116 protein-coding genes and 8 pseudogenes (1 of these 124 cut by a window edge) are annotated in these 112,462 nt (G+C 63.7%); 73 read left to right on the plus strand and 51 right to left on the minus strand.

Translation table 11 applies throughout. From position 1 onward, the window contains the following. On the minus strand, positions 1-322 hold a 322-nt coding region (locus CH306_RS26815), incomplete at its 3' end, for a TniB family NTP-binding protein (RefSeq protein ID WP_256981282.1). A 57-nt stretch (positions 323-379) separates the two neighbouring features. Here CH306_RS26815 and CH306_RS29295 point away from each other — a divergent pair. Both CH306_RS29295 and CH306_RS26820 read left to right on the plus strand, forming a co-directional pair. After that, a complete protein-coding gene (locus CH306_RS29295) occupies positions 380-556 on the plus strand; it encodes a hypothetical protein (RefSeq protein ID WP_155288467.1) in 177 nt (58 codons plus the stop codon). Positions 557-673: 117 nt separating this feature from the next. Further along, complete coding sequence (locus tag CH306_RS26820; protein ID WP_094650287.1) at positions 674-1,093, plus strand: hypothetical protein; 420 nt, start codon at positions 674-676, stop codon at positions 1,091-1,093. Between the two features lie 75 nt (positions 1,094-1,168). On the opposite strand, the gene CH306_RS26825 is transcribed toward CH306_RS26820, so the two are convergent. The 8 genes from CH306_RS26825 to CH306_RS26860 form a co-directional block, all read right to left on the minus strand. Further along, on the minus strand, positions 1,169-1,459 hold the full coding sequence (locus CH306_RS26825) for a DUF4229 domain-containing protein (protein WP_052053811.1): 291 nt from the start codon (positions 1,457-1,459) through the stop codon (positions 1,169-1,171). A gap of 32 nt (positions 1,460-1,491) precedes the next feature. Continuing rightward, positions 1,492-2,454 (minus strand): cytochrome c oxidase assembly protein, encoded by a 963-nt coding sequence (locus tag CH306_RS26830; RefSeq protein WP_032370888.1) that lies wholly within the window; start codon positions 2,452-2,454, stop codon positions 1,492-1,494. A gap of 10 nt (positions 2,455-2,464) precedes the next feature. Next, the gene (locus CH306_RS26835; RefSeq protein WP_141215893.1) at positions 2,465-3,064 is read right to left on the minus strand and encodes a copper resistance CopC family protein; all 600 of its coding nucleotides are present in this window, start codon (positions 3,062-3,064) and stop codon (positions 2,465-2,467) included. Positions 3,065-3,155: 91 nt separating this feature from the next. Then, entirely contained in the window at positions 3,156-4,928 is a 1,773-nt protein-coding gene (gene ctaD / locus CH306_RS26840) for an aa3-type cytochrome oxidase subunit I (RefSeq protein ID WP_094648387.1), read from the minus strand. Between the two features lie 86 nt (positions 4,929-5,014). Beyond that, the gene (locus tag CH306_RS26845) at positions 5,015-5,971 is read right to left on the minus strand and encodes a M56 family metallopeptidase (protein WP_094648388.1); all 957 of its coding nucleotides are present in this window, start codon (positions 5,969-5,971) and stop codon (positions 5,015-5,017) included. After that, a complete protein-coding gene (locus tag CH306_RS26850) occupies positions 5,968-6,321 on the minus strand; it encodes a BlaI/MecI/CopY family transcriptional regulator (RefSeq protein WP_032370891.1) in 354 nt (117 codons plus the stop codon). The genes CH306_RS26845 and CH306_RS26850 overlap by 4 nt, the downstream gene beginning before the upstream one ends. 25 nt (positions 6,322-6,346) lie before the next feature. Then, positions 6,347-7,009 carry a M23 family metallopeptidase gene (locus CH306_RS29655; RefSeq protein ID WP_255139222.1) on the minus strand — a complete coding sequence of 221 codons (663 nt, stop codon included), beginning with the start codon at positions 7,007-7,009 and terminating at the stop codon, positions 6,347-6,349. A 651-nt stretch (positions 7,010-7,660) separates the two neighbouring features. Continuing rightward, complete coding sequence (locus tag CH306_RS26860) at positions 7,661-9,685, minus strand: cytochrome c oxidase assembly protein (protein ID WP_094648448.1); 2,025 nt, start codon at positions 9,683-9,685, stop codon at positions 7,661-7,663. A gap of 197 nt (positions 9,686-9,882) precedes the next feature. Here CH306_RS26860 and CH306_RS26865 point away from each other — a divergent pair, with 197 nt between their 5' ends. After that, positions 9,883-10,806, plus strand: coding sequence for a cation diffusion facilitator family transporter (locus tag CH306_RS26865; RefSeq protein ID WP_094610814.1), 924 nt, complete (start codon positions 9,883-9,885; stop codon positions 10,804-10,806). A gap of 177 nt (positions 10,807-10,983) precedes the next feature. On the opposite strand, the gene lspA is transcribed toward CH306_RS26865, so the two are convergent. Continuing rightward, complete coding sequence (lspA, locus tag CH306_RS26870) at positions 10,984-11,550, minus strand: signal peptidase II (RefSeq protein ID WP_255139164.1); 567 nt, start codon at positions 11,548-11,550, stop codon at positions 10,984-10,986. 238 nt (positions 11,551-11,788) lie between these two features. On the opposite strand from lspA, the gene lnt (CH306_RS26875) reads away from it, so the two are divergent. From lnt (CH306_RS26875) to ccsB, 3 genes are read left to right on the plus strand one after another with little or no spacing between them, the layout of a single operon-like run. After that, a complete protein-coding gene (gene lnt, locus CH306_RS26875; protein ID WP_255139220.1) occupies positions 11,789-13,264 on the plus strand; it encodes an apolipoprotein N-acyltransferase in 1,476 nt (491 codons plus the stop codon). 27 nt (positions 13,265-13,291) lie between these two features. Next, entirely contained in the window at positions 13,292-14,917 is a 1,626-nt protein-coding gene (gene resB / locus CH306_RS26880; protein ID WP_179273034.1) for a cytochrome c biogenesis protein ResB, read from the plus strand. A gap of 4 nt (positions 14,918-14,921) precedes the next feature. Next, a complete protein-coding gene (gene ccsB / locus CH306_RS26885; RefSeq protein ID WP_094648389.1) occupies positions 14,922-15,884 on the plus strand; it encodes a c-type cytochrome biogenesis protein CcsB in 963 nt (320 codons plus the stop codon). A 9-nt stretch (positions 15,885-15,893) separates the two neighbouring features. Here ccsB and CH306_RS26890 read toward each other — a convergent pair. The 3 genes and pseudogenes from CH306_RS26890 to CH306_RS26900 all read right to left on the minus strand — a co-directional run bounded on the left by CH306_RS26890 (position 15,894) and on the right by CH306_RS26900 (position 18,836). Next, positions 15,894-16,189 (minus strand): annotated as a pseudogene (locus CH306_RS26890) (DUF3703 domain-containing protein). A gap of 48 nt (positions 16,190-16,237) precedes the next feature. Further along, entirely contained in the window at positions 16,238-18,445 is a 2,208-nt protein-coding gene (locus CH306_RS26895; RefSeq protein ID WP_094648390.1) for a heavy metal translocating P-type ATPase, read from the minus strand. Next, positions 18,438-18,836: an ArsR/SmtB family transcription factor gene (locus tag CH306_RS26900; RefSeq protein ID WP_094648391.1), complete on the minus strand. Its 399-nt coding sequence runs from the start codon at positions 18,834-18,836 to the stop codon at positions 18,438-18,440. Before CH306_RS26900 ends, CH306_RS26895 begins: the two co-directional genes overlap by 8 nt. A gap of 134 nt (positions 18,837-18,970) precedes the next feature. Here CH306_RS26900 and CH306_RS26905 point away from each other — a divergent pair, with 134 nt between their 5' ends. The 6 genes from CH306_RS26905 to CH306_RS26930 all read left to right on the plus strand — a co-directional run bounded on the left by CH306_RS26905 (position 18,971) and on the right by CH306_RS26930 (position 23,752). Continuing rightward, the gene (locus CH306_RS26905) at positions 18,971-19,630 is read left to right on the plus strand and encodes a DsbA family protein (protein ID WP_094648392.1); all 660 of its coding nucleotides are present in this window, start codon (positions 18,971-18,973) and stop codon (positions 19,628-19,630) included. Beyond that, entirely contained in the window at positions 19,605-20,252 is a 648-nt protein-coding gene (locus CH306_RS26910) for a vitamin K epoxide reductase family protein (RefSeq protein ID WP_179273035.1), read from the plus strand. The genes CH306_RS26905 and CH306_RS26910 overlap by 26 nt, the downstream gene beginning before the upstream one ends. A 55-nt stretch (positions 20,253-20,307) precedes the next feature. Further along, positions 20,308-20,937: a TlpA family protein disulfide reductase gene (locus CH306_RS26915; protein WP_094610767.1), complete on the plus strand. Its 630-nt coding sequence runs from the start codon at positions 20,308-20,310 to the stop codon at positions 20,935-20,937. Positions 20,938-20,996: 59 nt separating this feature from the next. Continuing rightward, positions 20,997-21,566 (plus strand): TlpA disulfide reductase family protein, encoded by a 570-nt coding sequence (locus CH306_RS26920; protein ID WP_094648393.1) that lies wholly within the window; start codon positions 20,997-20,999, stop codon positions 21,564-21,566. Then, complete coding sequence (locus tag CH306_RS26925) at positions 21,563-22,411, plus strand: cytochrome c biogenesis CcdA family protein (protein WP_094648394.1); 849 nt, start codon at positions 21,563-21,565, stop codon at positions 22,409-22,411. Before CH306_RS26920 ends, CH306_RS26925 begins: the two co-directional genes overlap by 4 nt. 99 nt (positions 22,412-22,510) lie before the next feature. Then, positions 22,511-23,752 (plus strand): Nramp family divalent metal transporter, encoded by a 1,242-nt coding sequence (locus CH306_RS26930; protein ID WP_057479543.1) that lies wholly within the window; start codon positions 22,511-22,513, stop codon positions 23,750-23,752. 236 nt (positions 23,753-23,988) lie between these two features. Here CH306_RS26930 and CH306_RS26935 read toward each other — a convergent pair whose 3' ends face one another. The 6 genes from CH306_RS26935 to CH306_RS26960 all read right to left on the minus strand — a co-directional run bounded on the left by CH306_RS26935 (position 23,989) and on the right by CH306_RS26960 (position 28,476). Beyond that, on the minus strand, positions 23,989-24,996 hold the full coding sequence (locus tag CH306_RS26935) for an arsenic resistance protein (protein ID WP_057479433.1): 1,008 nt from the start codon (positions 24,994-24,996) through the stop codon (positions 23,989-23,991). Next, positions 24,993-25,427 carry a MerR family transcriptional regulator gene (locus CH306_RS26940; protein WP_051364851.1) on the minus strand — a complete coding sequence of 145 codons (435 nt, stop codon included), beginning with the start codon at positions 25,425-25,427 and terminating at the stop codon, positions 24,993-24,995. The genes CH306_RS26935 and CH306_RS26940 overlap by 4 nt, the downstream gene beginning before the upstream one ends. A gap of 116 nt (positions 25,428-25,543) precedes the next feature. Beyond that, positions 25,544-25,987 carry a bleomycin resistance protein gene (locus CH306_RS26945; protein ID WP_237606111.1) on the minus strand — a complete coding sequence of 148 codons (444 nt, stop codon included), beginning with the start codon at positions 25,985-25,987 and terminating at the stop codon, positions 25,544-25,546. 270 nt (positions 25,988-26,257) lie between these two features. After that, entirely contained in the window at positions 26,258-26,800 is a 543-nt protein-coding gene (locus tag CH306_RS26950; protein ID WP_306436729.1) for a DUF305 domain-containing protein, read from the minus strand. A gap of 205 nt (positions 26,801-27,005) precedes the next feature. After that, positions 27,006-27,524 carry a DUF6153 family protein gene (locus CH306_RS29940; RefSeq protein WP_353852273.1) on the minus strand — a complete coding sequence of 173 codons (519 nt, stop codon included), beginning with the start codon at positions 27,522-27,524 and terminating at the stop codon, positions 27,006-27,008. A gap of 4 nt (positions 27,525-27,528) precedes the next feature. After that, positions 27,529-28,476, minus strand: a complete 948-nt coding sequence (locus tag CH306_RS26960; RefSeq protein ID WP_032375702.1) for an NlpC/P60 family protein — start codon at positions 28,474-28,476, stop codon at positions 27,529-27,531. A gap of 401 nt (positions 28,477-28,877) precedes the next feature. On the opposite strand from CH306_RS26960, the gene CH306_RS26965 reads away from it, so the two are divergent. After that, a complete protein-coding gene (locus CH306_RS26965; protein ID WP_176457804.1) occupies positions 28,878-29,381 on the plus strand; it encodes a hypothetical protein in 504 nt (167 codons plus the stop codon). Positions 29,382-29,397: 16 nt separating this feature from the next. Here CH306_RS26965 and CH306_RS26970 read toward each other — a convergent pair whose 3' ends face one another. The 6 genes from CH306_RS26970 to CH306_RS26990 all read right to left on the minus strand — a co-directional run bounded on the left by CH306_RS26970 (position 29,398) and on the right by CH306_RS26990 (position 33,644). Continuing rightward, the gene (locus tag CH306_RS26970) at positions 29,398-30,126 is read right to left on the minus strand and encodes a TVP38/TMEM64 family protein (protein WP_045841173.1); all 729 of its coding nucleotides are present in this window, start codon (positions 30,124-30,126) and stop codon (positions 29,398-29,400) included. A gap of 86 nt (positions 30,127-30,212) precedes the next feature. Further along, positions 30,213-30,551 (minus strand): metal-sensitive transcriptional regulator, encoded by a 339-nt coding sequence (locus tag CH306_RS26975; protein ID WP_032375786.1) that lies wholly within the window; start codon positions 30,549-30,551, stop codon positions 30,213-30,215. A 23-nt stretch (positions 30,552-30,574) separates the two neighbouring features. Next, positions 30,575-30,742, minus strand: a complete 168-nt coding sequence (locus CH306_RS29300; protein ID WP_155288777.1) for a hypothetical protein — start codon at positions 30,740-30,742, stop codon at positions 30,575-30,577. A 108-nt stretch (positions 30,743-30,850) separates the two neighbouring features. Further along, a complete protein-coding gene (locus tag CH306_RS26980) occupies positions 30,851-33,115 on the minus strand; it encodes a heavy metal translocating P-type ATPase (RefSeq protein WP_094648396.1) in 2,265 nt (754 codons plus the stop codon). Between the two features lie 29 nt (positions 33,116-33,144). Then, the gene (locus CH306_RS26985; protein ID WP_032375704.1) at positions 33,145-33,408 is read right to left on the minus strand and encodes a hypothetical protein; all 264 of its coding nucleotides are present in this window, start codon (positions 33,406-33,408) and stop codon (positions 33,145-33,147) included. A gap of 32 nt (positions 33,409-33,440) precedes the next feature. Further along, a complete protein-coding gene (locus tag CH306_RS26990) occupies positions 33,441-33,644 on the minus strand; it encodes a heavy-metal-associated domain-containing protein (RefSeq protein ID WP_032375705.1) in 204 nt (67 codons plus the stop codon). A gap of 418 nt (positions 33,645-34,062) precedes the next feature. On the opposite strand from CH306_RS26990, the gene CH306_RS26995 reads away from it, so the two are divergent. Beyond that, positions 34,063-34,287 carry a DUF4396 domain-containing protein gene (locus tag CH306_RS26995; RefSeq protein ID WP_094648397.1) on the plus strand — a complete coding sequence of 75 codons (225 nt, stop codon included), beginning with the start codon at positions 34,063-34,065 and terminating at the stop codon, positions 34,285-34,287. Between the two features lie 145 nt (positions 34,288-34,432). On the opposite strand, the gene CH306_RS27000 is transcribed toward CH306_RS26995, so the two are convergent. The 4 genes from CH306_RS27000 to CH306_RS27015 all read right to left on the minus strand — a co-directional run bounded on the left by CH306_RS27000 (position 34,433) and on the right by CH306_RS27015 (position 37,619). Further along, positions 34,433-35,722 carry an MFS transporter gene (locus CH306_RS27000; RefSeq protein WP_032375707.1) on the minus strand — a complete coding sequence of 430 codons (1,290 nt, stop codon included), beginning with the start codon at positions 35,720-35,722 and terminating at the stop codon, positions 34,433-34,435. After that, positions 35,719-36,849, minus strand: a complete 1,131-nt coding sequence (locus CH306_RS27005) for a PLP-dependent cysteine synthase family protein (RefSeq protein ID WP_094642698.1) — start codon at positions 36,847-36,849, stop codon at positions 35,719-35,721. The genes CH306_RS27000 and CH306_RS27005 overlap by 4 nt, the downstream gene beginning before the upstream one ends. Positions 36,850-36,953: 104 nt before the next feature. Further along, the gene (locus tag CH306_RS27010) at positions 36,954-37,373 is read right to left on the minus strand and encodes a hypothetical protein (RefSeq protein WP_255182256.1); all 420 of its coding nucleotides are present in this window, start codon (positions 37,371-37,373) and stop codon (positions 36,954-36,956) included. A gap of 45 nt (positions 37,374-37,418) precedes the next feature. After that, positions 37,419-37,619 carry a hypothetical protein gene (locus CH306_RS27015; protein WP_143545450.1) on the minus strand — a complete coding sequence of 67 codons (201 nt, stop codon included), beginning with the start codon at positions 37,617-37,619 and terminating at the stop codon, positions 37,419-37,421. A 242-nt stretch (positions 37,620-37,861) separates the two neighbouring features. Here CH306_RS27015 and lnt (CH306_RS27020) point away from each other — a divergent pair, with 242 nt between their 5' ends. Then, positions 37,862-39,457, plus strand: coding sequence for an apolipoprotein N-acyltransferase (gene lnt / locus CH306_RS27020; protein WP_373454000.1), 1,596 nt, complete (start codon positions 37,862-37,864; stop codon positions 39,455-39,457). A 163-nt stretch (positions 39,458-39,620) separates the two neighbouring features. Next, positions 39,621-40,406 carry a M23 family metallopeptidase gene (locus CH306_RS27025; RefSeq protein WP_243597146.1) on the plus strand — a complete coding sequence of 262 codons (786 nt, stop codon included), beginning with the start codon at positions 39,621-39,623 and terminating at the stop codon, positions 40,404-40,406. A gap of 201 nt (positions 40,407-40,607) precedes the next feature. On the opposite strand, the gene CH306_RS29660 is transcribed toward CH306_RS27025, so the two are convergent. Then, positions 40,608-41,786, minus strand: coding sequence for a M23 family metallopeptidase (locus CH306_RS29660; protein ID WP_241258385.1), 1,179 nt, complete (start codon positions 41,784-41,786; stop codon positions 40,608-40,610). A 496-nt stretch (positions 41,787-42,282) separates the two neighbouring features. Here CH306_RS29660 and CH306_RS27035 point away from each other — a divergent pair, with 496 nt between their 5' ends. From CH306_RS27035 to CH306_RS27050, 4 genes are all read left to right on the plus strand, one after another. After that, positions 42,283-42,870 (plus strand): TlpA family protein disulfide reductase, encoded by a 588-nt coding sequence (locus CH306_RS27035; RefSeq protein WP_306436763.1) that lies wholly within the window; start codon positions 42,283-42,285, stop codon positions 42,868-42,870. Between the two features lie 97 nt (positions 42,871-42,967). Beyond that, positions 42,968-44,467: a multicopper oxidase family protein gene (locus CH306_RS27040; protein WP_094610819.1), complete on the plus strand. Its 1,500-nt coding sequence runs from the start codon at positions 42,968-42,970 to the stop codon at positions 44,465-44,467. A 121-nt stretch (positions 44,468-44,588) separates the two neighbouring features. Further along, positions 44,589-44,945: a BlaI/MecI/CopY family transcriptional regulator gene (locus CH306_RS27045; protein WP_094610783.1), complete on the plus strand. Its 357-nt coding sequence runs from the start codon at positions 44,589-44,591 to the stop codon at positions 44,943-44,945. Then, on the plus strand, positions 44,942-45,904 hold the full coding sequence (locus CH306_RS27050; RefSeq protein ID WP_094610784.1) for a M56 family metallopeptidase: 963 nt from the start codon (positions 44,942-44,944) through the stop codon (positions 45,902-45,904). Before CH306_RS27045 ends, CH306_RS27050 begins: the two co-directional genes overlap by 4 nt. A gap of 668 nt (positions 45,905-46,572) precedes the next feature. Here the strand turns inward: CH306_RS27050 and CH306_RS27060 are convergent. Together CH306_RS27060 and CH306_RS27065 are read right to left on the minus strand one after the other, a co-directional pair. Then, complete coding sequence (locus CH306_RS27060) at positions 46,573-47,070, minus strand: rhodanese-like domain-containing protein (RefSeq protein ID WP_230593572.1); 498 nt, start codon at positions 47,068-47,070, stop codon at positions 46,573-46,575. Beyond that, a complete protein-coding gene (locus tag CH306_RS27065; RefSeq protein WP_230593573.1) occupies positions 47,067-48,362 on the minus strand; it encodes a prolipoprotein diacylglyceryl transferase family protein in 1,296 nt (431 codons plus the stop codon). The genes CH306_RS27060 and CH306_RS27065 overlap by 4 nt, the downstream gene beginning before the upstream one ends. A 296-nt stretch (positions 48,363-48,658) precedes the next feature. Here CH306_RS27065 and CH306_RS27070 point away from each other — a divergent pair, with 296 nt between their 5' ends. Together CH306_RS27070 and CH306_RS27080 are read left to right on the plus strand one after the other, a co-directional pair. After that, positions 48,659-48,910: a hypothetical protein gene (locus tag CH306_RS27070; protein WP_032401334.1), complete on the plus strand. Its 252-nt coding sequence runs from the start codon at positions 48,659-48,661 to the stop codon at positions 48,908-48,910. A 956-nt stretch (positions 48,911-49,866) separates the two neighbouring features. Next, positions 49,867-52,101, plus strand: coding sequence for a heavy metal translocating P-type ATPase (locus CH306_RS27080; protein ID WP_179273036.1), 2,235 nt, complete (start codon positions 49,867-49,869; stop codon positions 52,099-52,101). Between the two features lie 106 nt (positions 52,102-52,207). Here the strand turns inward: CH306_RS27080 and CH306_RS27085 are convergent, their stop codons facing one another. From CH306_RS27085 to CH306_RS27120, 8 genes are all read right to left on the minus strand, one after another. Continuing rightward, on the minus strand, positions 52,208-52,870 hold the full coding sequence (locus tag CH306_RS27085; protein ID WP_094648400.1) for a DUF305 domain-containing protein: 663 nt from the start codon (positions 52,868-52,870) through the stop codon (positions 52,208-52,210). Positions 52,871-52,955: 85 nt separating this feature from the next. Next, positions 52,956-53,378 (minus strand): DUF6153 family protein, encoded by a 423-nt coding sequence (locus CH306_RS27090; RefSeq protein WP_027494146.1) that lies wholly within the window; start codon positions 53,376-53,378, stop codon positions 52,956-52,958. 73 nt (positions 53,379-53,451) lie between these two features. Next, the gene (locus CH306_RS27095) at positions 53,452-54,813 is read right to left on the minus strand and encodes an MBL fold metallo-hydrolase (RefSeq protein ID WP_094639403.1); all 1,362 of its coding nucleotides are present in this window, start codon (positions 54,811-54,813) and stop codon (positions 53,452-53,454) included. Positions 54,814-54,869: 56 nt separating this feature from the next. After that, positions 54,870-55,139: a metal-sensitive transcriptional regulator gene (locus tag CH306_RS27100; RefSeq protein WP_032390487.1), complete on the minus strand. Its 270-nt coding sequence runs from the start codon at positions 55,137-55,139 to the stop codon at positions 54,870-54,872. Positions 55,140-55,216: 77 nt separating this feature from the next. Beyond that, positions 55,217-55,990 (minus strand): sulfite exporter TauE/SafE family protein, encoded by a 774-nt coding sequence (locus CH306_RS27105; RefSeq protein ID WP_094639404.1) that lies wholly within the window; start codon positions 55,988-55,990, stop codon positions 55,217-55,219. Next, positions 55,990-56,409 (minus strand): DUF302 domain-containing protein, encoded by a 420-nt coding sequence (locus CH306_RS27110; protein WP_094639405.1) that lies wholly within the window; start codon positions 56,407-56,409, stop codon positions 55,990-55,992. The genes CH306_RS27105 and CH306_RS27110 overlap by 1 nt, the downstream gene beginning before the upstream one ends. Positions 56,410-56,451: 42 nt before the next feature. Continuing rightward, complete coding sequence (locus tag CH306_RS27115; protein ID WP_094639406.1) at positions 56,452-56,703, minus strand: YgaP-like transmembrane domain; 252 nt, start codon at positions 56,701-56,703, stop codon at positions 56,452-56,454. A 28-nt stretch (positions 56,704-56,731) separates the two neighbouring features. Continuing rightward, the gene (locus tag CH306_RS27120; protein WP_256981290.1) at positions 56,732-58,798 is read right to left on the minus strand and encodes an MMPL family transporter; all 2,067 of its coding nucleotides are present in this window, start codon (positions 58,796-58,798) and stop codon (positions 56,732-56,734) included. Positions 58,799-59,532: 734 nt separating this feature from the next. On the opposite strand from CH306_RS27120, the gene CH306_RS27130 reads away from it, so the two are divergent. The 5 genes and pseudogenes from CH306_RS27130 to CH306_RS27150 all read left to right on the plus strand — a co-directional run bounded on the left by CH306_RS27130 (position 59,533) and on the right by CH306_RS27150 (position 66,199). Further along, positions 59,533-61,212 carry a Mu transposase C-terminal domain-containing protein gene (locus CH306_RS27130; RefSeq protein ID WP_094648402.1) on the plus strand — a complete coding sequence of 560 codons (1,680 nt, stop codon included), beginning with the start codon at positions 59,533-59,535 and terminating at the stop codon, positions 61,210-61,212. 4 nt (positions 61,213-61,216) lie between these two features. Beyond that, a complete protein-coding gene (locus CH306_RS27135; RefSeq protein WP_094648403.1) occupies positions 61,217-62,155 on the plus strand; it encodes a TniB family NTP-binding protein in 939 nt (312 codons plus the stop codon). After that, entirely contained in the window at positions 62,152-63,384 is a 1,233-nt protein-coding gene (locus CH306_RS27140) for a TniQ family protein (RefSeq protein WP_256981284.1), read from the plus strand. Before CH306_RS27135 ends, CH306_RS27140 begins: the two co-directional genes overlap by 4 nt. A 535-nt stretch (positions 63,385-63,919) precedes the next feature. Next, positions 63,920-65,087: pseudogene (locus CH306_RS27145) on the plus strand (site-specific integrase). A gap of 368 nt (positions 65,088-65,455) precedes the next feature. Further along, positions 65,456-66,199 carry a recombinase gene (locus CH306_RS27150; RefSeq protein WP_230591063.1) on the plus strand — a complete coding sequence of 248 codons (744 nt, stop codon included), beginning with the start codon at positions 65,456-65,458 and terminating at the stop codon, positions 66,197-66,199. Positions 66,200-66,336: 137 nt separating this feature from the next. On the opposite strand, the gene CH306_RS27155 is transcribed toward CH306_RS27150, so the two are convergent. Further along, the gene (locus tag CH306_RS27155) at positions 66,337-67,365 is read right to left on the minus strand and encodes a helix-turn-helix domain-containing protein (protein ID WP_052047647.1); all 1,029 of its coding nucleotides are present in this window, start codon (positions 67,363-67,365) and stop codon (positions 66,337-66,339) included. A 109-nt stretch (positions 67,366-67,474) separates the two neighbouring features. Here CH306_RS27155 and CH306_RS27160 point away from each other — a divergent pair, with 109 nt between their 5' ends. From CH306_RS27160 to CH306_RS27185, 6 genes are all read left to right on the plus strand, one after another. Further along, complete coding sequence (locus tag CH306_RS27160; protein ID WP_024793405.1) at positions 67,475-67,795, plus strand: 2Fe-2S iron-sulfur cluster-binding protein; 321 nt, start codon at positions 67,475-67,477, stop codon at positions 67,793-67,795. Between the two features lie 24 nt (positions 67,796-67,819). Then, positions 67,820-69,208 carry a cytochrome P450 gene (locus CH306_RS27165; RefSeq protein WP_032364182.1) on the plus strand — a complete coding sequence of 463 codons (1,389 nt, stop codon included), beginning with the start codon at positions 67,820-67,822 and terminating at the stop codon, positions 69,206-69,208. Beyond that, positions 69,205-70,413, plus strand: a complete 1,209-nt coding sequence (locus CH306_RS27170) for an NAD(P)/FAD-dependent oxidoreductase (protein ID WP_094648404.1) — start codon at positions 69,205-69,207, stop codon at positions 70,411-70,413. Before CH306_RS27165 ends, CH306_RS27170 begins: the two co-directional genes overlap by 4 nt. Positions 70,414-70,482: 69 nt before the next feature. Continuing rightward, positions 70,483-71,223 carry a transglutaminase-like domain-containing protein gene (locus CH306_RS27175; RefSeq protein ID WP_094643799.1) on the plus strand — a complete coding sequence of 247 codons (741 nt, stop codon included), beginning with the start codon at positions 70,483-70,485 and terminating at the stop codon, positions 71,221-71,223. A gap of 395 nt (positions 71,224-71,618) precedes the next feature. Further along, positions 71,619-72,455, plus strand: coding sequence for an SDR family oxidoreductase (locus CH306_RS27180; RefSeq protein WP_094648405.1), 837 nt, complete (start codon positions 71,619-71,621; stop codon positions 72,453-72,455). Positions 72,456-72,501: 46 nt separating this feature from the next. Continuing rightward, positions 72,502-73,566 (plus strand): BtrH N-terminal domain-containing protein, encoded by a 1,065-nt coding sequence (locus tag CH306_RS27185; RefSeq protein WP_032370842.1) that lies wholly within the window; start codon positions 72,502-72,504, stop codon positions 73,564-73,566. Between the two features lie 55 nt (positions 73,567-73,621). On the opposite strand, the pseudogene CH306_RS29665 reads toward CH306_RS27185, so the two are convergent. Both CH306_RS29665 and CH306_RS27195 read right to left on the minus strand, forming a co-directional pair. Further along, positions 73,622-73,741 (minus strand): annotated as a pseudogene (locus CH306_RS29665) (transposase); the annotation flags it as partial. A gap of 173 nt (positions 73,742-73,914) precedes the next feature. Continuing rightward, positions 73,915-75,084 (minus strand): annotated as a pseudogene (locus tag CH306_RS27195) (IS3 family transposase). 239 nt (positions 75,085-75,323) lie between these two features. Here CH306_RS27195 and CH306_RS27200 point away from each other — a divergent pair. The 10 genes from CH306_RS27200 to CH306_RS29305 are packed head-to-tail and all read left to right on the plus strand — an operon-like array spanning position 75,324 to position 84,052. After that, positions 75,324-76,082 carry an MlaE family ABC transporter permease gene (locus tag CH306_RS27200; protein ID WP_027498258.1) on the plus strand — a complete coding sequence of 253 codons (759 nt, stop codon included), beginning with the start codon at positions 75,324-75,326 and terminating at the stop codon, positions 76,080-76,082. Between the two features lie 10 nt (positions 76,083-76,092). Next, positions 76,093-76,956 carry an ABC transporter permease gene (locus CH306_RS27205; RefSeq protein ID WP_094629837.1) on the plus strand — a complete coding sequence of 288 codons (864 nt, stop codon included), beginning with the start codon at positions 76,093-76,095 and terminating at the stop codon, positions 76,954-76,956. A gap of 8 nt (positions 76,957-76,964) precedes the next feature. Continuing rightward, a complete protein-coding gene (locus CH306_RS27210) occupies positions 76,965-78,002 on the plus strand; it encodes an MlaD family protein (protein WP_032370846.1) in 1,038 nt (345 codons plus the stop codon). Further along, positions 77,999-79,006 (plus strand): MlaD family protein, encoded by a 1,008-nt coding sequence (locus tag CH306_RS27215; protein WP_032370847.1) that lies wholly within the window; start codon positions 77,999-78,001, stop codon positions 79,004-79,006. The genes CH306_RS27210 and CH306_RS27215 overlap by 4 nt, the downstream gene beginning before the upstream one ends. Then, complete coding sequence (locus tag CH306_RS27220) at positions 79,003-79,998, plus strand: MlaD family protein (RefSeq protein ID WP_032370848.1); 996 nt, start codon at positions 79,003-79,005, stop codon at positions 79,996-79,998. Before CH306_RS27215 ends, CH306_RS27220 begins: the two co-directional genes overlap by 4 nt. After that, a complete protein-coding gene (locus CH306_RS27225; protein WP_094648406.1) occupies positions 79,992-81,041 on the plus strand; it encodes an MlaD family protein in 1,050 nt (349 codons plus the stop codon). The genes CH306_RS27220 and CH306_RS27225 overlap by 7 nt, the downstream gene beginning before the upstream one ends. Beyond that, positions 81,041-82,078, plus strand: a complete 1,038-nt coding sequence (locus tag CH306_RS27230) for an MlaD family protein (RefSeq protein ID WP_032370850.1) — start codon at positions 81,041-81,043, stop codon at positions 82,076-82,078. Before CH306_RS27225 ends, CH306_RS27230 begins: the two co-directional genes overlap by 1 nt. Continuing rightward, positions 82,075-83,034, plus strand: a complete 960-nt coding sequence (locus CH306_RS27235; protein ID WP_230593002.1) for an MlaD family protein — start codon at positions 82,075-82,077, stop codon at positions 83,032-83,034. The genes CH306_RS27230 and CH306_RS27235 overlap by 4 nt, the downstream gene beginning before the upstream one ends. Before the next feature lie 48 nt (positions 83,035-83,082). Then, complete coding sequence (locus CH306_RS27240; RefSeq protein WP_032370851.1) at positions 83,083-83,778, plus strand: hypothetical protein; 696 nt, start codon at positions 83,083-83,085, stop codon at positions 83,776-83,778. Further along, a complete protein-coding gene (locus CH306_RS29305) occupies positions 83,762-84,052 on the plus strand; it encodes a hypothetical protein (RefSeq protein ID WP_032370852.1) in 291 nt (96 codons plus the stop codon). Before CH306_RS27240 ends, CH306_RS29305 begins: the two co-directional genes overlap by 17 nt. A 73-nt stretch (positions 84,053-84,125) precedes the next feature. Here CH306_RS29305 and CH306_RS27250 read toward each other — a convergent pair. Then, positions 84,126-84,815 (minus strand): annotated as a pseudogene (locus CH306_RS27250) (IS30 family transposase); the annotation flags it as partial. A 31-nt stretch (positions 84,816-84,846) separates the two neighbouring features. Between CH306_RS27250 and CH306_RS29670 the strand changes: the two are divergent. Further along, positions 84,847-85,054 (plus strand): annotated as a pseudogene (locus CH306_RS29670) (integrase core domain-containing protein); the annotation flags it as partial. 96 nt (positions 85,055-85,150) lie between these two features. On the opposite strand, the gene CH306_RS27260 reads toward CH306_RS29670, so the two are convergent. Next, positions 85,151-85,492 (minus strand): DUF4873 domain-containing protein, encoded by a 342-nt coding sequence (locus tag CH306_RS27260; protein WP_027498244.1) that lies wholly within the window; start codon positions 85,490-85,492, stop codon positions 85,151-85,153. Positions 85,493-85,622: 130 nt separating this feature from the next. Between CH306_RS27260 and CH306_RS27265 the strand changes: the two genes are divergently transcribed. The 6 genes from CH306_RS27265 (at position 85,623) to CH306_RS27290 (ending at position 92,404) form a co-directional block, all read left to right on the plus strand. Then, the gene (locus CH306_RS27265; RefSeq protein ID WP_027498243.1) at positions 85,623-86,591 is read left to right on the plus strand and encodes an AurF N-oxygenase family protein; all 969 of its coding nucleotides are present in this window, start codon (positions 85,623-85,625) and stop codon (positions 86,589-86,591) included. A gap of 158 nt (positions 86,592-86,749) precedes the next feature. Continuing rightward, entirely contained in the window at positions 86,750-88,264 is a 1,515-nt protein-coding gene (locus CH306_RS27270) for a flavin-containing monooxygenase (RefSeq protein WP_032370853.1), read from the plus strand. A gap of 39 nt (positions 88,265-88,303) precedes the next feature. Further along, a complete protein-coding gene (locus tag CH306_RS27275) occupies positions 88,304-89,173 on the plus strand; it encodes an SDR family NAD(P)-dependent oxidoreductase (protein ID WP_027498241.1) in 870 nt (289 codons plus the stop codon). Then, positions 89,170-90,240 (plus strand): ferredoxin--NADP reductase, encoded by a 1,071-nt coding sequence (locus tag CH306_RS27280; RefSeq protein ID WP_032370854.1) that lies wholly within the window; start codon positions 89,170-89,172, stop codon positions 90,238-90,240. Before CH306_RS27275 ends, CH306_RS27280 begins: the two co-directional genes overlap by 4 nt. After that, on the plus strand, positions 90,230-91,153 hold the full coding sequence (locus CH306_RS27285; RefSeq protein ID WP_032370855.1) for an alpha/beta fold hydrolase: 924 nt from the start codon (positions 90,230-90,232) through the stop codon (positions 91,151-91,153). Before CH306_RS27280 ends, CH306_RS27285 begins: the two co-directional genes overlap by 11 nt. A 498-nt stretch (positions 91,154-91,651) precedes the next feature. Further along, positions 91,652-92,404: a TetR/AcrR family transcriptional regulator gene (locus CH306_RS27290; protein WP_094648456.1), complete on the plus strand. Its 753-nt coding sequence runs from the start codon at positions 91,652-91,654 to the stop codon at positions 92,402-92,404. Positions 92,405-92,435: 31 nt separating this feature from the next. Here the strand turns inward: CH306_RS27290 and CH306_RS27295 are convergent. Next, positions 92,436-92,943: pseudogene (locus tag CH306_RS27295) on the minus strand (transposase); the annotation flags it as partial. A gap of 181 nt (positions 92,944-93,124) precedes the next feature. Here CH306_RS27295 and CH306_RS27300 point away from each other — a divergent pair. Continuing rightward, positions 93,125-93,679 (plus strand): PaaI family thioesterase, encoded by a 555-nt coding sequence (locus CH306_RS27300; RefSeq protein WP_024793411.1) that lies wholly within the window; start codon positions 93,125-93,127, stop codon positions 93,677-93,679. A 16-nt stretch (positions 93,680-93,695) separates the two neighbouring features. Here the strand turns inward: CH306_RS27300 and CH306_RS27305 are convergent, their stop codons facing one another. Next, positions 93,696-95,171: an MFS transporter gene (locus CH306_RS27305; RefSeq protein WP_373453553.1), complete on the minus strand. Its 1,476-nt coding sequence runs from the start codon at positions 95,169-95,171 to the stop codon at positions 93,696-93,698. Between the two features lie 203 nt (positions 95,172-95,374). Here CH306_RS27305 and CH306_RS27310 point away from each other — a divergent pair, with 203 nt between their 5' ends. From CH306_RS27310 to CH306_RS27325, 4 genes are all read left to right on the plus strand, one after another. Then, on the plus strand, positions 95,375-96,079 hold the full coding sequence (locus tag CH306_RS27310; protein WP_032364248.1) for a TetR/AcrR family transcriptional regulator: 705 nt from the start codon (positions 95,375-95,377) through the stop codon (positions 96,077-96,079). Between the two features lie 240 nt (positions 96,080-96,319). Then, positions 96,320-96,940, plus strand: a complete 621-nt coding sequence (locus CH306_RS27315) for a recombinase family protein (RefSeq protein ID WP_032390479.1) — start codon at positions 96,320-96,322, stop codon at positions 96,938-96,940. Positions 96,941-97,398: 458 nt separating this feature from the next. After that, positions 97,399-98,340 carry a DUF2637 domain-containing protein gene (locus tag CH306_RS27320; RefSeq protein ID WP_094639408.1) on the plus strand — a complete coding sequence of 314 codons (942 nt, stop codon included), beginning with the start codon at positions 97,399-97,401 and terminating at the stop codon, positions 98,338-98,340. A 169-nt stretch (positions 98,341-98,509) separates the two neighbouring features. Next, positions 98,510-99,271, plus strand: a complete 762-nt coding sequence (locus CH306_RS27325) for a DUF4839 domain-containing protein (RefSeq protein ID WP_094648407.1) — start codon at positions 98,510-98,512, stop codon at positions 99,269-99,271. 174 nt (positions 99,272-99,445) lie between these two features. Here the strand turns inward: CH306_RS27325 and CH306_RS27330 are convergent. Further along, positions 99,446-99,818, minus strand: a pseudogene (locus tag CH306_RS27330) (histone-like nucleoid-structuring protein Lsr2). A gap of 196 nt (positions 99,819-100,014) precedes the next feature. Here CH306_RS27330 and CH306_RS27335 point away from each other — a divergent pair. The 8 genes from CH306_RS27335 to CH306_RS27370 all read left to right on the plus strand — a co-directional run bounded on the left by CH306_RS27335 (position 100,015) and on the right by CH306_RS27370 (position 104,821). Beyond that, complete coding sequence (locus CH306_RS27335) at positions 100,015-100,215, plus strand: type II toxin-antitoxin system HicA family toxin (protein ID WP_008720157.1); 201 nt, start codon at positions 100,015-100,017, stop codon at positions 100,213-100,215. After that, entirely contained in the window at positions 100,212-100,598 is a 387-nt protein-coding gene (locus CH306_RS27340; protein WP_032370859.1) for a hypothetical protein, read from the plus strand. The genes CH306_RS27335 and CH306_RS27340 overlap by 4 nt, the downstream gene beginning before the upstream one ends. Before the next feature lie 41 nt (positions 100,599-100,639). After that, positions 100,640-100,792, plus strand: a complete 153-nt coding sequence (locus tag CH306_RS29310; RefSeq protein ID WP_155288464.1) for a hypothetical protein — start codon at positions 100,640-100,642, stop codon at positions 100,790-100,792. 2 nt (positions 100,793-100,794) lie between these two features. Further along, positions 100,795-100,995, plus strand: coding sequence for a hypothetical protein (locus CH306_RS27345; RefSeq protein WP_094648408.1), 201 nt, complete (start codon positions 100,795-100,797; stop codon positions 100,993-100,995). Positions 100,996-101,060: 65 nt separating this feature from the next. After that, positions 101,061-101,912 carry a hypothetical protein gene (locus CH306_RS27350; protein WP_052068877.1) on the plus strand — a complete coding sequence of 284 codons (852 nt, stop codon included), beginning with the start codon at positions 101,061-101,063 and terminating at the stop codon, positions 101,910-101,912. Between the two features lie 392 nt (positions 101,913-102,304). Next, entirely contained in the window at positions 102,305-102,691 is a 387-nt protein-coding gene (locus CH306_RS27360; RefSeq protein ID WP_032370861.1) for a hypothetical protein, read from the plus strand. Between the two features lie 141 nt (positions 102,692-102,832). Continuing rightward, complete coding sequence (locus CH306_RS27365) at positions 102,833-103,117, plus strand: hypothetical protein (protein ID WP_032370862.1); 285 nt, start codon at positions 102,833-102,835, stop codon at positions 103,115-103,117. 60 nt (positions 103,118-103,177) lie between these two features. Continuing rightward, positions 103,178-104,821 carry a ParB/RepB/Spo0J family partition protein gene (locus CH306_RS27370; protein WP_094648410.1) on the plus strand — a complete coding sequence of 548 codons (1,644 nt, stop codon included), beginning with the start codon at positions 103,178-103,180 and terminating at the stop codon, positions 104,819-104,821. Positions 104,822-104,952: 131 nt separating this feature from the next. Here CH306_RS27370 and CH306_RS27375 read toward each other — a convergent pair whose 3' ends face one another. Next, positions 104,953-105,177 carry a helix-turn-helix transcriptional regulator gene (locus CH306_RS27375; RefSeq protein ID WP_032370864.1) on the minus strand — a complete coding sequence of 75 codons (225 nt, stop codon included), beginning with the start codon at positions 105,175-105,177 and terminating at the stop codon, positions 104,953-104,955. 119 nt (positions 105,178-105,296) lie between these two features. Between CH306_RS27375 and CH306_RS27380 the strand changes: the two genes are divergently transcribed. The 10 genes from CH306_RS27380 to CH306_RS27425 all read left to right on the plus strand — a co-directional run bounded on the left by CH306_RS27380 (position 105,297) and on the right by CH306_RS27425 (position 111,634). After that, positions 105,297-105,674, plus strand: a complete 378-nt coding sequence (locus CH306_RS27380; protein WP_094648411.1) for a hypothetical protein — start codon at positions 105,297-105,299, stop codon at positions 105,672-105,674. Between the two features lie 63 nt (positions 105,675-105,737). Then, positions 105,738-106,013, plus strand: a complete 276-nt coding sequence (locus CH306_RS27385) for a hypothetical protein (RefSeq protein ID WP_032370865.1) — start codon at positions 105,738-105,740, stop codon at positions 106,011-106,013. Beyond that, on the plus strand, positions 106,013-106,669 hold the full coding sequence (locus CH306_RS27390) for a DUF6349 family protein (RefSeq protein WP_032370866.1): 657 nt from the start codon (positions 106,013-106,015) through the stop codon (positions 106,667-106,669). The genes CH306_RS27385 and CH306_RS27390 overlap by 1 nt, the downstream gene beginning before the upstream one ends. A gap of 38 nt (positions 106,670-106,707) precedes the next feature. After that, a complete protein-coding gene (locus tag CH306_RS27395; protein WP_143544397.1) occupies positions 106,708-107,646 on the plus strand; it encodes a hypothetical protein in 939 nt (312 codons plus the stop codon). A gap of 126 nt (positions 107,647-107,772) precedes the next feature. Then, complete coding sequence (locus CH306_RS27400) at positions 107,773-108,105, plus strand: hypothetical protein (protein WP_094648413.1); 333 nt, start codon at positions 107,773-107,775, stop codon at positions 108,103-108,105. Beyond that, the gene (locus tag CH306_RS27405) at positions 108,102-108,482 is read left to right on the plus strand and encodes a hypothetical protein (RefSeq protein ID WP_094648414.1); all 381 of its coding nucleotides are present in this window, start codon (positions 108,102-108,104) and stop codon (positions 108,480-108,482) included. The genes CH306_RS27400 and CH306_RS27405 overlap by 4 nt, the downstream gene beginning before the upstream one ends. Positions 108,483-109,180: 698 nt before the next feature. Then, complete coding sequence (locus tag CH306_RS27410; protein ID WP_032370871.1) at positions 109,181-109,438, plus strand: glutaredoxin family protein; 258 nt, start codon at positions 109,181-109,183, stop codon at positions 109,436-109,438. Positions 109,439-109,485: 47 nt separating this feature from the next. Continuing rightward, on the plus strand, positions 109,486-110,085 hold the full coding sequence (locus CH306_RS27415) for a DnaB-like helicase N-terminal domain-containing protein (RefSeq protein ID WP_094648415.1): 600 nt from the start codon (positions 109,486-109,488) through the stop codon (positions 110,083-110,085). Positions 110,086-110,222: 137 nt separating this feature from the next. Further along, on the plus strand, positions 110,223-111,254 hold the full coding sequence (locus CH306_RS27420; protein WP_256981286.1) for a DNA adenine methylase: 1,032 nt from the start codon (positions 110,223-110,225) through the stop codon (positions 111,252-111,254). After that, positions 111,251-111,634 (plus strand): hypothetical protein, encoded by a 384-nt coding sequence (locus CH306_RS27425; protein WP_032370873.1) that lies wholly within the window; start codon positions 111,251-111,253, stop codon positions 111,632-111,634. Before CH306_RS27420 ends, CH306_RS27425 begins: the two co-directional genes overlap by 4 nt. Positions 111,635-111,718: 84 nt before the next feature. Here the strand turns inward: CH306_RS27425 and CH306_RS27430 are convergent, their stop codons facing one another. Together CH306_RS27430 and CH306_RS27435 are read right to left on the minus strand one after the other, a co-directional pair. Beyond that, on the minus strand, positions 111,719-112,030 hold the full coding sequence (locus CH306_RS27430; protein ID WP_032370874.1) for a hypothetical protein: 312 nt from the start codon (positions 112,028-112,030) through the stop codon (positions 111,719-111,721). Beyond that, positions 112,027-112,462, minus strand: the 3' portion of a protein-coding gene (locus CH306_RS27435; RefSeq protein ID WP_094648416.1) for a hypothetical protein. Its footprint extends 512 nt past the window's final position; only the last 436 of its 948 coding nucleotides appear in the window; its start codon lies beyond the right edge, outside the window; it ends in the stop codon at positions 112,027-112,029. Before CH306_RS27435 ends, CH306_RS27430 begins: the two co-directional genes overlap by 4 nt.

Below are 112,462 nucleotides of genomic sequence, written 5' to 3' on the forward strand. Positions count from 1 at the left end.
CGCGGAGCAGCATCAATGCTTGCTGTTCGAGTTCGTGGACCCGATTGCGGGGCCTGGTCGGTGTTCCCAACGCTGTGAGCAGTGCGAGGTAGAACCGGCCGGGTGACGGGTCCGGGGGCATCTGCATGCACAACACCGGTATCTGCTCGCGGTCGGACAAGCTGATCGGCGGATGAGTGCGCCGGAACTTTTCGATGATCATCGACTTGCCGTTGTTCGTCGGACCGAGCAACAGTAGGTTCGGCATACGCTGTCGGTCCGGCCACGACAGCAACGTCTCCAGATGGTCGATGACCGTAGCGATCACCTCATCGGTGCTCACGCGCACTCTGTACCTCGGTCCCACCGAGCGGCGCCGCCAGTTCGAGCGCCACCTCGCGTGAACGCGCGGCTCGCGGCGATGCCCGATGATGCGTACGTTCGCCCGTGGCCGCTGCATCCGCAGCCACTGCCAGGTGAGGCCCTCTCGTCCCACCGCGGGCTCGGCCACGACACCCCGTGTGGCCACGAGATGGTGCGCGCCACCCTCGCCGGTATCCAGGTGTCGGTCGCGTAATAGTCAGTGAGATAACCGATTTCGGGTGTACTGTAATGCGCTTCATGCCGTACTGTTGGGGGCAGCGGGAAGGCCAGGTTCTTCTCAGAGCACTTGCAGGCGAACGCTTTTCCCGACATGACCAGATGGTCGGTGCACCCAGGTCCCGTCGCCGTGCCGATCGACCGGTGGGGCCACATGCCGTTCCCCGCACAGTCGATGTCCCCGGCAGGGGTCGGATGGATCGTCGATGCCCATCGCACTGGGCAGCCGCCTCGACACGACCCACGACCGCCTCGGTCGCTGCTCCTCGGTGATCGCGCGCTGGAAGCGGACATGACCGGCTCGCCGCCGCAACCCGTTGCAGCTGCACTGGACTCGGACTACTACCGAATCGGTATCGATGCCCGCCGCCGTGCCCACACCGATCTGGCCGATGTGTCCGACATAACCGATGATCTCGAGCATCGGATCGAGAATCTGTTGCAACGCACCCTCGAACTGCTCGATGGCGCGCCGAAACCAGAAGCGCAACCACACATCGAGTGGGTCGGGTGAACAGTGATCGACAAGAACGATACGGCCGCCATGCCGTGAATGCGTACGCCGGCGTCAGAGAGTTCTGCTACGGGGTCATCCCGCCGCGGGACCTCGCTTCTTGATCGAGCGCGCGCGATCGACAGCTTCGATGTCCGCGTTGATGGTTCGGCGACGTTTCCTCAGAGTCAGTGCCGACAGCGGCAGGCTTGCGGCAAGTGCGGCGAGTAGTACCAATACGAAGGGAATGTCGAGGGTCGTCAGCGCGTCGACGGCCAAGATCACGCCTGCAGCGACGCACACGAGTATCAGCCGTACGCCGTTGTAGGCCAGCACATGAAAGACGAGCTGCCCCTGGGGGGTTGCGGGTGTGCGGATCAGTGGCATCGGCCGTCCTGTCGTGCGTAGTTGTGCGGGCGTCACCGTAGGGTGCGGGGCCGGGTTTCGGTGCCGATCTGCTTGAGGAAATCGTTGTAGGCGTTCAGTTCGCTGTATCCGTCTTCTTCGGCGTGGCGATCCGCGACGGCCGATTCCTCTTTTTCGTCTCGGTTCCATCGAATGCAGAAGATGAGCACCACCAGCAGGGCCACCGGCTCACCGTAGGACCATGCCAGCGCCCCGGCGAGTTTCTGATCAGCTATCGGATCGACACCCCACTGCGGGGGAGGGGAGGCGAACGTGGCGAGCATGGGGGTGCTCGACATCATCAGGATGACACCGAAGAACACATGCAGCGGCATCTCGACGAACAGGTCGAACATACGGCCCAGATTGCTCTGCCGAACAGGGAGGGGGCCGACGGCGAGCACAGGGATGATGAACAGCAGCCCGCTGGCGAAGAAGAAGATCTCCATCGATACGTGCCCGATCTCGCTGACGGCGAGAACATCGAAGATCGACGACAGATACAGACCGTAATAGCTGAAGAGGAACAACGGAATCGTCAGCCCGGGGTGAAGCGCGATGCGCCCGGCGCGGCTACGCAACCCCGTCAGCGCCGCGATCAGTACCCACCGCCCGGTTCCGTGATGAGCGGTGGCACGCAACAAAAGTCGTCCGGGCGAACCCACCACCAACAACGGTGGGATGGTCATCGACAACGTCAGATGCTGGAACATGAAGACGCTGAACAGGCTGTAACCGTAGCGTTCGACCTGCAGTCCGGTCACCAGGACCAGCGCCGCGCAGCCGAGCAGAAAACTCGCACTCCGCCACCGTGACCACGCGATACCTCGACCGCGGACCCGGTAGAGCCCCCAGCAGTACAGCCCGGCCATGACGATGCCGGCGATCGGCAGGATCGGGAGCGGCGGTACATCGAAGCTCAGCAACGCTGCCAGCGTCGGCGGGCCTTCCGGGGGAGTTACTGCGGCGATGTTCATCGGGACCCTGTCATTGCTTGTCCTTGCCTCGGATCACCAACGTCAGGGCGATGGCAGCGAGACCGAGGACAGTCAGGCCCACGATGGAGAGCAGCATCATGGTGTTCTGTTTCGGTGGCCGGTCTTCGCTGGCGGACGGGTTGTTCGGATCGTAGGCCTGCGTCGGCGTGGTCGAGGGAGCCGGCGAGGTCGAACGTGCAGCGCTCTGCGATTGCTGTGCAGCAGCGTCCGGGCGGGTGGCGGTCTCTGCGACGTCGACCGAAAAGCCGTACGACCCGGTGATCGGGTGCCCGTCCGCGGAGGTGACGCGGTAGCCGACGGTGTACTGCCCGTTGGGTAGGCCGTCCTCGAGCAGGACCGATACGTCGGGGCCCTCGACCGTGGCCGTACCCTGCGTCCACTGAGTATCGCCAGGACCTACCACGCTGATGGTCGCGAACGATTCGTTGATGTCCTGGTTGAACACCAGACCCACACCGATAGGCGCGAAGTCGAGGGTGGCATCGGCGGGCGGGTCGGAGCTGACCAGTTCACTGTGCGCCGACGCCGGGGCCGCCCCGAACAGTGCTGTGCCGCACATGAGCACGGCGATCAGCATCCATCGTTTCACGTTCGGTTCTCCTCTGGTCGTACTGATTCTCTTTACTACTATGCGCAATAGTAGTAAGGGGGTGTGAGCCTACGGGGATCGGTCGACCGTGTTACTTGTCGACGTCCGGCCGTTTCGATATATCCGGCCCGGCGATGGCTTCGGTGATCACTTCCGAAGGCGCGATCGAATCGGCGTGCGGGCCACCGACGTGCTGCTCGGCGCGGATGCGTTCGACCATGTGCGGATAGTGCAGCTCGAATGCCGGCCGCTCGGAGCGGATCCGGGGCATCTCGGTGAAGTTGTGCCGCGGTGGTGGGCAACTGGTCGCCCACTCGAGGGAGTTACCGAATCCCCAGGGGTCGTCGACGGTGACCACTTCGCCGTAGCGGTAGCTCTTGAAGACGTTCCAGATGAACGGAAGTGTCGAGGCCCCGAGGACGAACGATCCCACGGTCGAGATCTGGTTGAGGGTGGTGAATCCGTCGGAGGGGAGGTAGTCGGCGTAGCGGCGCGGCATTCCTTGCGCTCCGAGCCAGTGCTGGACGAGGAAGGTGGCGTGGAATCCGAGGAACGTCATCCAGAAGTGCCACTTGCCCAGTCGTTCGTCGAGCATGCGGCCGGTCATCTTGGGGAACCAGAAGTAGATGCCGGCGTAGGTCGCGAACACGACCGTTCCGAACACAACGTAGTGGAAGTGCGCGACGACGAAGTAGGTGTCGGTGACGTTGAAGTCGATGGGCGGGCTCGCCAGGAGCACTCCGGACAGTCCGCCGAAGACGAACGTGACGAGGAATCCGATGGAGAAGAGCATGGGGGATTCGAGGGTGACCTGGCCGCGCCACATGGTGCCGATCCAGTTGAAGATCTTCACGCCGGTCGGCACGGCGATGAGGAAGGTCATGAACGAGAAGAACGGCAGCAGCACGGCACCGGTGGCGTACATGTGGTGCGCCCACACCGCGATGGACAAGGCGGCGATGCCGACGGTGGCGTAGATCAGGCCCTTGTACCCGAAGATGGGTTTGCGGGAGAAGACCGGGAAGATCTCCGAGACGATTCCGAAGAACGGTAGCGCGATGATGTAGACCTCGGGGTGTCCGAAGAACCAGAACAGGTGCTGCCAGAGCAACGCTCCGCCGTTGGCGGGATCGAAGATGTGGGTGCCGAGTTTGCGGTCGGCGAGCAGGCCCATCAGTGCTGCGGTCAGCAGTGGGAACGCCAGCAGGATCAGGATCGAGGTCACCAGTATGTTCCAGGTGAAGATCGGTAGCCGGAACATCGTCATTCCCGGTGCGCGCAGGCACACCACGGTGGTGACCATGTTGACCCCGCCCAGGATGGTGCCCAGGCCTGCGATGAGCAGGCCCACGATCCACAGGTCGGATCCGATACCGGGGGAGTAGACGGCGCTGCTCAACGGGGTGTACGCGGTCCAGCCGAAGTCTGCGGCACCGCCGGGGCTGATGAACCCGGCGGTGGTGACCAGTGCGCCGAACAGGTACAGCCAGTAGCTGAAGGCATTGAGCCTGGGGAAGGCGACATCGGGTGCGCCGATCTGCAGCGGCAGGATGTAGTTGCCGAAGCCGAAGACGATCGGGGTGGCGTAGAGCAGCAGCATGATCGTGCCGTGCATGGTGAAGAGCTGGTTGTACTGCTCGTTGGAGAGGAACTGCATTCCCGGGACCGCGAGTTCGGAGCGCATGATCAAGGCCATGAGGCCGCCGACGAGGAAGAATCCGAACGAGGTCACCAGGTACATCAGTCCGATGACCTTCGGATCGGTGGTGGTGACCATGGTGCGCAGGAATGATCCCTTGCGGGCCCCGCGGGGTGGATAGGGGCGGACCGCCGGCGCAGCCGGAGGAGATGTCAGCGCCGTCATGGAACCACCTTCGTGTCGCACGCGAATTACAGGACGCGTCCGTCAGCTTAGCCTAAATACTATGCAGCATAGTATTTAGGGGTGGTTCAAGTCAGCAGAACCGCGCACGCTGCGGCGGAGACCGCACTGAGGGTGAGGATTGCCATGGCGGCCGGCACCACGAGCGGCAGCACGGCGGCGGCAGCGTACGCGCCTGCTCCGGTTCGGCTCGGCGTGTGCGCGCTCGTGTCGAGGTGGTGCAACCGCGCGGCGGTCGAGTCCCCGATCAGGCCCAACGCCCACAGTGGCCGCGCTGAATGCGCCTGCGAGACCGTCGACAAGGCCGAACGCACGGTGTCGGCGCTGGTGACCGCGGCCGCGGACCGGTCCGCGGCGACCTCGACCAGAACCCGCACCGCTGCAGGTGCTGCGGCGAACAGGGGAACGCGAGGAAGTGCTTTGGCCAGGATCTCGCAGATGTTGACGATGCGGTGGTGTCGCCCGCGCAGGTGGGCACGTTCGTGTGCGATCACTGCCCGCTGTTGATCGGGATCGAGATGGGCGAGCAGGCCTTCGGTGGCCACGACGTAGCCCGGGCGACCGTCGATGCTGTAGGCCAGCGGGAGCGGGTGGTCGAGCCACATGATCGGTTCGGGTCCGGGGTCCGTGCGCGCGACGACGGCGATGACATCGCGGTGATAGTCGCGGACTTTGGACCGGGCTCGAAGCTGACGGCGAGTCGAGCGCAGGACGCGCGCCGACGCCGATACCGCGAGGACGACCGATGCTCCGGCGACCGCTTCGCCGATCCACGGCTGGGCCGCGTGTTGCAGCGATCCCAGGCAGCGGACGGCAAGTTCGACCATGCCCTCGGCGGGCGCATGGCCGGGCCAGAGCAACACGGTCACCGCGGATCCCACGAGGAACAGCACCCCGGCGATGCTGCCGATCCATGCGGTCAAGGCGAGAGTGGGGCTCACGGTGCGGGTGAGTGAGGTCAGCGGCTGCGGCAGGGCGACGGCCGCGATGATCGCCGCGAGGAGCAACACCAGCGCGACGATCACCGGTTCACGTCCGGCAGGTTCCCCCGCAGGGCGTCGAGTTCGTCGTCGGTGACGGTTTTCGCGAAATGCATCAGCACGGCGGCCGAGTCGGTGCTGGTGTCGAGGATTTCGCGCAGCGCTTGCGAGGTGGCCTCCGCGCGCGACTGCACCGGGGAGTAGAGGTACGCGCGTGACTGCTTGGTCCGCTCGACCCACCCTTTCTCGTGGAGATGGGTCACGACGGTCAGGATCGTGGTGTAGGCGGGGTTTCTGCCGGCCATGCGCTCGCGCAGGTCGTGGACCGACTGCGGTCGATCACATTCCCAGAGCACGTTCATCACCTCCGCTTCGAGATCACCGAGCCTTTTCATCGCCAGTTCTTCTTTCCTCGTCGTGTCAGGTGATATCGACTCCGCGTGCCGACAGCCACGCCGCCGGGTCGGACTTGGCACCGTCGGGTTGCCACACTTCGTAATGCAGGTGGGGTCCGGTGGATTGGCCTCGGTTGCCTACCGTAGCAATGAGCTCGCCGGCTTTCACGCGTTGACCGGCGGTGACGAGCGCCTGGTCTATGTGGCCGTACACCCCGATCGTGCCGTCGTCCTGACGAATACGAACCCACAGGCCGAACCCTTGCGCCGGCCCTGCTTCGATGACCTCACCGTCGGTCACCGATACGATCGGCGTCCCGATCGTATTGGCGATGTCGAGTCCGTAATGCGTTGTCCCCCAACGTGGCCCAGAACTGGAGGTCAATGTTCCCGACACCGGCACCACCGAGAGCGGGCGCCGCGCCTCGGCATCGCGTGCAGCGCGCTCCGCCGCCCGAACTCCCCCCTCGGCGAGTTGCTCGGTCATGCGCTGCGCGACCCGACCGACGTCGAGATCGGGCAACTGCAACACCTGCGGGGGTGAGGCAACGACCGGGCTCGGCGGCAGGACGCCGGCGGGAGGTCGATCGATACTCGCAGCGCTGAGTGCCACACTGTCCTGCGACCCGGTATTCGGAGACGTCGCTGCCGCGGAAAGAAAGGCACCGACCGCGACCGACGCAGCGATGGCGCGGCCACCCGGCTTCGGCACCCGGCGGCGATGAAGTCCGCGGCGAGCACTTCGAAGTCCGCGGCGAGCACTTCGCGACACGGGCTGGACTACATCGCGGTCACCCTCGCCGTGCGTCGTCTCGTCCGGACCGGCCACGTGCGCCGCCCACATCGACGCGGTAGTGTCCGCGCCCGCGGTGTCCCAGGCGGCGCTGACCGCGTGAGCAGGTCCATCCGGTGCGGGCGTCTGCGCCGAGGGCGTGCGCTCGTCCTCCGACCGGTTATCGGAGTACCCGGCATCGGCGGGCGACTCGGTCACGAAACGCGAGGGTGCGAACTCGGCCCGTCGATGACGGGGGCGATCGGTGAGCGCCAGCGTCCTGGTGCCGACGGGCATCGAGATCACGCCGCCGCGCGCCGGCGCTGCGCAGTCGTCGTCGATCGGATCGGGTGTGCGGTGTCGGGCCAAGATCACAATCCTTGGTGGCTACGAGGCCGAGGCCTCGCTCGAGATAACGAAATGGTGACGGTCAGGCCACAGGTTACTACTATCAAGCATAGTTTTTCCATCCCACTCGACCCGGATTCACCCATAACGCTGGTCACGGTCCTCGGAGGACATCCCGCGGGCAACGGCGACCCTGACCGAGAACGGATTCCTCGGGTATCAGGGGTGGTCCCGCCGAGAGGACAGGCCACCGAGCATGGTGTTGTACGCCTCGAGTTCGGTATCACCTTGATCGTCGACTCGGCGATCTCGTTGCCGTGCCGCGCTCTCGTCGGCCGTCGACCACCGGACCGCGGCGAGAACCGCGGCAGCGAGCAACGGCAACTCGCCGATACCCCACGCCAGAGTGCCGCCGCGCCGCTGGTCGGCCAGCAGGTCTGCGTTCCAGTCCAGACGCAGTCCGCTGTAGAAGCTCGCTCCGAGCGCGGTCTCGAGATCGATCGTCACGACGAGGAAGAATGCGAACCCGGCCAACGCGGTGATACTCGCGAGCAACTTCGTCAGTCCCGCGATCGGTCTCGGTACCGGGTCTTCGCCGACCGTGCCCCAGAACATCACCATCCCGACGGTCAGGAACCAGCCCTTCATCACCATGTGTGCCACATGCGAGTCGGCGACGGTGTCGAACACTCCGCCGGGGTAGAGCAGGTAGAAGCTGCTCAGGAACACCGTGGTGCTGACCCACGGGTGGATCGCGATCCGGGCTGCTCGGCTGTGCCATGCAGCCCGGAGCCATTCGCGCGAACCCGGTACCTCGGCTGCCGGCGCGGTCGGCAGGACCGAGGCGACCAAGGTGGCCGGTCGGCCGAGGACCAACAGCAGCGGCACGGCGATGGCGACCGCGGTCAGTCCCGCCATGTGCACGCTGAACATCGCCGGGCTGTAGAGCCCGACCCCGGACGAGGTCGCCACGAGCAGCACCGCAGTGCCCGTCAACCAGCTCGCTGTCCACCGCCTCCGCCATGGCAGGCCTGCTCGCCGGCGGCGCCGCACGGCCACCAGGTAGAGGACGGCCGCGATCACCGCCGCGGAGCCGAACACCAGGTCGAAACGCCACTCGAACGCCAACCGCGCAGCGGTGGGCGGGCCGTCCAACACGTAGCCCAAGGCCTCTTCGTGCGCCTGAGGTAGCGAGGCGTCCTGCGGCGGGGGCGGGGGAGTGCGGCCGAGTGCGACCGCCAGGCCCACTGTGGTGACGAGAACGAGGGTCTCGATCATCGACAACGTGATCAGGGATCTGCGGTTCTCGGGATCGTGAGCCAGAGCGCCGACCGTTCGTCGTCGCTGTATCCACCCGAGGGTCCCCACGATCGCCAGGGCTGCGATCTTCGCCAGTATCAGAGCGCCGTACGTCGAATCCCACAGCGACGTCAAGGGTACTCGCACGGCAGCGTTGACCACTCCGGAGACCGCCATGATCACGAACGCAACCAGAGCGAGCGTCGAGTAGCGGCGGGTCGCGACGGCAAGGTGTCCACCCCCGCGCAGCGTATGAGCGAGAAGTGCGAGGAGTCCGCCCACCCACAGTGCGGCAGCGAGGATGTGCAGAATCAACGAGTTCGTCGCGATGTCGTGATTGCCGCCGGTCGAGGAGTGGCCGGTGACCGCGCGCGGGATCAACGCGAGCATCGACAGGGCGAACAAGGCGGGGGTCCACCGATGCCGCAACACCGCCGCGCATGCTGCGGCGGTGATCGCCGCGACCGCAGAGGTGATGGCCCATGCAGTGGAGGCTTCGACATCGCCGATCGCACCGAGGAACTGCACCGGTTGCGCCGCAACGGATCCGACAGGTTGACCCGACGCGTCCGAGAGCGTCAGCGGCACCAACGCCGCCGCGCACGCCGCCCACACTGCGGAGGCCTTCGCCGCGGTGCGGACGGCTACGTACCCGTCGATGTCGAGCACACCCGACCTCTGAGGCGGAACGAGAAATGCCGCGAGGAGCAGCGACCCCGCCGCCACGACGGCAGCCACCTCGCCGATCGCGGTCAGTGCCGGGATCCCGAACGTGGTGACCGGGCCGGGATCGGGCAGACCCAACAGGACGAGCGCTTGGGACGTCGACATCGCGGCGAGCAGTGCAGCGACCACCGCGGCAATCACCGCGCACAGCAACATCACCTGCGATCCGGAGCGTCGATCCACTGCGCCGCGGGTCGAGCGGGCCGCTTCGGTGGCCATGGTGTCCGCCTCTTCCCGGTGGATCGTGTTTCCGGCATGGGCGCGAGGCAGTCCGACCTGCGCCGACAATGAACTACTACGAATGATAGTTGTACGGGTCCGGGCAGCCGCCGCCGGACGATCCTTCAACACTTGCACATATGCGCATATCGCAATATGTTGTCGTTCTACGGACCGGACACGACGAAGGAGCAACGATGGGGCACGGACACGGCCATGGGATCGAGCCGGGTTCACCGGCCAGCGCGTCCGGAAAACACCTGGGCCGACTGTGGATCGCTGTCGGCCTGGGGGCGGTCACCCTCGTGACGCAGGTCGTGGTCGGCCTGTCCACCTCGTCGCTGGCCCTGCTCTCCGATTCCGCACACGTGTTCACCGACGTGTTCGGGATACTGATGGCGATCGTGGCGATCACACTCGCGCAGCGACAATCGACCAAGGCTGCCCGCACGTTCGGGCTCTACCGAGCCGAGGTGTTCGCCGCATTGTTCAATGCACTTCTGCTGTTCGGTGTGGCCGGTTGGATTCTTTACGAAGCAGCGCAACGCATCTCGAATCCGCCCGAGGTCCCCGGCGTCCCGGTGATGGCGGTGGCCACCCTCGGGCTCGTGATGAACCTCATCGCGTTCGTCCTGCTGCGCAGCGGTGCCAAGGACAGCCTCAACGTTCGGGGTGCGTATCTCGAGGTGATGGCGGACATGCTCGGCTCGATCGGCGTACTCGTCAGCGGGCTGGTCACCGTTCTGTTCGGATGGCGGTACGCCGATCCGGTCATCGCGGTCGCCATCGGAGTGTTCGTCCTGCCGCGCGCGTTCAACCTGGGCCGTCACGCCGTGCGGATACTGCTGCAGCACGCCCCGTCGGGCATCGACGTGGCAGCGGTCGAGAAGTCGTTGGCCGCCGTCGAGGGTGTCGAGGACGTGCACGACCTGCACATCTGGACCCTGACGTCCGGGATGGAGGTCGCGTCGGCGCATTTGACCGTGACCCCGGGTACCGCCTCACCGCCGGTGCTCGCTGCCGCTCAACAGGTCCTTCTCGATCAGTACAGTCTCGAACACGCCACGCTGCAGGTCGAACCTCGACGTGGTGAGGGTCGATGTCGGGAAGTGGCGTGGTGACAGGGAGCAGTCGAGGTCTTCGAAGTGGGTGAGGCGGGGTCGTGCGAACCCGCCGGCTCGGGTCACGCGGGGTCGTGAGATGGATCTGCGCGGCGCGGTCGGTGGTCCACAGGGACGTCCGTAGGGAGCACTGCACCGGCGACACGGCGAAGGAGCCGCAGACGGTGAGGTCCACGGTCAGGTGTGCGCGGCCGCCGAATCGGAACCGGGCTGCCTCTCGGCTGTATCCCGCACGAACACCGACGCACCGATCAGCACTACGACACCGCTGGTGATGTAGACATCGGCGAGGTTGAACGTCGGCCACCATCCAGTGTGGAAGTAGTCCGTGACCGCACCATCGACAAGCCGGTCGAGAACGTTGGACAGGGCACCGGCGAGGATCAGTGCCAGCGCTGCCGTTGTCCACTGCTCCCCGTGCCGAGCGCTGTGCCATCCGTAGGCCGCGACCCCGGCGGTGATCGTCGCCGTGACCGACACGATCACCCATAGAGGCAGCGAATCGCCCAGGCTGAAGGCCATTCCGCGGTTGAAGGCGAGTCGCAGTTCGATGACCGGTAGTGCGATCGGAGAGCCGGGCAACGCTTGTTGCGCCCAGTAGTCGACGGTCAGCGCGGTAGCGACCAATGTCAGCACGAGAGTCACTGTGTAAGCACGCACTCGCGTGGGAGACGTGGTGGGGGAGCGGTTCACGGATCCTCGTTCTCGGGTGTACCTCGGACGGGTGTTGCGCGTCGACGGCATGGGATCGGTCTCCACCGCAGAGTTGCCATAGCTTTAAATACTATGCAACATAGTAATTGATGAACGGCAGAGACTGCTCCGGTACCGGCTGCACGCGCGTGCCGTCATGAGGGCGGCTCCCGACATCGAACCCGGACCTCGACCTCTCGTCTACGACCCGAGCCGGGCGCGGTGGGTGACCGGCAGCAACGGAGTCCGCGCCTGGATCCGGCTCTTCGCCGCCGCGTGGTCCGGGCTGATGTTGTACGCCACGTTCCCTCCCATCGATCTGTGGTTTCTCGCTCCGGTAGCAATTGCAATGCTGCTGTTGGCTGTGCGTGGGCGAGGGACGCGTGCGGGGGCCGGCTTCGTCGCCGGCTCGGCGTTCTTCGTGCCTCTGCTGCCGTGGGTGGGGGAGTACGTCGGATCGGTGCCGTGGCTGGCGCTGGCCGTCGTTCAAGCCCTCTTCGTGGCGATGTTCGGCGCGGTAGCGGATCGGATGTCCCGACTGCCGTGGGCGCCGGTCTGGGTGGCGAGCGCCTGGGTGGCGATCGAAGCTGCGCGCTCACGTGTCCCGTTCGGCGGATTCCCCTGGGGCCGCATCGCATTCGGTCAATCCGACGGTCCGCTGCTGCCTCTGGCTGCGTTGATCGGCGCGCCGGGGTTGTCGTTCGTCGTGGTGCTGATCGGGTCCGCTCTGGCCGGTGCCATCGCTTCCGATCGCATCACCCGCAGAACTGCAGCAGCGTCGTGCATCGGTGCGGCCACTGCTGTAGGGGCGCTCACGGTGGTAGCTCCACTGTTCGCTCCGCCGCCGCAGGACACGGTCACCGTCGCCTTGGTGCAAGGCAACGTCCCGCGGCTCGGTCTCGACTTCAACGCCCAACGACGAGCAGTGCTCGACAATCACGTTCAGCGCACCATCGAGCTCGCCGACGACATCGACTCCGGCCGCGTGCGCGCACCCGATCTGGTCGTCTGGCCGGAGAACTCCTCCGACATCGATCCCCTGCGCAACCCCGATGCCGCCGCACGAATCGACGCCGCAGCCCGCGCCGTCGGAGTCCCCGTACTCGTCGGCACAGTACTGCGCCGAGACGATGGCACCACGAGCAACACCTCGATCGTGTGGGATCCTGTCACCGGCCCAGGGCAGATGCACGACAAACGTCGACTGGTGCCGTTCGGCGAATACCTGCCGATGCGCACGATCGTCACCGCACTCTCTCCCTACGCCGCCCAAGCAGGACGCTTCGTTCCGGGTCAGGGCAACGGCGTCCTCGACCTCGCCGGAGTGCCCGTCGCGGTGGCCACCTGCTACGAGGTCGCCTTCGATGCATTGCTCACCGACTCCGTTCGCGCCGGTGCCCAGCTGATCGCAGTGCCGACCAACAACGCCACCTTCGGACGCACGAACATGACCTACCAACAACTCGCCATGTCGCGGGTACGAGCGGTCGAACACGGGCGCAGCGTCGTCGTTTCGGCCACCAGCGGCGTCAGCGCCGTCATCGATGCACGCGGGGAGGTCGTCGAGCGCACGGAGCTGTTCACCCCCGCAGCTGTCGTCACCGAGGTGTCACTGAGCACCACGCTCACCCCGGCGACGATCACCGGCAGCGTTCCGGAATGGATTGCCGCCACCGGCGCTGTTGCGGCACTGGCGTTCTCGCTGCTGCGCCGACCACGCTCCACCACACCGAACCCATCAACTACTATGTCGCGTAGTATTTAGATGGTGGTCGGTGACGGGCGTGCGGAGATGACGATCGAGGAACACCCCGGTGTGCACTCGCCGGGACTGGTGCGCAGAACGGTGGCGATGCTGCGCAACCGGTGGCGACAACTGACGTCGATGCGTACAGCGCTGGTGCTGCTGTTTTTCCTCGCCGCCGCAGCAATCCCCGGCGCATTGCTGCCGCAGCGCAATCTCAATACCCAGGCCGTCGATGCCTACATCGCCGCGCGCCCGGCTCTCGGGCCGGTGATGGACACACTGGAATTGTTCGACGTGTTCGCAAGTTCCTGGTTCACCGCGATCTACGTCCTGCTGTTCGTGTCTCTGATCGGCTGTCTGACTCCCCGGTTGATCGAGCACGGCAAAGCTCTTCGCGCACAACCTGTTCGAGTACCCCGAAATCTCACTCGACTACCGTTGCATCATTCGGGCACCCTCGCCGGTGACCCCGAGAAGGTGCTTGCCGACATCGCGCCGCACTTGAAAGGGTGGCGTACCGTCGTTCGACCCGAGCCCGATGGGGCACTGACTCTCTCGGCCGAGAAGGGCTATACCCGCGAGGCCGGGAACTTGCTCTTCCACTTCTCGCTGATCGGTCTGCTCGCCGCTATCGCCATCGGCAAACTGTTCGGCTACGAAGGCTCGGTCATCGTCATCGCCGACAACGGACCCGGTTTCTGCAACACCTCTCCCGCCGTCTACGACTCCTTCCGCGCCGGCAACAGCACCGACGGCACCGGACTCGAGCCGTTCTGTATCCGGGTCAAGGACTTCACCGCCGATTATCTCGAGAACGGTCAGGCCGAGATGTTCACCTCGAACATCTCCTACCAGAGCGCCGACGACATCGCCGCCGACACCTGGCGCGATTATCAGCTCAAAGTCAACGAACCCCTCCGGCTCGGCGACGAACGCATCTACCTCACCGGACACGGCTATGCCCCCGAGTTCACCGTCACCTTCCCCGACGGCCAGACCCGCACCGAAGCCCTGCAGTTCCGCCCCGACGACGCCACCACGTTCCTCAGCAGCGGCGCGCTGCGATTCGACCCACCCGGGGGGACCTACCCCACCGCCGACGAACGCCGCCGCGGGCAGATCGCCATCGAAGGACTCTTCGCGCCCACCGCGCAATTCAACGGAAATCTGCTCTCCTCCCGCTTCCCGGAATTGGTCGATCCCGCTGTGGCAGTGGACATCTACAAGGGCGACACCGGTCTCGACACCGGCATCCCGCAGTCGATCTTCTCCCTGGACCAGGAGATGATCAACCAGGGCCGGCTGGTCAAGCAGGACCGGGTCAACCTGCGGCCCGGAGAATCGACAACCCTCTCCGACGGCACTCTCGTCCGGTTCGACGGTGCCAAGGAATTCGCGAACCTGCAGGTCGGATACGACCCCGCGCAGCGGTGGGTCCTCGTGTTCGCCATCACGATGATGACCGGACTACTGATCTCCCTGGTGATCACACGCCGCCGCGTCTGGTTCCGGGCCCACCTTGGCGAACACGGCCTCTCGCGAGTGGACATGGGCGGCCTGGCTCGCACCGATCACGCCGGCTGGGGACCCGAATTCCAGACCCTCCGGTCACAGATCTGGCCGCAGACAGCCCCGAGCGACTCCGAGACCCACGACAGAGAAACGGTGTAGCACCATGCCGATCGACGACACCCTCGCCCGTTGGAGCGACATCAGCTTCGAGACCGCCTTCGTGGTCTATCTCCTCGCCGCAATCGCATTCCTCGGTCAGCTCGCGACGACCCGTAGCGCGGCGCTGCACAATATGGAGCGACTGCGCACGCGGGTGATCGCAGCGACATCGACGACACCAGGTCGCATTCCCGACGCACCCCGTCGGGTTCCGTCCGAACGTCTGGGCCGTACCGGACTCGGGCTGGTGATGGTGGCACTGAGTCTGCACGTGGGCTCGATCGTTCTTCGCGGGATCGCCGCCAGCAGGCCGCCGTGGGGCAACATGTACGAATTCGTCTCGGTCACCTGCGCGGCCGGTGTACTGGCTGCACTGGTGGTGCTGCGCTCCAAGCAACTGCGCACCCTGTGGTTGTTCGTTCTGGTACCGACATTGATCCTCCTGTTCGTCGCCGGCACCGTGCTGTACGCCGACGCAGCACCGGTGGTACCGGCACTGCAGTCGTACTGGCTGCCGGTGCACGTCTCGATCGTCTCGCTCGGCAGCGGGGTGTTCTTGATCTCCGGGGTTGCAAGCGCGCTGTTCCTGATCCGCATGAAGCATCCCGAGGCCTCGGGGAGCAGAATGAGCCGAATCGTCGCCCGTCTGCCCTCCGCGCAGACACTGGACATCCTGGCGTACAAGACCACCATCTTCGCATTTCCACTCTTCGGCGTCGGTGTCATCCTCGGTGCCATTTGGGCCGAAGCCGCATGGGGCCGGTTCTGGGGCTGGGACCCGAAAGAGACGGTCTCCTTCATCGCGTGGATCATCTACGCCGCGTACCTGCACGCCCGCGCCACCAGCGGATGGCGCAACACCCGCGCAGCATGGATCAACATCGCCGGATTCGTGGCGATGCTGTTCAACCTGTTCATCATCAACATGGTCGTCTCCGGCCTGCACTCCTACGCAGGCCTGAACTGATGACTCCCGCTACGTGCCCTCCAGCGCGTCCGCAAGGTCCGGCGGAATGGGCATCGGCGACATCAGTCCCGCCTCGACCCGGCCGGTGTTACCGGCCGGGTATCGCGACCACGATCCTGGAGCAGCGACCACGATCCGAATCAACTGGCCCCAGGATTCGCGCCGATCGTGTTCTGTCACCGCAGCTTCAACATCGCGGCGTGGTTGCGAGTATGCAACCACGGATAGGGCTGCGAGAGGATGTGTGCTCGTTCGAGGTGGTACCAGCGCACCTCTGTTGTCGATGCCCCTGCTGCTGCGGTCATGTCGATCCCGTAGAGCCTGCGTGCAGTTCGATCACCGCGCACAGGTCTCTACCTCTTTCCGCGGAAGAGTTCGCCGTACGCGGGGGTCGATGTGCAGCAGGTACATCCATCCGAGCACCCGGAGCTGCCATCGTCTGCTCCGATCGCCGACGGTGACGGTGCGGTGGTGGAGGCCAGTAGGTTCCCAGATGCGAGAGGTGCGGTGTTCCTCGGCGTCGGAGCCGGAGCGCAGCAGGCATCCTCGAAAGCCGCTGCGGGTGCGATCGTGACGTTGAGGGCACCGGACGCCGCGGGCGGGGGCACGAAACCGTCCAAGGGCGTGGTGCGGGCGGCGCGAATCGCATTGGCAATGACCAGGACTTCGGCGAGTTCGTGGACGAGCACCACGGTGGCCAAGCCCAGGACACCGGTAGCAGCCAGTGGGACGAGCACGCCGATGATGGCAATCGACAAGGCGATGTTCTCGATCATGATGCGCCGGGCGCGTCGAGCGTGGGCCAGCACCTGCGGTAGATGCCGGAGGTCTTCCCCCATGAGGGCAACATCGGCGGTCTCGATGGCAACGTCGGTTCCCATCGCGCCCATGGCGATACCGACATCTGCGGTCGCCAAGGCGGGAGCGTCGTTGATGCCGTCGCCGACCATGGCAATCTTGCGTCCGGCCGCGATGTCGGTCAGCAGGGCCGCTTTGTCCTCGGGCAGAAGTTCGGCATGGACCGTGGTGATGCCCGCCTGGGTCGCCAGAGCCTGCGCAGTGAGCGCGTTGTCGCCGGTGAGCATCGCAGTGTCTATCCCGAGGGCAGTGAGTTGGCGAACGGCATCGGCGGCCTCGGGCCGCAGTTCGTCGCGGACGGCGATCGCAGCGATCAGAACTCCGGCGCGTTCGACGAGAACGACTGTGGTACCGCCGCTCTGCAGACGAGCGACGTCGGCGCGGAACTCCTCGGAGCTGGGGTGTGTGTCGAACCAGCTCGGTTTCCCGAGCCTGATCGCGGCTCCGTCGAGGGTGCCGGTCAGGCCGTGCCCGGCGATGGCAGTGACATCATCGGCTGCCGCGACGGTCGATACGGAGGCCAGTACGGCGCGGGCGAGTGGATGCTCGCTGCGCGCTTCGAGCGCAGCAGCAACGGCCAGCGCGTCCTCGCGGCCGATTCCCTCAGCGGTGACGACGTCGACGACCTCCGGTCGTCCTGCGGTGAGGGTGCCGGTCTTGTCCAAGGCGACGACGCGAATGCGGCCCAGCTCTTCCACTGCTGCACCGCCTTTGATCAATGCCCCGTTGCGGCTCGCAGCCCCGATCGCCGCCACCACCGACAGCGGCACCGAGATGGCCAACGCGCACGGTGATGCCGCGACCAGGACCACCAGTGCGCGTTCGAGCCACAACATGGGGTCACCGAGCACCGCACCGACGCCGGCGACGAGTACGGCGAGAATCATGATCGAGGGCACGAGCGGACGTGCGATCCGGTCTGCCAGCCGTTGGCCGGCCCCTTTGCGGTCCTGGGCCTGTTCGACGATGCGGACGATGCGAGCAAGCGAACTCTCCGATGCCGGCGCGGTGACGGTGACCTCGATGGCCCCGCCGCCGTTGATGGCACCGGCATGCACCTCGTCACCGACACCGGCTTCGATGGGCACGGACTCGCCGGTGATCGCAGACACGTCCAGATTCGTCGAACCGCGAGCGATGGTGCCGTCCGTGGCAGCTCGCTCACCCGGCCGCAGCACCATGATGTCCCCGATCACGACATCGTCGGGGGACAGGGCCTGCTCGGTTCCACCGCGCAGGACAGATACCGTCGGCGGCACCAACGACAGAAGTGCGCGCAGTCCGCGGCGGGTCTTGGTGACCGCGTATTCCTCGAGCCCCTCGGCGACGGAGAACAAGATGCCGAGCATCGCGGCCTCGGGGATCTGGCCCAATGCGATGGCACCGAGGAGCGCGATCGTCATCAGCGTGCCGACACCGATGCGTCCGTGTCGCAGATTTCTCACCGTCGCGGGAACGAAGGTGACGGCGGCGATCGCGGCAGCGATCAGAGCGCCGACGGTCGCAACCGCATCGGCACCCGTTCGACCGAGCAACCACGATGCGCCCAGGATGATCCCGGCGGCCGAGGCGAGTTGCAGCTCGCGGACCTGCCACAACCTCGGGAGTGCATCGGTTGGAGCTGGACCTCCCGTGCCCGCACCGTCAGCAGTGGATTCGGTGGTCGGCGCTGCCGGGGTAGGTCCGCAGCACGCGTCAGCCACGATCGACCCCGGTGACTTCAGCGACGATCGAGGTGGTGGGCAGTGCCTCGGTCAGTGTCGCGAGCAGTCGGGTGCCGCGGTCGGTGAGCGCATACATGACCAACTTTCCCTCTCTGTTCGATGTGACGGCGTCCGCGGCTTTGAGTTTGCGGAGGTGGTGGGAGACCAGCTTCTGGCTCTGTCCCACGATCCACGCGATGTCGCAGCCACACATCTGCCCGCCGGCGTTCAACGCGAGCGCGATGGTCAGTCGGGTGGGGTCGCCGAATGCTCGGGCAGCGTCGGCGACCGGTTCGATATCGCCGAGCGCGGGCAGAGTGGCGCGCACCCTCTCGGCGTGAGGGAGGTCCATACACAACAGGTCGCACGAGTCCAGAGGTTCCAAGGCCATGGGCACAATCTAACAATCATGCGATCGTTAGGGAATGCTTCGGTGAACGTTCGTACGATTGTTAGTGTCATAACGAGTCGAAACGCCCATATCGGACCCATTGATCAGTCCGAACGAATCGAGAAGGTAGTTGTATGAGCCGAGCGTTGAAGATTTCCTTGTCCCTGGTGATCGTGTTCGCCGCCGCGTTGGTCGTATTTCTGGTGGTGGATCGATCGGGGTCTCCGGATGCTGCCGCCGCCGAGCAGGCCGCGACCGACCCTGCCTCGATCGCGGTGCGCGAGAACAGTCATCGGTTGAACTCGGTGCCCGACGGCCGGGCCACGTTCGTGGAGTTCCTCGACTTCGAGTGCGAGGCCTGCCGATCGGCCTACCCGGCGATCGAACAATTGCGTGAAGAGTACGGCGACCGGGTGAGCTTCGTGGCCCGCTACTTTCCCATCGCCTCCCACTTCAATGCCGAACGAGCCGCACGCGCAGTCGAAGCCGCGGCCCAGCAAGGCGGATTCGAGGCAATGTATCAACGCATGTACGAAACGCAGGCGCAGTGGGGCGAACAGCAGGTTCCGCAGGACGAGTTGTTCCGCAGCTTCGCCGTCGAGCAAGGGCTCGACATGAGCGCCTTCGATGCCGCCTACACCGACCCTGCGACGCTCGCGCGCATCGAGGCCGACGTCGCGGACGGGATCGCGCTCGGCGTGCAGGGCACCCCGACGTTCTTCCTCAACGGCACCAAGATCGAACCCACCACGTACGGAGACCTCGCCGATGCCCTCGACGCTGCGCTCGGCTGACCTCCCAGCGGCCGAGACCCGACAAGGTGGGTCGTTCGGCCGGAGCCTGCCCTGGCTGCTGCTGGTGGGCGGCCTGATCGGACTGGTCGCCGCGTTCGTGCTCACGGTAGAAAAGTTCGCTCTGGCGCTCGACCCCGCCTACGCCCCGACCTGCAGCATCAACCCGGTGCTCAACTGCGGACCGGTGATGGACACCCCGCAGGCGTCTGCGTTCGGATTTCCCAATTCCCTCCTCGGGATCGCAGGCTTCGCCGTCGTGGCAGCAGTGGGTGCTGCCCTTCTCGCCGGTGCGATGTTCGCGCAGTGGTTCTGGGGAGCGATGCAGGTCGGTGTCACTGCTGCCGCAGTCTTCGTGCACTGGCTGATAGCGCAGAGCCTCTACGACATCGGTGCCTTGTGCCCGTACTGCATGGCGGTGTGGGCGGTCACCGTACCGATCTTCTGGTACGTCACGCTGCGCAACCTCGACCGTGCCAGGTCGAAATCCGCTCTTGGGCAATGGTTTCGGCTACGGCTTGACTCGCTGATTCGCAATCACTCGATTCCGCTGACCGTGTGGTTTCTCGTCCTCATCGCCCTGATCGCGCAGCGTTTCTGGTCGTACTGGTCCACGCTCCTATGATCCGCGACGTACCGTTCGCCCCTCTGCCGCTCTCTCGAGAAAGAAGGTCACGGCGATGACGCGCGGCTGGTCGATCGTCATGCTCGTCGTTGTCGTTGCATCGATCGTCGCACTGTGGCCCCGCTCCGGTGGCGTCGAGGGCGGCCCGTCCGAGGCCATTGCCAACAATGTCGCGCCGGTCGGACCCGAACTCACATTGTCCCGCCCGCCGGATGACGCGGCACGAGCAACAGCGCTACCGCTGTGTCCGCCGCCGGTACCGCGCGAAGGCGGTCCGCTGGCGGGAGTGATAGCGCGCTGCATCGGCAGCGCCGACGATGTCGATCTCGCCGACGTTCTCGGAAGCGAGGTGACGCTGATCAACCTGTGGGCATCCTGGTGCGGCCCGTGCCGCACCGAGATGCCGGTACTCGATGCCTACGCCGGAGAACTCGACGCGATCCCAGTCATCGGAATCGACGTCGAGGACCGGCCCGCGGACGCGGCCGCGCTGCTCACGCAACTGGGCGTCCGCTATCCGAACTACATCGACGGCGGCAGCGTCCTGGACGCGCTCTCGGCACCGCCGGTCCTTCCCTTGAGCTTTCTCCTCCGCCCGGACGGAACGGTCGAGCGCGTCACCGACCCGACGGTGTTCGAGACGACAGACCAGATCCGCACTGCAGTAAAGGATTTCACCTCATGACACGTTTTCTCCCTGCGTGGGTCGGTGCGCGCCGTCAGGGCAGCACGCCCACCGCGGCAATGGGATCGATTCTTGCCCTCGTACTACTGATCTCCGGATGCTCCGACGGCGCACAGGCTGCGCCCCCGGGAGGCAGCTTCGACTTCGTCGCCCCCGGCGGTCGAACCGACATCGTCTACGATCCCCCCGAAACACGCGGAACCATAGGCGAACTCGCCGGCCCCGATCTGATGGAGGAAGGCAAGACGACCGCTCTGTCGGACTACGACGGCAAGGTGGTGGTGATCAATCTCTGGGGTCAGTGGTGTGGCCCCTGCCGCGGCGAAGCCGACGACCTCGAAGAGGTCTACGAGACCACCCGCGAGCGCGGCGTGCAGTTCCTCGGTCTCAACGTCAGAGATCCACAGAAGGACAAAGCGCAGGACTTCGTCGTCGACAACGACGTCTCCTACCCCTCGATCTACGACCCTTCGATGCGGACACTGATCGCCCTCGGCGGGAACTACCCGACCAGCGTGATCCCCTCGACGCTGGTACTCGACCGTCAGCACCGCGTGGCCGCGGTCTTCATGCGCGCCCTGCTCACCGACGATCTCCTTCCCGTCGTCGAACGGATAGCCGCGGAATGACGACTCTTCTCGCCCAGGACATCGGGTCGGCCTTCCAGAACGCGGCATCGAGCGGACCCCTGCTGCTCGCGATCGCGGCATGCATGCTCGCCGGGTTGGTCTCGTTCGCCTCCCCGTGCGTGGTGCCGCTGGTGCCGGGATACCTGTCCTACCTGGCAGGAATCGCCGGTGCCGACGCCCAATCAGCCGAGACCCGATCGCCCCGCACCTCGACCACCGGCACCTCGACCACCGACACGTCGTCGCCGGAGCTGGCGAATCGCTGGCGTGTGGCCGGCGCAGCGTCGTTGTTCGTCGCCGGATTCACCATCGTCTTCGTCCTCGCCACAGCCTCGATCTTCGGAGTCATCGGCACCTTGCGCATCAACGAGCAAGTACTTCAACGAGTCGGCGGCGTCATCACGATCATCATGGGTGCAGCGTTCATCGGATTGATACCCGTTCTGCAACGCGACACCCGATTCGCACCTCAGCAGATCTCGTCCCTCGCTGGAGCGCCGCTGCTCGGCGGTGTGTTCGCGCTCGGCTGGACACCGTGTCTGGGCCCCACCCTCGCCGGCGTTCTGTCTGTTGCAGCAGGAACCGAAGGTGCAACCGCAGCCCGCGGGGTCACTCTCATCGTCGCGTACTGCATGGGACTCGGCCTACCGTTCGTCGTCCTCGCGTTCGGCTCGAGTTCGGCGATGCGCGGGGTGGGGTGGCTTCGAAGGAACTCACAGAAGATCAAGGTCGCCGGCGGTGTCATCATGATCGCCGTCGGCATCGCGCTGCTGACCGGAGTGTGGGGGTTGTTCATCGCCTGGATCCGCAACGAATTCGTCAGTGCAGTGGTCCTGCCCATCTGATCGAGATGTCGCCGAACCACCACGCCGCATTGCATTGTTCGGGTAGCCGAACTATATTTTCAGGGTCCTGACATACTGTTGGTGCCGGAGGGTGTGGTCATGTCTGTGCTGCAGCGCCGATCGTCTCGGCCGCCCTCGAGGTTTCGGTCGGGTCTCGTTCTGCTCGGCCCGGCGTTCGTCGCAGCGATCGCCTACGTCGACCCCGGCAACGTCGCCTCCAACGTCAGTGCCGGTGCGCAGTTCGGATACCTGCTGGTCTGGGTGATCGTTGCCGCGAACGTGATGGCCGGTCTCGTCCAGTTCCTCTCCGCCAAACTCGGCATCGTCACCGGAATGACACTGCCCGAAGTAGTCCGCGAGAAGTCGAGCAGGACTGTGCGACTGGCATATTGGGGGCAAGCGGAGGTGGTCGCCATGGCGACCGACCTCGCCGAAATCGTCGGCGGTGCAATTGCCCTCTACCTGCTCTTCGACCTGCCGCTCCTGATCGGCGGCCTCATCACCGGGGCCGTATCGATGATCTTGTTGATGGTCCAGGATCGGCGGGGCCAACGGCCCTTCGAGTTCGTGATTCTCGGGCTACTCGGTGTCATCGCCGTCGGATTTCTTGCCAGCGTCGTCGTGGAACCGCCATCGTTCACCGAGGCCGCGGCCGGTCTGATTCCGCGGTTCGACGGCGCGGAAAGCGTGTTGATCGCCGCCGCGATGCTCGGTGCGACGATCATGCCGCACGCGGTGTACCTGCACTCCGGCCTTGCTCGTGACCGGCACGGACACCCCGAGGCAGGGCCTGTCCGTCAGCGGTTGTTGCGGATCACCCGGATCGATGTCGGGTTGGCGATGCTGCTGGCCGGGGCAGTGAACATGTCGATGCTGCTGTTGGCGGCATCGACGTTGGGGGGCCGCGAGGGCGTCGATTCCATCGAAGGAGCCCACGCAGCGGTAGGGGACACCCTGGGGCCGGTCGTAGCGCTGCTGTTCGCGGTGGGCCTGCTGGCCTCGGGCCTTGCATCGACATCGGTCGGGGCCTACGCCGGCGCGATGATCATGGACGGCCTACTACGTAAGCGCATTCCGATTCTGGTGCGACGACTGGTGACCCTTGTTCCCGCAATGGCAATTCTGGCAGCAGGAGTCGACCCCAGTCGGGCACTGGTCGTCTCGCAGGTCGTGCTGTCGTTCGGTATCCCGTTCGCGTTGATTCCCTTGGTGCGGTTCACATCGGACCGCATCCTGATGGGCGGCGATGTCAATCACCGGATCACGGCATACGCGGCATGGCTCATCGCGGGAATCGTCGTCGCACTCAACATTGCATTGATCTATCTGACCGTGGCCTGACTGCGCGCGGGTAAACGTGTCCTGCACGCCTGTATTTCAGGACGATCACCGCTCGTGTGGTGATGGTGTTGTGCACGGTGAATCAGCATGAGTGGGTTCTGCCGCCGAAGTCGGGGTCTAGCAGGACGAACCGCCGCACACCGATTGCCCCGCCGTAGAAGCAGTCGACCGGACGTTGCTCGACACACGCCTTGTCCATGACATCGATGCTCGCTCGGCGCGTGTGATGACGTCCCTCACTGCGTCGACTGTCCTGTCGCGGCGGTGGTCTCGCCCGGCACCAGACGCGGCACGTAGCGGACGTAGAGCACCATTCCGATCAACTCCACGAGGGTTTGCGTCACGACCACCACGGCGGCCAGGCTCAACGCCGGTGGTAGCGCCAGGGCGAGTGGCAGCACGACCAGCGAGTTACGGGTGGCGCCGGAGAACACCAGCGCCCGCGTCGCCGGCACGTCCTGACCGAACACCTTCCCGGCACCGACACCGACGAACGCCATCACGATCAGAAACACCACGAAGATGGCTGCAGCAGCGGCGAGTTGGTCGATACGGCTGCGGATCGAGTCGATCTGGGAGGCGACGACGACCGCGAGTGTCACCATCATCACCGGCACCATCGCTGCTGCCATCGCCTCGATGATTTGCTCGCCCAGACGTCGACGTCGCGCCCACAGCTGCGTCGCCGCAGCCAGCGCCAGCGGGATCACGATGAGTAGAACGAACGCCTCGGCAAAGGGGGCGATGTCGATGATCGAGACAGTCTCGGCCCCGACGAACAACCACAGCCACAACGGCAGCAGGGCGATCTGCAGCAACATCAGCAGCGGTGCCCCGGCGAGAAGGCGTTCCGACGCCGCGCCGGCCAGTCCGCTGAAGACGATGACGTAGTCGATGCAGGGGGCGAGCAGCACCAGCACCACACCGACGAGGACAGCTTCGTTCCCGGCGATGATGCGGGTCAGTGCGAACACCACGATGGGGACGGCTGCGAAGTTCAGAACGACCACCGCGGTGGTGAACCGGGCATCACGTAGGGACCGGCCGATCGCGGCGAACGGCACTGCGAGGAACGTCGCGTAGAGCAGAACGATCAGCACCGGATTGATGGCGTGCTCGAACGTCGGTGCTGCGGAGGGGAAGGACAACCCCACCCCTGCGCCGGCGACGAGTGCGAGTAGATACAGGCCGATCTGGTGGGTGTCCCACCATTGCACCGCCGACGTTCGCGCTGTTTCGGTCATGACGCGCTCACGGGTGCGGTCAAAGTCGACGCCAACCAGCTGCATTGCGGGTCGCACGGTGTCGACGCGTCGGGGGTCTCGTCGAGACGAACCAGCGCGGCGGTCAGCGCGTCCCGCAGCACGGTCAGCTGCGCGATCGACTCCTCTGCTCGGGCGATGTGTTCACGCAGTGCCGGTCGCAGCCCGGACTTCACCGCGGCGCACGAATCGTTCTCCCACACACGCAGCATCGACTTGATCTGCGGCAGAGTGAGATTCAGGCTCTTCGCGGCGGTGATGAACGCCAATCGCTGCTGTGCTCGTTCGTCGTAGACACGGTAGCCGTTCGGGGCTCGGTCCGCCGGAAGTAGGCCCTCGCTCTCGTAGAAGCGCAGCGTTGTCGCTGGCACCCCGGTTGCCGAGGACAGTTGCGAGATCAACAGAGCAGACATGACCGCAGACTAAAGGTTCGAGTCGGCTCGAAGGCAAACCGGCCGAGTCCGGCCCGCCATCGAGTCCGCGGCAGCACGAGGGACGTCGGGCTCGTTGCTCCTCGAGGGGGGTGGGGTCAGGGTGCGCCGTCGCCTGGAGTGTTGGGCTCGTGTTGCCTCTTCTCGGTATGGAACGTGATCAGATTGCCGTCGATGTCGACAGTTGCGAACTCCGTCGTTCCCCAGCCTGTCGAGACGGGACGGCCTACGTCTGCGGGGTGAAGCACCCCCGCGCGGGACATCTCGGCGTAAAGGTCGTTGATCTCGTCCACGGCGATGCGGCAGCTGGCGGTGCCGGCAAGGAACGTCTCGGCTCCGCTGCACACCGGCCATGCCGCGTGGTCTGAACGGGTATCCCAGCTGTCGTCGTCGGCGGCCCACAAGTGGATCTCGACGTCGTCGCGGGTGAGCCTCGCGAAAGTCGGGTCGGTGTACCGGGTCGTGAAGCCGAACGATCGGACGTATATCTCGGCAGCGGTGTCGATGTCTCGTACCGGCAGCGCAGGTACCACTTTCGACATGCCCATAGGCAACACTAACGCCGACGAGCCGGAGGGCGAGCCGACCCCGCCTCATATTGCTGGCGCTCAGTGCATTCGACTTCTGACACAGTGAACGCGACTCCTGAAACTGACAACCCCGCAGGCGGGTGCATCAGCAGGGGAGGGCATGTTTCCGGGGCCGTGTTGATCGGTGTGGCAGCTAAAAGGGCCAGGTCCTTCGAAACCGAAGGGCGGGGCTCGGTATTAGCCGAGCCCCGCCCTACGGTTGATAGTTCCCAGAATTGAGAGTTACTGGGCGAGCAAACTTTCCATTGTGGAGATTTCGCTCTGCTGCGCATCGATGATTGTGGAGGCAAGCTCCTTGGCATCAGCATTGGAGCCGTCGGCCAACTCGATCTGAGCCATCTCGATTGCCCCCTTGTGGTGCTCGATCATCATGGTGAGCCACATGGAGTCGAACTCCGCTCCGTTAGCGGCCGACAACATGTCCATGTCTTCCTGGCTCATCATGCCGGTCATGCCACCGCTCCCCATGTCCATACCGCCCATGTCCATTCCGCCCATGTCGGCGGACGCTGCGGGCTGTCCCCATGCGGTGAGCAGGGCATTCATCTGCTCCATCTCCGGTGCTTGAGCTGCTTCGATGGCCTGGGCCAGCTCGATGACCTGAGCATTCTCGGTTCGGCCGTCGACAAGTGAAGCCATCTCCACCGCTTGTGCATGGTGGGGGTACATCCCTTCGACGAACGTGACATCGGCATCGTTGAATTCGGCCGATGCTTCGGCGGAATTCTCGGAGGACGACGAGGCCGGTGTATCGCTGCTCGACATGCCGGGCATGTTCATTTCGCCGTCGTTACTGCTGCAGCCAGCGAGAACTGCGGCGGCGACAGCGGAAGCCGCCGTTATCGCGATCGTGAAACGGGTAGATCGATTCGAACGCATAACAAACTCCTGAAATTATGGTGGGGTGGTTCGGATCGACAGGCACACTGACCCGTCGACATCTGTGTCTCACACAACGGTGAGTCACCTGTCAGATCCGAAGCACAGACAATTCGGAGAGAGTGAAAATGGTCCAGGGCGGCGGGTGCCCGGTTCGACGACGAACTGCCGACAGTCGCGCAGCGTGGACGAGAGAACCGGCGAAGCCCACAACGATTGCCCGTAAGACGGCCAACGCCGCGACAGCACCGATGATAGCCAGACACAGATGCATGACCGAGCTGTGATCGCCACAGCCGTTCCCGCAGTGTGCTGCGGAACCACTCTCCGATGCTGTCGCAGATGATGCTCCCGAATGCTCGTCGACGGCAGGTGGAGCGCTCACCGTCGAGGTCATCGAGTGTTCGCCGATACTCGTCGCCGTTGCGAACGACATCGGCGCAGAATGCATGAGAAGGACTCCGAACAGCACTATCGAAGCGCAAACAGCACCTAGGAGCCACTTCTGGTTCATAGGTTCCGTGGCTGAAGTCCTCACCGGTTCGATCTTACCGGTCTGCCACACGGGCATCCGGTCTCCTCGCAGTCGCGGCGTCCGGACCGTGGACATCGAATCAGGTGGCGATGGGCCGGTTGATTGCGGTCACTTCATCCCAGGGAACGGGCGCGACTTTGACGACGTCGCCGCCGGTGGGGGCGTTGACGTATTTCCCGTCGCCGATGTAGATCCCGATGTGTCCGATCGGTGAGTAGAGAGAGATGAAGTCACCCGGTTGCACTGATTCGCGGGAGACAGGTGTGCCCGCTCGTGCTTGGTCTGCGGCCACGCGTGGAACGGTCAGTCCCAGTTGTTTGTAGGCGAAGTAGATCAGTCCGGAGCAATCGAAGGACCCCGGCCCGGTAGCTCCCCAGGAATAGGGTTTGCCGAGTTGGTCGAGGGCGATGCGCATCGCCTCCGCTGATGTTCCACTCGCAGCCGAGACGGCGGCGGGTAGCTCGGAAGGATTCGTGGTGCCGGGGCTGACGATGGCAGCTCGATCCGCATCGGTGAGGGCGGCGAATTGGTCGGTGATTTTGGCGATCTGATCGGCCAGGTCGGTCTGGCGTTGCTCGAGGTCGCGTTGTGTACGTGCGGCGTCCGCCTCGGCTACCGCAGCGGACGCCTGTGCTTGCCGGGCTTGTTCGAGCTGGTCTCGCGCTTCGTCGTCGATCTGTGTCGAGTCGGCGAGTGCAGCGGCTCGATCGGCGAGGATCCGGTCCAACAACACCATCTGATCGAGTAGTTGCTGTGGGCTGTCCGCGACCAGAACGGCCCCGAGAGGGGATTGCGGTACACCTTTGTACGCGGCGTCGACAGCTGTGGCCAGTGCTCGACGGTTGGCAGATGCGGCCACTTCGGCTTCCCGAGCCGCCGCCGAGGTCTCGTGGGCGAATTGAACTGCGGTACTCAGTTCGCCGCGGCGACGATCGAGGGTGTCCTGCGCGGCGTACATGCTCTCGGTGAGAGTGAAGGCGGTCGCATTGAGTTCAGCGAGTTGTCGTACGGCTTCGGATGCGTTCACCGGGGGTGCAGCAGGGTCCGCCGAAGCTGGAGCATTTACCGAAAATGCCGCGGCAACAACGATGATCGAGGCGATCAGGGTAGCGCAGACACGCCGCGTCGGGCCTGAAAAAGAATGCACAGAAGAAATCCTCTGGGGTCGGTGTGGGTTCCCTGCGTCACCAGCGAAGGAAACGGAGCGCGGCGAGAGCCGCATGGGACTGTGTCCGGCCTCGCCGGTCACCATTGTCGGGTATCGGCAGTCGTAGACGGTTCCTCACGGTCGACTGAGGCTCGCGTCGACGCTCGACGCCTGTGCCGTATGGGCGGCGAGTCGGCGTCGATTGACGCCGACTCACCGCACCTGCAAACTACTATCATTCATAGTAGATGGTGGGGTGGTATCCGCTGACCGGGAGAGGGATGACGACTGTGACGATGCGTGACTGGCCGGCGCGGCGTTGGGTGGCCGCGTTACTGGGCGCGACGGTGGCCGCGCTGGTCGTGGCGATCCCCACCGGGATCATCCACACTGCGTTCTACGTTCGAATGACCCCGGTGTTGTGGTGGAACTATCCGGTGTGGATTGCCACCGCAGTTCTCAGTGGCCTCATTCTTGCGACATACGTGAGCACTGGGCTGGCGTCGTCGGTTTCTTCCCGTGTAGGGGTCAGTGCGAATGCGTTGTCGTTGTTGGCAGTCGGATGTCCGATATGCAACAAACTGGTAGTGGTGGCGGTCGGGGTGAGCGGTGCTCTGGATCTATGGGCACCCGTGCAGCCCGTGATCGGAGTGATGTCGGTGGGGGTGATGGTGTGGGCTCTTCGACTGCGAATCCGCGGGGAACGCGCGTGCCCTACTTCTCGCGTAGGTCAGGAGTTCGGCAACTCCGCTGGCTTTGGCGGTGCAGGCGCAGCAAAATTGTAGGATTTCTCGCCACGTCCTATCCGCGGTCCGGCAGCAACAGACGACGAAGGCGACCGCTTCTCGATGCGCCATCTGCGGTGTTGGGCTGTGCCTGCGACACCGGCAGGCGGGCGTCGGCCAGCAATCCTGCCACCCCGGCGGCCACGCAGGCCGACGTCACCACTATCAATGCCGGATTCGTTCGCCCGGTCAAAGCGTCCCCGAACAGCACCGCGGCGATCGTACCGGGCAGAATCCCCACGACAGTGGCCGTCGTGTAGGGCAGCAGGCGCACCGCGGAGAGTCCGGAGCAGTAGTTGACCAGGGCGAACGGTGCCGGGGCAATGAGCCGCAAGGACCCGACGGCCAGCCACCCCCGCCGAGCCAACCGGGCATCGATGGACTTGACCGCAGGATTCGTCAGCCGCTCCTGCACCGCGGTGCGCCCGAGCGCGCGCACCAGCAGCAACGCCAGCACAGCGCTGACAGTTGTGGCGGCGATCGTGACGGCGACCCCGGTGGCGGGACCGAACAACAGTCCGGCGCTGAGGGTGAACACCGTGCGCGGTACCGGGGCAATCGTCAACACCGCCTGGGTCAGAAAGAACACCACCACGAACGACGGGCCCATCGACTCCGCCCACTCGCGCACCACAATGATCGACGGGCGGGGTACGAGGGCGGCAGCCACTGCCAGTATTGCCAGCGCTGCCACGGTGGCGAGGACTCGGCGATCGCGCAGAATCGCCGATACGGTTTCGGTCATGACGGTCTCTGCCTGCGCCGCCTCGCCGAGGTTTCCGACAAGCACGCGGGAGTGGACGGCGAGGAATGGCTTCGCACTGCCGGTGCTCAGGAGCGGACGAGCCGTGAGATCGCGTCGGTGGCCTCTTTGATCTTCGCGTCGGCTTGGGGACCGCCGGCGATGGCGGCGTCGACCACGCAGTGGCTGATGTGAGCCTCGAGCAGGCCCATGGCCACCGCCTGCAAGGCTTTGGTCATCGCCGAGACCTGGGTGAGGATGTCGATGCAGTACTTGTCTTCCTCGACCATGCGCTGCAGTCCTCGGGCCTGGCCTTCGATGCGCTTGAGGCGTTTGAGGTAGGCGTCCTTTTCGGTGATGTAGCCGTGCGCGGCGTGATCATGGCCGTCGGTCTCGGCGGGTGCCTGCGCGGCCGCGGGAGTGGCCATGGTGTCCTCCTGGAATCCGAGTGTCATGCCGAGCATCCTCGATTATGCCCGCCCGGGGTATGGCGCGAGAGGGTCGGTCCGTCGAGTCGTCGCTGGGCCGCCGCCGCAGCGCACATCACCGCGCAGCGGGCCACCGCTCGGGTCGCCGGGTGCCGGGTGATCTGCACCAAGGTCGTTGTCACGAAGGACATGGCCCTCTCCTTTCGTAGGCTGCATCGGGGTTGTAGCGGTGGGGTGGGGTGGCGCGCCTGCATGCCACGCCCACCCCAGCCTTTTGGGTGCTTGTTCTACCCGCGCGGTTATCCGGTGAGGGACTTGAACCGGCGCAACCGCAAGCTGTTGCTGACCACGAACACCGACGAGAACGCCATCGCTGCACCGGCCAGCATCGGATTGAGCAGCCCGGCCGCAGCCAAGGGGAGGGCGGCCACGTTGTAGGCGAACGCCCAGAACAAGTTGCCCTTGATGGTGCCCAACGTTCGGCGGGACAGGCGGATAGCATCCGCTGCTGCGCGCAGATCACCGCGCACCAACGTCAGATCGCTGGCTTCGATCGCAACGTCGGTACCGGTGCCCATCGCCAGACCGAGGTCGGCCTGCGCCAACGCGGCGGCGTCGTTCACGCCGTCGCCGACCATCGCCACTACCTTGCCCTGCTCCTGCAGCCTTTTGACGACGTCCACCTTGTCTGCGGGCAGCACCTCCGCGATCACTTCGTGGATGCCGACCTGGTCGGCGATGGCACGCGCGGCGGCTGCGTTGTCGCCGGTGAGCATGATCGGCGTCAAACCCAGGCCCCGCAGCTGCTCGATCGCCTCGGCGGAGGTGGGTTTGACCGCGTCGGCGACGACCAGTACTCCGCGAGCCCGACCGTCCCAACCGACTGCGACGGCGGTCTTGCCCTCGGATTCGGCTGCACGCATCGCACTTTCGAGTTCGTCCGGCAGCTGCTGCGCCCGGTCGGCGAGGAGGCGGGCCCGTCCGACGATCATTGCGTGGTCGTCGACTATGCCCTGCACCCCGAGGCCTTCGATATTTATAAACTGCTCCACCGGTGGCAGGGCTCCGACCTTCTCGCGGGCACCTTTGGCGATGGCCTGGGCGATGGGGTGCTCGGACGAATCTTCGAGTGCACCGGCCAGGCGCAGCACCTGCGCGGTGTCCTCGCCGTCGGCGGTGATCACGTCGAGCAGAGTCATCTTGCCGGTGGTGACGGTGCCGGTCTTGTCGAGTACCACGGTGTCGACACGGCGGGTCGATTCGAGCACTTCGGGACCCTTGATCAGGATGCCGAGCTGAGCGCCGCGGCCGGTGCCGACCATCAGCGCGGTCGGGGTGGCCAGGCCGAGGGCACACGGGCAGGCGATGATCAGGACGGCGACGGCTGCGGTGAACGCGGCCGCGATCCCACCGCCGGTGCCGATCCAGAAGCCGAGTGTCGCCGCGGCAAGGGCGATCACGATCGGGACGAAGACTCCGGAGATCTTGTCGGCCAGACGCTGAGCTTGGGCTTTACCGGTCTGAGCGTCTTCGACGAGTTTCGCCATCTGTGCGAGCTGGGTGTCCGAGCCGATGCGGGTCGCCCGGACCACGATTCGGCCACCGACGTTGACCGTCGCGCCGACGACCAGATCATCGGGTCCTACCTCGACGGGCACGGATTCGCCGGTCAACATCGAATTGTCGACCGCGGAAGAGCCGTCGGCGACCACGCCGTCGGTGGCGATCTTCTCCCCGGGGCGGACGACGAACTCGTCACCGACGATGAGTTGATCGGTGGGGATGCGCTGTTCGACACCCTCGCGCAGGACGGAGACTTCCTTGGCACCGAGCTCGAGCAGGGCACGCAGGGCGGCACCGGCGCGTCGCTTGGAGCGTGCTTCGAAGTAGCGGCCGGCGAGGATGAAGGTGGTGACTCCGGCTGCGGCCTCGAGGTAGATGTTGCCGGCCCCGTCGGAGCGGGAGATGGTCAGCTCGAACGGGTGTGTCATGCCGGCCGTTCCGGCGGTGCCCCAGAACAGGGCATACAACGACCACCCCAGTGCTGCGATGGTGCCCATCGAGATCAGGGTGTCCATCGTTGAGGTGGCGTGCCGCAGATTGGTGAAGGCGGCCTTGTGGAACGGCCATGCCCCCCACACCACCACGGGTGCGGCGAGGGTCAGGGAAAGCCACTGCCAGTTGGTGAACTGCAGTGCCGGAACCATGGCCATCGCGATCACCGGCACGCTGAGCACCAGCGATATGAGCAGGCGTTGGCGCAGCGAGGCGGTGGGGTCGATCTCGGCTGGCCCGGCCGCGTCGGGGTCGGTGGAGGAGGCGGCGGGCGCGGGGACCGTGGCGGTGTAGCCGGCCTGCTCGACGGTGCCCACGAGATCCTCGGTCGAGACATCACCGACGTAGTCGACGCGTGCTTTTTCGGTGGCGTAGTTCACCGTCGCGGTGACACCGTCGAGCTTGTTGAGCTTTTTCTCGATCCGGTTCGCGCAGGAGGCGCAGGTCATACCACCGATGTCGAGTTCGACCCGGCCGTCGGCGGTGGGGTGGTGCGTGACGGGATTCATCGTCGCTCCTCTCGGGGTGTGGTGGTGTGTCAGTGTCCGTGCCCGGCGGGCATCGGCTCCGAGGCGGCGGGCACCGCGGCGTATCTGCTGTCGGTGACCATCAATCCTCCAGGTCTCTGATTGGCGACGGGCCCGCCCGCAGTGGACACCGCGGCGGCGTCGTGAGTCGAGGTGTCGTGTGTGTCGGGTGGTGCGGCACCTTCGGGGCCGAAGGCGTCCCCGGCTCCGAAGGCGAGCCCGAAGACCGCGGCTAGGGCGATGGTGAATCCGACGAACTTCGATGATGCGTTCATCGTGCGAATCTCCTGTCCGGGTCTGGTGTCGATCAGGAGGCGAGCTGGTAGCCGGCCTCGTCGACTGCGTGGGCGATGGCCGTCTGCTCGATCGGGGTGTCCGAGTCGATATCGACTCGGCCGCTCGCGAGGTCGACATTCACGGCGGTCACACCGGGGATGCCGCTGATCTCCTCTCGGACCGAGGAGACGCAGTGCCCGCAGGTCATTCCGGTGACGGTGACGGTGGTGTTCATCGATGCCCTTCTTTCTTCGATTCGGAATGTGATCGAGGTCGTCGCGACCCACTTAAAGATTTACCATACCCCCCTACGGTATGCAACGAGATGTGCCGCACCGGTGCTACGGCATGACCCTGGGCACTGACCGGAACACCGCCCTCGGATGCGGGAGCGGCACCCAGAATCGAACGTCGCACCAGAGCCTGCATCGGCGGGCGTCCTCGACTCCGGCTACTACGAACGCGGATTACGCGCGCGCAGAGATGCCCACAATCTTCTCGATGATGTCGCTTCCGTCCTTGCCGACGTCGAATCTCGTGCGGACAGAGTGTTCTTTGGGTGATGATCATCGTCATCGCCATACTGGCCACGATCATGCTCTTCGTATACGAGCGTTCGGCCATCACACCGGTAGTCGGTACGCAGGCAATCCATTCGGCGTTCTGTCGTGGCTGCGCTCGGCGTCGCTGCACTGACCGTACTGGCGTTCGACCTCGGGATGGGTGGCTGGATGCTGCTGCTGTACTACACCGAGACCATGCCACCGGCCACCGACGCTGCGTTCTGGATGCTCATGCAAATCGGTATCGTCCTCGGGGTGGTCACGGGTTACCCCGTCGTCCGTCGCCTCCAACGTCACCGCAACACCCCCGCCTGAGGCGTGGGTGGCCCGCATTCGTGTGAATGCGGGCCACCGGTCGGTGGATAGTCGTGAACGGTGCCGCGTCACACCCTCTGTTCGGCAACCATCGTCGAGGTCTCGGGTGTGGGCAATGCAGGCCACTTCTCGGCGTGCACTGCCGCTAGCCGGTGGCCGGTACCTCGCCGCTTTCGGTCACCGTGGTCTCGGTGGGGGGTGGGGTGAGCCGGTCGGATCGATCGAGCGCATAGAGAGCGGCCACAGATGCCGCCCCGACCAGGGTCAGTATCGCCCAGATCAGTGCACCCAGATGCGCGTCGCTGAGAAGCCCGAAGACGGCTCCTGTACCCAGGTTGCCGAGCAGGATGCCGACCCCGACGATGGTGTTGTAGAACCCGTAATGGGTGGCCACCAGCTTCCCGCCCGACAGGGTCACCACCGTGTCCATCTCGAACGGAAACACCGCGGCGGTGCCGACCGCCAACAGTGCAGCGGTGAACACCAGGGCACCGGCGGCGGCCCACCCGCCCAGCGCGGCCGGGCTCGGCAGCACGATCAGCGGGAGGAACGCCAGCGCCATGATTGCCATACCGACCACCACGCTTCGCCCCGAACCCCACCTGCGGGACAACCAGGACGTGATCCGGAACTGCCCGGCGATCGCGACCACGCCGGAGACCACGAACAACGAGGTCACCAGAGCGGTGTCGGACCTGCCGTTACCGACTACCACCGCAGCCTGCAGCGGCAGCGCAAGATAGATCTGGAACGAAAGCACGTAGGATCCGATCATCGCCAGCGCGAACAGCACGAAGGGTCGGTTGGCCATCACCACCCGCCAGTCCTCGAGTACCGATGTCGTGGCCCCGGTCGTCTCGGCCCGGTGCGCGGGGAGCGTCCAAATCTGCACGATCGTCAGAACAGCAAAAATCGCGGCCGCTGCCAGTGAGGTGACTCGGAAGTCGAGGGTGGTCAGAGCGAGACCGATCAACGGGCCCAGCAGAATCCCGGCCTGATAGAACACGTTGAACACCGCGAACGCCTCGACCCGCCGTGGCCCTGCGTCGGCGGCCAGATACGCCCGCACGGCCGGGTTGAACAGCGCACCGGCGAACCCGGTCGCGGCCGAGGCGAGCAGGATCGCCGGCAGCGATTCCACGGCCGCGAGCAGTACGAAACCGGCAACTCGCAGCAGGCAGCCGGCGACGATCAGGGGTTTGTATCCGAGGCGGTCGGCGAGGGTGCCGCCGAGCAGGAACATCCCTTGCTGGGAGAAGTTCCGCATACCCAGCACCAGCCCGACCGCCCACGCCGCCAGGCCCAGGGAACCGGCCAGATACCCGGCCAGGTACGGCATCAGCATGTAGAAACCGACGTTGATGGAGAACTGGTTGACCATCAACACCTGGCTGGGCCGGTCGAAGCTACGGAACTTGGTCAGAAAAGTTTTCATCGAACGCTCTCGGTGGGATCGACGACGGTGGGATCGACGACGGTGGCGCACCGCGTCCACGACGTCACAGTCTCATCGGTGGGGTGGGCGATGGTCGTCGGCTCGGTCGGCGGGTCAACGTCGAGCAGGCCGTGCTCGGTGCAGTAGTCGTCGTTGTAGATGGTGTCGAAGTAGCGCTGCGGTCCGTCGGGGAAGACCGCCGCGACCCGGGTCTCCGGCGGGCTGGTGCGAGCGATCCAGCCGGCCGCGAGGGCGACGGCCCCGACGCTCCAGCCGCCGCTGGCGTGGTGCGTCGCCGCCAGGGTGCGGCACGACCACACCGCTTCGTGCGGGGCCACCCAGTGCACCTCGTCGAAGGCGGGATAGTCGATGTTGTCGGGATAGATGCTCGAACCCAACCCGCGCATGAGCCGAGTGCTGGCGGGTTGCCCGAAGATCGTCGATCCGATGGTGTCGACACCGACCAGTTTCAGGTCGGGGCAGAACTGCCGGAGCACCCGGGCCACCCCGGCGGAGTGCCCTCCGGTGCCCACCGAGCAAACCAAGGTGTCGACGCGTCCGAGCTGGGCGATGAGTTCGTGAGCGAGCGACTCGTACGCCTCGACATTGTCCGGGTTGGTGTACTGATCCGGGCACCACGACCCTGGATGTGTATCGAGGAGCTCACGGACCTTCTCACGCCGGGCCTGCTGCCAGCCGCCGTCGGGGTGCGGTGTGGTGACCAGTTCGACGCGGGCACCGTACGCGGCGAGCATCCGGTGCACGATCGGTTCCAGTCCCGGGTCGGTGACGAGGGTGACGGGGTGGTGATGGGTGATCCCGGCCAGGGCCAAACCCAGGCCGAGGGTGCCGCTGGTGGATTCGATGATCATCGAACCGGGAGCGAGGTCGCCGCGGGCCTTTGCTTTCTCGACCATGTGCAGCGCGGGGCGGTCTTTCATCCCGCCGGGATTGCTGCCTTCGAGTTTCGCCCAGAAACCGCGGCCGGAGTCCGCGAACGGTTCACCGATCCACAGAACAGGAGTGTTGCCGACCATCGTGCTCGGTTCCGGGCAGTTCTTGGCGGTCGCCAACATGTGGCCGGCGGAGGACGGTGGCACGAGTGTGGAGCGAACAGCACTGTTCATGAGTAATCCCTGTATGTGACCTGCGAGGGCGCAGTAAGTGAGTGATGGGCAGCACGAACTGGGCCATGAGAAGAGGAGTCCTCGGATGGCCCGCGGGCTGCTGATCAGCACCTGTTGATACAGAGTTCGTTCAAGACGGTTCGGCCGTGCCGGATCGGAATGGGTAGATCCGGTGGGGCTCGCGAAATGCGCGGGGCAGACATCGCCACCAACACCACATCGAAGGCCATCGCGGCGACCGCGGCGATGGTCGATGGGCGGGGCGGGTTGTCGGATCGGGGCATTGCGATGACGGTGTTCGTATCGTGCGCCATGTGGGGCGATCCGACGTCGATGTGCGCGTGGTTCGGGGAGAGTTCCGCGGCGGCCTGAGACGAGGACGAAACGATGTGTACGCCGTCGCTGTGATGGTCCTGTTCCCAGGCGATGCCGCATTGAGCGATGGTGTGAGCCAACAAATACAGGACAGCGGCGACTGCGATAACCGTCCGCAGGCGCGGCGGGCCCAGCACAGAGATTCTCACAACGCCTCGACGGTAGCAGCCGGAAACTGGGTTGGCCCAACCCATTCAGGGTGCCCCTGATGTGGCGCCGCCGAATCGGGCGGTCACACCGCCCGCCCGCAGGCACCACATGTTTCTGGTCACGTCGAACACGGCCAGGACGATCGGGGCGGTGATCATGATGGCCGCCAGAGCAGATGCACCCGCATATGTCGGCGTGCTGCGGCGCGGTAGAAGCCAGTCTCCATCCCGGGGTCCAGCACGCATCTTGTGCGAGCCGAGGGTGGTCCGTGCACCGGTCGATGCCCGGCCACGAAGGGCACCGCGAAGAAGAAAGGGCACAGCGAAGGTGCGCGGTCGATATCCCGGGGTATGCATCGACGTCGCAGAGGCGCGGTGTCGGCGGGGGAGCCGGTCCGGGCTCACCGCTGTTACTACTATCGTGCATAGTAGCAACCGAGGGTGGTCAGGTGGCGCTATGCCGTACATGAGAAAAGAGCCATGCAGGCATGCTCGATATCGAGTCCAGCGCAACAACAATGAACCGTCACCGACGAACCCGACGTCGTGCGTTCACCGCGATAGCAGGCAGGTCATCGTCCGCGGTATCTGCTGGTGTGCTGTTGTACGCGGGCTTTCCACCTCGGTCGCTGTGGTTCCTCGCGCCGCTGGGTATCGGGGTTCTTGTTCTCGTCATCCGCGGCCGTTCCATCCGGGCGGCATTCTTCTATGGGTATCTGTCGGGGCTTGCGTTCTTTCTGCCCCTTCTGCCCTGGGTGGGCGTCTACGTCGGCGCCCCGCCGTGGCTGGCGCTCGCGGCGATCCAAGCGATAGCAGTGGCACTGTTCTGCGCTGCAGCGGCCGCAGTGTCCGGGTTGCGCTTCGAAGCGCTGTGGATCGCCGCGATCTGGACCGCCACCGAAGGTCTGCGCGCACGGATTCCGTTCGGGGGATTTCCGTGGGGGAGATTAGCTTTCGCCCAAGCAGACGGCCCTCTGCTCTCGCTTGCCGCGTTCGCCGGTGCGCCCGGTGTATCTTTCGCAGTCGCAGTGATCGGCGCGGCACTGGCAAGTGTGGTCCGCCAGGTACGCTCGCCGACGTCGCGATTCGCAGTCGGATCGGTGGCCACTGTAGTGATCGTGCCAGCTCTGGCTTTCGCGCTCACTCCCGCTGGCGACGCAGGCGCAGCGCGTGCGACGGTCGCCGTTGTGCAAGGCAACGTTCCGCGGTTGGGTCTGGACTTCAACTCGCAACGTCGAGCAGTTCTCGACAATCACATCGAGCGAACAAGGCAACTCGGGGACGACATCACCGTCGGCAGTGTGCCCGCTCCCGACCTGGTGATCTGGCCGGAGAATGCATCCGATATCGATCCGCTGCGCAATGCCGACGCCACTGCCGGGATCGACGCTGCAGCGCGGTCGGTCGGGGTGCCGATTCTGGTCGGTGCGGTCCTTGGCAACGACGACGGCACCTCGACGAATACCTCGATCGTGTGGGATCCGGTACTCGGACCGGGGGAGCGACACGACAAACGCAAACTTGTTCCTTTCGGAGAGTATCTCCCGATGCGATCTGTGATGACGGCGTTGTCCTCGTACGCCTCGCAGGCCGGTAACTTCGTTCCCGGGTCGGGCGACGGTGTCGTCGATATCGCCGGAATTCCGACGGCCGTCGCCACGTGTTACGAGGTCGCGTTCGATGACCTGGTCACTGAGTCCGTGCGTGCGGGGGCGCAGCTGATCACGGTCCCCACCAACAATGCGACGTTCGGGCGCACCGACATGACCTACCAGCAGTTGGCGATGTCGCGGCTGCGGGCGGTCGAGCACAACAGGACTGTTCTCGTTGCGGCGACCAGTGGGGTCAGTGCCGTCATCGACCCACAGGGGAAGGTCGCAGATCGTTCGGGCTTGTTCACTGCGCAGACGTTGGTCGCTGATGTTGCCCTGGAAACGAGATCGACGTGGGCGACAAAGCTGGGACCGCTTCCGGAGTACGCCGCGGTCGTTCTTGCTGTCGTGGGGTGTGCTCTCGCATGGAGAAGGCAGCGTTCGCCGGCCGATGGTCTCCGACCGTCGACGTCCGGTGCTACCGCGCTGTGAGGCACGAAACCACTGCGGGGGACATCGAACTACTAACCATGATAGTAATTACCCCACTCGTCGTGTATCTTTTCGTTATCGCGTCGTGATCCGTTCGATACATCAGTGAGGTGCGCACGTCGATGATTACGCCTCGCTCCATTCGATTACCGAGGACTCTGCTGTGGCACAACACCGTATGACCCGCATGACCGACCGACGTCGACAGTTGATGGACTGTGACGTGCAGGGAGTGGCGGTGACGCCGAGAGGGCGGCATCGCGCTCGGGCGCGCGCCACCGAGCGCCGCGGCAGTGTCGCTGTCGGTATTGCGGTGGCAGCGGGCGCTCTGGTCACGGCGGGTGCCCAATATGCGAGTCCCGCACAGGCGCAGGCAGTCCCCGTGCACGAAGCGACACCGATGCAGGACCCGGTGGCCGAATACTTGCCTCAGATCCTCGCCATACCGGAGATCTCCAATATCAACGATGCGATCGAGCAGTTGGCGAAGGGGCAACGAAGGGCAGAGGAGAGCGCTGCGCGTGATGCAGCGGCGCTGCGACCACTCGTCGTTCGTCCGGTCGCCGGGACCCTGACCTCGGATTTCGGTCCACGATGGGGGACTACGCACACCGGGCTCGACATCGCCAACGCTATCGGAACTCCCGTCTACGCGGCAGCCGACGCTACCGTGCTCGACTCCGGTCCTGCAGACGGATTCGGCCTCTGGGTACGTCTTCAACATGACGATGGAACGACAACGGTCTACGGGCACATCGATCAAACCTTGGTGACAGTGGGGCAACGAGTACAAGCCGGTGAGCAGATCGCCACCGTCGGCAATCGTGGCCAATCGACCGGGCCTCACCTGCATTTCGAGGTCGTCGACGCGGCGGGGAGCAAGGTCGATCCTCAGGAGTGGCTCGCCTCTCGGGGTGTCGCGCTGTCCGACGCGGCTGTTCGGTCGTAGGCCCCCGTTTCACCTCTCGGGCTCGCAGTAGGTACGGCGAACTTACCGGAATGCGGGCGATCGTACTGCGCTCCCGCTGAACATGTCGAGGCACCGAGGGTTCAGGTCTGATGGTGAAAACGAGACCGCAGAGACGCATCCGAAGTCAGTGCAACAGTGCGGAATTCGTTCCCATCGGCGGGCCGTGCGGTCGAGGCTCGGCTACGAGTCACGATCCGAACCGGTGATGGTGGCTCCGCGTTCCGCGAGCCAGGGTCTGGGGTCGACCTTGTTGCCGGCGGGTGTGTCGACCTCGAAGTGCAGATGTGGACCGGTGGAGATACCCCGGTTTCCTACCGTCGCAATTTCTTCACCAGCAGTGACGCGTTGACCTACGGTCACGAGGTTGTCGTTGTTGTGCCCGTAGGTCGTTACGGTGCCGTCATCGTGGCGTATACGCACCCAGAGTCCGAAGCCCTGGGCCGGTCCCGCGCTGATCACCTCGCCGTCCGCAACGGCGACGATCGGTGTACCGGTGGAGTTGGCGATGTCGATTCCTTGATGGGCGCGGCCGTCGCCGAAGGTCGAGGTCAACGTTCCTGTTGTCGGCGCACGATACTTTCCGTTGCTCGACCCTGTTGTGCCGGTAGGGGATTGCGGGGCGGCCGACGAATGATCGCCCGCCTCGGGTGTCGTGGTTTCGGGTGTCGTTGTTTCAGATGACGTGCCGGGTGCCGACGTTTCAGGCACAGTGGCGTCGGGTTCGAGCGCGGGCAGTTCGGGCGTCGCCGAGTCGGCCGACTCGGCGGCCGACTCGGGGTCCTGAGTGTCCTGGGTGCCTTGGGCGGTCGGTTGTTCGGTCGAGGGCTCGGCGTTCGACCTGCCGGGTGGGACCGCCGCATGTGCGCGCGACGAGGTGTGCGGGGTGGCCGGATCGTGGGGAGTCTCGGCGGCCGCGAGTGTGGATGCAAGTGTGGCGACGTCCATCGACGACACCAGTCGGGGGAGAACTGTGGGGTCGATGTCGTCGATCGGCGCGAGACAGGGGATCAGTCGCGAAAGGGCTCCCGTTGGTCCGTCAGCTGTATCGGTGGCTCCGATCGTGCCCACGAGGCAGGAGACGATGCGGCTCTGTGGGCCGGCCAGGTCGTCGAGAGCACCGTTGGCGCGAATCTCGCGTAGTGCGCCGACGACGAGATCGAGGACCTCCTGTTGGACGTGCGGGTCCGATTGGGCCTGCGCGGGGAAGGCAGGCGGCGGCGCAGCCGGATCGGCGTCCGGGGCTGCAGACGCCGTGGGTGCCAGCGCGAGGATGCCTCCCACGAACGCGGTACCGACGAGGATGCGAGTGCCCCACCGAGTTCGGTGCGCCATGTACGAGGACGAGGGCAGAGGTCTCATGTCGGTGGTCCTCCTGGACGGCAACTGCATACCTGGCAGTAATTCAGGTCGCCTTCGAGTCAAGGCGACACGCCGCATCACTATTACACCCTTTCCGCACAAGCACCATCAGTCACAGTGAATTACATCGGTAACATTCGCACCCTGCGACCCATTTCGATCGTCGGGTTGTTTCTCGGGAGCCGAAGTTCATGTACGTAATATCTTCTGCGCCAGAAGGACTCGGCGTCGCTGGACGGCCTTCATCGTGCGCCTCGATGGGGACGGTCGTCTTCGGCGAACGGCCGGAGGGCTGTGTGCTGGCACTGTGAGGCCCGAGGGTGAAGGGGCCGCGAAAGCGTTGACGGCGTGCAGGATCCACGTTGCTACTATCGAAGATAGTAGATCGTGTAGTATGACGCTGACAGACCGGAAGACATCGTCGAGGTGAACGAGACAGAGGTGCAGGGTGCAGCGGGTGACGACACGCTGGTCCCTACTTGCGATCATCGTCATCGTGACAGTTGTTGGAGCGCTGGCATTCTGGTCTCGAGATCCCTCGACCCAGTCGGTGGGGTCCGCAGGATCGGCACCTCACGTCGAGGACGAGGATCTCCCGTCGGCAGTGATCGCTACCCGTGCTGCCCTCGAGCCGTGCCCGACCTCGTCGCCGGTTCCGTCCCCCGTAACTGGCGAGCTCGTCGGTACGTCCGCACGATGCTTGGGAACGTCGGACTTATCCGATCTGGGGACCTCCCTGGCTGGGCAACCCACATTGCTCAATGTCTGGGCGTCGTGGTGCGGTCCGTGTAGACAGGAGATTCCGGTTCTGGCCCAGTACGCCGCAGAACCGGATGCGGTTCGGGTCGTCGGTCTCAACGTCCAAGACGATGCCGATGCGGCATTGAGCCTGCTCACCGAGCTGGGAGTGCACTATCCCTCGTTCGATCAGGCCGACGCGGCGTTGCAGACACTTGACGCGCCCCCTGTCCTGCCCCTGAGTTTCTTGGTCCAGAGCGATGGAACGATCGAGCGCATCACCTCGACGCCGGTGTTCTACGACCCGAGTCAGGTGCGGGAGGCGGTAACAGCGCTTGTGCGCTGATCTCAGCACGAGCACGAGCACGAGCACCAGCACCAGCAACGCGGCGAGGATCGAACGCCCGCCGGCGGACGGACTTCTACAGAATTGGGAGATGTGTATGACCGGGCAGCGGGCAGGTGCGTTCTCGCTCACGCGCCGCAACTTTCTCGCGCTGAGCGCGGCCGGAACGAGTGCCGTCGTGTTGGGGGCATGCGGCAATGGCTCGTCCGCAACAGCAGTCGTCGGACCGGACTCCGATGTGGTGGGACAGGCCGAGGACGCGCGCCGCTCGGCTACCGGCAGACAAGTCGATATTTCCTTGAGTGCTCAGCCCAGCACGGTCGACCTCGGCGGAGTGCAGGTACAGACCTGGACTTTCGGCGACAGACTCCCCGGTGCCGAGATTCGCCTGAGCCGAGGTGATGTGTTGCGCGCACAGCTCGACAACCGCCTCGAGCAGGAGACGACGATCCATTGGCACGGAATCGCCTTGCGCAACGACATGGACGGAGTGCCGGGCCTGACTCAGCCGGCTGTGGCTTCCGGTGACTCGTTCGGCTACGACTTCACCGTGCCCGACGCGGGCACGTACTTCTTTCACCCTCACGTCGGTACCCAACTCGACAGAGGACTGTATGCACCGCTGATCGTCGAGGACCCCGCCGACGGCTCGGACTACGACCTCGAAGCCGTCCTGGTCCTCGACGACTGGCTCGACGGGGTAGCCGGCGACCCCGATCGAGAACTCGAACGGCTGCGCAGCGAGGGCATGTCGATGGGCGGCATGTCGATGAGCGCGCCCACCGCCCAGTCGCCTCTCGGTGGCGACACCGGCGACGTGAGCTACCCGTACTACCTGATCAATGGCAAGATCGGGGCCGATCCCATCGTGCTCGGCGGACGGCCGGGCCAGCGGCTGCGCCTGCGCATCATCAACGCAGCTGCCGACACGGCCTTCCGTTTCGCAGTGGGGGGGCATCCTCTCACTGTTACTCACAGCGACGGATTTCCGGTTCAGCCCGAGCAGGCGCAATGCTTGTTGATAGGGATGGGAGAGCGTTACGACGCAATCATCACCTTGCAGGACGGGGCGTTTCCGATTGTCGCCGCCGCGGAAGGTAAGGACGGGAGCGGGTTCGCTGTGTTGCGTACCGGGCCAGGCGCCGCGCCGCAGTCCTCAGTCCGGCCTGCCGAACTCTCTGCAGCCCCGGTGATGGCTGATCGACTGAGGTCGCTCGATACGGTCCGCTTGTCCGCACGCGAGCCGGATCGCACGTACGACATCGCTCTCGGGATGGAGATGGGCGGGTACACCTGGACGCTCAACGGTGAGACGTACGAGCAGCACACCCCCCTCGACGTTCGCGAAGGCGAAAGAGTACGACTTCGCTTCGTCAACGCCACCACGATGTTTCATCCCATGCATCTGCACGGACACACCTTCGAGGTTGTCAACGGTGCCGGATCAGGCCCCCGGAAGGACACCTCGCTGGTCTTGCCGAACCAAACTGTCGAAGTCGACTTCGACACCGACAATCCCGGCCAGTGGCTTCTGCACTGCCACAACCTCTATCACGGGGAAGCGGGAATGATGACATCGGTGTCCTACCTGGCGTGAGCCTACGGCCGCATTCGTATTCGAGGCATGCAAACCTCTCGGACCAGGGTGCTCGCTACCGAAGGATCACGTAGCTGGCTCGTTCGACGGGATAGAGTGAACACGCGCCTAGGAGGCACTCATGCAGGGTTTGGGAGAGCTCGAAGCTCTGGTGATGGACGTGGTGTGGAATACCAGCGCCGCAGTCCGGGTTCGTGATGTCATCGATCAACTCGAGGACGGTCGAGAACCGGCGTACACCACGATTCAGACGGTGCTCGACAATTTGCACCGTAAAGGCTGGGTACACCGACAACGCAACGGACGGGCATATTGGTACGAAGCCACCCGAAGCAGGGAAGAAGCCGCCTCCGACGCCTTGCGAATACTTCTCGAATCGACCGGCGACCCGACGAGCGTGCTGCTGCACTTCGCCCGCGGCGCTTCCGATGACGAATCGAAGGTGCTCACCCGCGGTCTGAAAGAGCGTAAGAGGTGACTGCCGTACTCCTGTGGGCCCTCGGTGGGCTGTTGGTTGCGGCTGCCGCGCCATTGCTGATGAGGTCGATGATCGACAGAGGTATCGATGCGCACGTCACGCTCTTGACGTGGTCGGCGCTCGTTGTGGGCACCTTGGTCAGCATTGCGGTACCGGTCGTGCTCAGTGCGATCCCCAGTCATGGGGGCGTGACGACCCTGGTCGACATCGCACACCAATGCTGGCTCGCCCTTCAGGGCGACATACCTGCCCGCGTCGAGGCCATCGTCGGGGTTGTCGGGATTGCGATGTTGGGCTGCGGCGCAGTCCGCTGGATCATTCACCTGAGGCGCGCAGTGTGTGAGCGACGGCGAGTGTACGAGCGGCACATCGATCTGCTGCGCATCATCGCTGGAGGCGTCGGGTTTTCCGGTTCGAATCAACCCGCGTCGACCTTGTGGCTTCCGTTGGACAGTCCTCTCGCGTACAGCGTCGCGGGACGACCGGCGATGGTCGTGGCCAGCGAGGGGCTGCGTACGCAGTTGACGCCTGCTGAAGTCGAGGCGGTCCTCGCACACGAACGTGCACACATCGATGGCCGGCATCATCTGCTCGTAGGCATTGCCGAGTCGGTGGCCTATGCGTTTCCGTGGCTACCGATCATGCGAGCGTCACCTTCGCTCGTGCGCGCTCTGGTCGAACTCGACGCGGACGCCCGCGCAGCCCGCTCGCACGGACGAGACCCCGTGCGGCGCGCTCTGACTTCGCTGCGCCCGCACCCTGTTCCTCTGCCCGCCCTCGGTATGGTTTCCGATGCCACCGTTGTGCGGCTCGATCGTCTCGCCGTGGACCGAGTGATCCCGCATGCTCCCCTCCGGTGGGCGCGGGCGTTCGTAGCGTGCACCGCCGTTGCCCTGCCTGCGTTACCAGTAGTGGCCCTGCTGGGGGCCATGACGTTGGCATCCTGCGCGGTGGGATGAAATGCCCCGCGCGGCACTACAGATCACGGGAGCGAGTCCGCAATACTCGCCCCTCGGCTTTCGGGTGCGGGAAGCGATCATCATGAGACCGACGAGCGCGAGGACCATCGCCATCGGATAGCCGACCGCGAGATCCTGCCATCCGGCGCTCGGAAGAAACCGAAGCTGCCCGAGATGAATTACGACGTGGGTCGCACCGATCACGACACCCGCCATCAGGACCACCCAACCCCGACCTTGACGGCGGCGCTCACGCTTGTACGCCTCGGTGTAGAGCGCCCGCGTCCTCCGGCGGCCGCCGTCTCGTTTTTGGCCTGTCATCGCGCGCCTGCACGTCCACACGCTATTGCTCGTGAGCGAGTTGGCCGACGGAGCCGAAGCACCGCCGAGAAGGCATTCCGCAAGCGGCGGCATCCCTGCGCTGGTAGCGCTGAGCGGGACAGCATGCGCGAGAGGTTCTGATTCGGCGGTACGGGGAGGGGGCCCGTTCGACTCCGTTGCGCCCGGTGGCAAACCGATATCGACTACTTCCCGGCAGCAGCGGGAACCATCGGCGAATTGTCCGGTCCCGACCTGGTGAACCCCGAACAAGACGATCTCGGCATCCGATTTCATCGGACACGTTCTGGTGATCAACCTCCGGGGTCGGCACTGCGGAAGGTGATTGATCATTCTTCGATGGTTCGTCCGGTGTGTCGCCACGCGAGCATGCCGCCTTGTAGTTCGACGACATCGGTATAGCCGAGAGCGGCCAGGTCTTTCGCCGCGGTGGCGCTCATTGTCCCGGTACGGCAGTAGATCGCCAGCGGTGTGGTCCGGTCGGGCGGCAACGTCGCGGCCTGTTGTCGGATCTGGTCGAAGGGAAGACTCGAATCGGTTCCAGGGAGCTGGCCCTCGTTGGGGGTATGGACGTTGATCGTGACTCGGCCGGGATCGGCAATCGCGGCGGCGAAGTCAGCGGGATCGAGCAGTTCTGCCCGCGTAGCGACGGGCATCGACGCACTGGGCTCAGTGGCCTCGCCGCCGGTACATCCAGCGAGTGCAAGGACGAGGACAGTCAGTATCGATGCCGGACTACGGAGCGTCGATCGGGACACCGAATGCGGTGCCATCGCATCGAGGTGATCACCGAAAGGCACACGCATAAAAATACGTTCGGTGATCACGAGAGCACCTGCGACGCTGCGAGGACGCCGATGAGGACCGCGCAGCAGATGAGCGAGACAGTGAGTCGGCCTCGACGAGTGTGCGCGTCCACTCGAAACAGAAACAGGCCTTGCCGGACCAATGTGTATGCGGCAATACTCCCCAGGAAGACCAGCCCTCCGACGGGAAGGTCGACCTGAAGTACCGCGGCGAGCGCAACTCCCGCGATCAACAGGGCTGCAGCGGCCTCGTAGAGCTGAACCGGAATCCTCCTCGTCGCCAGGGTGCGATCGGACGAAAACAGGCCCCACCGAGATCGAGTCGGACGCCCCGAACAGCAGCCCGCCAAGAAGCATCCCGGACGACCGATCGCCATGCCGAGAAACAATCCCGGGGTGGTTGCATCCAGGACTGCGCCGACGTCCATACCCCCGAGTGCTCCGCCGATGACCAAGGTGCCGAGCGAAACGAGGAGGAAGCCTTGTATGCACGCTCCTGCGCGGATGAAAGTAGATATCGGTCGACGGTGCAAGATCAAGTACCAAACCTTGGCACCGATATATCCCAGAATGCAACTCAGAGCTGAAATTGCAACAGCAGCAGCAACATTGGCATCCATGCGTGAGAGCAGGAATCCCTGAACAATCAATGCAACCACCGCTCCCGCGGCTACCAACGCCGGCCAACTCCACACCCGCACAGCGGGACCGTATGTCAGTAGCGCAGTGCGCGCGGTGAGCACAGAGTTCTGCTGCCGTTCGCTACTGTCTGCGCCCCCGTCGATGCGTCGCGCACTCACCTCCCACTCCCCGCTGGCAATGCCCTGAATACGGGTGGTCGCGGCGAACCGGCCTCCAGCGGCAGGACGTGATTTCACGACCAGAGTCCGATCGAAACCGACCTTCTCGGTCGATGCATGGCCCTCGACTTCCACCCGCGATCCAGTGAAGCGAATCGCCACGTCGTGGCTGGGCTCGGCATCGGCCCCGCCGACACCCCAGTACGTCACCGCAAGCCCCAGCGGCTCGACCTGGGAAATCTCATCGGTACAACTGGTGGCTGGTGAGCGCTTGGGTGCGTAACTCTGCGGTGCGGGCGCAACAGCTTCAGGCGTGCGGGCACGTGGGCGCTCCGGCGGCGCTGCAGTATCGATCGTCGGATCTGCGGCCTGGGCCGACGCTCGCGGTGGGGTAGTGGAGGCCGGCGCGAAAGCCCGGGCGACAGTGGGATGGAGTGCACCGCTGCCGGGCGAGTGGCCCCTGCTTCGAAGATAATCGGCGGCGGCGACGCTGACCGCAGAATGTGGGGCCACCGCTGAGAGGGGATGCCTTGGCTGGGGCTCAGTACGTATGGCACCGGGGTGGGGAGCCGGTGGGCCGCCCCCGGATCGTGTCGCCGTGGTTCGTCGTTTGTGCGCTTTCGATCGCGACTTGCTGGATTTCTTTCCCACAGGTTGCCTCCATCATCGCCTGTCCGGGCGACGGCGTCTCGACAGCAGTCAACTACTATGCTCGATAGTAGCTGAACTACTAAGCGTTATAGTAGGAGCTGCGGGATGACCACACTCCGCAGGTCAGCAGGTGGCTGGTGCGAGAGTGAGGAGCAGCAATGATGAATATGGGCACCATGAGTGGCGGATGGACGATGATGGCAGGAATGGCCGCGTTCTGGCTGGTCGTGATCGCTCTGTTGATCTGGGGTGCGGTTCGGCTGATGTCCGCTCGCCCGCAATCGGGGGAGGACGCGCAGGAAATCCTCGATCGTAGATTCGCGGCCGGGGAGATAGATCGAGATTTCTATCGCGCAGCGGTCGCAGAATTGGCGACCGCTGCGCTGCGCAAGCGTGCCGACACTCGGTAAAGAGCAACTGCGGTGTGACGGGCAGGCATTTTCACCGCATGTGACCGAGTTTGCGGACTGGATATGTCGGTGCGCGCCGGCTGGCCGGTAGGGCAGGGCTCGCCCGGGGCCGGTGAGCGGCAACTGTCGGCGCGTTCGAAGGCGCACCGAAACGATCAGATCGAAAGTGGAACCGAACGTGAGTGATACACCCATCTACGACTTACTCAACGCTACATCGGCGTCGCCGCAGCCCCATGGTGAACGAGACAGTATCGCTCCACCGTCCGATCTGCGGCGTCAGCGATCGACCGAACGAGCAGTTCCGCGATCTTCGAGAGTCGACACGCGGGCTCGCCATGCGCGCCGTGACACGGCGTAATTCGCCCTGCCCTGCCTCCAGTCGGTGAGAAGACTCGTAACGGAAATCGCAGCGAACGCCGATGATCCACGCGCGTGTGCAGGTACGCCCGTCGCTGTAAGGCTCAGCTGTGCCGCGGATGCATGCGCCCCTTGACCGAATCGGTATCGACATCCATGCCCGTCCGTGAGCATGACAGCGACCGCGGGTGCACCTGGTGGCCAGCCGACTGGCGCTCACGCGTTGACAACACCCTGACGGTTCTTCCCAATGAGATCAGGAAGGGGTATGGTTCGACTTGATCGACATATACCCCTATGGGGTATATGTTGTCCGAGATGTCGAAAGCTACGCATGATCATCACGCACTGTCAGTTACGCCGGTATCGATGTACGGCCACTGTGAGTCGTCGGTCCGCAACGACGTCAACGCCGTGATCGGAATGGACACTGTCGCGTTATCGGCGGCGGCAGGGACATTCACGGTCACCAGTACAGCCACGCTCGTCCAGGCGCAGATCATTGTCGCCCTCGACGCCGAATACACAGCCGAACCAGAACCCACGAGTTCATGGGATGAATGGATATCGAACTCGATGGATGAGAGGACAGCACGATGAACGATCACACACACTCCGACGTCGACTCCGCGCGGACGGATCCGCCGAACAGACTGCAGCACAGCGGGCATGAAGAAGGACCCGAAATGCACACGGACGTGGCAGAGAAGGCGACTCCGCAGTCGGACCACGACACCGGCGGGCACAACGCAGAGCACGGCGGGCACAACGCAGAGCACGGCGGGCACACCGGTCACGGTGGTCATGCCGGTCACGGGGATCACGTCGGTATGTTTCGTCGCCTGTTCTGGGTCATGCTGGTCCTCGCCGTTCCGGTGATCGTTGCCTCGAACATGTTCGCGATGCTCCTCGGATACTCACTGCCCGACTCATCGTGGATCGCCTGGGTCTCCCCGGTGCTGGGCACCGTGATGTACGCCTGGGGCGGGTCCCCGTTCCTCACCGGCGCAGTCAGCGAAATCCGTTCCCGTGCACCGGGAATGATGCTGCTCATCGCCCTCGCGATCACCGTCGCATTCATTGCGTCGATGGGAGCGAGCCTCGGCCTGCTCGATCATCAGCTCGACTTCTGGTGGGAACTGGCCCTGCTGATCGTGATCATGCTGCTCGGGCACTGGATCGAAATGCGATCCCTCGCGCAGACCACCACCGCTCTGGACTCATTGGCAGCACTGCTCCCGGACACCGCCGAACGCGTCGACGGCGACGACGTAGTGCAGGTGTCCCCGGCCGAGCTGCAGCTCGGTGATGTCGTCGTCGTCCGCCCCGGCGGCCGCGTACCCGCGGACGGCACCATCGTCTCCGGATCGGCGAGCATGGACGAATCGATGATCACCGGCGAATCACGCACCGTCCGCCGCCGCGACGGCGACCACGTCGTCGCCGGCACGGTAGCCACCGACTCCGGTCTGCGCGTCCAGGTCACCGCAGTAGGGGAGGACACCGCCCTCGCCGGCATCGGCCGCTTGGTCGCCGACGCCCAGAACTCGACCTCGCGCGCTCAGCGCATCGCCGACACGGCCGCCGGTTGGCTGTTCTGGTTCGCTCTCGGTGCCGCGATCATCACCGCCGCCGTGTGGACGCTATTCGGGATGCCCGACGACGCCGTCATCCGCACCATCACCGTGCTGGTCATCGCCTGCCCACACGCACTCGGACTCGCGATCCCGCTGGTGGTCTCCATCGCCACCGAACGCGCCGCCCGCGGCGGTGTCCTGGTCAAGGACCGGCTCGCACTCGAAACCATGCGCACGGTGGACACCGTGCTCTTCGACAAGACCGGGACCCTCACCAAGGGTGAACCCACCGTCACCGCAATCGAGGTGACAGACGGGCGCACCGCCGACAACGTTCTCGCGCTGGCCGCTGCCGCAGAAGCCGACTCAGAACATCCCCTGGCTCGCGCCATCGTTGCGGCCGCACGCGCGCGGAACCTGACCGTCCCGGCTGCAGCAGACTTCCAGTCGTCCCCCGCCGTCGGGGTCGCAGCCGACGTCGACGGCACCCGCGTGCAGGTCGGCGGGCCCGCGCTGCTCGAGCAGGAACACGGATCCGAACTTGCTGTCGCCGACCGGTGGCGGGGCGACGGGGCGATCATCCTGCACGTCCTCGCCGACGGGGCCGTGATCGGTGCCCTCGCGCTCGCCGACGAGATCCGGCCCGAATCCCGCACGGCAGTCGATGCGCTCCACGCTCGGGGTATCGCGGTGGTGATGATCACCGGTGATGCCGAAGCCGTCGCGCAGTCCGTCGCCACCGAGCTCGGTGTGGACCGCTACTTCGCGGGGGTGAAACCGGAAGACAAGTCCCACAACGTTGCTGAACTTCAACAGGAAGGGCGCACCGTGGCGATGGTCGGTGACGGAGTCAACGACGCACCGGCTCTCGCGCAGGCCGATGTCGGTATCGCTATCGGCGCGGGTACCGACGTTGCTATCGCGTCGGCCGGAGTGATCCTCGCCAGCGACGACCCGAGGTCGGTGTTGTCGGTGATCGAACTCTCGCGCGCCTCGTACCGGAAGATGAAGCAAAACCTCTGGTGGGCAGCGGGATACAACCTCATCTCAGTTCCGCTCGCGGCAGGAGTGCTCGCGCCGGTCGGGTTCGTGCTGCCCATGTCGATCGGCGCGATCCTGATGTCGCTGTCGACGATCATCGTCGCCGCGAACGCGCAGCTGCTTCGGCGACTCGACCTCACACCCGACACCATCACCGGAGCGGTGAACGACGGGAGTTCCAATGCTCCGTCGCAGCGCACACCGTCACTGTGAGAGCTGATCTCGTACCGGGAACGCAGCCCTGACAATTGTGGAACGTTGATGGCCGCACCTTCTCCGCCGGAGAGGATGCGGCCATCGTTGTCTATAGCGGGCCGGGTCAGCCGAGCAGTCGCTGCATGGTGTCGATTTCCTGCTGCTGGGTGGCGACGATGGTGCGGGCCATCTCCAGGGCGTCAGGATTGGAACCGTCTGCGATTTCGGTGTTGGCCATCTCGATGGCGCCGGTGTGGTGGGCGATCATCATCGTCAACCACTGGCGGTCGAATTCGGGTCCCGACGCTGCCATCAACGCGTCCATGTCCTGAGCGGTCATCATGCCGCTGTCGGAGCTGTGGTCCATCCCGCCCATGTCACCCATGTCACCCATGTCACCCATGTCACCCATGTCACCCCTGTCCATGTCGGGCATGGGCTGGCCCCACTCGGTGAGCCAGGTGGTCATCTGGTCCATCTCGGGCTGTTGCGCGGCGGCGATCGCCGATGCCAGCGACAGCACCTCCGGGTTGTCGGTGCGGCCGTTCGCCATGTCGGCCATCTCGACTGCTTGGGCGTGATGCGGGTACATCATCTGCGCGAACATCACGTCGGCATCGTTGAACTCTGCGGACGCGCTTGCTTGGGCCGAGGACATCGGTGCCGAGGACATCGATCCCATCGCATGGCCGTCCATCGACGAATCGGCCGCGTTGTCGCTACAGCCGACGACGAGGAACGCGCTCGCAGCGGCAGCAGCGATCGAGGCAATGACTTTGGTACGCATGAGGAAACTCCTTGCAAGAGTGGGTAGTGCAGAGAATTGGATGTCGTTCGATCCGCCGACAGACACGCGTCTGCCGGGCTCCCTGTCACACTCGCAAGGTCACCGATCTGTCCAACTCCCATAACGTCCACGGCGGCGCACGCTCAAGCGTGGAGTCGGCCCGTCCAATGATCCGGTTCACCGATGTCGGCGCCAGGTCGAGGGCTGCGCTCATCGCCGGGACCGTCAGCGCGGGCCACGACACCGTCGTGCCGACGCAGGGATGCATCATCTGGTGCCCCGACGGGCAGTCATGTTCCCCGGTCATCACCGGAACCGTGGCGTCCGTGTGGGACGGTGCTGCGAACGAGGCATGGCCGCCGCTCATCGATGTGGACATCGAGCCGGTCACGGGCATCGACATCGGTGTCACCGAATGCATCAACAGGACACCGAACACCGTCAGTGCAATCAGTAAAGCTGCCGTCGGAGCTGTGCCCCGTCGACCGTGCCGATTCACTGAGTGCATGCGGCCGATGATACCAACATATACCCCCTGGGGGTACGCCTGTCTCGTCGCGTTCGGTCGTCGAAGCATTTCGTCATGTCTTCGAGGTGTCGAGTCCGAGATCTGTTGCGCGGTTGTAGTCGTCGTCGATGAGCACCACGCTGCGATGTTCCCGGTCGAGTAGTGAGGCCGCGATCGAGGCGCGATAGCCGGAGGCGCAGTGCACCCACACTTTGCCGTCGGGAACTTCTGCGAGTCGGTGCGGCAGTTCGTGGAGGGGAATGTTGATCGCACCGGGGATGTGGCCGTCCGCGTATTCGGACTGTTGACGGGTGTCGAGCACTGCAATGTCCGAGTCCTCTGCGGCGAGTCCGGCGAAGTCGGACACTTCGTAGGACCGTACGCGCCCGTCGCTGGCGAGCGAATGAATCTCTCCGACAGCGGAGCCGGAGGGGTGGTCGATGCCGATACGTGCCAACTCCCTTGTGGCCTCGTCGATTTGATCGGATGTGTCGCCGATCAAGGTCAGCGGCGCACCCCACTGGTAGAGCCAGCCGAGGTAGGTGACGAATGTCGTCGACAGCTCGAAGCCGAGGGAACCGTCGAGATGTCCGGCAGCGAAGGCGGTGCGTGCGCGGAGGTCGACGACCCATTGTCCGTCGTCGATGCGGCGGCGTAGTTCGTCGGGGTCGACGGGTTCTGGGGTCGACAGGTCGATCGGTGCGGGGCCTTCGGTGTTGATGACGCCCATGTGGGCGTAGTACGCGGGGTAGGCCGACAGTCCTGCGATCAACTCGTCGACGTAGGTTTGTTCGTCCTGGGTCAGCGCGGGATTGGACTGTTGCTGTTCACCGATGGTCGACGAGTCGCCGCTGGTGGGGGTCGCGGAGCAGAAGCTACCGAATCCGTGGGTGGGGTAGACCTCGACGTCGGCGGGGAGTTCGGCGGCGATTCGACGGACCGAGTGGAACTGGGCATGGGTGAGCTCGTCGGTGTGTTCGGAGCCGAGTAGGTCGGTGCGGCCGGTGGATCCGTAGAGCATCGAGCCGCCGGTGAAGATCGCGATCGGTTCGTCTCCGAGTTGCAGTACGTAGCTGACGTGATGATGTGTATGGCCCGGGGTGTGCATGACCTGAAACGTCGCCGATCCCGCGTCGACGACATCGCCGTCCCCCACTGCCCGTCGCTCGAATTCGACCGGGTCACCCTCGGGCACAACGTATTCGGCTCCGGTAGCGCGTGCGAGTTCGAGGCCGCCGGTGACGTAGTCGTTGTGGATGTGGGTTTCGAGTACGTGGGTGATGGTGGCGTTCTTCTCCGCTGCCAATGCCAGGACGCGGTCGATGTCACGTTGGGGATCGATCACAACGGCGATGCCGTCGTGGCTGACCAGGTAACTGCGGTCGCCCAGGCTCGAGGTTTCGATGATGGCGATATCTGGATCGGTCGTGCTCATGGGGTACTCCTACGGTGTTGTCGGGTCGGCCTCGTTTCTGACGTGAAATGTGTCGTTCAGGCCAGTGCGAGGAAGAGTTTTTCCAGTTCCGCTTCGGTCATGGGTTCTTTGTTGTCGGCGGTCTCGCCGGTCATGCATTCGCGGAGGCCGGTGGCGACGATCTTGAAGCCGGCTTTGTCGAGGGCGCGGGACACTGCGGCGAGTTGGGTGACGACGTCTTTGCAGTCGCGTCCGTTCTCGATCATGCCGATCACTCCGGCGAGCTGGCCGTGTGCGCGGCGCAGACGGTTGAGTACCAATGCGATGCTGTCTTCGTCGCCGACCATTGCGATCTCCTGATGGTGTGAGGGTGGTAGTGGTTTCAGATTACCCCTGGGGGCATCGGGTCGGTGTGTGCGTCCGGTCATGAAAGAAAGAGTGTGTCGACAAGTACGTAGCCTGCGACGGCGAACACCAGGTAGGCGAACCACGTGCGCAGCTTGTCGGTGTCGATGCGTGTGCTCAGTCGCCCGGCGACCAGCGAGCCTGCGATCGCCGCACCGGCGAACGCGGCTGTCAGCGGCCAGTTCCCGCCGAGCCCGTCGGCCTGAGCGATCAGTCCGGCGGCGGAGTTGGCGACGATGACCACCAGCGATGTTCCGACGGCGACACTCATCTCGATTCCCAACAGCAGCACGAGTGCGGGGATGATCAGGAATCCTCCGCCGACGCCGAACAGTCCGGTGAGGACTCCGACGCCGAACCCGGTCGGGATGGACCGTGGTGCGCACCGCCGCCAGTCGATCCCGGAATTCCCTGTTTTGCAGGCAGTTCCGACATCGTCGGTGCTTCCTAGCATCCGCGCCCCGGCGATGATCATGACGATCGCGAAGCCGATCATCACGGCGGCCTCGGGCAGATGTCTTCCCAGGGCGCTGCCGACCAGGGTGCCGACGATACCGGTGGCCGCGAAGATCGCAGCCAGTCGCCACTCGACGAGCTTCGCCCGCACCTTGGGGATGGCCCCGGTCGCCGAGGCGACACCGATCACCAGCAACGAGGTCGGTATCGCCTCCGCCAGGGGCAGGTCGAGGGCGTAGACCAGAACCGGGACGGCGACGATCGACCCACCGCCGCCGAGGAGACCGAGCAGGATGCCGACGGCGACGCCGAGAACCAGGGCCAGCGTCAGGGTCATCAGCTGTGTGCTGTGTCCTGGCCACCGAGTGCGTCGATAGCGGCCTGGAGCTTGGTGGTGGCCTCCGCGGCGACGTCGGAGAGTGCTGGTTCGCCTGTCGCTTGTACCATGATGTCGGGGTTCATGGCTTCGACGATGATCGATCCGGGTGCGCTCGTGTCGGCGCGGACGACGACATTGCACGGCAGCAGCAACCCGATCTGGCGCATGACTCCGACGGCGCGGTGCGCGAGGGTGGGATTGCAGGCACCGAGGATCAGATACTGCTCCATGTCCTCGTCGAGTTTGGCCTTCAACGTGGCCTGCATGTCGATTTCGGTGAGAACACCGAATCCCTGATCGGACAGGGCTGCTTTGACGGAGTCGACTGCGGTGGCGAAGTCGGTGTCGGTCAGGGTGGTCGAGAGTGCGATGTTCATGAGGGAAATTCCTTTCGATTATCAAACTGCGGTGATGTAGGTCTACCCGTTCAGGGGCCGACGAATACTCGGCACGCCGACCCGGCTGAGGAGTGCGCTCGCCGGGCACCAGCCGACCGCTGCGTAGAGGGCGAGGTTCGCGGCAGCGAACGCGCTCAGTAGTCGCCATTGCGGTGCGTGTAATTCGCCGAGTGCCAGACCGGTGGCGGTGACACCGGCAGCAAGGGCGGGGACGATACGTTCGATCGGCCATCCTGTGAATGCCGCCGAGTGGGTTGTGTTCGGGTCGATCATCAGTGCTCCGTTGGGTGTGGTGAGGGTGTCAGTGAGAGAAGCTGATCGACGGCAGCACCTTGCGCAGCCAGGCTGGTGACCACCATGCGGCGTGACCGGTCAGACGCAGCAAGACCGGCAGCAGGATCAGCCTGATCAGGAAGGCGTCGAGCAGTACCGCGACACCGAGAATGATGCCCATCTCTTTCGGTGGGAGCGGATCGGACAGTGCGAAGGTGAAGAACACGGCGACCATCACCGCGGCGGCGGCGAAGATGACCCGGCCGGAGTGCGCGAGCCCGTCGACCTGAGCTGCCTTCGGGTCCCCGGTCTTCTCGTAGTGCTCTTTCGCGGTGGCGAGCAAAAACACGGTGTAGTCCATGGCGATGGCGAAGATCATCGCGAAGAAGAACACCGGACCCCAGCCGTCGAGGAAGCCTTGCGGGGTGAAGCCGAGCAGTGACGCACCGTGCCCGTCCTGGAAGATCAGTTTCGCGACCCCGAACGCTGCCGCGGTCGAGAGCAGACTGACGGCGGTGCCGAGGATCGCGATCAGGGGTGCTTGGAGCGCAACGAGCAGCAGGATGAAACCGAGCGCCAGAATGATGCCGATCACCAGCGGTAGGTAGTCGTTCAGTGCTTGCTGTAGATCGAGGTTCTCCGCCGGCGCACCGCCGACCAACGCCGACTCCGGCAGCTGTGCGCGCAGGTCACCGAGGATGGCGCCCATTCTCTCGTCCGAGGGGTCCACAGTGGGAAGTGCTTGCAGCAGTGAATAGTTCGAGCCATCGGACGCAGGTTGAGGCGGGGTGACCATCGAGATTCCGTCGACGGTAGTGGCTGCGGTGGCGGTCGCGGCCGCATCCGACGCTGGCACGACGATCTGCAGTGCGCCGGGCGCGCCGTCACCGAACTGGGCCTGGACGAGCTCGTAGCCCTGGCGAACCGGTGCGTCCTCGGGCACTACGGAGATCGAGGGCATTGCCACTTTCAGTCCGAGGACCGGAAGAGCCAGCGCGATGAGGATGCCCACGGACACCAGAGCGAACGGCCAGGGGTGCTTGTGCAGCAGTTCACCCCAGGCTGCGAATTTCGGGGAGCGGTGCTGCTGACGCTTGGCGTAGGGCAAGGATGCGGCGTTGACCTTGGAGCCGAGTGCACCCAGGGTTGCGGGGAGCAGGGTCATGGTGGCGATCAGCACGAACGTCACTGCGAGCATGATGCCGACGGCCATGGTGCGCACCGCCGGTGCGGGAACGAGCAGGACGGCCGAGAGGCTCACCAGGACGGTCAGTCCGGACAGGACCACGGCTTTGCCTGCGGTGTCCATGGTTTCGGCGACCGCGGCACGCGGATCGGCGTTGCGCAGTGCGTCGCGGAACCTGGCGACGATGAACAGGGCGTAGTCGATTCCGAGGGCGAGGGCGAACATCATCGCGAAGTTCATCGCCCACACCGAGATCGGCGTGACGCCGTTGAGCAGAACAAGTCCGCCTGCGGATGCGACCAGGCCGGCGACGGTGAGTAGCAGCGGCAATCCCGCGGCGACGAGAGAGCCGAACGCGAGCACCATGATCGCCAAAGTGACCGGCCAGGAGAACAATTCGGCCTGGATCATGGCGTCGTGGTTGGCTTTGTTGAAGTCCGACCACAGTGCTGACGACCCGGTGGGGTAGATCTCGATACCGTTGCCGGACAGTGCGGTCAGCTCGCCTTTGACCTCGTCGACGGCTTTGACCATGTCGTCGGTACTCGCGTCTGCGCCGGCGATGAGGATGCCGGTGTGACGGTCGGGGCTGATGGTCATGCCCGGCTGGGGGGCGACGATCTCGCCGAAGCGGGTGTCGCTGTCGAACACAGCCGCGACGTCGGTGAGTGTCTGCTGCATCGCCGGGTCTTCGATCGAGGCGGTGTCGGAGTGAACGACGACCTGCACTGCTGCAGAGGAGTTGCCGCCGAAATGCTGCTGGGCGAGTTCGCGTACCTGGACGGATTCGGATCCGTTGGCCTGCCAGCCGGCCCCGGCCAACGACGAAAACACCGTTGGTGCAGCTGATCCAAGGGCGATTAGGGTGATCAGCCAGATACCGAACACCCAGCGGCGACGCGTGACCATCGCGCTCCCCAGGCGGCCGAGTACGCCAGGTGCAGGTGGCCGGTCACGGTCGTGTCGGTCGGTAGCCGCCGCGGTAGCGGGCACGGACATAGCATTCTCCTAAATACGGGTGGGGGTATATGACAAGGCCACGAAGGCCCAAAAGCTTCCTCGAAGACTTAAAGGTGAGGTGTCAGCGATGAAACAGGGAGTGAAAAAAGCCGGTGCGCCTAGCTGGATCGGGTGCCTCGCTCGACGAGCAGGTGCACTGCTGCGGCCGTGGGACATTCTTCATGACGCTGTCGATGTGGCGCCCGCAGCCGGCCCAGGTGGTCTTACCGCATGTCGGGCATGCGACGGGGTAGCACATGGCAATCCTTCCTGGCGGGGTGTACCTACTGTTGCATATACCTAGGGGGGTATGCAAGTACCCCTAGGGGTATAAATCATCGATGCGAGGGTGATGAATGGGAAGGTTCACCGCCGCGGGCGAAAGGGGAACGTTCGCATTTCGTGTAGGAAGACCGCGACTGCTCGAGACGGACTACAGGTCTACCTTTAACAATGGCTGTATGACACCCACTTCTGAACAAGTGCAGCTGACTTCTGAAACTGACACGATTCGTGTCAGTTTCAGAAGACGGCTGCACTCTTTGCAGGCGTTTCGAGGGTGAGTGCACGTGTCTTCTGACATTCTGATGTCAGAAGTGCGGTGCACGGTCGCGTTCGGCTCTCGGTGATAGGGGAGGCTTGTGATGGACCCCGACAAGCTCGCCATCGTGGAGACCGGTGTGCTGACAGCGTCGGGGGAGCGGTGGTCCCAGGCCGAGGCCCGTTTCGGTGTCCTGGCTCCCTTGCTGGAGATGCATCCGGTGCGTTCGGAAGCGGTCGACGCTGCAGCGCAGCGCTTGGGACTATCCAGGCGGCGGGTCTACACGTTGATCGGCAGGCTCAGGAACGGGACGGGGACAGTCACCGATCTTCTGACGAAGGTCTCGTCGGGTGGGCGTGGCCGCAGCCGAGTAGCGGCTGAGGTTGAGGAATTGATCGGCGACCATCTCACCCGATATTTTCTTCATCGCCAGAAGTTGAGTGTCGCTGCGCTGCATCGACGTATCGCGCTGGCGTGTCACCGCGCGGGTCTGCCAGTGCCGGCCAGAAACACCGTCACCGCGCGTATCGCCGCCCTCCATCCGGCATCGGTGGCCAGGTCCCGCGGAGGACCCGATGCCGCCCGCCCGCGTCAGTCCGCCGGCGACAGTCCACCGACAGTTGCGGGGATTCTCGATCAGGTCCAGATCGACCACACCGTCGTCGATGTGATGATCGTCGACGAGTACGAGCGGCAACCGATCGGTCGCCCCTACCTGACGATCGCCATTGATGTCTTCAGCCGTTCCGTACTCGGGTTCGTCGTCACTTTGGAGCCGCCGTCGTCGATATCGGTCGGGTTGTGCCTGGGCCGCGTGTGCTGCGAGAAGCAGACATGGCTGGAGGCATGCGAGCTCGCTGAGCAGGTGCAGTGGCCGATGGCAGGGAAGCCGAAGCAGTTGTATCTCGACAACGCCTCCGAGTTCAAAAGCGAAGCGCTGCGCCGTGGATGCGCCCAGCACGCCATCACCCTCGAATACCGTCCTCCGGGCCGACCGCACTACGGCGGGATCGTCGAACGCATCATCGGGACGGCGATGACGGCGGTGCACGAGCTGCCTGGGACCACCTTCTCGAACCCAGCGGACCGAGGAAGCTACGACTCGGACAAGCATGCGGCGTTGACATTGCGTGAGTTGGAACGCTGGCTGGTCCTGGCCATAGCCTCGTATCACGCGAGTGTTCACGCAGGGATCGGGAACACTCCGGCCGCGGTGTGGGCCGGCGGGGTCGCCGCAGTTGGTCATGCCCCTCGTGTGGTGCTCGGCGAAACCGCGTTCCTGGTGGACTTTCTTCCCGTCATCCGGCGACGTCTGACGCGTACGGGCTTCGTTCTCGATCACGTGCACTACTTCTCGAACGCGCTCAAACCGTGGGTTGCGCGGCGAGAGGATCTGGGGCGGTTCGTGATACGACGTGACCCACGCGATTTGAGCAGAATCTGGGTCCTCGAACCAGACGGTGCCGGCTATGTCGAGGTGCCGTACCGGACGATGTCACATCCCGCGGTGACACTGTGGGAGCACAGAGCTGCTATCACCCGTCTCCGCGAACAAGGTCGGTCGAACGTCGATGAGGGCGCACTGTTTTCGATGATCGAGCAGATGCGCGAGGTCACCGACCGCTCGCAGAAAGCCACCCGCAAAGCCCGGCGCAACCGTGCCCGCCGCATGCATCTCACCGGCGCCGCGTCTGCGCCGATCCCGGCGATCTACCCGCCGGTGGAGCCTCGAGCGGACGGCGGCACCGCAACGCCGGTCTTCAGCGATATCGAGGAATGGTGAGCCGATGACCGCATCGACAGGAAGCAGCGACGAAGCCACCGAGTCGTCCGGTGAGGATTTGGGGCACCTGCGGGAGTCGGTTCGTCCGCTCGCCGCACTCGACGACGCGGACAGGATCCGGTTGATCCGGTCGGAGAGGTGGATTGGGTATCCGCAGGCCCGTACGGTCATCGACCATCTGGAGACGTTGTTGTCGTGGCCGGACCGACAGCGTATGCCGAACCTACTGTTGCTCGGTCCGACGAACAACGGCAAGTCGATGATCATCGAAAAGTTCCGGCGCACTCATCCGCCGATCAGCTTGTCCGATCGCGAGCAGATACCGGTGTTGTGCATGCAGATGCCCCCGGACCCGTCACCCGGCCGGTTCTACCTCGCACTGCTCACAGCGTTGGGAACACCGACCAGGCCCCGCAATCGGGTCCACGAACTCGAACAGCAAGCATTGATGCTGCTCCGCGTCACCGGCGTACGGATGTTGATCATCGACGAGCTCCACAATGTTCTCGCCGGCGGCGACAACGTGCGCCGCGAATTCTTGAACGTGCTGCGGTTTTTGGGCAACGAACTACGCATTCCTCTTGTCGCTGTCGGCACCCGTGATGCTTACCTCGCCATCCGGACCGATCCCCAGTTGGAGAATCGATTCCATCCCATGACTTTGCCGGTCTGGACCAACACTGCCGACACCAGATCACTGCTGGCCAGCTTCAGCACGAGCTTCCCCCTCCGCAAACCCTCGCACGTGACATCACTGGAGATGACCGACTACCTCCTTACTCGCTCCGAGGGCACCATCGGTGAACTGGCAACGTTGCTCACTGCCGCAGCAGTGACCGCCGTCGACAGCGGAGAGGAAGCGATGACCTCATCGGTGCTCACGCGCACTCCGTACCTCGGCCCCACGGAGCGACGCCGCCAGTTCGAACGCCACCTCGCGTGAACGCGCGGCTCGCACCGATGCCCGGTGATGCGTACGTTCGCCCGTGGCCGCTGCACCCGCAGCCACTGCCAGGTGAGGTCCTCTCGTCATGGTTGGCCCGGATATGCGAGCTGTATCCGCACATCAGGCCCTCTGACCTTCTTGCAGAACTCGAAATCGATTGTGCTGTCGAAGATCTCGACCGCTACACACCGGAGCCGATACTTGCCGAGCTGGCCGGTCGCGGTGCAGTCCCGGTAGAGAGGGTGCGGATGATGACGTTGGCGGGGTGGACACCGTGGCTGCTCGACAGCACCGACCCCGCCGGCTGCGACTTCGACACCTACGTCCACCAGTTCTCGATCCTGCTACCGGCCGACCTCGCGAGGGAGGATCGACGACGTCGCACACCCACGAGCGAGGCATGGTTGCCGTGGGCGAGCACTCCGCGTAGTCGGGCATGCCCGGCATGTGTCGACAGCCTCGAATCCACTGCTGGTATCAACATGGCTCTGCTGCAGCAATATCCGGTGCTGAGCAGCTGCCTCGACCACCGTTGTCGACTCGAACCCTGCTCTGTTTTCCCTGGTCATGCGATCTTCTGGGATCAGGTCCGGTTCGGTTCGGACGAACGGGTCTCGCCCGTTCCGGTTCCCTCGGCGGTCACGGACCTCGATCGGCGCAGCACCGAGGCCCTGACGACGGGATGGGTGGAACTCGGCCCAGGCCGGGTACATGCCGCAGTGTGGTTCCGGCTTCTGCGCACCGTCGTCGACGAAGTGTCCTCGCCACTGGTTCGCACCGGACGGTGGGCGACGAGGCTCGTTGCGATCTGGAAGGCCGCCGGTCGTTCTCGCCCGTTGCGGACCGCGTGGGTTCCGTTCGAGGACCTGCACTGGGACGAGCAGGCGAAAGTCCTCGAGGCCGCGGCGATCGCCATTGCGTTGGTCGAGAGCGGTGAGATCGATGCCGGCGGTGCGCACGCATCTCTGCTGAGCCCACGACCCTATGAGCCGGTCGATCCCGGGACAGCTCCGACGCGCTCGTCTTATCCCGCACCCGAGCGCGACCTGTGGGCTGACGCGCACGCTGCGGCCGAGGCCGCCATCGCGGCGGCGCGTGTCGATCCCGCATCCGCCAGTTCGTTGTACAACTTCCTGCGCATGGGGTGCCGCACCGCGGCGGAGCTGGATGAGACGGTGCAACTGTTCCTTGACCACGGGATCCCGCTGCACCATCCGCCGACATAGCTCTCGCCCGATGGAGCGGGGTCGTCCGCGATGTGAAGTGACACCGAAGTTGTCCAATCGGACCAGGTAGTTGTCCACCGCGTTGCTGGGGGAATGCCTGGTCGGGTGCCAAATAACCTGTCCAATGATCGAAAATCTTCGGTCTCTGCGCGTGTTGTCAGTGAAGTTGTCCAACGTGAAGACCAGCCGGAGCCCGTCCTCGTGTTGGCGATGAGGGGGTCTGGACCTGCGGCGATGACAAGGAAGCTAGCGCGGCCGTGGGGAGCTTTCATGCGGGCGGTCTTCAGGAGTGGACATGCCCTGGTCACGATTGGACAGAAAGGCTGTCAATTGGACAACCAGCGTGTCACTTCACACGCGACGCACACGCGGCGATAGCAGAGGAGCCCGTTTTCGCGCCGGGGTCATAGTCACCAACGTTATTTGTGCGGTGACCGACGAGAATTTTCCTTCCCGCACCATCTTTGCCGAAAACCCTGCTCAGCGTGTTTTCGAATCGCGAAGTCTGTCAGGAGGGCTCGCTACAGTCCCTGTCATGGCAGAACGGCAGCTCGATGAGGGCCTGGACACGGATTCAGTTGTCTCGGCGCGTGGTGCGGCAGTGTTCCCGGACCTGTCGTGCGAGGTCGCCGCTCGAATCGAACGGTCGATGGCCTCGGCACGGTCAGCGGGGACCCGCCGCGCCTACGATTCGGCATGGCGACGGTTCGAGACCTGGTGCGCACACGCCGGCCACAGTCCCCTGCCGGCGCACCCCGCCACCGTCGCGGCGTACCTCGTCAACGCCGCAGACACGGTCACCACGAACGGGATACGGGCCTACGCGCCGGCGACGCTGGGGAAGTGGGTCGCCGCGATCGCCGACCGCCACCGCGGCGCTGGACGCGAGAGCCCGTGCGGCCATGAGATGGTCCGCGCCACCCTCGCCGGAATCCGTCGCGACTACGCATCTGCGGGGGACCGGCCCCGCAATCCCCGTGCACCGCTGCTGACCTGCGATATCACCACGATCGTCGATCACGCACGTCGCAGTGTGACCGGGTGGGCATCGGAGGTGCTCGAACGCCGCGACAGCGCGCTGCTACTGATGGGCTACACCGGCGCATTTCGCCGTAGCGAACTCGTAGCGCTCGAATGCCGCGATGTCCGCCGCGATCGCCTCGACGGTGCGCATGTCCGCCTGCGGCACTCGAAGACCGACCAGGACGGAACCGGAACCGTGAAAGCACTCCCGTTCACCGACCGCCACGAATCATGCCCGGTCTGCGCGTGGGTTCGCTGGCTGCAGATCGTCGCAGCGTTCGACACCGGCGGCAGAGTTGCTGTCATCCGAATACTTTCCCGCGCAGTGGAATTCGACTCCCATATCTGCCGCGGCACCCTTCCTGTAGTCGAGAAACGGTCCCCTCTGTTTCGGTCCGTTCGCAAGAACGGCAACCTCTCCGACACAGCCCTGTCCGGAGCCGCGGTGCACGCGGCGATCCGCCGCCGCGCTACTCGAGCTGGATACGGCCCCGACACCGTCGCCCAGCTCGGCGGGCATTCCCTCCGTTCCGGCTTCGTCACGCAGGCCTTCCGCAACGGTTGCCGACGCGCATGCGATCATGCGCCAAACCGGGCACACCACACCCGCAATGGTCGAAACATACGCTCACGAGAATGCGCCACTGGTCGGCAACGCCGTCACCGAGCTCGGCCTATGACCAGGCACCCGACCGAACCAGTGAGCGGCGACGGGACGACAGGGGTAGATGCTGACCACGACGACCGCCCTTGTCCGATACGTGCATCGGACATCACGAACACGTCGATACCGAGGCGGGATCGGCACACGTGGTCACTGTTCGAGGACTGGTGCACCGCCCATGGCGAACCCCCATTGGCGGCCTCTCCTGAGTCACTTGCTCGGTTCCTGTATGCGCACCCCGCCGCGCCGACGACCCAACGCCGCCGGATCGCGGTGATCGACTCCGCTCATCATCGGCATCTATTACCTCCTCCAGGGCGCGCTGAGACCGTCCGGGCTGCGCTGGATGGGGCCCGCACGTCGCGCCTGCAGGAGGTGGCAGCCGTGATCGGCGGAATCATCGCCCGACTCCCCGAATACGGTTGGCCGTCAGCGTTGTTCGCGCGCAGAGACGCGCTGATCCTCACGCTCGCTACGACAGGTCTGCCGTACACGCAGATCGCGGCCCTGCGGGCATGCGATGTCACCGCCGATGCGGGTCTCGACGCCCTTCGCATCGAGACAGGCCGCGGCGTTCATACCCTCACCTCCCTCGCGCTGGCGGGGACGGGCATTTCTCCGCGCACGGTGTACCAGCGCTGGTGTGAGGTGCTCGGCCATCAGGCCCGGTATCCGAGCACCCGAATGCTCGCCGACGCTTTCGATGCCGTGGACGGCACCGGGCTCGGCGGATACGACCGGTATTTCGACCCGGCCGGTCAACATCCGCTGTCGACTGCGATCGACCGGTGGGGCCACACCCCGTTGGCTGCGACCCCGCTGACCGCCCGTGCGGTAGCGGGCATCGTGCGAATGCACTGGGACGGAAGGGCACCCACCCACCTGCAGCCCACTGCGCGGTCACAACATCCGGAGCAGATCGCGGCACCGGATCCAGTACCGCGGGTTCTACTCGACCCCGGCTACTACGAACGCGGAACGCTTGCGCGTAGACACGCCCACGGTCTTCTCGACGACGTGGACTCTGTCCTGGCCGATGTCGAAACCCGCGCGGACAGCCTGTTGGAAGCTCTCGTCGACTTTCTCGAATCGGAGACCGCACGCGTGCCGGCCGACACCGTCGAGTGACTAGTGGTTGGTACTCGGGTTTGCACACACTCTTCTTCTCACGGCAGGGAGGCGGTGACGTCTCAGAAATCTCCGAGATGAAGATCGATCAGGCCGCGAACGAACGAGGCATCGATCTCGACCCCGTTCTGCGGGGTCTACGTCGAATCCGGGTCGTCTGAGAGTCGGGGATTTCGGAAATCTTTCGGAGAGCGTCCGGTCCAGCGTTTGAAGGCGTGAGAGAAGTTGGCGAGGTCGCTGTATCCGAGTTCGGTAGCGATCTCGCTGACCGAAACCGATCGGTCGAGGAGCCGTAGCATCGCGCGCTCGTACAGCAGCGAGTGGCGCACCTTGCTATAGGTGGTTCCTTCTTCGGCAAGCCGCCGTTTCAACGTGCTACTCGACATCGACAATGCTTGTGCAACATCATGGTTGGTTCGCTGTCCGAGGTCCTTTTCCAACTGTTGCCTCACCTTCTCGGCGGATGACATGGACCCACTCCGCTGGGCGAGTGTTCGCTGCAGATCAGCGATAGCGAGACGATATGCGAGGGGGTCCGAGAAGCGACAAGCCTTGTTGAGGGTCTCCTCGGGTACGTGGACGAAGGAAATCGGAGCGTCGAAGAACCGGCGATTCGCCCCCGGACCTTCGTCGTGGCTCACCTCGGCCGGCTCCGGCCAGCTCAGATGGAGTGTCACCGGCGATATGTCACCGGCGAGCATGTCCAGCAGTCGTAGTAACGCCGACCCACCGTAGGTGATGACCAAGCAGTCCAGTGCGGAATCGCCTGTGTGCGCAGTGAGCCCGACGATCAGACCGTAGTCGCCGGTGTGGAACTGCGACTTCAACGCCGTGGAGATCAATGGTAGGTATGTCAGGAGATCGACGATCTCGGCGACCGAACCAGCGCTGATCAAAGGTGAACTCAGAGGCCCGAACGATGTCAACTGGGCCTGCTCGGCAAACGCAAATCCGAGTCGAGTGGCCTGGGCGATATCGAGTTCGGGATAGACCTCCCGAAACCACCGTATCGGTGCCTGAACGTCATGCTGAATGAGCGTCGCTTCACTGGTTCCTTCGCGGTGCATGATCACACGAAGCCGCGCGGCGGCGTCAGGGTCGAGTGCGCGGCGTTCGAGCAACTGAACGAACGCAAGCGGTGGCACGCCCTCGTCGCTCAGCTTCACGGTGACCCCTTTGACCCGAATTCACAAGTTTATGACTCCACCGAACATAGCCGTCACCCGCGTTTGCGACGACACTTTCGTCAATCACGCCGGAAAACGAGGAGTTGACATGGCAGCTGTAATTTTCGTCGCCCACGATGGTGAGAAGCACGAGGCGGCTCTGGTCGAAGGTCGCTCGCTGATGCAGATTGCAACCGACAATGCTGTGCCGGGGATCGATGGAGACTGTGGGGGCGAAACGGCCTGTGGCACCTGCCATGTGATCGTCGACCCGCAGTGGTCAGGAGAGGTGGGTCTGTCCGGCGCCGACGAGGAGGAGATGCTGGCGATGAACCCCGAGCGTGAACCCACGTCTCGGTTGTCGTGCCAGATGGTGGCCTCGGAAGCGTGGGATGGCCTGATCGTTCGAACACCTGAATTCCAATTGTGATGTGCGAAAGGCAGGCACGACAGCATGAAAGTTTCTGAGTCGATCGCCGACAAGGTCCAGTCGACCATCCCGATAGGGCTGCAGATCCAGGGCGCTCATTTGTACGACAAGACCCGACGGTGGGTGACTGGCACGAATGGCAAGAAGATCTTCGTCGAAAGTCCCATCCCACCGGTCGAGGATGTCGAGCTCGCCGACATCGACCTCAGTAACCCCTTTCTTTACAGACAAGGGCGGTGGCAGTCGTACTTCGAGCGCGTGCGGAACGAGGCACCGGTGCACTACCAACCCAATAGTCCGTTCGGCCCGTTCTGGTCGGTCACGCGCCATGCCGATATCGTGGCCGTCGACAAGAATCACGCTGTGTTCTCGGCCGAACCGTTCATCGTCATCGGCGTTCCGCCCCGGTTTCTCGATATCGAGATGTTCATCGCGATGGACCCACCACACCACGACAAGCAGCGCGCTGCCGTCCAGGGGGTTGTCGCACCGAAGAACCTCCGGGAGATGGAGGGACTGATCCGATCGCGCGTACGGGAGGTATTGGACGACCTCCCCTTGAACGAGCCGTTCGACTGGGTGCAGAATGTCTCGATCGAGTTGACAGCTCGGATGCTCGCAACTCTTCTGGATTTCCCCTACGAACAACGCCGCAAACTCGTCTACTGGTCCGATTTGGCAACCTCGATGGAGCAAGCCAACGGTGGGCCCTCGGACAACGACGAGGTGTTCGAAGGCATGCGTGACATGGCCCGTGGCCTCAGCGCTCTCTGGCATGACAAAGCAGCCAGGAGGTCTGCAGGGGAAGAGTCCGGTTTCGATCTGATCACCATGTTGCAGAGCAACGAGGACACCAAGGATCTGATCGATCGTCCGATGGAATTTCTGGGCAACCTCGTCCTGCTGATCGTCGGTGGCAACGACACCACGCGAAACTCGATGAGCGGTGGCGTTCTTGCGTTGAACCAATTCCCCGACCAGTTCGAGAAATTGAAGGCCAATCCCGATTTGATCCCCAACATGAACTCGGAAATCATCCGATGGCAAACACCCTTGGCGTACATGCGCCGAATCGCCAAAGCCGACACCGTTCTGAACGGACAATTCATCCGCAAGGGTGACAAATTGGTGATGTGGTATGCCTCGGGTAACCGCGACGAACGCGTTTTCGAGAATCCTGATGATTTCATCATCGATCGTGCCAATGCGCGCAATCACATCGCGTTCGGATTCGGTGTGCACCGGTGTATGGGCAATCGGCTGGCCGAAATGCAGCTGCGGATTCTGTGGGAGGAGTTGCTTCCCCGCTTCGAGAACATCGAGGTCGTCGGCGACCCCGAGTATGTTCAGTCGAATTTCGTGCGGGGCATCAGCAAGATGATGGTGCGCCTGACGCCTACTTCCAGCGTATGACATCGCAACGGGCGATCATCGTCGGCGCAAGCCATGCTGGGGCACAACTGGCAGCTAGTTTGCGCCAAGAAGGTTGGACAGGCGACATCGTCCTCATCGGTAACGAGTCTGCCGCTCCCTATCAACGCCCCCCGCTGTCGAAGGCATACCTGGCGGGCAAATGCGTACTCGACGATATCGCCATTCGCAGCACGGACTTCTACTCCAAGCAAGGTATTCAGCTCCTGAACGCGCAGGTGGAGACCATCGTTCGGTCGGAAGGCAACGTCGTTCTCGACACCGGGGAGAAGCTGGCCTACGACAAGCTCGCGCTGTGCACGGGAGCCCGCCCTCGTCGGCTCACCGTTCCCGGGGCCGATCTCCACGGGGTCTACTACCTGCGCACCGCAGCGGACGTCGAGAGGATCCGTATGGCCACCGGCCCTGGCCAGCGGGTGGTGATCATCGGAGGCGGCTACATCGGACTCGAGACAGCGGCATCGCTGCGCGCACTGGGCGTACAGGTCACAGTCCTCGAGGCAACTGGGCGTGTGCTCGAGCGGGTCACTGCTCCCGAGGTATCGACGTTCTTCGAGCGGATACATCGCGAACAGGGAGTCGACATCAGAACGAACGCGATGGTTCAGGGCCTGTCCGGTGACCGTGAGGTTCGTGAAATCACCTTGGCCAGCGGAGAATCGATCCCCGCAGATATGGTCATCGTCGGTGTCGGCGTCGAGCCGAACACCGACCTCGCCGCCGATGCGGGTCTTGTCATCGACAACGGCATCGTGATCGACGATCACACTCGGACCAACGACCCCGACATCATGGCGGCGGGGGACTGCGCGAGCCACGACATGGCCCGTTACGGCCGTCGACTACGGTTGGAGTCCGTCTCGAGCGCAGGAGAGCAGGCCAAAGTCGCTGCGTCGACCGCCTGCGGGAAGTCCAGAAAAATCGAAGCGTTGCCGTGGTTCTGGTCGGATCAGTATCACTTCAAGCTGCAGATCGCCGGCCTCAACACTGGATACGACGAAGTGGTTCTCAGCGGTGACCCCACCCGCGACAGTGATTTCAGTTGCTTCTATCTCCAGGCCGGTGAGCTCATTGCCGCCGACTGCATAGGTCGCCCGCGCGAGTTCATGTACAGCAAACGGGTGATCGCCCAGCGACTCCCCGTCCAACGCGAAGACCTGATGCTCGGCGGACTCGCGCGCAACTGACCGATCCTTCGGTCGTTGTGCACACAACAGCAACCGGTTTGCTCAGAGAAGGGAACATCAGCGATGACCATGACAGACCGCCCGCCCGGAGCACATACTACGCAGCCACCACACGCATACCTGGGAGCAACGGACTTCCTCGACATCGAGCACGAATCCGTGCGGGCGTTCACCGCCGCGGCAATCGGAGATGCGAGCAGCGACCGTGACAAGGCCAGACGCCTCTTCGCCGCCGTCCGCGACCGAATCTGGTACGACCCATACACCGTGTCGGACGATCCGGCCCACTATCGAGCGAGCTTCGTCCTCGAGGCCGGGCGCGCTTACTGCGTCCCGAAGGCGGTGCTGTTGACCGCAGTGTGCCGGGCGGCGGGTATCCCAGCACTGCTCGGCTTCGCCGACGTCCGAAATCACCTGCAGACCGAGACGTTGCGCACGCTGATGGGCGGCACCGACCTGTTCGTCTACCACGGCTACAGTCGCCTCTACATCGAGGGCCGGTGGTTGAAGGCCACGCCGGCATTCAATGTCGAGTTGTGCGCTCGTTTCGGCGTGCCGCCAGTGGAATTCGACGGCGATCGCGATGCTCTCATGCATGCCTTCACCGCAGACGGAGCCCAGCACATGGAGTATGTCCGCGAACGAGGAGTCTTCGACGACCTACCCTTGAACGCGATCTTGACGGTGCTTCGGCACTCCTACGGCCCCACGATCTTCACGGGCGCTCACCCACTCGATGATGTTTTCACCGGCCGCACCCGGCCGGACGAAACTCCCGGGGATCGAAACCTTCCGCGGGAGTCTCGATGAACACAAGCGGTGAGAACATACGTCTTGAACCCCGTATCGCGGCCGACTGCCGATCGGTCGGAGCTCTCTCCGCGAACAACCACGGCGTGACCACTCGGACTACCTCGGACACCTTCGAATCGGGTGAGCCGATACCTGCTGGCAGAGCTGTGCCGTATGACTGTCTCGTCGGCGCGGCCGTGTTGAGGCCGACACCGGAAGTTACACCGAACAGACGAGACTCGCTCTGCCGCTGGAATTGCGGCTGCGGGCGATGAACGACCGATCCGAACGCCTCCCCGGGCACGAGACGCCGCGCGATACCCATATCCCTCTTTCGTGTGCGCAGCCACCACCGCGAGAGCGGCCCGAACGGCGTCTACCGATGTCTCTCATCTATGCAAGGAGCGCAGCAGATGACAAACAACGCACCTCACACCCCCGCCAGGACCGTAGCGATCACAGGTGGAGCTCGAGGCATCGGCTATCAGACAGCGAAGGAGTTGATTCGACGAGGCCACCGGGTCGCCATCGGCGACATCGACGAGGCACGTGCGAAGGAGGCCGCCGCCGAACTCGGGGTGAAGGTCGTCACCCGACTCGACGTCACCGAACCTGACTCGTTCACAACGTTTCTGGACCTGGTCGAACGTGAACTCGGACCCCTCGACATCCTGATCAACAACGCGGGCATCATGCCTACCGGCCACGCCCACGAAGAGGACGATGCAATAACCCGGAGGCAAGTCGAGATCAACGTCCTGGGTGTCATCTTCGGGACCAAACTGGCTCTTCAGCGAATGCTGCCACGCCGCACCGGACACATCATCAACACTGCGTCATTGGCCGGCGAGCTCGCGGTACCTGGTTTGGCGACCTACTGCGCTACCAAGTTCGCAGTCATCGGATTCACAGAGGCCGCACGACTGGAGTACCGCAAGTCAGGGGTTCGACTGTCCACAGTCCGCCCGACGTTCACCAACACCGAACTCGTCGCCGGAACCGCCGGCGCAAAGGGATTACGCAACGCCGAGCCGGAGGAAATCGCCCGCGCGACAGCAGATCTGATCGAGAATCCACGCCCCTTCGTCCGCGTCACCCGTCTCGCAGGCGCAATGGTCGCGGCGGTGAAATTCGTCCCCCGGCGGCTGGCGACCGGACTGGGTGCGGCCCTGAACACAGATTCGGTGTTCCTCGCGGACGTCGACATGACTGCTCCCCGAACGTATCTCGACAGAATCCAGAACAGCTGAGCATGCCGACACGCGCGCTCGACCAACCACCCGAAAGGCAGCCACAGTGCCCCACACGACTCTGATCGAGAACTATCCCCACCGGATGGGAGGGCACTGCGGGTCAGGTGCAATGCGAGACCTTCTCCATTGGCACGGTCTGGGATGGGACGGACCACCCGACGAGGGGTTGGTGTTCGCACTGGGTGGTGATCTCGGTTTGTCCTACCTGCGATCGGACGACCTGGTCCCACCGATGTACCTGGTCGGCCGCGGTGCCGACTTCGAGATCGACTTACCGCGCAGGCTCGGCGGACAAGTCGAGGTTCTCACGACCGACGATCCCGGTGAGGGATGGTCATGGGTTCGCGACGACATCGATGCGGGACGACCCAGTCTGGTCTGGGCCGATATCGCTGAGCTGCCCTACTTACGGGTGAAACTGCAGATGAGTCGCCACGACATCGTGGTGATCGGCTACGACGAGATCGGGGGGACTGCCTCGGTCGTCGACAACGATCGGGCCGACGTGCAGAAGATCCCGCTCGACGCGCTGGCTCGGGCGCGATCTTCCACCTCGTTCCCGCAACCGACACGTCACTGCACGTACCGAATCACGTGGCCGCAGACACTGCCGCCCGTGTCGACTGCCGCGGCCGCGGCCTTCGCCCGATCCGCCGCCAGCATGCACGCCCCATCGACACCGGGAATAGCCGACCACATACCAGCAGCCGGTGCCGACGGTTTGGCCGCGGTCGACCAGCTGGCAACCGACGTCAAGAGCTGGGTCGACCTTCCGCCCGATGACCTCGAGACGCTGCTGTTCAGTCTCGGTATCTTCATCGAAAAGGCCGGAACCGGAGGCGGGCTCTTTCGTCGGCTTCTCGCCGACGGCTGTACCGAGATTGCACGTCTGACCGGTGATCCCGCTACCGCAGACCTCGCGGTGGCCGCCGATCACTGCGCCCAGGCCTGGACCGAAACTGCCCGCGCCGGAACACAACGCGGTCTCGATGTACGAACACGCGCAGCTGCGGTGGCCGTGTCGGCTGCCAGACTGTCGGAACTCGAGCTGATCCTGGTGGAGTCCCTGGAGTCTGCTTCACGCTCGCTGTCCGCCATCACGAGATGATGCCCACCGTCGTTCGATGGCGCGCGGTACACGGGGCGCATCGCACTGTGCTGCAGCTGTCGTCGCCGACACCGTACGCCCTGGCGACCTCACTGATCGGCTTGGAAGAGTCGATGACCTCTCGGCACAGTTCGTCTTTGAACTCGGTGCTGAAAGATCGACGCGATCTGCTCATGCTTGTAGATCCCTATTCCAAGCGGGTCTAGTGTCCGAATCCCTGGGCCGATCAGATCACGACGCCAGCCACTGGGCTGCGGGGTGGATGACCCTCATCTGCAACCTCGCCGACGTTTTCAACGCTCGACGAGGCGACCTTGGCAGGTCCCCGATAAGTCGGGCCACCGTGTTCTAGATCCACGGTGTAGTTGATTCAGCGACCTCGCAGCCCTCGACCGGTTGGTGGTTGTGGGTGCATCGGGCAGCGTACGCCCCCGCAAGCGGGAGGGACCCCCAGGGCGGCGTGAGGTATCCGAGTGATGAGTGCCGGTGTCGATGGTTGTGGTGGTCTTTGAAGTCCTCGATCACCACCCTCGCTTCGAGCAAGCTCGTCCAGTGATTGCGGTTGAGGCCCTCCGTAGTCGATTGTTGACGGATTCGATGTGTCCGTTGTTCCACGGCGTCCCCGGCTGGATGTAGGAGATACCGACACGGTCGCGCAGAAATGTTGCAGCACATGGGAAATGAACTCCGGACCGTTGTCCATCCGCAGCACTTGCGGCGGCCCGTCCCACAGCACGAACGTCTTGTCGAGCTCGCCGGTCAGCCGCTGTGCGGTGATCGACCGCTCTACGATATTCAAGAGGGACTGCCGGGTGTGTTCGTCGATCATCGACGCGATCTTGATCGCCTTACCATCGACGGTCGAATCGAACTGAGAGTCCTTAGCCCACAACACTTTCGGGGCATCGGCTTCGACCTGCGGTCATGAACTGATGCCGGCGCGTTTGCGGGGATGGTAGATTCGAACCTGCAGACCCTCCTTCCAGAGCCGGTGGACCTTCTTCTTGTTCACCGACAAGCCCCTCGTCGTGCCTCAGATGCGCCCAGGCGCGGCGGAAGCCGTGCAGTGGATGCGAGCCTGCGTACGTCCGCAACGCGGCCCTCAGGGCTGCGTCGGCGATCGGTGTTCGTGCGTAGGTGGAGCGGGTAAGCCCAACAGCTTCGCACGCCCAGTCGTTTCGACAGACTCATGGTGTACACGAGCATGTCGACAGCGCTGCGCTTGGCGGCTGGGCTCAGAATCTTCCCTTTCGCTACCTCCCGCAGTGCATCTTTCTCCAGCTCGGCCTTGGCGAGCAACCGTTTGAGCTTGCCGTTCTGCTCGCGCAACTCTTTGAGTTCCTTCGCGGCATCGGTGTCCATCCCGCCGTACTGACGCCGCCAGTTGTACAACGTCGCCGCCGACACCTCGAGCGCCGCCGCGATCTCCTCCTGCGTCTTGCCCGCAGCGGTCAGTTCGTCGGCACTGCGCAGCTTGCGCACGATGCCCTCGACAGAGTTGCGTTTCCGTCCAGCCATGTTTTCCATCGTCCTATCCGCCCAGCTCATGGGCAACAAGGCTCTAAATCGAGATGGCTCCGTTCACTTGGGGACACGCCAACCTGTCAGCTGATTAATCCGACGGAAGTTCCCGAAACCATGTATCAGGTACTGCACGTACCTGATACTGTGCGAACACCTTATCGCGACGAGCTGCGCAGACAGAAGAGGAGACCGGTATCTATACAGAAATTGCTGGTCGAGCGACAGCCAGTCTTGTGACCTTTGGAAATTCGATTGCCCTCGCCGGCCAGGCACTGCGGTGGGCCGTGCGCGATATTGTCACCGGACGGTTTCCGTTTCGGGAGTTTGTCACACAGACGTGGTTCGTCATCACCGTAACGACGTTGCCAGCGATCCTGGTCGCGATTCCGTTTGGCGTCATCGTCTCGGTGCAGGTCGGAAGTCTAACCCAGCAGGTCGGGGCCACATCTATCGCCGGAGCCGCCGGTGGACTCGGGATCATTCAGCAGGGGGCACCGATCGTCACCGCGCTCCTGCTCGGTGGTGCGGCAGGGTCGGCCATCGCCTCTGACCTTGGCGCACGCACCGTCCGTGAAGAAATCGATGCCATGGAGACGCTCGGACTAAATTCGACACGTCGACTCGTCGCACCTCGATTCGTCGCGGTTCTCATCGTCGCTCCGATGTTATGCATGCTCATCGTGTTTACCGGTCTCGTGGCCGGCTACATCCTTAGCGTCAACGTCCAGGGCATCACGCCGGGGAGCTACGTCGCATCGTTCGCATCGTTCGCATCATCGGCGGACATCCTTGTAGCGCTGATCAAGTCAGTGGTGTTCGGTCTCGTGGTCGTGACAATCGCGTGTCATCGGGGCCTGTCCACGAAAGGTGGCCCCAAAGGTGTGGCCACATCTGTCAACGCCACCGTGGTCCTAGGGGTAGTGGCGTGCTTCGTCATCAACGTGTTCATCACCCAACTGACCATCATGTTCGTCCCGCAGACCATCGGATGACGGAGAACACGTGACCGCAGTACCATCCACCCGTTATACTTTTGTTACTCGTCCGATCGTGCGTGCTGTGACACCCCTCGCTGAGGTCCCCGCGCAGCTCGGGCACATTACAACATTCACCATCGACACCGTCGCCGGAATTCGGCACGTCGCAACCACCTATCGACGACAGACGTTTTTATTCATACAGGAGTTTGCCTGGGGACGAGGCGCTGTACTGGTCGGCGGGGGTACCGCGATCGTGCTTGTGATTCTCGGAATGGCTGTCGGGGCGTCCATCGGCATCCAGGGCTACGCCTCGCTAGACCTGGTCGGGATGGGGTCTCTTACGGGATTCATTTCGTCATACGCCAACACTCGAGAGTTGGCACCGATGATCGCCGCGATCGGCTTCGCAGCCCAGGCCGGCTGTCGCCTCACTGCGGAAATAGGTTCGATGCGTATCGCCGAAGAGATCGATGCGCTCGAGTCGATGGCGGTGCGGCCGATTCCGTACATCGTCAGCACGCGTGTAGTCGCGGCGATCACTACCATCATCCCCCTCTACATCGTAACGCTGATACTCAGTTTCGGCGCGGCCAAGCTGGTCGTCATCCTTCTACACGGCCAGTCGGCTGGCACCTATGACTTCTATTTCGATGCGTTCCTCAAACCGCAGGATTTGGCTTTCTCAGTCATCAAGGTCCTCGTTTTCGTGGTGTCGGTCGTCATCATCCACAGCTACCAGGGTTACTACGCCAGCGGCGGGGCAGAAGGCGTCGGCCGCGCGTCTGGTCGAGCGATCCGCAGCAGTCTCATCATCATCGTCGTGGAGGACATGATCTTAACCCTGTTGATGTGGGGTTTCGATTCGGGCGTCCAGATTTCGGGCTAGGAGTTCAAGTGGCTGTATTTCAAGATCCATCAGGACGCGCGCCCTCACTGGCGAACTTGACCCTGCGCGGGATCGGGGTTCTCGTCGTAGTGACGGTTGCCGGCTATCTTCTGGCGGGCAACGCGACCGGAAAATATGAAGACAACACGACAGTGACGATCACCACCGACGCGGTTGGTGACGGGTTGAAGGGCGGATCGGAGGTGAAGTATCGGGGCTTCACGGTGGGCAAGGTGTCCTCGGTGTCGGGGCGCGACCAAAGTGTAAATGTGAAAATCGAGCTCACCGGAGTGAACGACGACATCCGGTTGCGTCAGGGCATGGCCGTGAATTACACGTCCGCCAGCGCGCTGGGGCCGACGGCACTGGAGATTGTGGACCCCGGGCGGGGAGTCCTCATCCGTGATGGCGGCAGCGTCTATGTGAGCAAGCTGCAGTCCGAACACACTTCGGTATCGACCCTGATTCGAAAACTCTCGAAGCTGGTCGATGCTCTCGATCAGCCGGCGTTCAATTCTGTGGTGAAGTTTGTCGTCGATGATTCCCAAACGTTTGCCGATGCCGGCCAGCTCATGTTCCAGATCGCGCAGCTCACTCGGGACGTTCAACAGCGGCCAGTGGGCCAGGATTTGGCGATCGCGGCAGACCTGTCCCAGGGCGTTGCCGACTTCATGACGCCGTTCGTTCCGGGCATCCTCATAAACGTCGACGTCGCTGACTTCTTCGCCACCGACGAGGCCATCAAACAGGCCACAGGCAACCTCAACAGCACCGGCGAGGTTCTGTTCGGGGGACTGGGAGGACTGTTGAGCGAAAACTACCCGGCGTTGAGTTCGGTACTGGACGTCGGCCTCGATCTGGCGAGGCCGGTCGCCAGATCGGCATCGGGACTCGCGCAGACCATTTACACCATCCCGCAGATCCTGGACAGCATCGACAACGCCACGCCGCAAGTCGGCGAGCGAGTACAACTTCAGGTCGCCCTGGTAGTGCAGACGTCACCTGCGCTGCAGAGCGCGCTTGCAGCAGGAGGACCAAGAAGATGAAGCTCAAGTCGTTAATTCCCACCATCGTCAAGATCGTCGCGTTCGCCGCAGTCATCGGCGTTCTCACCTACGTGATCATCGCCATCCTCGAACCCAGCTCGGACGGAGCGAGTTCTGAACGGTCTGCGGTCTTCTCCGATGCATCTGGGCTCAAGCCTCGCGACGGTGTGCGTTTGGCGGGAGTAAAGGTCGGTTATGTGACGGCGATCGGCCTGAAAGGGCCCACCGCGGTCGTTCATTTCCAACTGAACAACGACGTCGCGATCACGTCGAGCACTACCGCCGCCGTGCGTTATCAGAATCTTCTCGGACAGCGATATGTCGAATTGATCGGTGCGGCACAGGGAAAGACACAGGGGGCGGCGCTTACACAGGTGGCGCTCGACAAGACCGTTCCCTCATTTGATGTGTCCACCTTGTTCAACGGGTTCAAGCCGGTGTTCGACACGCTTAACGCCGACGAGATCAATGAACTGCAGTCCAACTTGTTGCGCGTTGCTCAAGGTGATGGGAGGGGTATATCGCCTGTTCTGGAGCAGGTCGCCAACATCACCGCCTACGGGGACCAGCGGTCTGAGATCATCACGAATATTGTGACGAGCCTCGGCCAGGTCTCCGACCAACTCGAAGGCCGCTCGGCGCAGCTGGTCGAACTCGTCGACCAGCTGGGATCGATCGTCGACGCCTTCAGCCGCGTGAGTGACCGGTTGCGGGAGTCGCTGGGCGAGGTCAACCGGTCCATGGAGAAAACTGTCATCGCCGGGGAGCAACTTGAGTCAACGTACGACCAGAGTTTCGCGACGATCTATCAGCGTCTGGCGCGAGAACCCGGGGAGTTGGAGGGGCTACTGAATGGCGCGGTACTGCTCAAGCCCCTTATGGACTCGCTGAACGCTTCGACGAATTCCACGCCGACTGAGGCACGATGTTCGAAAGGCCTTCTGCCCCTGCCGGATACAGCTACGATTGCGCTTATGGGGCAACGATTGGTGGTGTGTAAGTGAGGTTGTTCAGTCGAAATCGACCGCATCACCAGTCCGAACGCAGACGCGACCTCATCGTCGCCGCTGTGGTGGTGGTGACCGTGGTGGTCGGTCTGGTAATCGCCGGGACCGTGTATATCGCACCGCCCGGCCAAAAGGTGTACTCGGCGCAACTGGTCAACACCGGAGGGCTGGAGTCGGGTGATCAGGTGCGTATAGCGGGGATAAGACAGGGAACGGTGTCGTCGGTGGACCTCGCGGGAACATTTATCACAGTCGAATTTCGACTCGACGACTCAGTGCCAGTCCGTTCGGATGCCACCGCAGCGGTTCGCCTGATCACGCCGATCGGCGGGCGAGTTCTGGATCTGGACCCAGGGTCAGGACCGACCTCGCTGTCGGGGGCGATCCCCCTTGTTCAGACATCGAGTACTTACGACATTTCGGACACGCTCGAGACGACGACGCCGGTGTTCCGCGATGTAAAGGGCGTCGATCTCCGTCAGACTGCGTCGCTGCTGCAGAATGCGTTCTCCGACGGCAACACAAACATTCCCGACGCACTGAGGAACACCAGCAGTTTGATGGAACTCTTAGAGCGACAGTACGGTCAGCTCGACAAAGCGGTCGCTCTATCCGATGAATACGTCAACGCTTTCGCCGATCAAAAACAGGTGCTGGTCGACTTTCTCCGTCAACTCAGCTTCCTTGCCAGTACGCTGGGACCTGATATCGAGAACGTCCGCGGCGGGTTCGACCTTCTCAGTCGTCTGTTCAAACTTCTCACGAGGCCGCTCGTGGCTTACAGCGATGGAATCGAACCGTCTGTCCAACAATACAAGACGCTCCTCGACAAGGTGTCGTCAGAGCTGCCAGGCTACTCCGATGCCCTGGCCCAGGTTGATCAGATCACTCAGCGCCTCGGCGTCCTCCTCCAGGCGCCGGTCGGTGCGTCGACTACCACAGAACCAGAGGTTCGTGTGTGCATTCCGAGTGGTGACGACAAATGTTGACTACATGGATCCGAAGACTGTTGCTCCTGATCGCCGTGGTGGTTGTGGTGGTCGCTAGTGTGGAAATAGGGGGGAGGGTGTCCGACGACACGCGCTCCCTGTGTGCCGAGTTCACCGACGCATCGGGCCTCTTCGAAGGCAACACAGTAGCCATGCTCGGCAAGAAGATAGGCAGCGTCGTCGGGGTGCACCAGAATAGTGATCAGTCCGGTGTAAGGATCGAAATGCGGATCGACAAGAGCGTTCCGCTGCCCGCCGACGTCGGCGCGACTCTGGTGTCGACATCCATCGTGACCGAACGTCAAATCGAGTTCACCAAGCCGTACTCTGATGGAGCCCGATACGAGACGGATCAGTGCATTCCGTTGAGTAAGACGAGAACCCCGCTGGGAATCAGTCAGACGCTCGACTCGATCAGCAACTTGTCCGAGGACCTGGTCAAGGACAACGGCAGGAACACCGACGCGATCTTGCAGTCCCTCGAGCTCGTCTCCCGCAATCTAGAAGGAACGCAGGGTGACGTGGCCGGGATCATCAAGGACTCAGCCACGCTCATCAACGACCCGGCAAAGCGGGATATGCAGATTCGCAGCATCGTCGGGAACCTCGCCGCACTGACGGGGGTGGCAACCGAGAACGACAAAGAGGTGACCGCCCTCTTCGACAACTTCGTAGGTGCCATCGAGGTCATCATCGCGTTCGGCCAGACCTTCGGCGCGGCAGTCGAGTACGCGGGGACGTTCGTTCCGATCCTCTCGAGGTTCGCAACAGATTTCGGTCCCCCGATATTCGCGATCGGTGATGCTGCCGTTCCGCTCATCGCCGACATGGGAGAGCAGCCGGACATGGTGGTAGCGATCGCAGCCCGCACGGCAGACCTCATCGTGAAACACCCCGATGCCAAGTCAATTGTGCAGGCGTTCGCAGTGTCGCTGCCTTTGCGAAGCCTGGTCGGTGGCTGCGCCGCGCCGGTGACAAACGGAGTCTGCGGGTCCAGCGATGTATCGAGGACGATCGCAGGGATGATGGGGGGAGGGGCCTGATGATCTCGGTAAATCGCGCATGCCTCGGACCCATGGTGGTCGCACTGATGGCAACGATAGTTTTCGTGACATCGTGTGGGATCAACGCCGACAATCCGCCGACGATAGCGACCTCCGACGCGGACGGTTACGACATCCAGATGGAGTTCACCAGCGCACTCAACTTGCCGGCCCTCGCAAAAGTTCTCTCGGGGGGAATCAGCGTCGGGTTCGTCGAAGATGTCACGTACGAGAACGGGCATGCGGTCGTGAAAGCTCGCATCGACAACACGACTCAGCTGCCGGGCGAATCGCGGGCTGAGCTACGTCAGGACACTCTCCTTGGTGAGATCTACGTTGCCATCCTTCCCCCAGCCGAGCCGTCGACGGGTGCCTTGCTGCGGTCGGGTTCGGTGATCCCGTTGGCACGGACCGAGCCGGCAGCAAATGTCGAGGACGTCATGCGCGGGATGTCGAATGTTCTCGGCGGCGGTGAGCTCGACAAGATCCACACCGCGATCTCGACATTGAACACCACGTTCCCCAAGGACTTGCAGCAATTCGACGCCCTGTATCAGACAACGCTGGAGACCGTCTCGGAGGTCTCCTCGAATACCGACAAACTCGACGTAGTGTTGAGGTCGGCTGATCAGACTCTGAAAGTGATCTTGGACGATCCGTCGGGAATCGACCGGATGCTGACCAAGGGCGGACGCAACTTTTCTGGCCTCGGCTACTCCCTGATCGAGGTCGCGTTACTCATCGCCAACTTGCGTGATTTCGCTGTGTCCGCGGGCAGGATCGTGGATCCGGAGTACTTACGGATCAAGGAGTCAGTGGCCGGGATCGCCCCGGTGATCGATTCGATCGCCAACTCCGACATCTACTCGAAGTCCGTCACGGAGCAGGCAACGAGCGTCATCCGCGACAAACTCATTCCATTCGTGCGGTCGCCCGACATCAACCTCTCGGACATCTCCATCGATGGTCGGGACCTAGCGCGGCGTGACGCCGAATCCTTCATAACCGTGTTGAGATCAATCGGAATGATGCCGTGAACCGCAGCAGCACGCTCATATCGATACTGGCTCTCGCCGTCGTGTTCGTCGTAGGGCTCGGCTACCTCGTCGTCGGCGTGGCACACATCAACCCCACCCGCTCCGAGTACTCGTTAACCGCCATCATCGACAGCTCAGGCGGTCTGCTGGACACATCGCCGGTGATGGTGCGGGGGGTACCCGTCGGAAAGGTGTCCTCGATCAACGTCGCGGATTCGGCAATTAAGGTCGAGATGACGATCGATTCCGACCACAAGATCCCCCAGGACAGCGAGATGTCTATCCAGAATCTGTCGCTCGCGGGGGAACAGTACATCAACTTCGTGCCCGCGGGCACGGCAACCGGTGGGTACTTCGATAACGGAGACGTGGTGCCCGCGGACGCGGTGCACGTGTCGCAATCGGTTCCCCAGGTGTTGCCAAAGTTGGCTGCAGTGGCAGATGGGCTCGACCCGGAATCGATCGAGTCCATCAACAAGACCGTCGCCGAGGCCGTCGCCGGACGGCAGGACGACCTCGACACGATCGGCGACATGATGCACCGTGTAGTCGATTTCGTCGGCAAAGATGGGTCCGTCCGGGTGACCGCGGACAACGCCGAGTTCCTGCTCGGCCTCTTGTCCAATGCCGGGGACGTCCTCACTACGGCATCTGTACGCACCCCTGACGCCGTGAACGGGCTGGCGCGGATTCAACGGGCGTTCATCAGGTTCACAACCACCTCGTACGACAAGTGGCCTCCCGTGTTGAAGCTTGTGGAAAAGCTCAACGGCTATATTCAGATCCTGCAGCCGGATCTGCTGACGATCACCCGGGCGGTGAAACCGGCGACCGAGAAAGTTGCCGACACATACGTCGACTTCGGGTCGATCGGCGACCTCCTCGGCCGAACTTTCCCGGCGTCGCGACCAGGTCGCGCCGAGGTCCCCGTCACCGTGTCGCCGCCACTACGGTGACGCCCCGTCCGCAAGCGACTGTCACCGTAAGTACACAGAAGGTCCCACATGACAAATGACGACCGAACGAAACCGCACCCCGAGCCCACTGAGGTCGAGGACAGCGCGGCAGCAGCGACGCCGGATGGCGATCTACTGATGGACGAAAACGCCCCAGCCGCGTCCGCCGTAGCCACGGCTGGGGCTGGAGACAGCGACGTCGAACCCCCCTCGCCAGGTGGGCACCGCTGGTCAGCATCGCCGCGATCACGTGCCGTGGTGGTTTCGGCCGTGATCGTGGTGCTCGCTGTGCTGGCCGGCGTGTTCGCCTACCTCTACCTCGAGGCCGACGAAGCGAAGTCGGTATTGGAAAACGACGCCGCGCAACGGGCCGCCGCGGCGAAGGCCGCCTCGGATTACACGACCAGATCCCTGACCTACAGCTACCAGAACACCGACGCCTTTTTCGCGGCAGTCAAAGAGGACGCGGGTGAGGCTCTAGTCAAGCGGTATGACGAGGTTCGGCCGACGCTGACCCAGATTATCCAGCAGGCCCAGGTGCAGGCGTCGGGACGCGTTCTGGCCACCAGCGTCACCGGTGACACCGGTGACACCGACGAAGAATACACGGTGATGGTCTTCGCGAGCCAGAAGACGCAGAACGTGCAGAATCCACAACCGAGTGAACTGCCGACATTGTTGAAGGTGGTCGTGACGAAAACCGCCCAGGGCTGGCAAATTCAGGACTATGGCCCAGCTGAATGAGGCGGCGGCTCCGCAGAAGGAGTTCCACGAAGAGCAAGATGCAGGACGGTACTCATTCTTCGACGCGGTCGCAGATGTCGGAGATGTCGGCGGGGTCGACGCCGGTGAGGAGTTGGGTGATCTCTTCGGGTTGCGGGTGCCACTCGATCGGGTCAGTTTGCGAGTGGTCGAACACCGACATAATCGGGAATGTCGGGATTTTGCAGGCCTCCTCGCCGTGCCGACGGTCAAAGACACAGCGATGGTCACCACGGCGCTGAAGATGGCGTTGTGACGACGAGATCACGGTGGACGCCGCGTCGGCTCAGGGCTCATCCATCACAGCGGTGCCGGCAGTCAGGGCGGATTCAACCTGTCGTCGCAACACAGTGCCGTGAAGCCGAGCGTATCTGCTCTGCAAGCACTTCCGCTGGGGTTCGCCACCCATGTGTTTTGCGCGGGCGGTTGTTGAGTGCATCCGTCACGGCCTGAACGTCACTTCGGCGGTATCGAGCGAGATCGGTTCCCTTCGGAAAGTATTGTCGCAGCAATGCATTGGTGTTTTCGTTCGGTCCTCGCGGCCAGGGGCTGTACGGGTCGCAGAAGTACACACGGATCCCGGTTTCTGCGGTCAACTCCGCATGACGTGCAAGCTCCGCCGCGGTCCCAGGTCACCGATCTGCGCAGGTGCTCCGGCAGCGGTGTCATCGCAGCCTGGAGTGCATCGCGGACCGACTCCGATCCGTAACCGGACAACGCCGGCCCGTTCTTCACCGGGGGCGCATCCCCGTACCCATCCTTACGTGGCAGATGCAGCAACGTGGTGAATCTGCTGGTGCGTTCGACAAGCGTACCCACTGCGGACCTGCCCAGCCCGATGATCAGACCTCACCGTTTTCGTCGCGGATCACGCCCGAGAGCACTTCCTGCACGTACTCTCGAAGAGGTTCGTGTTCAACGAGTTTGGCTACCTTGGGTCGCCTTGCCGCAAGATCGGCTTTCCATTGCGCCACTGATGTGCGGTACTCGAGCTTGCCGTCGCGGGTGGCAGCGTTGCGAGGGGATTGCGGCATCGATCCGCTGTGTCGGGATGCGTACGACAATGCGTTGGCCGAGAGCACAATTGGGTTGTTCAAGACCGAGGCAGTATCGAAGAGAAGCCCGTTCCTGAACGGCCCGCTCAAGACCATCGACGATGTCGAGTTCGCCACGATGGGATGGGTCGACTGGTTCAACCAACGCCGCCTCCCACAGCACCCTCGACTACCTCACACCAGACGAATTCGAGAAGGCCTACCGCAGTCAAGAATCGGCTGTCTGGTGGCGTTGCTTCACCCGCCTGGGCGCTATCGGACTGGATGCTGGGGAACGCCCAGGGCGCAAAGCGGGTCGGTCAACCCTGATGTTCACTCTCTGCTATCGACTCAACTTCCTCGAGCGTGGTGGGGATGTGGTACGGCGGTCTGCTCGTGCCCGAGATGCGATAGCGGTCCCAGAAATCAGGGTCGCCCACGACGCACTCGGCGCGTCCCTCTGGTGTCGCAAAGACGGCAACCGTGCGCCTTCCCGAGAGGGCGGCGTGGAGCGCATCATTCTTGTCGATCCTGCCGTACCAGGTGTACAAGCCGTTGAGGGGCTGGAAATAGCCTTTGATCTTCACCCCGACAGCAATCTCCTTGCCACGGCACACCAAGGTGCCCTCGCCGGAGTAGTCGAGATCGTGGTCGTCAGACACGCAAGGCTCACTTTCTTCACATCGAACATTGACAAAAGAACGCATTGGCGCTGACACTATCAGTATCCGGTACCCGGAGTACGGGTGAAGTCGAGACTCAGCTCGGCCCGGAACGCAACGGAGGTGTCACATGACCGTTCAAAATGTGGAGACCAAGCCCGACGTCTCAACGGAAGGCGCTGCGCGTGTCAGCGCCCGCAAGCCCGTCGACATGCAGAGATCTGCCGGCCGACTGCTGCGGGCGGCGGCCGAAAAATTCTATGACGCGGAGATCGACATCGATTGGGACTCACCCTGGGAGGAAGGAAAGTACTACCTGCCAGAGCATCGGGTCTCGCTCTACGGCACCAAGCTGTGGGAGAGAATGAGCGATGAGCAAAAGGCGGAACTCGGGCGCCACGAAATCGTCAGCATCCTCAGCTTCGGTATCTACGCGGAGAATCTGCTCAGCTCGGCGCTGCTCCGAACATCCGCCAAAGGCGCCCTGACAGATCAAAGGTCCCTCTACGCCCTTAACGAGATCGGCGACGAGGCACGTCACTCGACGATGTTCGCCCGACTGATCAACAAGACGGGCCTGGCACCGTACAAGTTGCCGAAGGGGTTCTTGAGCATCGCGAAGATCTTGCACTTTGTGCCTCTCGGCCCGTCCGTGTCCGGCGCGACTCTGCTCATCGAGGAGATCCTCGACCGCGCTCAGCGCGAGGCGATGAATGACCCGAAAATGCAGCCGCAGCTGCGCCAGCTCATGAAGATCCACGTTCTCGAAGAGGCCCGTCACATCACGTTCGCGCGGCTGGAAATGGTGGAAGGGATGCAGCGTCGCGGACGCATCTCGCGCGCCTGGCATAGAGGCACGTTGGCGGCCATTGCGAACTTTGCATACCCGTTGCTCATCAATCCGAAGGTATATCCCGATGTCGGAATCAGCCGTCTGCGCGGCCTGTGGGCGCAGCAGACGAGCCCGAACTATCGCGTCAACTTGCAGTTCATGTCCGAGCCGATGATCCGATTCTTCCACGAGGCCGGAATGATGGAGGGGAAGTTCACGATGGCGATGTGGCGCGCAACGCGCAGCCTGCCCGACGATCTGCGCTAACACGCCCGGCCCGGTCCGCGCGTCCCACAGCCCATTCCTCGACCCCACCACCGGATTCCTCGGTTCGTGGGCTTGGGCGGATGACATTCCCACACCTGCCACGCGTCACGGCGCGCCGTGCGGGTCCGTTTTCTGCATTCGATCAGGAGATTTTCACAATGCCGTCCTCCAACGCCAAGTCCGCCGCCACGGCGACAGACCCGGGAATAACCGAGCCCATCACTACCAAAGTTCTCATCATCGGCAGCGGCTTCTCTGGCCTCGGTATGGCCGTCCAGCTCCGACGACGCGGGTACAGTGATTTCATCGTTCTAGAAAAGGCCGACTCCGTCGGTGGGACGTGGCGCGACAACACCTATCCGGGATGCGCGTGCGACGTACCGTCACTGATGTACTCCTACTCGTTCGAGAGTCGCGGTAGCTGGTCGAAGGTGTGGTCCTCGCAGCCCGAAATCGAGCAGTACCTGAAAGATATCTCCAACAAGCGTGGTGTCACTCAGAAGATCCACTTCGGGCAGAAGTTGGTCTCCGGATACTGGAGCGAGTCCGAATCTCGGTGGCACCTGCGTACCGAGTCGGGCCGGGAGTACGTCGCGCAGTACATCGTGTCCGGTGTCGGCGCTCTGCACATCCCGAATTTTCCGAATATCCCCGGAATCGACGAGTTCGCCGGCCAGGCGTTCCATTCGGCACAGTGGGACCACACGGTGGATCTCCAGGGCAAGCGGGTGGCCGTCATTGGCACCGGTGCCAGCGCGATTCAGTTCGTGCCGTTCGTGCAGAAGGACGCCGGCACACTCACGGTCTTCCAGCGAACCCCGGCTTGGGTACTTCCACGCAAGAACTTCGCGGTGCCGCCGGTACTTCGGACGCTGCTCAGCAAGATCCCCATTACTCGCCGCCTCGCTCGGTGGTCGGTCTACTGGGGCGCAGAGAGCCTGGCCTTCGGGCTTAACGGCCACTCCAACCTTATGCGACCGATCGAAAAGGTGGCGAAATGGAACATCGAGCGTTCTATCACCGACCCCGAGCTCCGCCGGAAGCTGATGCCGTCCTACCGCATCGGATGCAAGCGCATCCTGGGATCGAACGACTACTACCCTGCGCTCGCCGCCCCCAACACGACAGTGATCAGCGATCGGATCGAAAAGATCACTGCCGATTCGATCGTCACCCCTGACGGCGTGTCACACCCTGTGGATGTGATCATTTACGCCACAGGGTTCCATGTCACGGACGGGTTCGATCAACTCGCGCTCAAGGGCGCTCGGGGCGAGGACTTGCCGTCGCACTGGCACCGGACGGGCATCAATACCCACCTCGGCATCACCACCGAGGGCTTCCCGAACCTGTTCTTCCTGCTCGGACCTAACACGGGTCTTGGGCACAACTCTGTCGTGTTCATGATCGAGCAGCAGATCAAGTACATCATGAAGGCCATCGACGCCGTCGACAGTCGAGGTGCGGAGCGTGTTGATGTGCGGGCCGAGGTTCAAGAACACTTCAACAAGAGCATCCAACACAAGCTCGCCAAGGGCGTGTGGACCAACGGCGGATGTACGAGTTGGTATCTGGACTCGCAAGGTGTCAACCGTACGGTATGGCCCGGGTTCACCTGGCAGTACTGGCGAGCGACGAAAGACTTCGATCCCGCCGAGTACGAGATCGCCTGACAATCCAACCGTAGGTCATCGAGAAGTGAGTATCCGACAGTGAGTAGTTCGACAGCAGGCAATTACGCGACCCAGGTCGCAGTCGTCACGGGAGCCGCCTCAGGGATCGGTCGGTCCCTTGCCCTCCAACTGGCCGAACGCGGGGCCAGCCTTGCCTTGTCCGACGTCGACGAAGTGCATCTCGAGGAGACGGCGGACATGTGCCGTACCGCGCATCGTGCGACCGTGGAGACCGCGGTGTTGGACGTGGCAGATCGTGCTGCGTTCCAGGTTTACGCAGAGAGCGTGCAGTCGTCTTTCGGGCGCGTCAACATGGTGTTCAACAATGCCGGCGTCGCCCTCGGCGCCGACGTTGTTGACATGTCCTGGGAGGATTTCGACTGGCTGATGGGCATCAACTTCGGTGGTGTCGTCAACGGGACCAAGGCGTTCCTGCCTTATCTGATCGCCTCTGGTGATGGTCATCTGGTAAACACCTCCAGCGTCTTCGGTCTGGTCGGGATCCCCAGTCAAAGCGCTTACAACGCCGCGAAGTTCGGTGTGCGTGGCTTCACCGAAGCGCTTCGGCAAGAGATGAAAATCAGTCGGCATCCGGTCACGGTGACATGCGTTCACCCCGGCGGCGTCAAGACTAATATCGTCAACAACGCTCGTGGTGTATCCGATATGGGGGCAGATACCGCCACCATTGCCTCGATGTTCAACAACATCGCCAGGACCACTCCGGAGAAAGCTGCGTGCGCCATCCTCAAGGGAATGGACAAGAAGAAGCCCCGAGTGCTGATCGGCGCAGACGCACGTGGCTTCGACTTTGTCGCACGCGTTGTCGGTCCGCGCTACCAGGACATCTCTGCGCCTGTCACACGCGCGGGCTACGCCTTGGCTCGTAAGCGGGGGATCATCAAATGACCCTCGAACAGGAGAATCGGCCGGGCACCACCGCGCGATCGCGAACGCTGACCGTGTCGGAGGTCGTGCAGGAGACCAAGGACTCCGTGAGCATCGCCTTCGAAGTGCCTGACGAGATCGTCGACGATTTCAAGCATCTACCCGGGCAGTTCATTACGTTGAAGATCCCGTCCGACCAGACGGGCCACGTCGCACGATGCTACTCGCTGAGCAGTTCGCCTCATGTCGATGACTTCCGCCTCGAGATCGGGGTGAAGCGCACCGCTGGGGGGTATGCGTCGAACTGGTTGTGTGACAACGTTTCCATCGGCATGGAGGTGACCGTCCTCACGCCATCGGGAAAGTTTACCGCTAAGAGCCTCGACGTCGACTTGCTCTTCTTCGCTGGCGGAAGCGGCATCACTCCGGTTCTGTCGCTGGTGAAGTCGGCTCTGGTGTCGGGCAGTGGGGAAGTTGTCCTGTTCTACGCAAACCGTGACTCCGATTCGATCATGTACGAGTGCCAGCTTGAGCAGATTAGATCTGAATTCGCCGAGCGGTTCACTTTGGTTGACTGGCTTGAGTCGGAGAACGGGATTCCCACATCAGAGGCTGTAGAAAAGATTATTCGTGAACACAAGGGATCGGCAATTTTCACCTGCGGGCCTTCCCCTTTCATGGATCTTGTGGAAAGCTCTGCCGCCGCATGCGGAGTGGATCATTCGGATGTACATCGAGAGGTATTCCAGTCGCTGACGGGTGACCCGTTCGACACCGCAACACTGCGTCGACTCAGTGACGACGAGGGTGTAGCTACGGCCACGGTTTACCTGAACGGAGAGTGCATCACCACGGAGTGGCCACGTAACACGCCTCTGCTCGATGTGCTGCTCTCGCGAGGGCACAATGCCCCGTACTCGTGCCGAGAGGGCGCATGCAGCGCGTGTGTGTGCAAGCTCATCGATGGCGATGTCGAGATGGTGCAGAACAACATCCTCGTAGACGACGACATTGAGGACGGCGAGCGACTCGCGTGCCAGGCACTTCCGCTCACCGACGCTGTGACGGTGAGTTTCGATGACCTCTGACTCCTCGAAAGCTGGCCTATTGTCGCGGCGGTCGCGGGAGGTTCTCTCCAGTGACGGCACGAGGCTGTTTGTCGAGGAGTACGGGCTCGGTGATGATGCGCCGCTGCTGGTGTTCAGCCACGGGTGGGCTTGCCAAGGTCGGTTCTGGAGACCTCAGATCGAGCACTTCGCCACCACACACCGTGTGGTGGTGTATGACCAACGAGGGCATGGCTGGAGCGACCGGGGTCGCGCGCCCTTCTCTTCGTCGGTGCTCGGCGACGATCTCGAGGCTGTCTTGCGCGCTGTCGTCACGTCTAATCGTAAGGCATTGGTGACCGGTCACAGTATGGGCGGGATGTCCATCATGGGTTGGGCTGCCGAGCACCCGGAGTCGGTGCCCGTCTTATCCCGCGGTGCCGTCTTGGCGAGTACCGGCCCCTCGCAGTTGGTGAGTAAATCGACGCTAATTGGGTCGCCACGTCGATTCCGCGCCTCACTGGAGCGGGCCTTCGCAGCCGGGCTCGCCACCGCGGGACCGGAGATGCTTGACACTCGCTTCAACCGACGGTTGGTGAAATACGGGACGATGGGTCCACACGCGCCAGCAGACGTTGTGGCTGAGTGTTCCGACATAGTACTGCGGTGCCCCCCTGCGGTTCGGGGAATGTGGGGCAGGGTCCTGGCCACCATCGATGTGAGCAAAGGAATCGACTCACTTACGGTTCCGACGACAGTGATCGTGGGCTCGGCCGACAAGTTGACACCCGCGGTTCATTCCATTGATCTCGCCGACCGACTGCAGCAGCGCCGCCGGTTGCATGAGTTCGTGGCGTTGCCACAGATCGGTCACATGATCAACATGGAGGCGCCAACCTATTTTAACGAAGCAGCGGCCCGATTGGACGCAGCCACGGTAGGCGATGGCTTTTGAACCGTCGACCGGACACACATGAGCTCGTGAGACGGCCACGATCGTCGACAGGCCGCGCGTGTCCGAGTTGGGAGGGGTCCATCGAGGCGTACAGCATCGATGGCATCGCCACGGTGATCTTTTTTCGTCGATGGTGCGCAGCACCTCGGCGGATAAAATTTCGGCAGCACCATCATCGGGCCGTCTTTCGTCAGGGTCGGTACGAAGAACGCAGCCCCGCAACAGCGGGGTGCACAACGAGAATTTGGGGTACCCGGCCATTCTCACTCCGGAGAGTTGAATCTGCGTCATCGTGAACATTGCCGAAGCCTGCCGATGGCTCCCTTCGGCTTTCCGGTCGTGCCGCCGGTGTATGTGATCGACACGGTGCGATCCGGCGGACGATCGGCTGCTTGAGGGAGGGTGCCGAACCGCTGCGAGCGAACCGAGTGGTTTCAGCGAACGGCTCTCCAGCCCGACTCGCTTGAGAGGACCCTTCCGGGTATTGTTAACCCCATAATGTCATTCGTCCGCCGCGTTTCATTTACTCCATCTCAGGTGCAGCGTCGAGTGGCCGATGCCCGTAGCACCCGCTGGGATGAGCATAGAGTCGAGGTACGCGCGCAGCTGGTCGACGCGACCATACGGATCATCGAACGGTATGGTGCAGGCGTCAGCATGGACGACATCGCTGCGGAGGCCCGTGTATCTAAACCAAAGCTGTATCGCTACTTTGGCGACAAAGCGGGCTTGAACGCGGCGGTGGCGGCGAAACTCGGTGCGTTGATGTGGGATTCGGCGAAAGTCACTATTCTCGCCGACCAAGATTATCTTTCGGTTGACGATATGGTTCGCTCGTCCGTCCAGAGCTACGTCACGATCGTCGGGCGGTATCCCACGGTCGTCAGATTCCTTATGGCGAATCACTTGTTTCAGTACTCCGGATCGGGAAATGGCGGAGTTGCTGACGAACTGAGGTCGGTGATGGAGGTCGTCGCCGATCGGTTCACTGAAAGTCTTCAGCGTGTTCACGCAGATACTTCGGTCATTCCCTTGGCCGTGGCGTCCATTCTGGGTTCTGGTCTATCTGCGACTCAGTGGTGGATCGACAACGGTCGTGAGCAAGGGGTGGATGATACGTTCTTCGTCGCACACCTATCAGAGACGACGTGGGGAATCATCGACGGCGCGGCCGCAACCGTAGGCGTGGCCTTCTCACGCAGTCTGCCATTCAGCCATCCCGGTTTCGCCTCCCGCCACAAAATGGACTGAATCACCCTAGATATCCCAGAAGTGTAACTGGTCAAGCTGCGTCGGGTTGTTGCGCGGTGCGGTGTGCCCAAGCGGTGTGTTCGTCGTATTCGGTGCAGTGGCGTACGCACCCGTGCAGGAGCCCGACAAGTCTGTTGGCGAGTGCGCGGAGCGCTTGGGTCTCCGGTAGCACGGTGTTGGTCGTAGAACGCGCGAGCGGCCGGACTCTGGCTGAGGGCGCAGAACGCCCACCGGTCGATGGCATCGTAGAGCCGCCGGTTGCGGATATGTCGAGCCAGTACGGCCCGCTTCTTGCCCGACGCAACTGTCAGGGGTGACGTACCGGAGTAATTCTTGCGAGACTTGGCGTTGGTGTAGCGGTCGACGTCGTCGCTGAATTCACCGAGCCACGGGCGGCGAGGATGACACCGATTCCTGGCGGGGAGAGGTAGATGGCGGCGTTGCGTGTCCGCGTCCGGGTGTGTTTCAAAATGGCGGGTCAGTTCGGCTTCGAGGTCGCCGATCTGACGGTTCAACTCCGCGATCAGCGCCAAGAGTGCGCCGAAATCCTCGCGGCAGATCACTTCTCTCTTTAAGCTATGTCGGCTTGGTCGATCCTTTAGTGCAGTTGAATTCTGACATAGTGCAGTTTGTTCTTTTGAAACTGACAGCGGTGCAGGCCGAGCGCGCGAAGACGCGACAGACTCGGCACAATTTTTTTCACGACAGAGAGGTCCGACCATGAAGAGAATTCCGGACGAGGTCAGCGGGTCGGCCGGCCCCGCTGTCGAGAACTGGGCGCGCTCGTTCTGGAGCACGAGTTTCGATTCGCCTGATCTGCCGCCCCACCACCCCGACTGTCTTGGTTGTGGGCCGGAGAATCCGCACGGCCACGCCCTGTCGGTCCAGCGTGACGAGAACGGCGTGGTGGCTCACCACGTGTTCGATCAACGTCATGTCGGGGCACCCGGGATAGCACACGGCGGCGCGGTGGCGACCGTTCTCGACGATCTGTTCGGCTTCCTGCTCTACACAGTGGGTGAGCTCGCCGTGACGCGGCGTCTCGAGCTCGACTACCTAGCGCCGGTTCTGCTCGGCACTCCCTACGTGTTGCGTGCTGCCGTTCGGTCTCGTGATGGGCGCAAACTGGATCTCACGGCCACGATGGACGATGCGCAGGGCAGCTCCGTAGCCACCGCTACTGCCCTGTTCGTGGTGGTCGAGGTCGAACACTTCATGCAGTCCCAAGCCCGAGCCCAACTCCGGGCCACAGACACGAATCACACCGAACAATAGACACCCTGGCCGACCTTCACCGACGTCCATCACCCGCGGTGGCTGTCGTACGGCTGCGTCTACCTGGCGCAAAGACGGCGAGGACGAGTGCCCCAGCGGCGGTCAGGGCCGCCAACGACAGCGTCGCCTGACCACTTCCGTGTACGAATGCGGCTCTGGCGAACTCGGCCAGCGGCTGACCAGCTGGTCCTGCGCGGTCGGCGACCTGCAACGCGGCGGCCAGAGAATCGGCCACCGGACCACGGGCAGGCTCGGGTAGCTGGGGCAGAGCCGGCTGAATGTGCTGAACGTAACCGGCCGCGAGCACGCTACCGGCTACCGCAATCCCAATCGCGGCACCGATTTCGCGAGCTGCGTCGTTGACCGCGGCAGCCACCCCGTGCTTGGCCTCAGGAGTGTCCGAGACGATGGCGAAAGTCGCAGGGGCGGTACACAACCCCAAACCTGCGCTCATGATGAGCAAGGGCCACAGCAGGTCAGGGTAGGTCGCCGCGACGGTCAGTCTGCTCACCATCACCAGTCCCGCCGCGATGGTGAGCAGACCTACAGTGGTCATCACCCGCAGCCCAACAATGTTCGACAGCCAGGGTGCAATCACCGAGATCACGATGAGCGGCACGACCATAGGGGTCAACGCCAACGCGGCGGTGAGCGGTCCATAACCGAGAATCAACTGCAGATACTGCACCAACAGCAAGAACACCCCGAAGGTCACCAAAAATTGGATACAGACAGACAGCGCGCCGGCACCGAAACCACGGCGGGCGAACAACCGGACATCGAGTAGCGGTGCCGAGGAACGTAGTTCTACGACGACGAACACCACAACCGCGAACAAGCCCACCGCAGTGCTGACGGCGACGAGCGAATCCGACCAGCCACGGGCCGGAACCTCGATCACAGCGAAGACGATCGCCCCGACTGCGACAACTACGGTCACAGCGCCCACCCAATCGACCGGTGGATGCTCCTGCTGGCGGGACTCCGCGATACTGCATGCCAACCCGGCCAGGACTGTTCCGGCGACGGTCAACCCGACGAACACCGAGGTCCACGACCACTGCTCGAGTAGCACACCAGCTCCGAGGATGCCCAGGACCGCCCCGGATCCAGCAACCCCGGCCCACACACCTACAGCGCGACCGCGATGCGACGGTGGAAATCCCGCGGTCAGTATCGACAGCGTCGAGGGCATGACCAGCGCCGCACCCGCCCCAGCCAACGCGCGAGCAGCGATCAGCCACGCCGGGTCGGCGAGAAACAAGGGCAATGCCGACGCGAAAGCGAACAACGCCAACCCCGCCACGAGCACCCCCCGGCGACCGTACCGGTCACCGATCGCACCGGCAGGCAGCACGAAGCACGCCAATACCAACGTGTAACCGTCGACTATCCAGGTCAGTTGGGCTTGCGTCGCCCCTGTCGCGACCGCGATCTGTGGCAACGCTGAATACAATGCCGCCATTGCGGCCACCACCAACGCGACTGCCATGCACGACACAATCAACATCCACCACTGGGCACCGCTCCATCGAGCGACGCTGGCAGAGTCGGATCTACGTTCGTTCAACGGCCAGCCTCTCAGTTCGAGACTGATCGTCTCGGTACGAGACTATTAGTATCACAACTCAGCGGGTGTGACAGAATGATCAATCGAGGACATGTCTTGTCAGTCAAATGGAGCGGAGCCCGTTCATGGTCGACCCTCTCGTTGCAACCGAGGGCTCGGCCGACCCCCGGCTGGCGCGCTCACGTAACCGGTTACTCGAAGCGGCCGGTCAGCTGCTGTCCACCGGCGGTGTGGAGGCGGTCACCGTGGAGGCGGTCACCCGCATGTCGAAGGTTGCACGTGCCACTCTGTACCGACATTTCGGAAGTACCACTGACCTGCTCGCTGCAACCTTCGAGCGACTATTACCCCCAGTCGACACCGATATCGATACCGGTCCGCTACGTGAACGTCTGATTTCGTTGCTCACCACCCAAGCCGACCTCATCGACCAAGCTCCGGTGCAGATGACCACGCTGGCCTGGCTGGCAATGGGGCCCGTCAACAGCGGCGACGCCAGCCGGCGCGATCTCGATCCTGGCGCGGTGGTCTCGCTTCGGGCCCGTGTCATAGAGCAATACCGCAGGTCCCTGGATCAGATCCTGACGGCGCCTGACGCTCGCGCTGTGCTCGGCGAGATCGACACCACCTTCGCCCTCATTCAGCTCCTCGGACCGATAGTGTTCGCTCGCCTCACAGGACTGCGCCACATCCACGCCGACGACTGCATCCAAATCGTCGACAACTTTCTCGCCGCCCATGCCGCAAGTGTCCGATCGAGCACTTCGCGCGACAACAGCCGTCCATGGCCGGCCGCGGCGCTAGACCCGCAGCTCACCGACGGCCAGTAAAACTTGATGGGAAATTTCACCATCAATGCGCTATCCAGTCAGGGATCGCAGCGCTCACTGGATAAGGCCGGACGTGTGCTCGAGAACTCGGAGTTGCACTGCAGTGCACTTCTGACATCGTGCAGCCGTCTTCTGAAACTGACAAATCGGTCGACGCTCGGACCAGCTTGTCGGTGTCTTGATAGATAGTGTTGCAAGTAATCCCAGTTTGATCGCAGATTCCGAGACGAAGGGCTTCAGGTGGACGAAAACCTGATCGGGTACGCCCGATGCTCCACACGAGGACAGGATCTACGAGCGCAGCGCACAGCCCTTCGCAAGATGGGCGTCGACACCGGCAACATCTACACCGACCGCGGATACACCGGGCGCAATCGCGAGCGGCCCGGTCTCACCGAAGCTCTCGCGGCAGTGGGGGAGGGGGACACTTTGGTGGTCACCAAGCTCGACAGACTCGGTCGGTCGGTGACCGACCTCAATGCGATCGTCACCGAGCTCGATGCCAAAGGTGCACGGTTGATCTACGGTGGCCAGGTCTACAGTCCAGGTGATCCGTCGAGCAAGATGTTCTTCACTGTTCTCGGCGCGATGGCCGAGTTCGAGGCCGACCTGACTCGCGCACGCACCCGTGAGGGCGTCGCGATCGCCAAAGAGCAGGGCCGGATGACCGGACGCAAGCCCAAACTCACTGCACTGCAACACGAACGTATCCTCAAGGACTACGAATCCGGCGAGTTCGGTGCCGTGAAACTCATGGAGCTGTACGGCCTGAGCCGATCAGCCGTCTACGCAGCCCTCATTCGGGCCCGCGAGCAACGCGACGGAGCACCCACACCCCGCGCCACAACCGCCAGGAGCTGACACACAATGAGCACCCACGCCAATCGCCACACCACCGACACGACCGGTGGCGCTCAGTTCGGCCTTGCCGCCGAGGCGACTTCATGACCGCCGAACGGGTGGTCGCACAGTGCGCCTGGTGCGACCAGTGGCACTCCGAGACTCCAGCGAATTCGGTGCCGGCCGATCCGGTCTATCACGACGAGTGCCGCCCAGCCGGCGTGCACGGCTGGACCGCCGCCGATGCCAAGGCTGCTGGCCCTGCTCGGCCCAGGCGGTAGACCCCACCCGCCGAAGCGGTTGTAATGCAGTGACTTCGGCCGCGACGTCCATTTCCCCGACCGCGCAACAGAAGCGCAGAGATCTGCGATCTCCTCGCGCACCTGTGGCCACACCGAATTACATCATCCGACCGCGAAGGCCCCGACAGTGCTCCAACACCGCCGGGGCCGGTCGATCACAGAACGGACCTGCGATCAATGAACAACGCTAATACCCCCGACCACGACCCCACCAGCGAGGACACCCTCGACATCCACCCCCGCGTCCTGACCGGTGCCCTGATCACCGGCCTGGCCATCGCCATCGTCGTCGGCGCAGCATCCTTCAAGCTCTCCTTCTCCACCCTGCTCGACCTCGCCGTCATGGCCGGCATCCACCCGGCCGATGCCTGGGTCATCCCCGTCGCTCTCGACGGCCCGATCCTCGCCGCCGCCGTCATCCGGATCGCCCTCTCTCAACACACCGACGCCGCCACCAAAAGAGGCCGGCGACTCGTCGTGGCAGTGCTGACCGTCTCGGCGATCCTGTCCATCGCAGGCAACGCCTATCACGCCGTCCTGACCGCAACCGTCCTCAACGCCGCCGTCGCAGCGGCAATAGCAGCATTAGCGCCCGCGATGGTCCTCACGATGAGCGAGATCGTCGCTGTCGTGCTCCGCGCACCCCGCCGCCGTGCCGCAACCACGATCGAGACCCCCCAATCCTTCGATACGGCCACCGAGACAGTTCGCATCGAATACCCAATCGATCGCGTGGAGAGCGAACAGTACAGCGCAACAGCAGGATCGGCGCTCGCCGGGATAGACGAGGACCTCGATAACGGCCTGCTCAAGCCCGCCGTGTGGACCAGCGTCGACCTCTACCTCGCGCACCCCGACTGGTCGTTGAGTGACATCGCCCGCCACCTCGAGCTGCACACCTCGACCGTCTCTCGACACATCAAGACCTGGACACAGGTCCAGCAGAACATCGCCAGCGAACGCAGCACCGCAACCCCCCTCGCAGCCAACCACACGCACACCACCGACCCCGGCCAAGACCAGAGCCCAGGCATCGATGAAGCGGGCACGGACGACCGAGTCGACGACGAGTACGCCCCGATGGACACCGGTCGTGACTTCGTAGGTTCAAGTCGCTGACCGAGAATCGAGCCACTGCGACGCGCACACTTCTGCTGGCGAAGCTGAGACCTATTCCACTCGACACGGTTGCACCGAGTCCTCAGTGCCGCCGGTCACTTCAGCGTTGTCGTTCGGTAGGGTCCTCGCGAGTCCGGTGACGTTCCGGCGAAGATCTTGGAGCTGACGCATGACAACGGACACCGAAATCACTTATGAGACTAAGACGGTCCGCGCGGTTCGCGGCATGGAGTCGCGGACCATCGAAAAGTGGGAAAGTGAAGGCTGGGAGGTTGTCTCTCAGGTACCCGCGAAGATCCGGACGGAGATCACGTTCCGACGCCCGGCACCCAAGTCTCGTCGCGGCCTTTTGATTGTCGGTGGCGGCGTGTTCGCGCTTGCGCTCGCGGTCATCTTCACCATCGGCATTATCGGCGAAAGAGATACCGGCCCTGCGGAAACTGCCAGTCCTGCGCCCAGTGAGGTAGCGGCCCCGAACGAGCAACCGTCCCCGGAATCGATGGCCACGGCGACGCCTACACCATCGCCGTTGCCTGATGACGTTGTTCTCACGTCGGAGAACAGTCCGGAGTTCGCGGCCCTGCTCGCATTGACCGACACTTGCTCGCCTGACATCGCAGCGTTCGCTGCGGCTCATCGAGGTCAGACAATCTCGTTCCCGGGCAGCATCGTCGCGATGGGACCTCACGAGGGCGCGAGTACCAGATACGACATCCTCATCAACGCCGGCGACTTCAGCGAAACGTTCGCGCAGCCCGGGCCAAGTTTCCAGTTCCGTGATGAGAACACCAGCTACGACCTCAACTGGGTCGGCTCGGTGCCAGACACTATTGGCGTCGGGACGAACCTTGGCGTCACGGCGGAGGTCGACCGCTACGTGGAGCAGCAGTGCCTGTTCCTTCTCGATCCGGTTACCACTGCCGTCCGCTAACTCGAACTCGAACCAAAGCTCAGAGAGTCTTGCCTGCGCAGAACAGGATCCCGGCACACATGCCCGAAGCGCACGCACGGCCTGGCTTTGATCTCGCGCAGTCGTTTCGTGAGAAAAGCGGGAGGCCGGTTGGTGTAGGGCAGAGGCGAAAACCGACCGACGGGGCCGATTACGTCAGTGTGCAGCGTTGAACGCTTCTTCGATCGCAGCGGGAATGCGGCCGCGATCGCTGATCTCATAACCATTGTCTGCGGCCCATTGCCGGACAGCTCTGGTCTGAGCCGGATCACGTGTGGCCCCGCTGTTCGAGGGCGCAGCAGATGGAGGCGTGGAGGTGGGGGAGTGTCGACGCTTACGCCCGCCGACACGGGGTCGCGTGTTCGATGTAGTAGCCGATCTTCCGATGAAACTCGTTGGCGTTCTTCGCCTTCAGATCTACGAGGTAGTCGACGCCGTTGACGGAGAATTCGATCGTCTCGCCTGATTCGTCGTCGATGACGGAGCCGTCGATATCGTCGACCAATTGAGTGAATACTTTTTTCGCCACGGTTCTAGCGGCCTCTCTCGAATAGAAACATACTGCTGTCGACAACCACCCTAACCAGACCGAACCCGCAGGCAGATGAACCAGATGAGGAAATATGGAATAGGCACTTCCTCCGTGTCGACCACAGCACCGCTACTCGACCATATTTCGTCTAGTCGACTTGACTAGAAAGTGTCCAATCGACTAGACTAACGTCATGGTTACCGAGCAGCCCACGCGGAAAGTGGTCAAGGCCCTCAAGGCGGCCGGGTTCACCTCGGTCCGCACGGTCGGCTCGCACAGCACGTGGGTCTCGGCCGATGGCGCAGTCAAAGTGACTGTGCCGGATGGGCACCGGACGATCTCGCCCGGCGTCTACCGCAAGATCCTCGCAGCCATGAAGGAGGCGCAGCAGTGAGCAAGACCTACACGGTGTCGGTGACCCGAGACGGTAAGTGGTGGATGATCGCTGTCCCGGAACTTGACGCCCTCACCCAGGCTCGTCGCATCGACGATGTCCCCACCGCGGCGAAAGAACTGATCGCCCTCGAAACCGGAGTCGCACTTGCCGATGTCGAGATCGAGCAGCATATCGAGCTCGAGCCCGGGGGAGAGGATCTCGCGGTCCGCATCGCCGAGATCGCGACACAGCGAGCACGTCTGGTCGAGGACGAAGCCCGCGTCAAAGCCAGCACCGAGGCCTTCGCGAAGAAGCTCGCTACCGCTCAGGTACCCGTCCGGGATATCGGATCGCTTCTCGGCGTGACGTTTCAGCGCGCCAGCCAACTCGTCAACAGCTGACCACTCAACCGTGCAGGCATGGCGGACGAGATACTGATGCCATGACCAGCGACCGCAGTTTCGATCCGAATCCCGATCACGGACAGGCTGGATGGGTGACGCTGCCGAGCGGACAGCGCGCCTGCCGCTACGACTGCTCTGACGACCTGATCTACGACACGGGAACCGCGCCCGACGCCGCTGCGTCGAACTAGGCATGGACCCTATCGAACGCGCGGCCATCATCGACGAGGGCTACGACCCCGACGACCCGGCTGTGCGCGCGGACCTCGATCACGTCAGGCGTCTGCTCGCCGAACATCGCCACCTGACGGCCGACCCCGAACTCTCCCTCGACCACCTCGTGAACGCCGCCAGGGTTCGCGAACCAGGGCCAGCTACGGGCGTACGCAGGTAGTTCGACATCGAACGTATGTTCGCATAGATTGAGGGCACTGATCCGTTCGGCGAAAGGTCGCACTCATGGCCGGTACCGCCGACACGATCCCCGACCTGACCAGCCTGGACAAGGCTGCACAGCTCGCCGCTCTTCGCCGCAGCATGGCCGCGATCCCCGGACGCCGCGACCACGCACCAGCCGACTCCGACGACTCGCCCGCATTCGCCCCCTCGCAGCCGAACGCGCAGGCTGTCGCGACCGACGGCGATGAGCGAGCCCTGAGCGGCCCCGTGCGCTCACGAACCCTCAAAACCCTGCCGGTACCCATGCCGCTCTCAGAACTGCTCCCACGCGGCGCGTTGGCCCGCGGAACGGCCCTGTCGATCACCGGTGCCGGATCGATTCTCGTCGGACTCGTCGCCACCGCCACCGCGGCCGGCCACCACGTCGCCCTGATCGGTCAACCCAAGTTCGGGCTCCTCGCCGTCCACGAACACGGCGGGGACTTGTCGAAGATCGCCCTGATCGATCCCGGCCAAGCAGACCCTCTCGACGCTGCCAATATCTGCATCGATGGGATCGATCTGGTCATCAGCACCGTCCACGGTCGCGACGTACCGCCGACTCGCGCACGTGCCCTCTTGGCCCGAAACCGAACTCACGCAGGGATATTCGCGATCACGGACGGTCGAATGCCCGGCCTCGATCTGACGATTTCCTCTCGGCCCGTCGGCTACGGCGGCATCGAGCAAGGCAGGGGCCGCATCCGCTCGATCACCCTCGAGACCACCGTCCACGGACGCGGAATCACCCAGCGCAGAGGCCGCTACACCCTCACCGCCCCCACGTTCGGCGAACACGGCTTGCGCTGGACCCCTGCGGCCGCCGACGCAGTCGCCGACCATGGGCCGCACCGATTGGCGGTCGCCCAATGACACCCGACCTGTACGAGAACTGGCCAGTGAGCTTCGATCCCCCCACGCGCCGCATCGTCGATCCACCTCGGAGAGTCTTGGTCAACGCTGCGCTCACCGTTGCAGGTTCGTCCGGAGGCGGCTCTTTCCGTGACGGGACACCTCTCAAAATCCGTTCCGAAGGTTTGGCAATGGACGTCAAGGTCCCCGGTCTGCTGTCAGCGTGGGTGAAAACATCACGGGGACAGTGGCTTTGCCGTTTGAGCTTCGACATCCCCATTGGTAACGGTAAAGGCTTTCTTCGTCTCGAAGGCCAGTGGTGCCCTGCCGATGCAGCGACTCCCGTCGACTGACACCCGACCAATCGTCAACATATCTTGACGAAATAGAGAGCGTCAAGATATCTTGACGATATGGAATCGGAGAAGGCCCTCACCGCAACCGAGCTGACGGAGCTCTACGTCCAGTACAAGGAGGCTCTCGTTGACGTCGACCTGGCCGATATGGTGCGTGAACAGGGACGCAAGGACTCCGGGACGTGGACCGCGAACGCCCAACGACGCATGGATGACGCGGTCTCCGATGTCGACGCACTCGAAATCAACGCCTTCCTCGCCTCGACGATGATCGCCGACCGCTACGCCATCATCGGACGCCTCCGCAGCGGGGAGCGGCCCGTGCCGTGGTCGAAGATCGGCGAGATCCTCGGCATGAGCAAACAAGCCGCACAGCAGTGGTACGACACCTACAACCTGCGCCCCCGCATCGAGAACCCCACCCGCCGCACCGACCCGGCGTAAGTCGCAGGCTCCTGCTGTAGGCGAATCGAGTGTGCGCGGTGCCGACGCTCGACCCCCGCAACGTGACGGTGCTCATCCGGGTGGGTGTCGAAAGTCGTTGCAGGACTTGACAATACAGCTTGACGCTGTAAGGTTAGGGGCATGGGAGAATCCGAGCAGAACCTCACCGCAGTCACCTCCGAATACGGCGACGAACACCCCGAACGCGGCCTGGGAGTGTCCATCCGACGTGGCGGCATCGAGGTCGAGTACATCGACGCGACCGGCATCGAGGAGCACGCGCCGATGGACTGGACCCCGGACATGGCGAAGGTGCTGCTCGCACGCCGCGGATACGCGGTCACCGGGCGCTGGGTCGACGTCAGCGACCCCTGTGCAGAAGACCCAATCTGGGAACTACCCGTCGCGAAGACCGCCGACCGCTGACCCTCGCACTACCCCCCACCTGCGCCTCACCGCCGCACTCTAACCAGGGAGACCACCATCATGACCACCACCATGGCTGCACAATCGGCACCGACCTCGACCGGCTACACCCTCGTCGCCGCCGACCCGCACGCCCTTGACATCACCGCCAACGTCCGCGACGGCGTAGACATCACCGCCGACCCCGATTTCGTCGCATCCATCGCCGCTCACGGTGTCCTCCAGGCGGTCTCGGCGGTCCGCCGCACCGACGGAACCCTGGTAGTCCATGACGGACAGCGCAGAACACTCGGGGCCCGCGAAGCCGGTCTCACCTCGATACCGGTGATGGTGCGTGAGCAGTCCGACGACGAAAAGGCCGCAGGCATCGAACGCATCACCGAGCAGGTCGTATCCAACGATCAGCGCGAAGACCTCACCACCGGCCAACGCGCCGCCGCCGTCACGGGCCTGCTCGACCTGGGCCTGAACGTGCAGAAGGTCGCGACAGCACTGCACGTCCCCAAGGCGTACGTCGAAAAGGCCGGTCGAGCAGGACGATCCGAGCGCGCCCGTCGCCAGCTCGACGACCGGCAACTCACCCTCGAAGGGGCTGCGCTGCTCGCAGACCTCGAAACCGCCGCTGAGAAGGAGCCGTGGATCACCGAGGCCATCCAGCAGATCTTCGACAACAGATTCGGCTTCGAGTACCGCCTTGCCACCCTCCAGCGCCGCATCGACGAACGCGCCGAGACCACTGCCGCCGCAGCCGACTACATCGCGCGCGGCTTCACCCTGCTCCACGACGAACCGTCCACCAGCGAGGGGGAGTGGTACACCCTCGCGGACCTGCGCACCGCCGACGGCGCGGCAGTCCCGGCCGACGCCCCGGAGCAAGCACCGCACCTGTGGCACGTCCACGTCTACGAGACCGGCACCGTCTGGGTCGACAAGACCACCCGCGAGGAAGTCGACGAGGACGACATCGACTTCGACACCGAGGACGACGACGAAGCCGAAGCGTACGAGGAGCTACGGCACGCCAACACTGTCGAGAAAGTGACCGCCTGGGGCTACGAATTCTTCCTGCGCCACGACCAGCGGACTGCGGCCGGCCTCGAACTCGCCCCCGAGAAGATCGCCGCCGCAGCAGCCGAGGGCGACGACACCGAGGACGGATTGACCCCGGCGCAGCGCAAAGCCGCGCGCACCGAAGCCGAACGCATCGAGACCGAACGCGCAGAGCGCCGAAAAGTCAAGGCCCTCAACCGTGCCGGAGCGACCGCCACCGAAACCCGACGCGCATTCCTCACCGGCCTGCTCGCGGCCAAGACCGCCCCGAAGAACGCCACCAAATGGATGGTCACCGCCCTGGCGACCCATGGTGATGTGTTCACCGAATCCAAGTGCTCGGAGCGGTACGGCGAGATCATGGGCTCACCGCTGCGCGAGGTAGACCGAAAGGCCACCGGTGCCACGCCCGCTCGCGCCGAGGTGCTGCTGCTTGCCCGTGTGCTCACCGCGTTCGAGGCCCGACTGACGGGGCCGCAGGACGCCAAGGACTACTGGCGGTTCTCCGCCAAGCACTACCGAGGCATGGTCGGCATCGACAGCTACCTGACATTCCTCGCCGACAGCGGGCACACCCTGACCCCGGTGGAGCAGGCCGCGATCGGCAACATCACCGTCGACGCCGCGTACGCCGCCGTCGACGACGACGCCTGACCATCCGCGAGAGCATCGCAACCAGCACGACAGGAAGAAGGCCCCGACCATCAGCCCGATGGCCGGGGCCCTTCTAGTTCGTCAAGATATGTTGACGCGCGTAGAGGTAAACCGGGAACGTCGAACGACGATCAGCGTGGGTACAGGTCGGTTCGTGCACCACTGCCGGGTCGGCCTGCGATCCACGCCTCGATGTCCTCCCGTGAATACAGCGGAGTGCGCGAGAGGTGGCGGGCAGGTTTCGGGGCCTGGCCACGAGCGACGTATGACCGCCACGTCGAGGACGCGATCGCTTTCCCGGTCGAGGCCTCGATCAGTGTCAGAACCTCCGAGAGGGTCAATTCGGCATCGGTCACGGCTCCTCCGATCCCCGCACGAGCATGATTGTCGACATACCCGCACCTTACAGCCCCACGCTGTAAATGCTTCGGCGTACCCCTTGCAACCTTACAGCGTGAGGATGTAGGGTTGGGGTATGACCTCGACGCGCACCGAATCGGTCCAATGGGATTGGCAGTCAACGCTGTTCGATGACTGCGCGTTGCCCGGTTGCGCTCTCCCGGTCGCCGTACCGGGGGAGGTGTGCCAGTCCTGCCGCACGGCTTTCGGGGACATGCTCAACGTGCGCACCGATGGCCCGGCCCGCGATTCGGAGCAGGTCCGCGCCGACCTCGCTGCCCGTGACGCGAGCACCCGCGAGCAGTACCGAGCGCAGGCCGCCACCGTGGCTGCGGCGCAGCAGGTTTCGACCCGAAAGCGCAACCAGATCTGCTGGCTCTGTGAAGAGCGGCGGACCTGCACCTCGACCGCCGGGCGCTGGGAATGCGCCGACTGCCGAACCTTGCCGTCCTGAACATCTGCGCACGGCCCGCGACCGCTGTCGCTCACCTTTTCTCCACCGACCTGGGGAGTACTCATGACCGCCACCCTCACCGCGCCCACCACGACCGCGCGTCGCCGCCTCAAAGGAGTTGGAATGAAACTGATCTCGCTCGATAGCCAGTTCGACGGAACGATCGTCGACATTCTCGGCTACCGCACCGCGCCCGCAGGCCGCGTCGAGATCACCGCCATCCTCGACGCACCCGGTGCCTGGTACAGCCGCACCTACCCGGTCGTTCTCGACGCCAGCGACGTGCGACTCTCGCTCGCCGTGCAGTCCCTCACCCGTCCCGAGCTGGGCGTGCGGTGATGACCGAGACTGCAGGCCAGATCGACATCTTCGAGGTGCTCGCCGCCGCCGAAGCCGATGAACAGGAGCTGCACGTCCAGCGGCACGGCATCCCGACCTTGTTCGCCAGCCCCACCCGAGGGGTGGCAGCTCGCATCGCCGAGTTCGAGACCTGGGCGACCACCTGGGGACGGCACGGCTCGACCGCCGCCTCCCACGCGTTCCGTCCGGGAATCTGCGACCCCACCGCAGCCACTGACACCTGCCAACCGACCTGCATTGCAGCGGACCTCGACTGCTGCTGCCCGGACACGAGCAGGGACACCGCCTGCCAGTGCGTCGGCGGCGACGTCTACCGCGGCGCGTGTACCGGCTGCCCGTGGGAAGGGGAGAACCGCGCCGACGAGGCCGAGGCAGTCTGCGACGCCCTCGATCACGCCCATCCCGGCTGGATCGACGACCTCCCGATCGTGATCCCCGAACGCGCACCGTCGCAGAAGGACCAGGTGTGGACAGCGAAGGTCATCGAGCTCATCGGTGAGCGCTCCACCGGATGGCCCGTCATCACCCGACGCGGCAACACCATCGGCCTGCGCTCGGTCCCGCACCGCTCGCCGTGGGGTGGCTACGACGTCGCCGCCGCCACCGCAGCCGCACACCTCGCCCGCAAACCGTGACCCTGCTGCCCCACCCGAGCTGGAAAGGCCCATCACCGATGAATAACCCGCTGCCCCAAACGACGCCCATCACTACCGCCGATTTCGTGATGTTCCTGTCGCACGTCATGTGGGGGTGCACCGCGCTCGGTATCGCTGGCATGATCTTCGGCGGAGCCACGCTCTTCCGGTCTCGTATGACAGGTGGAGAGGCCAGGACAGCCCCGCAAATGTGCGGGGGAGGGCTCTTCGTTGCCGTCGCCGCCACCGCAGTCCGAGCGGTCCTCTTGCCGGTGTCTGCCGAGGAGGCGACGGACCTGCCGTCCGCCGAGCAGCCCATGATCGCGGACGCCCCGGCACCGCCGACTGTCGTCCCCGACGTTCCGATGGACTGGACTCCGCTGGTCTGGGTCGTCGTAGCGGTGCTTGCCCTCGCGCTGGCCGCGTACCTGAGCGTTCGGACCCGCAGCCATGTCGTCGACCGACGCAACGCCAGGAAGGCACTCGAAGCCGACTACGCCGCCGCCCACGCCGTCTACAGCGAGGTTGCGGACGCCTACGCCGCCTACCTGGCCGACCCCTACTCCATCTTCATCAGGCCCCTGCTCGACGACCTCACCGAGCCGCGCACCGCAGCCTTCATCGACGCCTTCGCCACCATGAACGATGTCCGGCCCGAACAGTGCCCCGACACCGCAGAGCGCGTGCAGGCCTTCGCCGTCGCCGCGCAGAAAGCACGTACCGCCTGGCGCAGAGCCGACGGCTACGCCCGCACCATGGGGCTGCGCGTGACCAGCGTCGAGGACCAACGAACCGTGCGCCGGATCCGCAGCGCACTCGGTATCGCCCTCGACACCTCGGCCACCGGGCAGGAACGCGAGACAGCGCTCCGCACCGTCGAGGAACTCGCGGCCGGCATCGTCACCATCCCCGACCGCATCTACACCAGCGCCAGGATCGCCATAGAAACCACCACACGCAAACAACTCACCAGCTGACTCGTCATGCCGCTGTGGTGCCGACAGACAGTCATTTGTCGGCACCACCTGGCAGCATGGCCCACCAACGGCACAACGACAGGCACAACAGCCGATCACGGCAGAGGCCAGAACGGACAATCACCTATGAACCTCGTCAACACCACAGCCTTCATCGTGTTCGTCGTACTCGTCACCGGGGCCTACGCCCTCGGCACCGTCTACATACGCAGACCGTCCCGAACCGCACTGCACAGCAACGCACTTGCCCTCATCGGCCTCGCCGTAGTCGCCGCCAGCGTCTTCGCCCTCACCTATCCAGACCTCGCCTGGGGATGGAAAGCCGCCCTCATCGCAGGATCCATCCTGTTCGGCTACCTGAGCGCACGGCAGTTCAACAGCACCCGCGCCGAACACGACGCCGACCAGAAACGCAGCTTCACCCAAGCCGCCCTCGACGACGACAGGAACAACCGATGAACCCCCTCAGCACCTTCCGCGACCACCGCCGGATCCGCCAGGAATTCCTATCCGACGACAGCGAAGAGAATGCGGCACGCTACTTCGAGTCAGCGAACACAATGGACGGGCTTCGGATCGGGCTCAACAGATTCGCCGCTGTTGTGGTGGGCATCCTCGGGATCGCCGCAGCCGCGTACAACGTCAAGATGGGCTTCGACGGATCTGACGTCAGCATCATCGAACTCTTATTTCCCGCTCTTGCAGTGGCATTGGTGTTCGCTCTTGTCCGTATCGGCAACGACCTGGGCTCGAAAGGCACGAAAGAGATCGTCGCCACCGCGAACAGGGCCAAATTCATCGGCGATCAACGCCGAGCGAGCGCGTCCGACCGTTGACATGACCAGCCCAAAACAGAAGCCGAAAGTAGTCAGCCCGATCCAACTGGCCGACCTCATCGACAGAGACCGCCGCCTGCTCGACAACTACCTGCTCCAGGGCACCCACTCGATCTTGCCTATCTCTCGTCTGAACTGGAGCCCGCAGGTACGAGAAACAAACACGTCCGGGAATGGAGGGACGCACTGTACGACCTCTCTCTCAGGGCGCTACGGGAATCCACGCCAGAGCTCCTACGCCGTTGGGTGCACTTGCGGCAGCAGATAGTCGTAAGAGGCCCACTGGGCATGCGTTGGTCCCCGATCCCGCACCGCAACCGACGCTACGAACTCGACCACTGACGAGCCTCGTCAGCCTCCATCGCTTCCACGCAGTCCCCCGCCAGCCGTATCCCACAACGCCGCCGTCGAGCACCCTTGCTCCGGCGGCGTTCTGCTTACCCGTCACATTTGCTTTTCGGAGCCGTCCGGAATCGGTCGCACGTCCCCCATATGAAAATAGAATTGGTCACGCGCATCTTTCTTTTACCGACATTGGTAATTCGAAATTCGGCACTGCAGGACGTCAGGGTAGAAGCTTATGTAAACGTCTGCACTGCAACGAATTAGGCGAATTATGACCATCTTTATCTATGGAAAAGTCGAGTGCATTGATATAGAATTGAGGCTACCGAAACAATTCCTCCGAGGAGCTATCCATGTCCATCACCGTGTACACGAAGCCGGAATGCAACAGCTGTGATCAGACGAAGCGACGGCTGGACAAGCGCGGCCTCGAATACGAGACCGTCGACGTCACCGAAGACCCCGCAGCGCGCGCGTTCGTCACCGACCGTCTCGGCTACCGGCAGATGCCCGTCGTGGTCGTCGAAGAGGCCACCGAGGACGGCACACACCTCGAGCACTGGAGCGGCTTCCGGATCGACGCACTCGACAAGCTCGCCGCCACCGCCTGACCGATCGCCTCCGCCCCGCTCACCCCGCCCGTGAAACGAGTCTTCCGATGACGCCTCTGAGTGCAGTTCCCTCACCCGCCGACGAACCCGCTCGTATTCCTGTGCGGGGCCTGGTGTCCGTGGACGACGATGTCGCTGCCGTCGACGACTGGAGCGCAGCTCACCGCCCCGCCACCGACCCCGAGGCGCTGCTGCTGTGTGCCCTGATGTGGAGCGCCCACACCGGGGGAGTGTCCACCGAGGACCAGCGGATCGCCGCGACAGTGACCGCCGACGACTTCGACGGCGTCGCCTACCGGCGAATATTCGTCGTGATCGCAGGTCTCGTCGCGGCCGGCGAACCGTACGACCCGGCGAGCGTCACCGCAGCCTTCATGCGATCCGGATCCGGCGGAGCCAAGGACGCGCCCCTACTCCGCAGCTTGAACGAGGTCATCACCGCCGGAGCGGACGGCTTCACCGCCGTCCACTACGCCGACATCGTGCTCTCCCAGGCATACCGGCGCAGTTACCGGACCGTGGCAGCGTCGATCGTCCAGGCCGCCGAGGGGCTGCCGGAGGAATACCTGTTCGATCATCTCGTCGAGTACGGGCGCGCTCAACGTGCACTGTGGCAGCGGCTCAACGCCTTTCGCGGAAGGCAGTGACCATGATCGACACAACCACCGACACGGTTCCGAGGGATCACCCCGTATCGAACCAATCGTCAACATTCCTTGACGACGCGATAGCGTCAAGAAATATTGACGCGTCGTCGGGCGCTGCGTCGACGCGAATACCGGGCGTGCCTGTGCTGCGTCCACCGTTCGCGTACTACGGCGGAAAGACCCGCCTGGCCCCGGCGATCGCCGCCGCCCTGCCCGAACACACCCAGTACGTCGAACCGTACGCAGGATCGCTCGCTGTGCTGTTCGCCAAGACCCCGGCTCGGTTGGAGACCGTCAACGATCTCGACGGCGACATCGTGCACTTCTGGCGGGTGCTACGAGAGCGTCCCGACGATCTTGTGCGGGCCTGCGCGCTGACCCCGCACGCGCGAATGGAACGCGCAGCAGCACTCTCGCGCCCCGCCGACCTCGACGACGTCGAACGTGCCCGCCGAATCTGGGTGTGCCTGACCGCCGGTCGCACCGGCACGCTGCGTAATACCGGTTGGCGATACGACACCTCCGACTCCGCGTCGACGTCCATGCCGCGCCGACTGTCCGGTTACGTCGCTCGCATCGAGGCAGTCGCTGCCCGGCTTCACAGCGTCTCGCTCGAACACCGTGACGCCCTCGAGGTGATCGAGGCCTACGGCGGCGGACGACGAACCGTCATCTACGCCGACCCGCCCTACGTCGGGGAGGTCCGGACACGCAACTACCGCACCGAAATGATGAGCACGACAGACCATCACGCTCTCGCCGAACGACTGCACGCCTGCCAGGCGAGCGTGGTGCTCTCCGGCTACGCCAGCGATCTCTACGACCGAAAGCTCTACCGCGACTGGTACCGCACCGAACTGCGCTCCCACACCAGCCAGAGCGGAACGTGGGAACACCGCACCGAGGTGCTCTGGTCGAACCGGCCGCTACGCATCGATGCGCCCGACACCCCAAGCTCGACATGTAACGAAACTCCCGGCACGGCAACCGAATGTAACGAAACCCGGTGCCAGGCAGCCGACTGCGCGAAGGTGCTCACCCAACCCGCGACCGGTCGCCCGAGACGCTTCTGCTCGCCCGCGTGCCGAGTCCGCGCGCACCGCCACGCCAACACCCATCCCCACCGACGACCCGCATCTCCGACAACCGATTCGAGCGAGGAAACATGACCATTGAGCGACCCGCCGCCGTCGACGACGTGATCCCGGCGTGCACCGACGACCCGTCGGCCTGGGATCTCGACGCCTCGACAAAAGATCGGTTGAAGACGGCTGTCCGAGCCTGCCGGTTCGAGTGCCCGGTGTACGACGCGTGCCGGGAAGCGCTCGCGGCCGGCGCAGTGACTCCCATGTCGATGGTGGTCGCCGGGATCGCCTACGACTACAACGGTGACCCCGTCGACCTGGACAGCCCACGTGCCCGCACCGGGCCCCGCAACGAACGCGACACCCGATGGGTCGACGAACGAGGTCACTCCTACAACGGACACACCGGACGATGGGAATCACCCGCCAGCGCCATGGAGCAACGACGCCGACGCATCGCCTGAACTCTCGACACACCCCGGCCTGAACGTAAGAAGGCACCCGCGCACGAACCTGCGGGTGCCTTCTTACGCTCCAGTGAGTGGCAGTTACCGATCACGCACTTCGACTTCAACGTCCCAGTCGATCTCGTAGTCCACGAAATGTGGGGCATCGTCCATGCCGCTGCTCTCGAACATCGGGTAGGCCCCCTTCTGTCGATCGGTTTGCAGCACCGCGATGTGAATCTCGTCCGCCGACATCCGAATCTGTCGTAGCTCCCCGGTCATCGCAGTGTCGGTCCACCGCAGTGGCACGAACGTCACCTGGCAGTGAATGTCGCCGCCGTGCAGGCGATGTGCGGGCTTGGTCTCGCTCTGTGGTTCCAGGCGTAACCGGTGCCGCCCATGTCCGATGCTCACCCGAGTCCGTGATCGGCCGCGCGCGATGTCGCTGCGGTATGCGCCGCGGGCGGTGGTGTGCGCAGCGTGGGCGAGGAGACCCGCGCCGCTCCGGACGAGCGCCCTGGCGGGGGAGTGACCAACCCACGTGGCCGCGTCGACGCGCGCTCGGCGTCGACCGCATTCGACACCGATGCCGCCGATACCGACGCGGACACAGCCGCAGTGTTGTCGGGGCGTGCGGCCGGCCTCGACCGTGCTTGCAGATCCTCGAGGTCGGCGGCGAGTGCGGTGATGTGTTCGGCGTCGGCGACCGGGTCGAGGACGGAGATGTTCGCGCGTAGGTACCGCACCTGTGTGAAGCGGTCGACGGCGATGCGGTCGGTATCGGAGACGTCCGCCTCATGGATGACGCGGAGCACGGTGTCGTTGCGCATCGGTTCGATGGTGCCG

This window comes from Rhodococcus sp. 15-725-2-2b (assembly GCF_002259075.1).
GTDB lineage: Bacteria > Actinomycetota > Actinomycetes > Mycobacteriales > Mycobacteriaceae > Rhodococcoides.

Bases quoted from the DNA above. Each gene is read 5' to 3' on its own strand.
- CH306_RS26820 (WP_094650287.1), top strand. From the start codon at position 674: ATGACCAGATGGTCGGTGCACCCAGGTCCCGTCGCCGTGCCGATCGAC.
- CH306_RS26825 (WP_052053811.1), bottom strand. From the start codon at position 1,459: ATGCCACTGATCCGCACACCCGCAACCCCCCAGGGGCAGCTCGTCTTT.
- CH306_RS26830 (WP_032370888.1), bottom strand. From the start codon at position 2,454: ATGAACATCGCCGCAGTAACTCCCCCGGAAGGCCCGCCGACGCTGGCA.
- ctaD (WP_094648387.1), bottom strand. From the start codon at position 4,928: ATGACGGCGCTGACATCTCCTCCGGCTGCGCCGGCGGTCCGCCCCTAT.
- CH306_RS26850 (WP_032370891.1), bottom strand. From the start codon at position 6,321: ATGAAAAGGCTCGGTGATCTCGAAGCGGAGGTGATGAACGTGCTCTGG.
- CH306_RS26860 (WP_094648448.1), bottom strand. From the start codon at position 9,685: ATGGCCACCGAAGCGGCCCGCTCGACCCGCGGCGCAGTGGATCGACGC.
- CH306_RS26865 (WP_094610814.1), top strand. From the start codon at position 9,883: ATGGGGCACGGACACGGCCATGGGATCGAGCCGGGTTCACCGGCCAGC.
- lspA (WP_255139164.1), bottom strand. From the start codon at position 11,550: ATGCCGTCGACGCGCAACACCCGTCCGAGGTACACCCGAGAACGAGGA.
- lnt (WP_255139220.1), top strand. From the start codon at position 11,789: ATGTTGTACGCCACGTTCCCTCCCATCGATCTGTGGTTTCTCGCTCCG.
- resB (WP_179273034.1), top strand. From the start codon at position 13,292: ATGACGATCGAGGAACACCCCGGTGTGCACTCGCCGGGACTGGTGCGC.
- ccsB (WP_094648389.1), top strand. From the start codon at position 14,922: ATGCCGATCGACGACACCCTCGCCCGTTGGAGCGACATCAGCTTCGAG.
- CH306_RS26900 (WP_094648391.1), bottom strand. From the start codon at position 18,836: ATGGCCTTGGAACCTCTGGACTCGTGCGACCTGTTGTGTATGGACCTC.
- CH306_RS26905 (WP_094648392.1), top strand. From the start codon at position 18,971: ATGAGCCGAGCGTTGAAGATTTCCTTGTCCCTGGTGATCGTGTTCGCC.
- CH306_RS26910 (WP_179273035.1), top strand. From the start codon at position 19,605: ATGCCCTCGACGCTGCGCTCGGCTGACCTCCCAGCGGCCGAGACCCGA.
- CH306_RS26915 (WP_094610767.1), top strand. From the start codon at position 20,308: ATGACGCGCGGCTGGTCGATCGTCATGCTCGTCGTTGTCGTTGCATCG.
- CH306_RS26920 (WP_094648393.1), top strand. From the start codon at position 20,997: ATGGGATCGATTCTTGCCCTCGTACTACTGATCTCCGGATGCTCCGAC.
- CH306_RS26925 (WP_094648394.1), top strand. From the start codon at position 21,563: ATGACGACTCTTCTCGCCCAGGACATCGGGTCGGCCTTCCAGAACGCG.
- CH306_RS26930 (WP_057479543.1), top strand. From the start codon at position 22,511: ATGTCTGTGCTGCAGCGCCGATCGTCTCGGCCGCCCTCGAGGTTTCGG.
- CH306_RS26935 (WP_057479433.1), bottom strand. From the start codon at position 24,996: ATGACCGAAACAGCGCGAACGTCGGCGGTGCAATGGTGGGACACCCAC.
- CH306_RS26940 (WP_051364851.1), bottom strand. From the start codon at position 25,427: ATGTCTGCTCTGTTGATCTCGCAACTGTCCTCGGCAACCGGGGTGCCA.
- CH306_RS26945 (WP_237606111.1), bottom strand. From the start codon at position 25,987: ATGTCGAAAGTGGTACCTGCGCTGCCGGTACGAGACATCGACACCGCT.
- CH306_RS26950 (WP_306436729.1), bottom strand. From the start codon at position 26,800: ATGTCGAGCAGCGATACACCGGCCTCGTCGTCCTCCGAGAATTCCGCC.
- CH306_RS29940 (WP_353852273.1), bottom strand. From the start codon at position 27,524: ATGTCCACGGTCCGGACGCCGCGACTGCGAGGAGACCGGATGCCCGTG.
- CH306_RS26965 (WP_176457804.1), top strand. From the start codon at position 28,878: ATGACGACTGTGACGATGCGTGACTGGCCGGCGCGGCGTTGGGTGGCC.
- CH306_RS26970 (WP_045841173.1), bottom strand. From the start codon at position 30,126: ATGACCGAAACCGTATCGGCGATTCTGCGCGATCGCCGAGTCCTCGCC.
- CH306_RS26975 (WP_032375786.1), bottom strand. From the start codon at position 30,551: ATGGCCACTCCCGCGGCCGCGCAGGCACCCGCCGAGACCGACGGCCAT.
- CH306_RS29300 (WP_155288777.1), bottom strand. From the start codon at position 30,742: ATGTCCTTCGTGACAACGACCTTGGTGCAGATCACCCGGCACCCGGCG.
- CH306_RS26980 (WP_094648396.1), bottom strand. From the start codon at position 33,115: ATGAATCCCGTCACGCACCACCCCACCGCCGACGGCCGGGTCGAACTC.
- CH306_RS26985 (WP_032375704.1), bottom strand. From the start codon at position 33,408: ATGAACGCATCATCGAAGTTCGTCGGATTCACCATCGCCCTAGCCGCG.
- CH306_RS26990 (WP_032375705.1), bottom strand. From the start codon at position 33,644: ATGAACACCACCGTCACCGTCACCGGAATGACCTGCGGGCACTGCGTC.
- CH306_RS27000 (WP_032375707.1), bottom strand. From the start codon at position 35,722: ATGAAAACTTTTCTGACCAAGTTCCGTAGCTTCGACCGGCCCAGCCAG.
- CH306_RS27005 (WP_094642698.1), bottom strand. From the start codon at position 36,849: ATGAACAGTGCTGTTCGCTCCACACTCGTGCCACCGTCCTCCGCCGGC.
- CH306_RS27015 (WP_143545450.1), bottom strand. From the start codon at position 37,619: ATGCGTGCTGGACCCCGGGATGGAGACTGGCTTCTACCGCGCCGCAGC.
- lnt (WP_373454000.1), top strand. From the start codon at position 37,862: ATGCTCGATATCGAGTCCAGCGCAACAACAATGAACCGTCACCGACGA.
- CH306_RS29660 (WP_241258385.1), bottom strand. From the start codon at position 41,786: ATGAGACCTCTGCCCTCGTCCTCGTACATGGCGCACCGAACTCGGTGG.
- CH306_RS27040 (WP_094610819.1), top strand. From the start codon at position 42,968: ATGACCGGGCAGCGGGCAGGTGCGTTCTCGCTCACGCGCCGCAACTTT.
- CH306_RS27045 (WP_094610783.1), top strand. From the start codon at position 44,589: ATGCAGGGTTTGGGAGAGCTCGAAGCTCTGGTGATGGACGTGGTGTGG.
- CH306_RS27070 (WP_032401334.1), top strand. From the start codon at position 48,659: ATGATGAATATGGGCACCATGAGTGGCGGATGGACGATGATGGCAGGA.
- CH306_RS27080 (WP_179273036.1), top strand. From the start codon at position 49,867: ATGAACGATCACACACACTCCGACGTCGACTCCGCGCGGACGGATCCG.
- CH306_RS27085 (WP_094648400.1), bottom strand. From the start codon at position 52,870: ATGCGTACCAAAGTCATTGCCTCGATCGCTGCTGCCGCTGCGAGCGCG.
- CH306_RS27090 (WP_027494146.1), bottom strand. From the start codon at position 53,378: ATGCACTCAGTGAATCGGCACGGTCGACGGGGCACAGCTCCGACGGCA.
- CH306_RS27095 (WP_094639403.1), bottom strand. From the start codon at position 54,813: ATGAGCACGACCGATCCAGATATCGCCATCATCGAAACCTCGAGCCTG.
- CH306_RS27100 (WP_032390487.1), bottom strand. From the start codon at position 55,139: ATGGTCGGCGACGAAGACAGCATCGCATTGGTACTCAACCGTCTGCGC.
- CH306_RS27105 (WP_094639404.1), bottom strand. From the start codon at position 55,990: ATGACCCTGACGCTGGCCCTGGTTCTCGGCGTCGCCGTCGGCATCCTG.
- CH306_RS27110 (WP_094639405.1), bottom strand. From the start codon at position 56,409: ATGAACATCGCACTCTCGACCACCCTGACCGACACCGACTTCGCCACC.
- CH306_RS27115 (WP_094639406.1), bottom strand. From the start codon at position 56,703: ATGATCGACCCGAACACAACCCACTCGGCGGCATTCACAGGATGGCCG.
- CH306_RS27120 (WP_256981290.1), bottom strand. From the start codon at position 58,798: ATGGTCACGCGTCGCCGCTGGGTGTTCGGTATCTGGCTGATCACCCTA.
- CH306_RS27130 (WP_094648402.1), top strand. From the start codon at position 59,533: ATGGACCCCGACAAGCTCGCCATCGTGGAGACCGGTGTGCTGACAGCG.
- CH306_RS27135 (WP_094648403.1), top strand. From the start codon at position 61,217: ATGACCGCATCGACAGGAAGCAGCGACGAAGCCACCGAGTCGTCCGGT.
- CH306_RS27160 (WP_024793405.1), top strand. From the start codon at position 67,475: ATGGCAGCTGTAATTTTCGTCGCCCACGATGGTGAGAAGCACGAGGCG.
- CH306_RS27165 (WP_032364182.1), top strand. From the start codon at position 67,820: ATGAAAGTTTCTGAGTCGATCGCCGACAAGGTCCAGTCGACCATCCCG.
- CH306_RS27170 (WP_094648404.1), top strand. From the start codon at position 69,205: ATGACATCGCAACGGGCGATCATCGTCGGCGCAAGCCATGCTGGGGCA.
- CH306_RS27175 (WP_094643799.1), top strand. From the start codon at position 70,483: ATGACAGACCGCCCGCCCGGAGCACATACTACGCAGCCACCACACGCA.
- CH306_RS27180 (WP_094648405.1), top strand. From the start codon at position 71,619: ATGACAAACAACGCACCTCACACCCCCGCCAGGACCGTAGCGATCACA.
- CH306_RS27215 (WP_032370847.1), top strand. From the start codon at position 77,999: ATGAAGCTCAAGTCGTTAATTCCCACCATCGTCAAGATCGTCGCGTTC.
- CH306_RS27225 (WP_094648406.1), top strand. From the start codon at position 79,992: ATGTTGACTACATGGATCCGAAGACTGTTGCTCCTGATCGCCGTGGTG.
- CH306_RS27230 (WP_032370850.1), top strand. From the start codon at position 81,041: ATGATCTCGGTAAATCGCGCATGCCTCGGACCCATGGTGGTCGCACTG.
- CH306_RS27240 (WP_032370851.1), top strand. From the start codon at position 83,083: ATGACAAATGACGACCGAACGAAACCGCACCCCGAGCCCACTGAGGTC.
- CH306_RS29305 (WP_032370852.1), top strand. From the start codon at position 83,762: ATGGCCCAGCTGAATGAGGCGGCGGCTCCGCAGAAGGAGTTCCACGAA.
- CH306_RS27265 (WP_027498243.1), top strand. From the start codon at position 85,623: ATGACCGTTCAAAATGTGGAGACCAAGCCCGACGTCTCAACGGAAGGC.
- CH306_RS27270 (WP_032370853.1), top strand. From the start codon at position 86,750: ATGCCGTCCTCCAACGCCAAGTCCGCCGCCACGGCGACAGACCCGGGA.
- CH306_RS27280 (WP_032370854.1), top strand. From the start codon at position 89,170: ATGACCCTCGAACAGGAGAATCGGCCGGGCACCACCGCGCGATCGCGA.
- CH306_RS27285 (WP_032370855.1), top strand. From the start codon at position 90,230: ATGACCTCTGACTCCTCGAAAGCTGGCCTATTGTCGCGGCGGTCGCGG.
- CH306_RS27290 (WP_094648456.1), top strand. From the start codon at position 91,652: ATGTCATTCGTCCGCCGCGTTTCATTTACTCCATCTCAGGTGCAGCGT.
- CH306_RS27300 (WP_024793411.1), top strand. From the start codon at position 93,125: ATGAAGAGAATTCCGGACGAGGTCAGCGGGTCGGCCGGCCCCGCTGTC.
- CH306_RS27305 (WP_373453553.1), bottom strand. From the start codon at position 95,171: ATGGCAGTCGCGTTGGTGGTGGCCGCAATGGCGGCATTGTATTCAGCG.
- CH306_RS27310 (WP_032364248.1), top strand. From the start codon at position 95,375: ATGGTCGACCCTCTCGTTGCAACCGAGGGCTCGGCCGACCCCCGGCTG.
- CH306_RS27320 (WP_094639408.1), top strand. From the start codon at position 97,399: ATGAACAACGCTAATACCCCCGACCACGACCCCACCAGCGAGGACACC.
- CH306_RS27325 (WP_094648407.1), top strand. From the start codon at position 98,510: ATGACAACGGACACCGAAATCACTTATGAGACTAAGACGGTCCGCGCG.
- CH306_RS27335 (WP_008720157.1), top strand. From the start codon at position 100,015: ATGGTTACCGAGCAGCCCACGCGGAAAGTGGTCAAGGCCCTCAAGGCG.
- CH306_RS29310 (WP_155288464.1), top strand. From the start codon at position 100,640: ATGACCAGCGACCGCAGTTTCGATCCGAATCCCGATCACGGACAGGCT.
- CH306_RS27345 (WP_094648408.1), top strand. From the start codon at position 100,795: ATGGACCCTATCGAACGCGCGGCCATCATCGACGAGGGCTACGACCCC.
- CH306_RS27350 (WP_052068877.1), top strand. From the start codon at position 101,061: ATGGCCGGTACCGCCGACACGATCCCCGACCTGACCAGCCTGGACAAG.
- CH306_RS27360 (WP_032370861.1), top strand. From the start codon at position 102,305: ATGGAATCGGAGAAGGCCCTCACCGCAACCGAGCTGACGGAGCTCTAC.
- CH306_RS27365 (WP_032370862.1), top strand. From the start codon at position 102,833: ATGGGAGAATCCGAGCAGAACCTCACCGCAGTCACCTCCGAATACGGC.
- CH306_RS27370 (WP_094648410.1), top strand. From the start codon at position 103,178: ATGACCACCACCATGGCTGCACAATCGGCACCGACCTCGACCGGCTAC.
- CH306_RS27380 (WP_094648411.1), top strand. From the start codon at position 105,297: ATGACCTCGACGCGCACCGAATCGGTCCAATGGGATTGGCAGTCAACG.
- CH306_RS27385 (WP_032370865.1), top strand. From the start codon at position 105,738: ATGACCGCCACCCTCACCGCGCCCACCACGACCGCGCGTCGCCGCCTC.
- CH306_RS27390 (WP_032370866.1), top strand. From the start codon at position 106,013: ATGACCGAGACTGCAGGCCAGATCGACATCTTCGAGGTGCTCGCCGCC.
- CH306_RS27395 (WP_143544397.1), top strand. From the start codon at position 106,708: ATGAATAACCCGCTGCCCCAAACGACGCCCATCACTACCGCCGATTTC.
- CH306_RS27400 (WP_094648413.1), top strand. From the start codon at position 107,773: ATGAACCTCGTCAACACCACAGCCTTCATCGTGTTCGTCGTACTCGTC.
- CH306_RS27405 (WP_094648414.1), top strand. From the start codon at position 108,102: ATGAACCCCCTCAGCACCTTCCGCGACCACCGCCGGATCCGCCAGGAA.
- CH306_RS27410 (WP_032370871.1), top strand. From the start codon at position 109,181: ATGTCCATCACCGTGTACACGAAGCCGGAATGCAACAGCTGTGATCAG.
- CH306_RS27415 (WP_094648415.1), top strand. From the start codon at position 109,486: ATGACGCCTCTGAGTGCAGTTCCCTCACCCGCCGACGAACCCGCTCGT.
- CH306_RS27425 (WP_032370873.1), top strand. From the start codon at position 111,251: ATGACCATTGAGCGACCCGCCGCCGTCGACGACGTGATCCCGGCGTGC.